Here is a 94,614-nt window from a genome sequence, read left to right as displayed (position 1 = left end):
ACCAGCGCCGATGGTACTGCTAACGCGGGAGAGTAGGCCGCCGCCAGTTTTTATTTTATTTTTAAAAGTCTCATACAGCAATGTGTGAGACTTTTTTTTGTTCTATACTTACTATACCCAAGCAGACAAAACTAACCTGACACTAACTCAGCATATGAGTAATGAGTAATGAGTAATAAGTAATAAGTAATCGGAGAACAGCTCTTAAAACAAGACTTATTACAATCAATTATTCTAAATTTTGGCTAAAGCCATTGGAATAGCTTATATAATCGGAAAGGATTATAGCCTCTATTGAATATCGCTAAGGTAGATACAACTGTTGATCTGTTATCTACACTTCAGACTAGTATTTTAGCTTTTCTTTCTCTTCTTCATTTATTATCGATATATTCTTAGTATCATTACTCCTGATAAAGAAACCTCCTTTGTCATCCTGTAAGGAGTTAAATTACATTACTGAAATTCTTCAATTAGAAAGAATAATATAAGAGAGTATGGCTATTATTACTGAGTAAGCTTTCGACCGTCTAGATCTCTACGGGATGACAAAGAGTAGGGTTTGGTTAAAAATTAATGTATCATACAAATATTCATTATTTTATTAATCATTACTTATTACTCATAGAAATTCCCTAGCCCCGATAGTAATGGTTACCCCACAGCAGGTATTGGAGTATTGAAGGGATTTAGCGTTGGAGTGTACAGGCGCGAGGAGTATGAGTGGATAGCGGGATAAAGCTCCTGAAATAAATAGATAGATGAAATTAATTTCCTTAATAAGAGACTTTTCTTCAAATAATTTCAATAAGTTTGTATCTTCCAAAAAGAATTATAATGTCAGGAAACATTCTGATTATCGATGATGAGATCAAACTCCTTAAGTTATTAGGAATGATCCTTTCCCAAGAGAATTTTAACGTAAAAGAAGCTTCTACAGCCCGTTCTGCTATGACGATGCTGGAGCAGTATGATTTTGATGTTGTATTAAGTGACGTCAGACTTCCTGATGCATTCGGGGTAGACCTTGTAAAGTCTATTAAGACGAAATATCCGCATCTGGAAATTATTCTGATGACTGCATTCGGAAATATTACTGATGCAGTGCAGGCTATGAAAAATGGGGCTTATGACTATCTGGTAAAAGGGGATGATAATGAAAAGATTATTCCTTTGGTGTATAAAGCGCTTGAAAAGGTAAAGGATAACAGAACCAGAATTGTACAGCCCACTGGTGCAATAAAGGGATTTGGGCAAATCATTGGTAATTCTCCACTAATACTGCATGCTAAGAAATTGGCTGAAAAAGTAGCATTAACGGATGCTGCAGTACTTTTAACGGGAGAAACAGGAACAGGGAAGGAGGTTTTTGCCAATGCTATTCATGAGGGTAGCGAAAGGAAGAAAAACACTTTTGTAGCAATTAACTGTTCTGCTTTTAGTAAAGAAATTCTGGAAAGTGAGCTTTTCGGTCATAAACAAGGTGCTTTTACAGGGGCAATAAAAGATAAAAAAGGATTGATTGAAGAAGCCAATGGTGGTACTTTATTTTTAGATGAGATTGGCGAAATGCCGATAGAACTTCAGGCAAAACTGCTTAGGGTTCTTGAAACCGGAGAGTTTATCAAAATGGGTGAAACCAAGGTCTCTAAATCTGATTTCAGACTGATTGCTGCTACCAATAGAAATCTTGAAGAAGAAATAAGACAGGGGAATTTCAGAGAAGATCTGTACTTCCGACTGAATGTTTTTGAAATTTCACTTCCTGCTTTAAGAGAAAGAAAAGAAGATCTGAAAATGCTGGCGAAGAATTTTGTTGATTTATTTTCGAATAAACTGCATCTTACATCTATTCAGGTTTTACCGGAGTATTATAAAATGCTTGAGAAGAATGACTGGAAAGGGAATATCAGAGAACTGAGAAATGCTGTAGAACGCAGCTTGATCCTTATGAATGATAATATTCTGGATGCAGAAAGCCTTCCTCATTATTCAGAAAAGCCTGTTAAGGAGAGTGATTCTCTAAGTATGAGATCGCTTGAAAAAATCCACATCCAAAAAGTATTGCAATACACGAAAGGAAATAAGGCAGAAGCGGCCAGACTCCTTGAAATTGGAATTGCTACGCTATATCGCAAACTCGACGAATACGGACTGAAATAAGCCGTTTATCATTTTAATAAAGAGCCTATCATTTTGATAGGCTTTTCTGTTTTTATGCAGTTTGTGACATGGAGTTAATGTATTGTATTTCAATATTTTGCATTGTTCGTTTCAGGTTTGGACTTTCTTTTGGCATATAGTCCCTGAATAAAATATTTAAAAATGACAATTTCAAGAAAAACGTTGAAAAAACGGGAGCATTCTACTTTTAGTCTGCTGATTGTATCGTACGTATTGTTTACTCTTTTAACTCTAATAATAAAGATATGATGCTGATAAGTTTAATTCTGCTCTTTGCAGTTTTGTTCTGGCTTTTATATAAATCAGTTGAATTTTTTGATAGAATATAAATTATGTGGAGTTTATTTTTCCTTTCAGTACTTGCCTTTGTGTATATCTGTTATGTTTTAATGAAACCTGAAAAATTTTAAAAGACAATGAATACAGAAATTTTAGGCATCATAGCCATGTTTGCTATCACATTAGTTATCGGAATATTTTTAGGTAAATACATTGCTAATGTTTATGGATACAAGAAAACCTTTTTAGATCCGGTTTTTGAGCCGATTGAAAAGTTTATTTATAAAATATCGGGAATTAATCCCAACCGCCAGATGAACTGGAAGCAGAATATGTATGTGATGCTGGCGATTAATCTGGTTTGGTTTATTATAGGATTTATCCTTTTACTCACTCAGGCTTGGTTACCTTTAAATCCGGATGGAAACCCGAATATGTCTCCTGATCTGGCTTTTAATACAACCATCTCATTTTTAGTGAACTGTAATTTACAGCACTACTCGGGAGAAACGGGAGTAAGTTACCTGAGTCAGCTTTATCTGATGTTTTTACAGTTTGTAACGGCTGCAACAGGAATGGCTGCTATGGCTGTTCTTTTTAAAGCTTTCAAAGAGAAAACAGCTACAGAATTGGGTAATTTCTATGACTATTTTACGAAGTCAATGATTAGAATTTTACTTCCGATCAGTGTATTAGTTGCTTTAATCCTTTCTATCAACGGAAGTCCGATGACTTTTGAAGGAAAAGATCATATTACAACCCTTGAAGGACAGAAAATAGATGTTTCCAGAGGACCAGTTGCTGCTTTTGTAGCGATTAAACACCTGGGAACCAATGGTGGTGGCTTCTTTGGAGCCAACTCAGCCCATCCGCTTGAAAATCCTAATTATATAACGAATATGACGGAGATGGTCACTCAGATGATTATCCCTTTTGCATTGGTTTTTGCGTTAGGTTTCTATTTAAAAAAGAGAAAACTTTCATGGGTAATATTTACCGTGATGACTGTTGGATTTTTAGCGCTTACCATACCCAATATTGTTAATGAAACAGGAGGAAATCCTTTGATTACAAAAATGGGTGCTGACAGCAGCCTTGGAGCGATGGAAGGAAAAGAAATCCGTTTCGGAAGCGCTGCATCAGCCTATTGGAGTATTGCCACTACGGTAATCTCTACAGGTTCTGTAAACTCAATGCACGACAGTACGATGCCTCTTTCAGGGATGAATGAACTGCTTGCAATGATGATCAACTGTTTCTATGGTGGCTGTGGAGTAGGGATTTTGAACTACTTTATTTTTATCATTCTAGCTGTGTTTATCAGCGGTCTGATGGTAGGTAGAACTCCAGAGTTTATGGGAAAAAAGATCGAAGCCAAGGAAATGAAGATCGCGATGATCGTGGCTTTATTCCACCCATTTTTAATCCTTGTGGGAACTGCTTTAACGGCTTACCTACCAGAATTTGGAGCCAAAACATTGAATAACCCCGGATTCCATGGTTTCAGTGAAATGCTGTATGAATTTACATCTTCTTCAGCCAATAACGGATCTGGATTCGAAGGACTGGGAGATAATACCCCTTGGTGGAATATTTCAACAGGAATTGTGTTGCTGCTATCAAGATTTATCCCAATCATAGGTCCGGTTGCCATTGCGGGATTACTGGCTCAGAAAAAATTCATTCCGGAAAGTTCAGGAACACTGAAGACAGATACAGCAACATTCGGTTTTATGACTCTTGCAGTTATTCTGCTTATTGCAGCATTGTCATTCTTCCCTGCACTAACTCTTGGGCCTATTGCAGAGCAGATACAGTATTTCTCTAAATAAATTGTGAACATTAAAAATTAAAATCAATAGTCAACCATTAAGGAAGCTGAATTGTTTAGGGAACTCATTTAAAACTTACCGAAACGTTCACTACATAATATTATCCAATCCTATACCCTATAATTTGGTTTCACTTGATGGTTATTATTGATTTAATGATATAAACTCTTTCAAAAAAATGAAAAATCAATCACAAACATTGTTTCAAAGAGATTTGGTAAATGAGGCGATTAAACAGTCCTTCGTGAAACTGAATCCGAAAATTATGTTTAAAAATCCAGTGATGTTCCTGGTGGAGATCGGAACAGTGGTCATGTTTATTGTAAGCATGTTCAGCTTAACTGGTGATAAAACCCAGGGAAGCTTTTCCTATAACTTTTTAGTATTTATTATTCTGTTTTTCACCGTTCTGTTTGCCAACTTTGCAGAAGCTATTGCGGAGGCAAGAGGAAAGGCGCAGGCTGATACGCTTAGAAAAACCCGTGAGGAAACTCCTGCTAAACTGGTTGTTGATAATAAACCCGGATTTCAGGTAGAAACAACCTTAAAAATGTCAGCTGAAATGAAATTAGGAGATATTTTCATGTGCGAAGCTGGAGATCAGATTCCAATGGATGGAGAGATTATTGAAGGACTTGCTACCATTGATGAATCTGCCATTACAGGAGAAAGTGCTCCGGTGATCCGTGAAGCGGGTGGAGATAAAAGTTCAGTAACAGGGGGAACTAAAGTACTTTCAGACAGAATCAAAGTAAAAGTAACTACCAAACCGGGAGAATCCTTTTTGGATAAAATGATTGCTCTTGTAGAAGGAGCATCAAGACAAAAAACACCTAACGAAATTGCATTAACCATATTATTAGCAGGGTTTACCCTTACTTTTATTATTGTAACACTAACCTTAAAGCCTTTTGCAGACTACGCGCAGACTCCAATTACTATTGCAGCATTTATCTCACTTTTCGTCTGTCTTATCCCGACAACTATTGGAGGTCTGCTTTCTGCAATCGGGATTGCCGGAATGGATAGAGCATTAAGAGCCAATGTCATCACAAAAAGTGGAAAAGCAGTAGAAACTGCAGGTGATATTGATGTTTTATTGCTTGATAAAACAGGAACCATCACTATCGGGAACCGTAAAGCAACTCAATTTCATCCTACAAACGGAATTAAACTTGAAGACTTCATCAAAGCTTCTGCATTGAGTTCAGTAGCTGATGAAACGCCGGAAGGTAAATCTATTATAGAATTGAGCCAGCTGAAATCAGAAGATCTGTTAGTTCCTAATCCAACATATATTGATTTTACTGCTGAAACCAGAACTTCAGGGATCGATTTTGAAGAGACAAGAATCCGAAAAGGAGCTTACGATACTATAAAAAAACTGACTGAAAAAGCCGGGAATCTTTTCCCACAGGAAACACAGGATGCTGTTACCAAAATTTCTGAAAACGGAGGAACTCCTTTGGTAGTATCCGTTAATGAAAAAGTATGGGGCGTTATTGAACTTCAGGATATTATTAAAACAGGTATCCAGGAACGTTTCCAGAGACTGAGAAAAATGGGTGTGAAAACCGTAATGGTAACCGGAGATAACCCTTTGACTGCAAAATTTATTGCGGAAAAAGCCGGAGTGGATGATTTTATTGCCGAAGCCAAACCGGAAGATAAAATGAATTACATCAAGAAGGAACAGCAGGAAGGAAAGCTGGTAGCGATGATGGGAGACGGAACCAATGATGCTCCGGCACTGGCTCAGGCTGATGTAGGTGTTGCGATGAACAGCGGAACTCAGGCTGCAAAAGAAGCAGGTAACATGGTTGACCTTGATAATGACCCTACCAAACTGATTGAGATTGTAGAGATCGGAAAACAGTTACTGATGACCCGTGGAACGTTGACAACCTTCAGTATTGCCAATGATGTTGCGAAGTATTTTGCCATTATTCCGGCCCTGTTTATCACCTTTATTCCATCCCTTCAGAAGTTGAATATCATGAATCTTCACAGTCCGGAAACGGCCATTTTATCAGCGGTTATTTTCAATGCGGTGATTATTCCATTCCTGATTCCATTAGCTTTAAAAGGAGTCGCTTATAAGCCAATCGGAGCCAGTGCATTATTGAGAAGAAATCTTTTGATCTATGGTTTGGGAGGGGTTATTGTTCCTTTCATCGGAATCAAAATTATTGATATAGTGATTAGTTTATTCTATTAAAATTTTAAAAATGAAAAATCATATTGTTTCAGCATTCAGATTAAGCCTTGTGATGTTAGTTGTTGTAGGAATTTATCTGATTGTTGTATACGCAGGATCAAAAGTGTTGCCTAATCAGGGAAATGCAGAGATCATTAATTATAAAGGACAAAAATTCTATGCGAATGTCGGGCAGGAGTTTAAATCTGAAAAATATTTCCATGGCCGTCCATCCACTGTAAACTACAATGCAGCAGGAAGTGGGGGAAGTAACAAAGGTCCAAGCAATGACGAATACCTGGAAACTGTACAGAAAAGAATAGATACTTTGAAACTGCAAAATCCGGAAATGGGAAATGCTAAAGTACCTGTAGAACTGGTTACAGCAAGTGGAAGCGGGTTGGATCCTGATATTTCTGAAGAAGGAGCTTTATATCAGGCCAAAAGAATTTCCAAAGCAAGAAATCTTTCTGTAGAACAGATTAATACCTTAATTAAAGATCAGACTGAGAAGCCTTTTTTAGGACTTTTAGGACCTTCAAAAATCAATGTTTTAAAGCTCAATATTGCTTTAGACCAATTAAAATAATCAAATAATCTTGAACTAACGATGTCAAGGTTTTAAACCTTGACATCGTTCAAATTAAAATAACTGTACGGCAGAATTTATAAAATATTGTTAGATACATTCAACCATTAAGAATATCGAAAGAATTAAGTATAAGCAAGAAAATCTAAAATTTCAAAATATTACCACTTATCATTCGCTTATAATCTATTTCTTCTTAATCTCTTAATTCTTTCTTAATGGTTAACTTTATCAGATGAATATACTTTCTGTCCTGTACTCAAATAATTCTAAATTAACGTGAAAAAATATACTATTATAGGAATGCTATTGGGAGTATTTTTCTCAAAAGCACAATCATCAGACTCATTAAAAACAGAACCGAAAGTAACATTTTCTGCTTATGCGGAACTCTTTTATACTTATGATTTTAATGAGCCGGGAAATCATCTCCGTCAGAACTTTTTATATTCATACAACAGACATAATGAGGTAAATCTTAATTTAGGATTAATAAAAGCTAATTATCAGAGTGAGAATATCAGAGCCAACCTTGCATTAATGGGCGGAACTTATGCACAGGACAATATGGCTGCGGAACAGGAGGCTTTACGATATATTAACGAAGCCAACGTAGGAATTAAACTATCGAAAAATAAAAACCTATGGATTGATGCTGGGATCATGCCTTCTCATATCGGTTGGGAAAATGCCATAGGAAAAGATAATATTAATCTGACCAGAAGTTTTGCTGCTGAAAATTCGCCTTATTTTGAAACCGGAGCTAAGATTTCCTATACTTCAGACAACGGAAAATGGTTTGTAAGCGGATTGGTGCTGAATGGATGGCAGCGTATTGCCAAAGTGAAAGGAAACCAAAGTATCTCTTTCGGACATCAGGTGACCTACAAACCGAATGATAAAATAACTTTGAACAGCAGCTCATTTATAGGAAATGATAAAGCTAAAGAAGAGAAAAGAATGCGTTATTTCCATGATTTGTATGGAAGTTTTCAGCTGACAGAAAAGTTTTCAGCTTTACTAGGATTTGATATCGGTGCAGAGCAGAAAACCAAAGGAAGCGAGCAGTATAATATCTGGTACAGCCCCAATATACAGGCAAAATATCAGGTAGACAGTAAATGGGCATTGGCAGGAAGATTGGAGTATTACAATGATAAAAATGGAGTGATTATCAGTACGGGAACTCCTAATGGTTTTCAAACCTTCGGATATTCACTGAACGTAGATTATGCTATATTTAAAAATGTTGTTTTCCGTACAGAAGCAAGAGGTTTTACGTCTAAGGATGCCATCTTTACGAAAAATGATGATGTAAGAAAAGGAAATTTCTTTGTTACAACAAGTTTAGCGGTGTGGTTTTAACATGTCTGGTCAAAAGTGTTTAAAATAAAACTTAAAAGAATAAAATCAATGTCATCAGCAAAAGATTTTTTAGAACTCATCCAGAAGTCCCGAAAAGGGAAGTTCAAAATTTATATAGGGATGAGTGCAGGTGTTGGAAAGACCTTCCGAATGCTGCAGGAGGCTCATTCTCTCTTACGAAATGGCATTGATGTAAAGATTGGCTATATAGAAACCCACGACCGTGAAGAAACGGTAGCTTTAGCAGACGGAATTCCGGAAATTGAAAGAAAATCAGTCTTTTATAAAGGTAAAAACCTGGAGGAAATGGACCTCCAGGCTATTATCAATGAACATCCGGAAGTAGTTCTTGTAGATGAACTGGCTCACACCAATGTGGAAGGCTCTAAAAATAAAAAAAGATGGCAGGATGTGCTGGAGATTCTGGATAACGGAATCAATGTGATCAGTGCTATGAACATTCAGCATATTGAAAGTCTTAATGAGGAAGTAAAGAAAATAACAGGAGTTGAAGTTGCAGAAAGGGTTCCAGATAAAATTTTAGCACTGGCCGATGAAGTAGTAAATATAGACCTTACAGCAGATGAGCTGCTCACCCGTTTGAAAGAAGGAAAAATTTATAAGAAAGAGAAAATTCAAACTGCCCTCAGCAATTTTTTCCAGAGCGGGCATATTCTTCAGCTTCGTGAGCTTGCTTTAAAAGAAGTGGCAACGCACGTAGAAAGGAAGGTGGAAACTGAAATTAAGACCGAAAATTTTAAACCCATCAAATTTCTGGCCTGTATAAGCAGCAATGAGAAGATTGCTAAGACTATTATTAGAAAAACAGCAAGGCTGGCAAGTTATTACAACAGTCCGTGGACGGTTCTCTATATTCAGAAACCTTCTGAAAATCCTGAAAAAATAGCATTAGACAAGCAGCGGTTTTTGATTAATAATTTTAATTTAGCACAGGAATTGGGAGCCAAAGTTGTCAGAATCAAGGAAAGCAGTGTTCAGAACGGAATTCTTGAGTATGTGATTGCTCATAACATTACCACAGTCTGTATTGGGAAGCCTCATGCAAAGCTCTGGCAGCGTCTGTTCGGTTACAGTTGGATTTATACTCTGATGAACAGACTGAATGAAAGACAGGTAGATATTATTATTTTATCTTAAAAGTAATGAAATCGCAATAATTTGGAAACACAAGCACAGATAAAGATGACGCGATTGCATATGTCTTTTAAAAAACAATAAGGATCTTCATATGAAACTTAAAACAAAACTTACCTTAGGCGTAGGCCTTTTATTTTTACTGATCGTTCTGCTTTCAGTGATAGGTTCCGTATATATCAATAAATTAAAATCTGATACAGAGAAGATTCTTACAGCCAATTACAACAGCCTTGAATTTTCTAAAAATATGCTTCTGGCACTGGATAACATTAGTACAGACAGTGTAGTGGCCATAGCCGATTTTCAGAAGAATAATAAGCTGCAGGAAAAAAACCTTACAGAATTTGGTGAAAAAGAGGCTACTCAGAATCTGAATCTGCATTTCAACAGTTATTTAAAAGAACCTACTATTAGCAAAGAGAAGTTGATCCGGGAAGATCTGGCCAGGATCATGTCTTTGAATATGAAAGGGATTGAGCGTAAAAGTGATATCGCTATTATTACAGCTGAAAATGCCACTTTTTGGATTGTCAGTCTTGGAACGGTTTGCTTTCTGATTGCTTTTATTTTATTGTTTAATCTGCCTCAAACTATTGCAGAACCTATCAATCAGCTGACGTTCAGTATCAGACAGATTGCAGACAAAAATTATAGTGAAAGGGTTCATTTTAAAGGAAGTGAAGAATTCAACAGCCTTGCAGATTCCTTTAATGTGATGGCAGAAAAGCTTCAGGAATATGAAAGCAGTAACCTTTCCAAACAGCTGATGGAGAAAAAGCGGATTGAAACTCTGGTGAATAATATGCATGATGCTGTGATTGGTTTAGATGAAAATCATTTTATCTATATGATTAATGATGAAGCTTTAAAGATTACGAATCTCCATAAAGAAGATATTATTGGAAAGACGGCTCATGAAGTAGCCATTAATAATGATCTGATGCGGGAGCTGTTGAAAAACATAGACCATCCGGTAAAAGATCCCATTAAGATTGTTAGAGACAATAAGGAAAATTATTTTGAACAGGATATTGTTCCCATTAATATTGTTAAAACAGGGGAGAAGGAGAAAAAATATATCGGGAAAGTAATTTTACTGCGAAATATTACCCCTTTCAAAGAGTTGGATTTTGCTAAAACCAATTTCATTGCAACGATTTCCCATGAGTTGAAAACTCCGATTTCTGCTATAAAAATGGGCGTACAGTTACTAGGAAATCAGAAATTCGGTGAGTTGAATGAGCAACAACAGGAACTGTTGAAGAGCATCAATGAAGATGGACAGCGTTTATTGGATATCACGGGTGAACTCCTTAATCTTTCACAAGTGGAGTCCGGAAATATCCGTCTTACCGTTGATAAATGTTCACCTAAAGAAATTGTACAGACCGCCGTGAAGAATGTTGAAAAACTGGCAGAGCAGAAGAATATCTCAATCAACACGGAATATCAGTTGGAAGATACTGATTTTGTAACCGCTGATTTTGATAAAACGGTCTGGGTAATGAATAATTTCCTGACCAATGCAGTAAAACACTCTTTTCAGGATGAAGAAATTAAAGTTCTTGTACAAAGAGTAGAAGATTTTATTCAGTTTAATATTATTGATACAGGAAGTGGCATTGATGAAAAATATCACAGACAGATCTTTGACCGCTATTTTCAGGTTCCGGGTGAACATCAGAATGGAACAGGTCTCGGACTGGCTATCTCAAAGAATTTCATTGAAAAACAGAATGGTGAAATTGGAGTAAGCAGTGCTCTGAATAATGGAAGTACATTTTATTTCAGACTTCCCATTGCTTAAAGTTTTCTATATTTGAATTATCTCAAATATAGAAACGAGAGAGCATATGAAAGAACAACATTTTTATTCCAATAAAATTAAAAGCATTATTCTGCTTGTTATTTCATCTGTTTTTACGATAGGTCTTTCCCAACTTAACTTCGGAGACGAAAATCTCTTTGTAATCGTGATGCTTTCTCTCGGGATCACTCTTTTTTCATTTGGAATACTGTATTCTATATTACTTCTGGTAAGGAGTGAACCTTTACTTACGGTAACGGATAAGCAGATTATTATTTATAATGTATTAAGAAAACCCACATTCATCCGTTTTGACGATGTAGCCTTATTTTTTATATCAGATACACGTCATTATGGAATTAAAACTTCAGAATATATTTATGTGATCATGAAGAAGCCTAAGGAAAATATGAATATTGTAGATAAGGTGGCTTTAACAGTATTTCCTCAGTTTAAAGGAGTTCGCTACAGTATTCAGACTGATATGCTGAATGTGAAGGCAAAGGTTCTACTGGAGCTTCTGAATAGTAGAATAAGACCTTATAATTTGTAGGATATCGAAAATTTTAAAAATCTTAAGATAGGCTAAATAAAATTTTATAAATTTGATTATCAATTCATTTATGATGAACACATCAGACTTAAAACTTGATTTAATCAATCGTATAGCCCAATTAAAGGAAGCCCGAATCGTTGAAGAGATTCAGAAACTTTTAGATTTTGAGCTAGATCAGAACGAATATATTCTTAATGATGCTCAAAAAGAAAGAGTAGCTGAAGCAAGAGAAGAGTATAAAAACAAAGCGTATCTTACTGAAGATAGGGCCAATCAAGATATAGAAGAATGGCTAGGCGAAAAATAATCTGGACTTTTAAAGCAAACCAGGAACGTAAGGATATTCTTGAATACTGGATTCTTAGAAATAAATCTAAAACTTTTAGCTTAAAATTGAATAAATTGATCCTGTACAACATAGGATTAGTGGCAGAACACCCTACTATTGGACGAAAAACTGACGTCCAAAATGTAAGGGTTAAAATAGTAAGAGATTATTTGATATTTTATGAATTCTCAGATTCTGAATTAATCATACTTTCTGTTTGGGATGGCAGAAGAAATGACAAGTAAATGATAGTACTTTTCTAATGATTTATACGTTATATTTGTGACCAAATTCACAAAATGAAGAAAATCATAAGTTTATTAGCCTTATTATTTTGTATAACATTAAGTATCCCCCTTTCTGCACAAACCTTTACCTTAGAGCAATTTACAGCATTCAATAAACTGGGAATGGCTGATTTCAAAAAGGAAATGAAAAACCTTAATTACAGGTTTTATGATAAAACAGAAGGATTGGGATTTGTTCTTGCTGAATATGAAGCTCCTGATTATCAATCCAAAATCGGAAAATTTGAATACAAAGATCAATCTGATGACAGGATTGAATATGAATTTAAAACTAAAAAGGAGTACGAACAGTATCTTAAAATCATAAAAGAAGCAGGATATAAAGAAACAGAGAAAGGGAAAATTATCACTAAAGAATCTTATGTTGATTATTATAAAAATAAGGAACATATCAGATTGATAACCCCTAAAGCTGGTGAAAACAATCCTTATACAATTCTTGTCTTTAAATAAACAGATTTTCAATACAGCATAAAAGGCTGCGAAATAATTCGCAGCCTTTAGTATAGAGTAGTTTGTATAAGTTTACTCTTTAATGAATTTCTGTACAGAGGTTTTATCTTTAAAGAATACCTTAATCAGATAATTTCCTTTAAGCAGATTCGAAACGTTTACAGAATTTCCTTTCACTCCCATAGAATTGATAATTCTTCCTGACAGATCATAGATTTCCACCTTACTCACTTCATCCGGAGATTGTATATGAAGAATGTCTTTCACAGGATTAGGGTAAATTACCAACTGATTATTTTTTTTGCTGGTTTCAGAGGTTGCCAGAGTAGTCCTGTCCTGAACACTCGTAGTATAGGTATTGGTAATAATCGGGTGGTTATAATCAAAATAAATTTTTGCTGTATTACTGAAACTATCACCAATATTCAAGGTGGATTTTGTCTTTATTTTGAAGGCAACATAACCATCATTATGATCATTATCAAATGGAAGCTGAATGTTTTCAAAAATAAATTCTACAATATTAGGAGATTTAATTTCTGTTATAAAATTATGGCTTCCATTGAGTGCAACTACAGAGGACAGATCAAATTTTGATGCATCAATTTCATCCTTTACTACAATATTTCTGGCATTGGCTGTTCCTTTGTTTTCAAATCTGATCAGATAATGTACATAATCTCCCACCTGAGTTTTCTCAATAGAAGTTCCTTCCAGACAGTTTTTATCGTTAGGATCAAAGGAATTAACAACAGTTTGGTTTAGACTGAAATTATTGTCAGTTGGTGTTTCATCTGTTACTCCATTAATTTGTGCTGTATAATGCAGAATATCACCATTATTCACTGCAGGAGTTTGTGTTGGAGTATTTAATTTCATGGTGACTGTCATTTCTTTTGTTTCAAATGGCAAAAGATTGGTGAAATTCCAGCTGAGTGCTCCACTTGATTGGGAATTAGGTGTTACTGTTGCATTTTGATAATTCATCAAACTATCATTAAAATTAAAAGCTATATTTCCGGATTGTGCTGCTGTTCCTTTATTTTTATAAACAATTTTATATTGAGCATCAAAACCGGGAACTGCAGACTGTATAGGAATGATCACAACTTCCAGATCATGATGTACACCATTGGCTGCGTAACAGAAGTTTTGTATTACCGGGCTTGCCTGGTTAGGAAATGTTACATTTACAGATGAAGGAGTAATTGTAAAATAAGATGGATTTTCCAAAACAGGGGTAATAGTATGAGTTCCTGCCTGTAATGGAATAGAGTAATTGCCGGAAGAATTTCCAATGCTGCTTCCGGAAATAGTTCCGTTGGTAATATTGAATTTCTGTAATGGCCTGCCTAGGTCATTTAGGTCACAACCGTTATTATTGCTGTCGTATTTTGTAGTTCCCTGAACAGTATAGAATACTCCTCCAGGAGTGAAGGAACAATAATTGTTAACCACCACATTCGTATGTCCATAGGAAAGGAGCATATTGGAAACCTGATTCACTTTATTCGTATCACAACATACATAAGCCAAATTTGGGGTCAATGATATCGGGCTTGCATAGAACTGAAGATTAGGTTTTCCATTTTTAGTATTTACGGTCGTAATAGCTTTACCTGCAACATTTAAAGAGCTTAGCTTTGTATTTTGGCTTACATCAATGCTGGTAAGAAAATCTTCTCCCATAGACATGAATACAAGATCTGTAAGAGAGGAAACATCTAAAGACGTAATTTTATTATCACTCAATGACAAACTAAATACTTCAGGTAATCCTGTAAGATTTAAAGAAGATATACCTGTGCCGGTTAAAGTTAATCCCAGTAGTTTGGCTTTATTCTGAACACTGATAGAAGTAAGTAATGGCGAATTCTGAACACGCACATATTCCAGATTAGCATTGTTCTGAATAACAAGAGTGCTTAGTAATGGGTTTTGATCGAGGGTCAGATTACTAAGCAGGGGAGCATTGGTAAGATCCAGAGATGTTAACTTTGTCCTGTTGATCGTAATATTTTCAAGTTGGTTTAATGTATTGAATGTAAGTGATGTAAGGTTAGGTTTGTCGATGTGGATTTTTTTCAGGTTGATGTTGTTGGATAAATTTAAACTTGTAAAATTCAGGTTTGTACTTTCCCCTATAAAAATATCTTCCAGCCCTGTAAGATTAGAAGTATCTACGCTGGCCAAATGTGTATTTTTCATCATGATAAGCTTTTTCAAAGAAGGATTTTGTAAAAAGCCGAGATTAGAAATAGAACCGCTGTTATTACTGAATGAGAAACTTTCAAGCTGATTACAGCCTTGTGTATTGATAGCATTCAGAGCGTTGGTGAAAAGAACTAACTCTTTTAGCTGAACCATATTACTTACATCAACGGAGTTAAGTGATGTATTTCCTGATGCATTAAGAGAAGTAAGGTTGGTAAAATTCTGTATTCCCGTAATATCATTAATGGAAGTACTGCTGAATGACAATTTTGAAATGTTTTGAGCCTCGCTTACCTGGATTTCTCCGTCATTATTAGTATCTATTGCAGTTGCTGTTCCACTGAGGTTATAAGCAACAGAATTTCCCGGAGTTGCTGAGACCAATTTTGCTTTGAATGCAGGATCGGGAAAATTAATGATCTGCGCAGTAGCAGACACTTGTGCTAGTAAGAGCACAAAAAATAAATGTTTTTCATGGTTTAGTGATGTTTGGTTAATGTAAATGTATTAATATTTTTCTTTGATTTGTTATTTTAGTTTAAAATAATTAATGTTTATTTATTTTTAATTTAATATTTTAATTAAATTATTGGTGATTGTTTTATGTGTATTAGTGGGGTCTCTGAGCTTCAATCTTGGCTTTGCTTCGGAAGACAGAATGATTATCATGCATTCATAATTGCAAAAAAAAGCTGCGAAATTGTCGCAGCTTTTTACTTTATAATTGTTTATGAACTTAATCTTTAATGAATTTTTGTACAGAAACCTTGTCTTTTAAGAACAGTTTAATCAGATAATTTCCTTTAGGCAGTTCCGAAACATTTACTGCGTTTCCTTTTACTCCCATAGAAGTAATGAGTCTGCCAGCTACATCGTAAACCTCAACTTTAGTAACTTCAATTGATGAATGCAAATACAATATATCTTTTACCGGATTAGGATAAATACTTACGGCCTTTTTATCATTTTGGACCTCCGAAGTAGCCAATATACCTTCAATAGTTGTGGTATAGGTATTAGTAACAATAGGAGCGTTATAATCAAAATAGATTTTAGCCGTATTACTGAAAGAATCTCCAGTATTCAAGGTAGATATTGTCTTTATTTTAAAAGCAACATATCCATCATTATGATCATTATCAAATGGAAGCTGAATGTTTTCAAAAATAAATTCCACAATATTCGGGGATTTAATTTCTGTTATAAAATTATGGCTTCCATTGAGTGCAACTACAGAGGACAGATCAAATTTTGATGCATCAATTTCATCCTTTACTACAATATTTCTGGCATTGGCTGTTCCTTTGTTTTCAAATCGGATTAAGTAATGAACATAATCTCCAACTTGGGTTTTTGCAATAGAAGTTCCTTCAAGACAGGTTTTATCGTTTGGATCAAAAGAATTGCCAACGGTTTGGTTTAGGGTGAAGTTGTTGTCAGTTGGTGTTTCATCTGTTGCTCCGTTGATTTGCGCTGTATAATGCAGAATATCACCACTATTGAGAGGAGGGTTCTGTGTTGGAGTGTTTAATTTTACAGTAACGGTGAGTTCTTTTGTTTCAAAAGGAAGAAGATTCGTGAAATTCCAGTTGAGCACTCCCGCAGACTGAGAGGCAGGAGCTGTTGTGGCAGTCTGGTAAGTCATTCGGTTATGATCAAAATTAAAAGCTATATTTCCGGATTGTGTTTCTGTTCCTTTGTTTTTATAAACGATTTTATATTGAGCATCAAATCCTGAAATGGCGGACTGTATAGGAATCATCACAACTTCCAGATCATTATGTGTACCATTGGGCGTTAAACAAAAGTTCTGCGTATGAGGACTTGGCTGTGTTGGAAAATTGGTAGTGAATGAAGGTGGTGTAATGTTAAAATAAGAAGGATTTTCCAATATCGGGGTGATCGTGTTAGTTCCGTATATCAGAGGGAAAGAATAAGATCCGAACGCATCTGAAATGGCCATGTTTTGCCCTAAAATATTGAATTTTTGAAAAGGTTTTATCATGTCATTAATGTCGCATCCATTTGTGTTCATGTCGTATCTTGTTTTCCCCTGAAGGGTAAAATAAGAAGAACCTCCTGGTGTGAAAGAACAATAAGAATTTACAACAGCATTGGGTTGATTATAGTATGCTAATTGCGATATTATATAGTTAGTTTCTATAGGGTCAGTACATACATATTGCAGTTGTGGTGTATTTGAAAAGCCAATGCCAAGATAATTATGCTTTCCGTTTTTAAGATTTAAAGTCTGTAAATTAAGATTATTATCAAGATCAGCAATATCCAGAATAGTCTGCTTTGATAAATCAATATTCGTTAGCGAATTATTCATTACCTGAATACCTTTTAAGCTTCTTGCCTGATCAAATGCAATATTGGTTATATGATTATTATTGGCATACAAATACCCTAAATTTTGATTATTATTAAGTGTTAATGTAGTAAGCTGATTATTGTAAATATAAAGCATTCCAATCAGAGGGCTTGAGCTAAAGTCCAGACTTGTGATTTGGTTGTCGTGAGCAAGAAACATTCCCAATCCAGTATATGGGGTTACGTCAAAAGTCTGGAAAAGATTGAAGGCTATACTTAAATAGTTTACTAAAGAAGGATTAGGAATTGAAAGACTGCTTAGTTTATTACGAAATAAGTCTAGCCTTTTCAAAGCTGTATCTCCGGCAAAATTAATACTTGTTAGAAATTGGTTTTGACTGACATTTACTTCTTCCAGCGTGGGGAGATTACTTAAATTTAAAGAAGTCATTGTTGAAGATCCCAATGATAATTTTTTAAGATTAGGAAGTCCAGAAATATTAAACCCATTAATGTTGGAAACAGAAATTTCTTGTACGGAAGTGTTCTGAATATTGATAACGTCTCCCCAGCTACCAAGTTGTGCGCTATTTAGAGCATTGCAGTTTTCAATCGTTACGTTACCTACTCCTCCGCCTGAAAAAATTAATTTTTGAAGAGTAGTATAATTACTGAAAACCAGATTAGAGGATATATCAGGATTTGTTAGTTTTAGCTCAGTTAAATTTGGAAATTCAGTAAGTACTGATAAACCTGTAATAGCATTTGAAAGACTAGATAGATTTATTTTATAAACCAGCGAAGCTTCCGATAGTTGAATCTGTCCATCATTATTTGTGTCCAGAGTAATAAAGTTTCCGTTAGCATCACTTGTTGCTCCGTAAGCAAACAATTTTGTTTTCAAATAGGGATCCACATTCAATGTCTGAGCCTGAAACAGGGCAAACAGAATCATCGAAATGATTAAATAGATTTTTTTCATGGTTTAGTTTAATTCTGAACAAATGTAACCTTTTAAAGAATTACTTTGATAATTTTTTTTAACCATATTTTTCTGTTTGATTGTAAGATGTTTACACTTGTTTTGAAAACATAAAAGCTGCGAAAATTCCGCAGCTTTTTACTTTTATTTTATAGTTGTTTGATGAACTTAATCCTTAATGAATTTCTGTACAGAAACCTTATCTTTTAAGAACAGTTTAATAAGATAATTTCCTTTAGGCAGATCCGAAACTTGTACTGTGTTTCCTTTTACACCAATAGAATTAATTACTCTTCCGGTTGTGTCATAAATTACAGCCTTATTTACTTCAATTGCTGAATGAATGTACAATATATCTTTTACGGGATTAGGGTAAATACTCATTCCATTTTTATCATTTTTGACTTCCGAAGTAGCCAGTGTACCTAAAACAGATGTTGTATAGGTATTGGTAATGATAGGAAAATTATAATCGAAGTATATTTTGGCAGTATTACTGAAAGTGTCTCCAGTACCCAAAGTAGACTTTGTCTTTATTTTAAAGGCAACATATCCATCATTATTGGCATCATCAAAAGGCAGCTGAATGTTTTCAAAGATAAATTCTACAATATTGGGATTGGTTACTCTTGTAACATAGCTGTGGCTTCCGTTTAACGCAACCAAAGAAGAAATATCAAATTTTGAAGTGTCAATTTCATCTTTTACTACAATATTTCTGGCATTGGCTGTTCCCGTATTTTCAAATCGGATCAGGTAATGAACATAGTCTCCAACTTGGGCTTTTGCAATAGAAGTTCCTTCAAGACAGGTTTTATCATTAGGGTCAAAAGAATTAACAACAGTTTGGTTTAGGCTGAAATTGTTGTCAGTTGGGGTTTCATCGTTTGCTCCGTTAATTTGTGCTGTATAATGCAGTACATCACCACCGTTTACTGGCGGAATTTGCATTGGAGTATTTAATTTTACAGTAACTGTGATTTCTTTTGTTTCAAAAGGAAGAAGATTCGTGAAATTCCAGTTCAGTGTTCCGGAAGATTGAGAGGATGGGGAAAGGGTAGCGCTCATATAATCGATAACATTCTCATTGTAATTAAATTTCAGAGTACCTGATTGTATCGTATTCCCTTTGTTTTTGTAAATGATATTATATTTTGATTCAAAGCCTGGTGAAGCGTCTGTAATTGGTACAATTACTGTTTCTAAATCATTATGAACACCATTCGGAGTTATACAGAAATTTTGAATTAATGGACTTGCCTGTTGAGGAAAAGTGGCAGTAATGCTTGAAGGGGAAATACTAAAGTACGCAGGATTTTCAAGAACCGGAGTCACTGTATGGCTGCCTGGCTGTACTGAAATAGAAAAATCTCCGGATGTATTGGCAATTGCAGTTCCTGTAACTCCATTTCCTGTTATGCTGAACTTTTGGAAAGCTTTGTTGGCATCATTGGGATCACAGCCATTATTATTGGCATCTACCTTTGTATTTCCCTGAATTTTATAAAATGTACCTCCTGGCGTAAAAGAACAGTATGAATTGATTTCTGTCTTACCACTATTGATAGAAATATTTTCAGCATCGAAATAACTAATTTCATTTTCATCACAACAAATATAAACAAGGCTTGGATTAGGAAATAAGTCAGTAAGAATAGAAGTCTGAGAGGTTCCGTTCTTTAAAGATATTTTTTTCAGTTTGTGATTATAACTACAAGCTACATCCACCAATGCTTTATTCTGGGAAAAATCAAGTTCTGTAAATAAATTTTCAATACATTGTAATGAAGTAAGATTGGTCAGCATGCTCACATCCAGACTTAGTAGATTATTAGAGCTGCACCATAACGTTTCGATATTGGTAGCTGTAGACAAATTAAGGGTAGAAAGCTTATTGGAGCTGGCATACAGAGTGATAAGTTTAGGAGCGTTATTGATGGTAAGATTAGTCAGTTGGTTATTATAACATTGGAAATACTGCAGATTATAGACATTATTTAACACTACAGAAGTAAGGTTATTATTCGAAATGTCCATAAGGCTGAGCGAAGGAAGATTACTAAGACTGAGGCTTGTGAGAAGATTGTTTTCCATTCTTACCGAAGAAAGAGCAGTGCAGCCATCAAGAGTTGCTGTCTGAAATTTATTATTGGTACATTCCAGTGTTTTAAGGCCCGTAAGGTTGCTCAGATCAAGGTGAGTCAAACCTGTGTATTTCATAGTTAAGTTCTCAAGTTTTAAGGACCCACTCAAATTGAACTGTGAGAGCGTTGGAGCATTACTTATTGAAAGTTCCTCCAAAAAAGGCATATTTCCCCCGTTAACTGATTGAAGATTGGAAAAACTTACCGATACTTTTTTAACAGCTGGAGTTCCTTGTAGATCTAAATGCTGCAACTTCGTACCCCCGGTAGTTAAATTAACTATAGAATTATTGTTAAGGGCCTGTGTTATAAGGTTATTGCCTGTGACATCAATAGATTGAAGAAGTGGACAATTAGTAACATCTATGGAACTTATGTAATTCTGAGATATGTTCAGAGAGTTAAGTACTGGAAAACTTGAATTAAAAGAAAGTAAATTATTACTCATCAGGTTTAATTCTTTCAGATTTGAAAATACTTCAAGTCCATTTAAATTAGAGATTGCAGAACTATTAATGTCCAGTTTAGAAACAGCAAGAGCTTCAGTAATCTGAATTTCACCATCATTATTGGCATCTATTTTAATACTGCTTCCGGCGGAATTAACTGCAATATTGTTGGTAGCCGTTGAAGATAAAAGTTTGTTTTTTAAATTAACATCAGGAATAGTAACAATCTGTGCCTGTACAACAGAAAGCATAGTCATGAGAAGGATTAAGTAAATTTTTTTCATGGTTTAGTTTTAGTTAGTAGTTTTTTATTCTTTTTATTGAATAGATTGTAAAAATAAACCATTAAGTGAATATCTTAATGGTTTATTTTATAATTATTTAAAAATAGTGTTATTTTTCAATCAGATCCAGAAACTGCTGTTCATCAAGAATGGTAATTGTTCCGATGTCCTGGGCTTTTTTCAGCTTACTTCCGGCTTTCTCTCCAACAACAAGGTAGTTGAGGTTTTTGGAAACTGCAGAGATATTCTTTCCACCATGCTTTTCTACCATTTCTTCAGCAGATTCTCTGGTGAAAAGTGATAGTTTTCCTGTGAAAAGGAATGTTTTTCCTTCTAAAGCATTAGATAATACTTCATTGGTGCTTTCTCCTTTTTCAAGCTGAACTCCATAAGACTTCAGACGTTCAATCATCAGTAGGTTTTCAGTGTTTTTGAAAAACTCTTCAATGCTCACCGCTATTTTAACCCCGATATCTTCTACCTGGCAAAGCTCTTCCACAGAAGCATTCTTTAATTCCTCAATTGTAGGGAAGTTTTTTACCAGTTTTTTGGCAACCGTTTCTCCTACATGCTTGATACCAATTCCGTACAATACCTTTTCAAATGGAATTTCCTTAGATTTTTCAATTCCTGTAATGATATTCTGTGCAGATTTCTCAGCCATTCTTTCCAGAGGAAGAAGCTGTTCTTTGGTTAAAGCATAGAAGTCAGCAGGATTTTCAATCAATTTTTCTCTGTAAAGCTGTTCGATGGTCTCACCACCCAGATTTTCAATATTCAATGCCTTTCTTGAGACATAGTGAATCATTCTTCCCACTACCTGCGGCGGGCAGTGAAGTTCATTAGGACAGAAGTGAATCGCTTGGTCTTCAATCTTTACCAGCTCAGTTCCACATTCCGGGCAATCCTTGATATATTCTATTTCTCTGCTTTCATCAGTTCTTTTATCTGTATTTACCCCAACAATCTTAGGAATGATTTCACCCCCTTTTTCTACATACACAAAATCATTTTCATGAAGATCAAGTTTTTTGATGATGTCTTCATTATGCAGGGAAGCTCTTTTTACAATCGTTCCGGCCAATAAAACAGGTTTTAAGTTGGCGACAGGAGTTATTGCTCCGGTTCTTCCCACTTGATAAGACACACTTTGAAGCTCAGTTTCTACCTTTTCTGCTTTAAACTTATAAGCCATTGCCCAACGCGGAGACTTAGCCGTATATCCAAGCTGTCTCTGCTGTTGTAAAGAATTAACTTTTAATACAATTCCATCAATTTCGAAAGGCAGATTGTGACGTTCCGTATCCCAAAACGTAATAAATTCCTTTACCTCATCTAATGTTTTGCAAAGTTTAGCCTGTTGAGAAGTCTTGAAGCCCCAGCCCTGTGATTTCTGAAGCAGTTCCCAATGAGTTTCCGCAGGAATTTCATCAGAAATGAACTGATATAATACAGAAGATAATCCACGTTTTCTTACCTCAGCACTGTCCTGCATTTTCAAACTTCCACTTGCCGTATTTCTAGGGTTCATGAATGGATCCAGGCCTTCCTCTTCACGAAGTTTATTGATCTTATCGAAATTCTTTCTCGTTAAATAAATCTCACCACGCATAAAGAACTGCGATGGGAAATCACCTTTTAACGTCAACGGAATATCAGAAATAGTACGCACATTCGGGGTAATTTCATCTCCTTGGAAACCATCACCACGGGTTACAGCCTGTGTAAGCTTTCCGTTTTCATAAAGAATAGAAATAGAAGCTCCGTCATACTTCAGTTCGGCTACAAATTCTACAGGTTCATCAATCGTTTTGATAATTCTTTTCTCCCAGTCTTCCAGATCATCAAAATCATAAGAATTATCAAGAGAATACATTCTGAATTTATGCTGAATAGTAGGAAATACCTTTGTGATACCACCGCCTACACGCATGGTAGGTGAGTTCTCATCATAAAACTCTGGGTGTTTGGCTTCCAGGTCCTGAAGCTCCTCTAATAACATATCAAATTCATAATCTGAAACGGTTGGAGTATCCAGAAGGTAATAGTTTTCGTTATGCTGGTGCAGCTCTTTGCGGAGCTGTTCTATTTTTTGTTGAATGTTTTCAGACATCGGGTTTATATCTTTTGAGCAAAAATAGCTAAAGTAATTCCATTTAAAAAATAAGAGAATTAAATATTACAGGAAAATTAACAATCTGTAATATGGTTCAACGGGCTGGTTCTGTAAGAAATAAAACAAGTGTTTAAAGTAATTTAACATATCGTTTCCATTTAATTAAAAAAATGTTAAAACTCCCTTAAACAGAAGGCTCTTAAAGTAAAAATACCTTTGCACATCTAATTTGAAGACATGAGAAAAGTAAAGATTGTACTGGGGTTATTGTTTTTAGGGTTTGGAACCATAGTGTATGCACAGACTACACAGGCTTCCATCGTAGGAAAGGTAACCGGGCCGGGAAGTACGGCTCAGGAAAAAGTGAAAGTAACCATCATAAATGAGTCTACAGGATTCAGAACGGAAACGGAAACGAACTCAAAAGGAGAGTATATCTTTAAAGAAATTCCTTTGGGAGGACCTTATACGGTAATTGTAAACGATGACAAAAGAGAAGGCTACAATGTAAACTTTGGAGACCAGGTAACAGTTAACATGGATCTTGGTGGAGAAAAACATATTGAAGAAGTAAAGATTACCGGAAACCTGAAAAACAAAATCGGTAACCTGGGAGCTGCTACAGCCATTTCTGCAAAGAATATCGGTATCCTTCCTGTAAACGGGCGAAACTTTACCAATCTTACGGAACTTTCACCTTTAAGCGGAAAAGGCGGAAACCTTTCCGGACAGCTGGGATCTTCTACCAACTTTACGATTGATGGAATGACAGCCAAAAACCCAACTTCTGCAGGATCAACCACCAGCCGAAGCGGTGCACCTTTCTCTATCTCAATTGAAGCCGTACGTGAATTTAAAATTACCACCAACCAATATGACGTTACGTTAGGAAGAAGTGGTGGTGGAACAGTAAGTGCCGTTACCAAATCCGGTACCAATAAATTTTCCGGAAGTGCATGGGAATATTTAAGAGCCAACTGGCTTTCCAGTCCTTATGACATTAGAGGAAATAAAAGACAGAATGACTTCTCTACTTCTCAGTTCGGTTTCTCTTTAGGTGGGCCGATTATCAAAAATAAACTTCATTTCTTTGTAGCATGGGATCACCAGCTGGATTCAAGACCTTTGATTATTGCTGATATCAGGTCCAAAGAAGATGAAAAGAGATTCAATACCACCACAGAAACGCTTAACAAGTTCTTAGATATCGCAAGATCTAAATATGGAGTTGGAAACACTCCACAGTTCGGAAGTTTTGATAAAGTGAGAAACTCTGATGCTGCATTTCTACGTTTAGACTGGCAGATCAATGAAAAGCATTTGTTGACATTAAGAAATAATTTGACTTATGATCTTAACAAAAACGGGTTAGGGGATAATACCAGTATCAATTTCTTTGAATCATATGGAAATGATAAAAACTTTGACAACAGTTTATTATTGACCTTAAGATCAAACCTGAAGTCTAATTTAACCAATGAGTTGAAAGCTCAGTATCTGTATACCTTCCAGGATAGCTACCAGAATGATGAATTGGGAAGACCTGTACCAAGAGCTATAGTTGAAGGAGTAGCATCAAGTGCCGGATCTACGAATATCCAGATCGGTGGACACCGTTTTGCTCAGGAAAGCTTCAGAAATAATGTATTCCAAATTGTAGATAACTTATACTACAATACAGATAAGGTAAAATATACTTTCGGTGCTGACTTAATGTATACCACTTCAAAATCAGTTTATGGAAGTGAGGTCAACGGAAGATTCCATTTCAAGGATGATCCGGATAAAAAGATAACCAGTCTTGAGAATTTCGATAATCTTAAACCTTACAGGTTTTACAGAGAAGTACCTTTAATGGATGATCCGTCAGTAAGATCTAATATCTGGAATATCGGTGTTTACGGACAGTTCCAGACCAAAATTGCCAAAGGATTAGATTTGATGGCTGGTCTGAGATTAGATTATGGAGGCTATCCAAAAGCAGAGCTTAACCAGAAATTACTTGATGAAATGGGAATCAGAACGGATAATAAGATCAAATCTTTTGTGATTCAGCCAAGATTCCAGTTTGAATGGAATATCAATGAAGAGAATAAAGACTTCCTGAAGTTTGGAGCAGGGATATTCTCTTCAGATATCAACAATTATATGATTATCAATAATTTGGTATTTGATGGGAAACATTTGGCTACAGTAGATGTAGATCCTGCTACTGTAGGGCTTACACCGGATTTTAACAGTTATAGAAATAATTATGGCTCAATTCCTACGCTTGCTAAAGATCAGGTTCCAACCATTAACTATACGGGGAAAGATGCTAAAATTCCAATTGTTTACAAAGCGAATATCTCGTATACCCACTTCTTTAATGACAGATTCAGAGCAGGATTGGCAGCTTATATGGCCTTAGGTAGAAATAACTACTATTACTATGACAGAAACATGGTAGCTAACCCATTCTTTACATTGGATAATGAAGGTGGAAGAGGGGTATATGTTCCTACTTCAGCAATAAACGGTGCAAAAATCGACTGGAAAGAAGGGAGAATCAACAAGAATTTCGGAAGGGTACTTGAGTTGGTGAGTGATGGTAAAGTAAATCAGTTCTCGTTTGTGGTGGATACCAGCTACCGTTATTGGAAAGATGGAGAAATCACAGCAAGTTATACCTGGTCTGATATCAAAGATAATACCTCATATAACGGAAACGTAGCCAATTCAGCAACATTGTCTACAATGGTTCAGGGAGATCCGAGAGATTTAAGAATGACTTATTCTGACAACCAGTTCCGCAATAAAGTGGTTATTTACGGTAACTCACCTACGATTGCAGGATTTACATTAGGAATCAGATATTCAGGAATTGGAGGAACACGTTTCTCTATGACAGCAGGTGGAAATATCAACGGAGATTTTGTGGACAGCAATGACCTTGCCTATATCTTCCCGAATGTTGCTCAGTCTATTATTGATGATCCAAATGTAGGACAGGCATTGAAAGATTATGTGAAGGAATACAACGGTAAGATTGCAGAGCGTAACGGTGGTAAGAACGGATTCTACGGAGTTTGGGATTTACGTATTGCTAAGAAAATAAAATTTGATAAAGTAGGAGCATTTGAACTTTCTGTAGATATTTTCAACGTAGCCAATCTGCTTAATAGAGAATGGGGCGTAAATGAATCATATGGAAATACCTCAATGTACAGAATCAAAAAATTCGATCCTGTAACCAAGCAGTTTGAATATACGAAAAATGTAAGTGGTAACGGTTTAGCACCTCTTTCAGGAAATCCATACCAGATTCAGATTGGAGCGAAGTATAGTTTTTAATCAATTGTAACAGTTAGTAACCACAAAAGACAGGCTTCTTAATTTAAGTACTCATTAAGACCTTTCTTTTGTGGTTTTATATTTCACATTAAGTCCTGTAATAATTACCTTTATCAAAAATTTCAGGACTTAGTATTAATTATCTAAATTATATTATGAAAAATTTTATCTTAGGGTTAGCAGTTTTAAGTACAGTTTTAATGAAAGCACAAACCCAGATTATTGCCCATAGAGGATACTTCCAGGCTCAGCCGCCTACTACGGAGAATTCCATTGCATCATTAGAAAATGCTCAGAAATTAAAAGTTTACGGTTCCGAATTTGACGTGAGAATGACAAAAGACGGAGTATTGGTCATTAATCACGATGAGCACCACGGTAAAATGGAAATCTCTGAAACCTCATTCAAAGAATTGGAAGCTTTGAAATTATCAAACGGAGAAAAATTTCCCACTCTAAAAGATTATTTAAAGCAAGGAAAAAAAGATACTTCTGTAAAGCTGATCGTTGAGATTAAGCCTGCTAAAACTCCTGAAATTGAAAACGAGATCACTCAGAAGACGATCAAAATGATTAAGGATATGAAACTGGAATCTCAAAGTGAATTTATTTCTTTCAGCCTGAATATCTGTAAAGAGATCAAAAAACTGGCTCCGTCATTTAAAGTTCAATACCTGAACGGAGAATTATCACCGGAACAGATCAAAAAAGAAGGGTTGGACGGGATGGATTATCATTACAGTGTTTTCCAGAAAAATCCAACCTGGATTACTGAAGCAAAAGCTTTAGGGCTTATCACTAATTCATGGACGGTAAATGACGTTGCGGTATATGATGAATTAAAAAAACAGGGAATAGGTTTTGTAACCACAAACATTCCTGAGCAGCTGAAAAATAAATAACGGTAAGCAAACAACAACCAATAATTTTCCAAAGTCTGTCCCTTAGGGGCGGGCTTTTGTTTTATAAGATTCTGAAACCGGATCAATATAATTCGTGCATTCGTGGCAAAACAATAATAAGTGTATTTTGTAAACGCAGAGAGCGCAAAGATATCTTTTTTGATTACGCTCATTTCCGTTCGCAAAGGTACTTCGTTCAGCTAAGGGTAATTACTCAATCATTGCTATGTGTAACGCCTTTGTGTTCTTAAAAATCATCCGGATCTAGCGAGCGTTGCGTTAAAAACCTAATGACTAAAAGGAGTTTCCAGTCGATTATTCTTAAACTTAGCTCAGCTAGCTTAGATCCTTTTTCTTTAGATTTTGTATTATTATCTCAGAGCAAGACAATAAAGATACACAAATAAGCAGAACCAGAAAATAGTGTTAAAAAATCTTAATTTTACAAATATCTGTTAATCAGTTATTTGTTTAATATTATTAAGAAATACTTAATATAGTATTCAATGAACATTTAATAAACGTTAAAGTATTGTTAAGATCATCCTCATAATGTCGGTTTAATTTTGCGCAAACAAAAAGGATATGCGTAAAGAGACACAAAAGTTGTTGGTTTTGTCGCTGTTAGGATTATTCAGCGCCAGTCTGACGGCTCAGCAGAAAGCTAAGAAAGACACTATTAAAGGACTTGACGAAGTAGTGGTGACTGCTTTAGGAATCAAAAGGCACGATAAGTCTTTAGGGTACTCTACCCAGACTGTTACCTCTGAAGAAATTCTGAAAACCCAGAATAATAACTGGGCACAGGCTTTAGAAGGTAAAGTGGCCGGATTAAAGATTCAGACTGCCGGAGCAGGACCTTTGGGTACAAGCCGTATTACCCTTCGTGGAGACATCTCAATGAGTATGGGGAATAACGATGCTTTGATTGTTGTGGATGGTGTTCCTTTGAGTGGAAAAAAACAGGAACCGGAACTTCAGCGTATGGAGCAGGTTCAGGAGGTGATTTACCTATTGACTATGGAGACAGCTTTAACAGCATCAACCCTGATGATATTGAATCCATCTCTATTCTGAAAGGGCCAACAGCATCCGCATTATATGGTTCAAGAGGTTCAAGAGGAGCCATTATGATTACCACCAAATCTGGAAAAAGCAGGAAAGGAAAAGTTCAGATTGCTTTTAATTCCTATTCAAGCTATGATTCTGTCCTGAAATGGCCGGATTATCAATATGAATATGGGCAGGGAACTCAGCAGAGAGATAAAAACGGGAACTATTACTATTCTTATGGAGCATCTGCTGACGGAATAAACACTGGTTCCACAAGTAGTGCTTTCGGACCGAAATTTGCCGGGCAATATTACTTCCAGTACGATCCCAATATAGAAGGACAGAGCCTGGAAAGACAGCTGTGGAGACCTTATAAAAATAATATCAAAGACTTCTGGCAGGTAGGATCCAATTATTCCAATAGCTTATCTGTAGAGCATTCCAATGAAACTACCGCTTTCAGAACATCACTTTCCTATCTGAAAAATGAATGGATGATGCCTAATACAGGCTTAGACAGATTCAATGCAGCTTTATCTTTAGATCATAAACTGAGCAGCAGGCTGAAGATAGGGACTAAGGTGAATTTTAGCCAGACCAAAAGTGATAACCTTCCTGCAACCGGTTATAACAACCAATCGATCTCTTATTTCATGATCTTTCAGAATCCCAACGTAGATCTTGCGTGGTACAGACCTATCTGGAAGAAAGGGCAGGAACAGGTAGATCAGGTTCACCCTTTCAGCTCTTATATTGACAATCCTTACCTGATTGCCTATGAAAACCTAAATGGAACCAATAAAAAGACAATTACCGGAAATATCAATATCAGTTATCAGATAGCCAAAAACTTTGACGTAGCCTATAAAACCGGTTTGGAATGGAATAATGAATTCCGTACTCAAAGAAGACCATGGAGCTCTGCCAACTACACAAAAGGATATTACAGAGAACAGTATATCCGATACATGGATTTGAATAATGATGTTTTATTCACCTATAAAAACAAATTCGGAAACTTTGGAGTAACAGCTTCAGCCGGAGGAAACATCAGATATCACGAATATACCATGAATGATTACAGAGGAAACGGGCTTAATAAAGCCGGGCTTTACCAGCTCTCCAATGCCATGCAGGTAGAATATAAATTACCCAAACCTAATGATAATCAGGTAAACAGTGTATATGCATTGGCTAACTTCAGTTATAAAGACATGATCTTCCTGGATGTAACAGCAAGAAATGACTGGAGCAGTACGCTTCCAGCCCATAACAGATCTTATTTTTATCCATCTGTATCATCATCCTTCATATTATCAGATATCTTTAAATTAAAATCAGACAATTTAAACTTCTGGAAACTGAGATTATCATGGTCTAAAGTAGGGAACGATACCTACAACTACATGCTTGATAAATATTATGAAAACAGTGGTTTTGTAGGGTCAGTAGAATCTCCGTTACTCTATCCGAATCCGAACCTAAAACCGGAAATGATTACCAATATTGAAGGGGGAATGGATTTTACCTTTTTCAAAAACAGATTGACATTCAATTTTACAGCATATCAGAACAATTCCAAAGATCAGTCGATTATTATTCCAATGCTGCTTGAAACAGGGTATAATAAGAGAATTATCAATGCAGGTGAGCTGAGAAACAGAGGAATTGAAATGACCTTAAATGCTTATCCGATCAAGAATAAAAACTTCTCATGGAGCGTGAACGCTAACTGGTCAATGAACCGAAACAAAATCCTTTCCCTTCCGGAAGAGTATAACGGAAAACCTTATACAATGGGAAGTGTAGGTGGCGTAGTATTTTATAATGCTGTAGTGGGAGGTTCTCTTGGAGATATGTATGGTGCAGGATTGCTGTATTCTCCGGATGGACAAGTGATTTATGATGCGAAGGACGGCTTAACAGCGAAGCCAACAGAAGTGAATAAAATTGGAAATGCTTATCCAAAATGGAGAGCAGGTCTTCAGAATGAATTCAGATATAAAAATATTACAGTGAGTTTCTCATTCGACGGTCAGTACAAAGGAATTGCTTACTCTCACTCCCATCACAAAATGTCTGAACAGGGTAAACTTACACATACTCTTGCGGGAAGAGAAAACCCCGGAGGTTTAATCGTTGGTCAGGGAGTCGTTCAGAATCCGGATGGAACCTTTTCTCCCAATACAAAAGGAATTCCGGTGTCTACCTATTATGGAGATTACTATAGAAGAGCAAACGTGGAGACCAACTCATTTGATACTTCGTTCCTGAAACTGAGAGATGCCAGAATCTCTTATTCATTCCCGAAATCAATTGTAGAGCCTTTAAAACTTACAGATATTACCCTTGCAGTATTTGGAAGAAACCTTTGGATGTGGACTAAATTCCCATTGTTTGATCCGGAAGCAGCTACATTGGATGATTCTACCATTACGCCAGGTGTTGAGATGGGACAGCTACCTCAGGCAAGAACAATAGGATTCCAGTTAAACGTTAAATTTTAAAATCAGAAAAAATGAAAAAGCTAATCTATATATCTTCATTCCTGGCTCTTATGAGCAGCACTGTTTCATGTGACAGAAGTCTTGATGAGATCAATAAAGATACGAGTAGAATTAATGTACCTGTTGCCAGTGCCCTGCTGGTTCCTATTCAGTACAATATGTCTGTGGTAGGGTATAACAGAGCTAACGATTTTAACTTTGATCTTATGCAGGTTTCCCTGGATTTTCCAAACGAAGGAAATTCATTGAGCCGTTACTACATAACAGAAAAAACAGGAAACGGGTTCTGGGATAACTCTTACCGATGGCTAAAGCAGGTAGATGACCTTAAAAAAGCAGCATTTTCTGAAGGAGATAAAAACTATCAGGCTATTGCAATGGTCCTGAATGCCTGGATCTACTCCAATCTTACCGATACCTATGGAGATGTACCATTTTCTGAAGCTTCACAACTGGACGACAAGATCATGTATCCGAAATTTGACAGACAAAAAGATATCTATATCAAATTATTGGATGATTTAAAAACAGCAAACTCCCTTTTTGTGAACACGAAGGCACTTACAGGGGGAGATTTATTCTTTAAAGCCGATTCAGATGCTGCCAACGGAATTCTAGGCTGGAAGAAATTCTGTAATTCTCTTTCCCTGAGATTACTGACAAGAATTCTGAATAAAGATGGAGAAGTGAATGTTAAAACAAGAATTCAGGAGATTATGAATAACCCTACAGTATATCCTGTTTTTCAAAATAACGCAGATGGCGTAAAAGTAGATATAACAGGAATTTTTCCATTGATGCCGCCTATTGCAAGACCTCAGGATTTTACAACAGGTAGAGCCGCTTCAGAATTTTTTGTAGAAACATTAAAAGCGAATAATGACCCTCGTATGGCTATGTTTTTCTCTCAGGCAAAAGACATCAAAACAAATGCTAATCTTGGATATATAGGAGCACCATCAGGATATAAATTTGGAACCGTATTCAATTACCAGCCATCCAACCTTAATCAGAATCTGGCAAAAGCCCCTTTGAAGCTATTGGTGTATCCATACGCAGAACTTCAGTTTACTTTGGCAGAGCTAGCGTTCAAAGGAGTTATTCAAGGAAGTGCAAAAACCTATTATGAAAATGGAGTAAAATCTGCCATTGAACAATGGGGAGCTGTGGTTCCGGCTAACTATTTTGATAATCCGGCAGTAGCATTCGGAACCGGAGATATGAAGAAAATTATGCTTCAGAAGTATATAGCATTATTTTTTGTAGATCAGCAGCAATGGTTTGAAAAAAGAAGAACAGGTTTCCCGGAACTTCCTAATAATGGTGGGCTTCTGAATGATGGGAAGCTTCCTCAGCGATTAATGTATCCAACCAATACAAGAGTAATGAATAAAGAAAACTATGAGGCAGCAGTTCAGCAGATGGGTGGAGATGATATCAATGTAAAAGTGTGGTGGAGTAAATAAGTATAATCAAGAAAAAATTATAAAATGAATATCAATATAAAACTTTTAATGCCATGTATGCTGGTTTCAGCAATGGCTTTTTCCCAGTCTTCTGCTTCAGGATATGTATACGAAGACAGCAACAGAAACCAAAAGAAAGAAAACCGCGAAAAAGGAATTGAAGGAGTTGCAGTATCCAATGGAGTTCAGGTGGTATTAACAGATAAAAACGGACGTTACAGCCTGCCGGTTCAGGAAGATCAGACTATTTTTGTCATTAAACCATCAGGATATCAAACTGCTGTAAACAGTAATAACCTGCCACAGTTTTACTATCACCATAAACCAAAAGGTTCTCCGGCAGATTTTAAATATAAAGGAGTAGCCCCAACAGGGGAGCTTCCCAAAGAATTGAACTTCCCGCTTTATCAGCAGAATGAAAACAAAAACTTTGATATTCTTGTTTTCGGAGATCCGCAACCTTATACAGAAAAAGAACTGGATTATTTTAAAAGAGGAATCGTAAATGAAGTGAGAAATACCAAGAAAAATGCAGTATTGGGAATTAGTTTGGGAGATTTGGTTGGAGATAATCTGAGTTTGCAGAAACCTTATGCTGACGTAATGAAAGAAGTAGGATTACCTTGGTATAATGTAATGGGGAATCATGACATGAACTACGATGCTAAAGACGATAAACTTTCAGATGAAACCTTTGAATCCAATTTCGGCCCTGCCAATTACTCATTCAACTACGGAAATGTACACTTCATTATTCTGGATGATATTCTTTATCCCGATCCAAGAGATGGAAAAGGCTATTGGGGCGGATTTCGTGAAGATCAGCTTCAGTTTATTGAAAACGATCTGAAATTGGTTGATAAAAATAAACTGATTGTAGTGTCTTTCCATATTCCTCTAGAGCATAACAATGAAGACAGTTTCAGAAATGCAGACCGTCAGAAATTGTTCGATTTCCTGAACCCTTTCCAGAATGTATTGCTTTTATCGGCACATACCCATATTCAACAGCAGATTTTCTATGGTAAAAAAGCAGGTTGGAATGGGATTAAAGAACTGCACGAATACAATGTAGGAACCACTTGTGGAGACTGGTATTCCGGAACCGCTGACGAAGCAGGACTTCCTACTTCAACTATGAGAGACGGAACAGCAAAAGGGTATTCTTTCATCAGCTTTACTGATAATCAATACAAAGTAAAATACAAAACAGCCGGAAAACCGGAAGATTATCAGATCAAACTATATGTTCCAAAAGTAATTCCGTTCCCCTCAAAAACTTCTGCAAAAGTCTTGGCTAACTTCTTTATGGGAAGCAAAAAAGATAAAGTAGAGTACAGAATAGACAATGGGAAATGGGAAGAAATGGAATATGATGAAACCATAGATCCAAACTTTGCTCTTTCCGTTTTCAAATGGGATACTACAGAGAAAATTTTGCAGGGAAGAAGGCCTTCCAACCCTGAAATGTCAAAACATATCTGGGAAGCAGATTTCCCTAAAAAATTAACCTTAGGAAAACATAAAGTTGAGGTTAGAGCTGTAGACATGTATGGAAATCAGTTCTCTGCTTCAGAAGAATTTGAAGTCCAGAATGCTATCCAGATTCCTTAAGCTTTTCATTTTTCACTATACTTTTTTTAGATTGATAAACCGGTTCATCCCGAACCGGTTTTATTTTTTGCTGAGGTTGAAAATAATGAATTACAAAAGTCACAAAAGATTATTTTTAATGTTTTAGAATATGTAAAAATTGCATAAAAGTCCATATAAATGGGATTTTACGATATTCATAAAGCCTAAGTGCTCTTTTCACCAGTCTGCATAAAAACTTATATTTTAACTAAAGTGTTTAAACTTTTGTGCCTTTTGTGGTTTAATGAAAACCATTAAAAAACTATTAAATATCCCTTCTTTCCTTCCCATAAAAATGTTCTTTCGTAACTTTGTCCTACGAAAAGAATTACACTATGAATATAAACGGAAAAAATGCCATTGTAACAGGTGGTGGAAGAGGACTGGGGAAAGCTGTAGCTTTAGCTTTAGCCAATGAAGGCGTAAACGTTGCCATTACAGGAAGAAACGAAGAAAATCTTAAAAATACAGTTGAAGAAATCCAGAAACTAGGAGTAAAATCAGCATATGCGATATTCTCTATTGATGATGAAGCAGCTGTAAAATCAGGAATTGAAACTTTAGCTGAACAATTAGGCGGAGTAGATATTTTGGTGAACAATGCAGGAATCGGAGACTTCGGAACCATTGAAGATATGCCGTCTGAAACTTGGGAGCAGGTAATCAAAACCAATTTATTTGGAGTGTACTATGCAGCTAAAGCTGTTCACCCATTTATGAAAGCTAAAGGAGAAGGAGATATTGTAAACGTTGCTTCTACCGCAGGATTAAAAGGAGGTCCAAATATGTCAGCATATGCTGCTTCAAAAGCTGCTGTAGTTTCTCTATCTCAGTCGATGATGGCAGAATGGAGAAAACAGAACATCCGTGTGATTACTTTAACACCAAGTACCATTGCTTCTGATATGAGCATCCAGGGCGGACTTACAGACGGAAATCCTGACAAAGTATTACAACCTGAAGACTTCGCAGAATGGGTAAGAGATATCCTGAAAATGAACAGAAGAGCGTTAATCGCTAATGGTTCTATTTTCTCTACGAATCCATAAGAGGATTTAGAATTCAAGGTTTAAAGTTTAAGGTTTGAGGTTGTCATAAAACAGCTATTTCAATTTTAAATTATAGGTAAAAAACAATATAAGCGGGCTTTGGCTCGCTTTGTTTATAATATTCCCATCCCAACGGCTTTAACCAAAGTCTAAAAAAATCTGCGTCATCAGCTCAATCTGCGAGAGATATAAAATTCAATAGAAATAAGCATTATTCATTCAACAAAACATAAAATCCACCCGCTTTATCCAAAACTTACCCATTCCATTTTTTTAACCGTAATAACATTAGTATTTTTGCAGCAAATTATTCACATGCAAAATTATTTAGAATTCAATTTCAAGATTTCTCCATTGCAACCTTGGAACGAGATATTAATGGCAGAGCTTATCGAAATAGGTTTTGACAGCTTTACAGAAGAAATTCACGGAATTTTAGGATATATCCAGACCGATTTATTTAACGAGGATCAGCTTAAAGCCCTTCCGATCTTTGTGAACGAAAATGTAAAAATCGAGTATTCCTTTGAAGAAATGCCGAACATCAACTGGAATGAAGAGTGGGAGAAGAACTTTTCACCAATCAATATTGATGATAAAGTATTAATCAGAGCAGAATTCCATGATTCTGTACCGGGAATGCATGAAATTATCATTCAGCCTAAAATGTCATTCGGAACAGGGCATCACCCTACAACTCACCTGATGATTCAGCAGATGATGGATATTGATTTCAATGGAAAGAAAGTGTTGGATATGGGATGCGGAACCTCTGTATTGGCAATCTATGCAAAACAGCAGGGAGCTGGAGATACAAAAGCGATTGATATTGATGAATGGTCTGTAGAGAATTCAAAAGAAAATGCAGTAAGAAACAATGTTGAATTAGACATTGAGCAGGGAACAGCAGAAAACTTAGGAAACGAAAATTTTGACATCATTTTAGCCAATATCAACAGAAACATCCTGATCTCTGATATTCCAACGTATGTATCTGTATTGAATGAAGGTGGAAAACTATTACTTTCAGGACTTTGCTTTTTCGATGTGGATGATATCCTGGAAGTATGTAAAGAAAGCGGTCTTACTCTGAAAAAACAATTACAGAGAGAAGAATGGGTAAGCTTACTGCTTGAAAAATAAAAAAACGAAATAACAAATATGAAAACTTTATGGACTGCTTTATTTTTACTGACGCTGCAACTTCTTACAGCGCAGGAGAATGAAGTGTATGCAGACGGTGTTTTTAATTTTACTGAAAACAAGAATCAGAAGATCTTTACAGATTGGACAAGAGTTAGAAAAGAACCAGGTGTTAATGCTCAGATTCTGGATTCACTGCAGAGCAATCAACAGATTACGATCCTTAAAAAAGAAGAGACCATACCGGTTTTACAGTTGGGAGAAAGAAAAGCCAACTGGTATAAAATTTCTTATCAGAAAGGAGAGATAATGACTGAAGGCTACATTTGGGGTGGAAATCTTAGTGTAGGTTACCGTAATAAAAACGGATATGATTTCCTTTTCGGGCTTTCAAAAACAGTAGATAGAAAAAATAAATCCCTGAATGAGATCGAAAAACAGAATATTGCCGGAATAAAAGTAATGGAAGGCAATACCCTGATTGAAGAAATCTACTTTGATACCGGAAGAGGAGAAGAGTTGAGTACAGCATCCTTTAATATTGAAAGCAGCCATAAACTTCAGGATGTAGAATTTACCTTAAAGGCAATGGTATCCGGAGAAGCGTGTGGGATTGCAGCATATGACCAGTACATTCTTTATAAAGATAAGAAACTCATTGCCCTTCCACAGCTGATGAATGTAGGTGATGCCGGAGCTTACTATCACAGTGAAGAATATGTCTTTCCCAATGATAAAGGAGGTATTCCTAACACTTTTATCCTGAAAGTAGAAGACATGGAAACTGACGATAAGGACCGTGAGACCAAAAAACGATCTTCCAAAACTTATCTTTGGAACGGAAGTTCTTATAAGCTTAAATAAATATTTTGTTTAAAATAAATAAAACCGTTGTCATTGCACAACGGTTTTTTGTTCAGAGTAGCTCTTTCCCAATTAAAAAAAATCAAATACATTTAACAATAGAAAAATCTGAACAATGAATTTACTGGATGATGTACTTCCGATTCTTTTCTCTGTAATTGTAGGCGGTATTATCGGAATCGAAAGAGAATATCAATTGAAATCGGCAGGACTTCGTACGATGATACTGGTGACATTGGGATCCTGTATTTTTACTATGCTTTCCATGAACCTTGGAGAATCGGGTAGTCCGGATCGTATTGCTGCTAATATTATCACGGGAATAGGTTTTGTGGGAGCTGGGGTAATCTTTAAGGAAGACAACAGGGTTTCGGGCCTTACAACAGCTGTTACCATATGGATTTGCGCTGCTTTGGGAATGACAATAGGAGCAGGGTATTATCAGGAAGCCACAATCGGTTCTATCGTTGTATTTTTATTGTTGATTATGTTCAAATATATTCAGGATGTTATTGACAGGATTAGTACCAGATATATTTATCAGATCACTCTTCCTTATGAGGATGGAGTTGTAGAGAAATATGAAAATATTTTTAAGGAAAACGGCTTAAAATCGATTCGGGGAAAACAGATGAGAAATGGAGATAAGTATACAGCGATCTGGCGGGTGCAGGGAGCTTCAAAGAACCATAATATTTGTACTAAAATTTTATTGAATGATCCAACGATAGATGAATTCAAGTTTTAAGAATAAAAGAACCCTTATATATCAGTGTAAGGGTTTTGTTTTGATTTAGATTAGTGAAAAACAAAAATAGGACTGGAACATCCAGCCCTACCCAAACATGATTAAGTGTATAGTTTAGCCATAAATGGCTACAAGGAATAAGTTGCACAAAAAGATTTTTATTGATGCTTAATCAATGTTTCCTTAAATAATAATTAAAACTAACTTTTATAACGGCTTCCCGGTAAAAGCTTCTCCTGTAAAAATACCGCGAATTGCAGTTCATCTATAGAAAAGTTAAGCTGATTCAGCAAAATAGACAGATGAAACGGAATTTTCATCCTGTCAAGCGTATCTGCTGTTCAATAATTTAAAAAATAACCCTTGCAGTTTTTACTGCAAGGGTGTATACTTTCTTTGTATATATTTACAGATACACTTTTTAAGGATTAGCTTTTACAGCATTATACATCATTGAATCTTTCTTCTGATGCGTGTAATCATATTTGTATTGATAGAATGAAGCTTCCCAGTCCCCATAGCCAACGTTAGGAATGATAATGAATTTTTCCCAAACTCATTTGCTGAGTTTTTCACCGCTGCAGAGCGTTCTGTTTCTGATTTTTTATCAAACAGATTAGAGAAATCTGCAAGATTATCACCCAAAAGCAAAACGATATTATAATTTTTAGCAATATCCAGACGCCTGTTTTCCTTACTGCTTTCTTTAGATCGAAGAATAAGGTTGGAATCATTCTGAAGAGGAAAATTGTATTTTTTTAGGTTTTTCAAAGTTCCTGCACGTTCCTGCTCCACACGGTTGGTAACGTAGAATACCTGTACACCTTTACTGGCAGCATACTGATAAAACTCCTGAGAACCGGTAAGAGGTGTTGCCATACCTTTAGCTGTCCATTCTTCCCATGTCTTTTGATCATAATCTTTTCCCATTTTTGAACGTTCAACTGCGTAATAGGAATTATCTAAAAAGGTTTCATCAATATCTGAAACAATAGCTAGAGGTTTATCAGCTTTTAAAGCTAAAGCTTCATCCAGACGAAGTTTCGCAATATTGTAAGCCTGCAGGCAAAGCGCTTCATATTCAGCCGATCTTTGTTGGTAAAATGCAGCATATATTTTGCCGTCACGTCCAAGATTCTGATAAGGTGTATCCTGAATAGAGTTTTTTGTAACCGGAGCTGCTGTTTTGCATGACAAAGTCAAAGCAAAGGTACAGCTTGCGATAATGAACTTGAAATTTTTCATTGAATTAAAATAGAGAAAACAAAATTATAACAATTTGATTGGTATGACAACTATTTCTCATGTTAGCTTTTTTGAAGGTATAATAATGATTAGATTTGGATATTGGATTTACCTATGATCCATTGATGGCTAAGAAGAAAATAAAAGAACAGAAAAATTGCGAAATGACTGATGTATTTGAAAATTATCTATCCTCAACCGGAGGGTTCTCAGCAGAAGAAATTCACTTTTCTGCACAGTTTTTTAAGCCTATCCATCTAAAAAAAGGTGATTTTTTTATTCAAGAAGATGAGCTCTGCCGCTATGTTGGATTTATCGCAAGCGGGGCTGTAAAAGCATACGCTATTGATAATGAAGGAAAAGAAAATATAACTTGCTTTAAGTTTGAAAATGAATTTGCCACTTCGTTTCCGGAGTTTGTGAGGCAGGAAAAATCCAGAAGAAGCATCAGGGCTATAGAAGATAGCGTAATTTATAGGATAAACTTCCAGGATTATCAGCATCTGCTTAATCAGGTGAGTGTCTGGAACGAAGTCATAAAATTGGTGATGGAAAAAGAGTATAGCCAAAAAGAAGGCTATCTCCTGAATTACAATAATAAATCGACTGTAGATAAATACCATTATGTTCTGTCTAATGAACCAATGCTTGTCCAACGTGTCACAACTCAGGATCTGGCAGCGTATCTTGGGATTACTCAGCGATCATTAACACGGGCGAAAGGGCAGATACATAAACCTAACGTATTATAGGACAAATGTCCTCATACAGAACTGATCGGGGAGTTAGATTTGCACAAAAAAATATGCTACGTCAAATTGCTCCTGAAGTGTTTCAGATTTCACTCATGCCAAGAAACAGTATCAATTGCTATATAATTGAAGGTGTATTGGTAGACTCCGGAATAAGGAGTTCGTATACCACTATAAAGAAGGTTCTCCAGAAAATCCCTGTTTATCAGCATGTACTAACTCACGCGCATGCAGACCATCAAGGTTGTAGTGATCAGATATGTGAAGAATTCAATATTCCTTTACTCTGTCATCCCAACGAAGTTTTTAGGACCGAAACGGGTATGGTAACCCACGACTATCCAACCCCGGAACATTGGGTAGCAATACTTCAGCAAAAGTACTGGGCAGGTCAGGGGCATAGAGTTGACAGAACAATTGTTGAGAATGATATGATTGGAAACTTTAAGGTAATAGAGACTCCCGGACATTCAGGTGGCCATATTTCTTTATTCCGTGAGAGGGATGGTGTCCTGATTATCGGAGATGTGGCAACAAATATGAACCTACTCACAACAGCTACCGGGCTGCGACTTCCACCAAACATATTCACTTCAGATCAACAGCGCAATATCAAATCACTTCAGAAGTTAGCAGTACTGAACCCTTCTATTATCTGCTTCGGCCACGGTCCGGTTATGCAAAATACAGATCGTAAATTTGAGCAATTTGTGGCGAAATGCAGTGAGGCTGGTTAAAAATCGATTTTGCTTTAATTATGATTTATACAACAAAAAACCTCACCATAAAAATGATGAGGTTTCAGTGAGCGCGAAAGGATTCGAACCTTTGCCGTCCCGATTTGCAATCGGGATGCTCTATCTATATATTTTCGCAGGAAGTATAGTACAACAAAAACCTCACCATAAAAATGATGAGGTTTCAGTGAGCGCGAAAGGATTCGAACTTTTGCCGTTCCGATTTGCAATCGGGATGCTCTATCTATAAATTTTCGCAGGAAGTATAATACAACAAAAAAACCTCATCAAAAAACTGATGAGGTTTCAGTGAGCGCGAAAGGATTCGAACCTTTGCCATCCCGATTTGCAATCGGGATGCTCTATCTGTATATTTTTACCATTAAGTATAATACAACAAAAAAACCTCATCAAAAAACTGATGAGGTTTCAGTGAGCGCGAAAGGATTCGAACCTTTGACCGTCTGCTTAGAAGGCAGATGCTCTATCCAGCTGAGCTACGCACCCATTATGTAATTTTGAGAAAATTACCAAAACTGTCGGGGCGGCAGGATTCGAACCTGCGACCTCCTGGTCCCAAACCAGGCGCGATGACCGGACTACGCTACGCCCCGAGATGTCATCCTTAATGAATTTTACTTCATCATTTTAATTTAAAAACCAAAAGCTTTAAAAATTAAAATAAATAGACCTAGGTACTATTTGTTGTGAGCGCGAAAGGATTCGAACCTTTGACCGTCTGCTTAGAAGGCAGATGCTCTATCCAGCTGAGCTACGCACCCATTATGTAATTTTAAGAAATTACCAAAACTGTCGGGGCGGCAGGATTCGAACCTGCGACCTCCTGGTCCCAAACCAGGCGCGATGACCGGACTACGCTACGCCCCGATTAAAGGTCATCATTAACGAATTTTACTTCGTTTTTGCGGTTGCAAAGGTACAATACTTTTTGAAATAAAAAAATAAATTTCAGGATAATTTTTAATTAAATTTCAGTAAAACTTTTTTGTTAACTTTACTTGATTAATAACCATGGATTTAGGCTTTAGGAGAAATTTTAAGTTTTTTTACAGTTTTATAGCTTGGTGATAAATTTTGCTTTTCTAGATTTAAAAAAATAAAAAATATGAAGCCTCAGGATTTTTATAAAATATACCTTCCTGCTTTAGAAAAAGCATTTCAAAATGATGAGGTAAATGATGGGTTTTATGTGAAAGGACCGGAAGAATATATTGATTCAATATTCTTAGATGAGGTTACCCAGTATTTAGAAGAAAACGAAGATGCATTTTTAGAAAAAGTGGCTTATTATTTTGATGCTAAATCACATTATTTTCCATCCATTAATGAAATTGATATAGATGTTTATAAAAAAGAGTTGAGAGATGAGATATTAAGAATAAAGATGAATTTGTCTTATATTTAGATTTTCTTACTGCCTGGTCCCTTTGTTGTTCAAAATTTCCCGACTTTAAGCAATTATCAGTTAAAATTAATTTCCTTCCTTCGGATTCCTTTTTTCATTTCCTTTAATCCCTATATTTGCCACATGAAACGATTAATGTTGATGAGCTTGCTTTTCCCTGCAATTTTATTCTCACAAACGAGCGGAAAAGTAATCAAAGTATCGGATGGAGATACTATCACTGTACTTTTAAAAGGTAACACACAAAAGAAACTCAGATTAGCAGAAGTAGATTGTCCGGAAAGTGGGCAGGCTTTTGGGAAAAATGCAAAACAGTTCACCTCTGCACAGGTATTTGGAAAAACGGTTAAGTTCAAAGAGAGCAGTACGGACCGTTACGGACGTTCCATTGCCAAAATATATTATGATAATGATAAATACCTTTCCAAAGAGGTTATCAAAGCCGGAATGGGGTGGTGGTATTTTTCTTATTCCAAAGATGATTCTTTAGGAAAACTGCAGGAAAAAGCCCAACAGAATAAGATTGGTCTTTGGCAGGATGTTCATGCTGTTGCTCCTTGGGACTACAGAAAGATGAAACGGGAACAGTCAAAAAATAAGAAGAACCAGGCATCTGCAATTCAAGTGAAAACAAAAAAAGATATTTAAAAATAATAAAGAACCTTAGGATGATTTCTAAGGTTTTTTTATTCATAAAATAGCCGGAGCAAAACAAGAATTGTAATTTATTATATTTGTGATACAGATACTTATAAAAAATTCTTTAAAGAGTAGTTCTGTGTAAATAAAAAAAACTTAACCATGAGGCGGACTTTTATTTTCATAATACTGTTTTCTCTGTTTGGACAATATCTATTGGGGCAAAAGAGTACGGTTTCCGTAGATAGTATTTCAATGTTTTATAACGAGTTTAAAATTGAAGCTAAAAAGAAGATTGATCTTTGGAATAAAGATCTCTATGGGCCTATCCTTTTAATTGACTCAAAGACAAAAGCAGTTTTTGCAAATGAGCCGGATGAAAGTGGAATTTTAAAAGCAGATGGAAATATTTATACAGGTGTTTTACCTGATAAAATTAATATTGCCAATACCGCTATAAACTGGAACGGAAAAAGATGGGCGATGATGATGCTTCCGCTCCCTAAAAATAAATATGACAGAATAGGCTTGCTGGCTCATGAGTCTTTTCACCGCATACAACCTTCATTAGGCTTTGAATTAAATAACATTGAAAACAACCATCTGGATCAGAAAGAGGGGAGAGTTTATCTTCGTTTGGAACTTGAAGCTTTAAAAAGAGCTTTAACGGCGGTTTCAGAAAAAGAATTGAAGAAACATCTTACCAATGCACTTGCTTTTAGGAAATACAGACATAATCTTTACAATGGTTCTGATGTAAGTGAAAATTTCTTGGAGCTCAATGAAGGAATAGCAGAATTTACAGGAGTCATCGTGAGTGGTAGAAGTAAAGAACAGACAATATCATCTTTAAGCAATGGAATTGATGGGTTTATAGATAATCCTACATTTGTTCGTTCATTTGCTTACCACACTGTCCCTGTGTACGGATATCTGCTGTATAAAAAAGATAAAAGCTGGAATAAGAAAATTACAGGAAAAACAAATCTTACCAATTATTTTATCAAAGCGTTCAATATTGAAATTGCTAATGATTTTAAAGATGCTGTAGAGAAATTAGTAAATGATTATAATGGCTCAGTAATAATTGAGGAAGAAACAAAAAGAGAAGAAAGGATAAAAAATCTTATCGCTGAATATAAGTCCAAATTTATTGATCAGCCTCATTTTGAAATAAAATTTGAAAAGATGAATGTCTCTTTTGATCCAAGAAATATAATTCCAATTGAAGATAAAGGAACGGTTTATCCTAACATCAGAGTTACAGATAAATGGGGGATTTTAACCGTAGAAAAGGGCGCGTTAATGAGTCCAAACTGGGATAAGATTTCAATATCTAATCCCGTTAGTATAGATGGTGAAAAAATAGAAGGAGACGGTTGGATTCTTGAACTGACTGATGGATATGGAATAAAGAAAAACGAAACGAACGGAATTTATGTGTTGATTAAAAAGTAGCGAGACATCATAGATAATAAATAGAATATAATAACAAAGCAGTATTATAGATAAAAGCCTTACCGTTCAAATGATAAGGCTTTTGTTGTTTATAAATATTGAGATTTATATTTTACAAGTCATTTGGATTTGGGAAAGGACCGCATAAACATAGTCCGTTAGCATCACAACCTCCCTGTTCAAAACCTTGTTCTTTGCATATTTCTCTGCAAAGTCGTGGAAGGCATTGGTTGGGTATGATTCCTCCTAAAATAGTTTTTAATTCATCTCTCTTTAGGGTACTGTGTTGTTTTTTGAATGTTTTCATGGTAATTGTTTTTTTTTATTAGTCGCTCAAATATAGAAAATATTTTGTCCTTTAAGTGTGATTTTTTTATTCAATGTAAATTAAGATTGGGAAATTTAGAAAGTAAAGACTATTATGAGGTTTGGAACAGAGCTTTTATGAGAATGAAATAGATTATGTGCTTAGAAGGCAGATGTACTCTTTTTAAATTAATATGATATATAAAACAAAAAACCTCACCATAAAAATGATGAGGTTTTTGTGAGCGCGAAAGGATTCGAACCTTTGACCGTCCCGATTATAAATCGGGATGCTCTATCTGGTTGATATTGCCAATAAGTTTTTGAATACTGGATTTGCTTTTCCAGCTCTTTATTTCACGTTCTCTTTTATAAGCTTCGGGTTTTGAATCGAAACATTCAGAATAGATAATAATCCAATCTTTAGCTTTTGCTGTAAACCCTTTGTGATTTGAAAGGTGCTTTCTTAATCTTTCCTGTAGGCTCTCACAGGAATGTCCGATATAATATTTGTTAAGAGACTCAGAGTAGAGAATATAGACGTGATACATGGAACTAATATAAAGCAAAAAACCTCATCATAAAAAATGATGAGGTTTTTGTGAGCGCGAAAGGATTCGAACCTTTGACCGTCCCGATTATAAATCGGGATGCTCTATCTGGTTGATATTGCCAATGAGTTTTTGAATACTGGATTTGCTTTTCCAGCTCTTTATTTCACGTTCTCTTTTATAAGCTTCGGATTTTAAATCGAAACATTCAGAATAGATAATAATCCAATCTTTAGCTTTTGCTGTAAACCCTTTGTGGTTTGAAAGGTGCTTTTTTAATCTTTCCTGTAGGCTCTCACAGGAATGTCCGATATAATATTTGTTAAGAGACCCAGAGTAGAGAATATAGACGTAACACATGGAACTAATATAAAACAAAAAACCTCACCATAAAAATGATGAGGTTTTTGTGAGCGCGAAAGGATTCGAACCTTTGACCGTCTGCTTAGAAGGCAGATGCTCTATCCAGCTGAGCTACGCACCCTTAGAAGTTGATTCTCGCTTAGTAATAAGCGCATTAAAAAAGTCGGGGCGGCAGGATTCGAACCTGCGACCTCCTGGTCCCAAACCAGGCGCGATGACCGGACTACGCTACGCCCCGAATATATAAGAGAGCGGAGGGTAAGGGATTCGAACCCTTGCGACACTTTCGCGTCGACAGTTTAGCAAACTGCTCCGTTAACCACTCCGGCAACCCTCCTTTTTTGTTTATTTTTTAATGATCGTTGTTCCGTTATTGCGAGTGCAAATATAGAACAGATTTCTTTATTTACCAAATAAAATTCAAGAAATTTTTGTGTATTTTTGAGGTAATAATTTGATAAAAAACCAAACTGATGCGTAAAACATTATATATCATCGGATTAAGCACTTTAGTTTTTTCATGTACTTCTCAAAAAAATGTGAAAAAAAATACGTACCAACCGAAAACCCCCGTGGCACAGCCGAAACAAGTAGTAAAGACTCAAACTCCGGATGCTCCAAAACCAAAAGTAATAAGTGATCATGGAGTAGACTTTTTTACTACTAATATAGCAGACCCAACAAAAAATGATAATACGGCAAGTTATGGTTCTATTGTATCTGCAAAACCAGCAGGATATAAAGTAGTAAAAACGTACTTCCCAGCTATGGCGCAGAATTTCAGACAACGTTATCTGATCATGCATTATACAGTGCTTCCTGATGATAAGTCTATTACTGTTCTTACCCAGCCTGGTGTAAGTGCTCATTATCTGGTAAATAATACTGGAGATAATGAAATCTATCAGTTGGTGGATGAAAATAAGAGAGCATATCATGCTGGGGTAAGTTCATGGAGAGCAGATAAGAATCTTAACGATACCTCTATAGGAATTGAAATTGTAAACCCAGGTTTTACAACTGATGCTGCAGGCAAAAGAGTATTTGTCCCTTTCAGTGATGCTCAGATAAGAAAAGTGGCAGCGTTGGCAAAAGATATTGTTACAAGATATCAGATTCCGGCAACCAATGTTATTGGTCATGCAGATATTGCCCCTACAAGAAAACAGGATCCGGGGCCAATGTTCCCATGGAAAAAACTGTATGATGAATACCAGATAGGAATGTGGTATGATGAGGCAACAAAACAAAACTATTTTGATCTTGCCCAAACTGAACTTCCTGCGAAATATAGTGATACAGTCTTTATTTTCTCTATTCAGACTGCATTGCAGAAATTTGGTTACGGAATAGAGCTTAGCGGAAAATGGGACGATGCTACTAAGAAAACAATTGAAGCATTTCAGTATCATTTCCGTCCAGAAAATTACGACGGAATTATGGATGCAGAATCATGGGCGATATTACAAGCTTTGAATGTGAAATATTCAGTAAAATAATTCTCAAATTAAAACGCATCGGATCGATGCGTTTTTGCTATCTTTAAACCATCAAAAACAGTAAAATATCTGTAATGGAAAATTTCAGAAAAGAAAGTGATCTATTAGGCGAACTGAACGTGCCTTTAGACGCTTATTATGGAGTGCAGACGCAAAGAGCAATCAACAACTTCAAAATCTCAGGGCAGCTTTTGTCTTCATATCCGGATTTTATCAAAGGACTGGCTTTCGTAAAAAAAGCTGCGGCAAAAACCAATTATGAATTAGGACTTCTTGATGAAAGCTTATATTTCAAAATAGCAGAAGCGTGTGATGAGATTGTAGCTGGGAAATATCATGAGCAGTTTCCTGTAGATATGATTCAGGGAGGAGCAGGAACTTCAATCAATATGAATGCGAATGAAGTGATTGCGAATGTAGTCTTGGAGAAATTAGGAAAAAATAAAGGAGAATACGAATTCTGTTCACCTAACGACCATATCAATCTTTCACAATCAACCAACGATGCTTATCCTACAGCTATCAAAATGGGGCTGTTACAGATGAATATCGGATTGGTAGAAAGACTGGAAAAAATCATAGCAGCTTTCCGTGCCAAAGGACAGGAGTTTCATGATGTTATCAAAATGGGACGTACTCAGCTTCAGGATGCTGTTCCAATGACATTAGGCCAGGAATTTGAAGCATACGCTGCTACATTAGAAGAAGATATCTCTAAGCTGAACAATAATGCAAGCCTTTTTGTAGAAGTAAATATGGGAGCAACAGCCATCGGAACAGGATTAAATGCTCCGGTTGGATATGCAACCCTTTGTGCTAAAAATTTAGCTCAGATTACAGGATTCCCGATTGTTTCAGCACCAGATTTGGTAGAAGCTACACCGGATACAGGATCTTATGTGATCTATTCTTCAGCTACAAAGCGTCTTGCTGTAAAACTATCGAAAATCTGTAACGATTTAAGATTACTTTCATCAGGGCCAAGAGCTGGACTTTTTGAAATCAATCTTCCGCCAATGCAGCCGGGATCATCCATTATGCCGGGTAAAGTAAATCCTGTTATTCCGGAAGTGGTAAACCAGGTTTGTTTTAAAGTATTTGGAAACGACTTAACGGTAACCTTTGCAGCAGAAGCAGGACAGTTACAGCTTAACGTAATGGAGCCGGTACTTTCTCATGCAATCATGGAAAATATTAATTTCCTTTGTAATGCATTAGATACGCTTCGTGATAAATGTGTAGTAGGAATTACTGCCAACAAAGAAGTTTGTCTGAATATGGTAAAACACAGCATCGGAATTGTAACGGCACTGAACCCTTATATCGGCTACAAACAATCTACACAGATTGCAAAAGAAGCTCTGGAAACAGGGAAAAGTGTTTACAACCTTGTTTTAGAAAAAGGAATTCTTTCCCAGGAAAAATTGGATGAAATCCTTGATCCGAAAAACATGTTGAAACCACACAATAAATAAAATAAAACAATAAGTGATAAATGGTGTTTTTCATCATTTATCACTTATCATTACATCATTTATAAAATACTCCGTGAGGTTTTTAATTATTATTCCTGCCCACAACGAAGAGCAGAACCTCTCTTTCACTCTGGATTCTCTACAGCAACAAAGTAGTAAGGATTTTAAAGTCGTAGTCGTTAATGACGGCTCTACAGACAGTACCCCTGAAGTTATCAGGAAATACACAGAGGCCGATTCCCGTTTTAAAACCATTAATCTTCAGAAATCAGAACATCAACCTGGTTCAAAAGTTGTTCATGCCTTTAAAAATGGCTTACAGACACAATCTGTAGACGAATTTGATATCATTTGTAAATTTGATGCCGATATTATTCTTCCTGAAAACTATTTGAAAACTGTAGAAGAAGCTTTTATCAATTATCCTGAATATGGATTGGTAGGTGGTTTACTGTATATTGAAAAAGAAGGGAGCTGGGTATATGAAGGTAATTCCAATAAACATCATGTAAGAGGACCTATGAAGGCCTATCGGAAAGAATGTTTTGTTCAGATGGGAGGGCTAAGAGAAACATTAGGATGGGACAACATAGATTCTATTTTATTGGAGCATTTGGGCTGGAAAGAAGTGGTCTTACCGGAACTTCATGTAAAGCTTATTAAAGTAAAAGGAGCTGATTATACCATAAGGCCGGCAGATTACTACGGACGTTATTTCTATTTTTTAGGATTAAACAGGTTTCTGGCTTATATTGCAGCATCAAAGGAAGCTATGAAAAGCAAATCACCATCATTTTTCTTTGATATTGTTAAGTCTTTTGAAGATTGCAAATCCAAAAAATTGGAACTTAAAATTACAAAAGAAGAGCAAAAAGCGGTCAATGACCAACGTTGGAAGATGTTGAAGAAAAAATGGCTGAAAATAGGATGATGTAAACCTAAATGAACATCAATAGGAACGGGCTTTAGCCCGTTTAACAAAAAGATAAAATTTCCATTGGCTTTAGCCAAAACCTAAAAAATAATCTCAATCAGTCAGTGAAAAAAATAGCTTACATAGAAATAGATACCCACGCAGAAATAGCACAGGCTTTCATGAATATCATGGAAGGATCCCAACATTTCAATGTAGATTATTATTTTTCCAAAAAAATAAAAGATCAGATCCGTGAAACGGGGTCAGATATCTTTTTGTCTGACAGTTCTATGATTTTAGATCAGCTGAAAACTAGAGAATACGATTTGGTGATTATTGGAACTGTTCATCGTTATTTCAATACATTTTTGGCAATAACAAAGAAATATAACACCACGGTCATTGCTCATAATCTGAATTTTACCAAAGCCTCAAAATTTGATTTAATAAAAAGCGTGTTCAAAGGTGATGTTATTTACAGACTGAAGTTATGGTGGAAAGAAGGATTGTTGTACGCTGGAGAGGTGTATCAAAAATCTAGATTTCTGGTAGTGCTGGATGAAGCATTGGTTTCCGGAAGATATCAGTTTCTGTCTCTTTTTTATACTAAAAGTTTTACTCAATCTGAGAATGAAAGTCTTATGGTTACTATTCCTGGTGGTGTTTCGCAGAAGAGGAGAGATTATAATCACATCTTTACAACCATTCAGAAGACCAAGACAGATCGGAAATGTGAATTTATTTTCCTTGGAAAAGCAAAGGATAAAGAATTGAAGCAGCTTGAACAATTGTCTTCAAACTTACCGGAGAATATTTCTGTAACCTATTTTTCAAATAGGGTTTCTGCGGAAGCCTTTGAAGTATGGATGCAGAAAGCCGATGTACTTTGGTGTCCTATCCAACAGGAAACAGAATTTTTCAGCATAAAGGAAACGTATGGGAAAACCAAGATGACAGGAAATCTGGGAGATTCCATTACCTATGGAAAACCGGCTGTTTTTCCAAAGAGTTACCCTTCAACACTGAATTTCATTTTACCTGAGAAAGAAAATATCTTTGAACAGCTGAATGAACTTACTGATGCCTATTTCGACTTTCAAAAAAGCTATAGCAGGGCAGAAGTTCAAAAAAGATTAGAACAGTTATTAAACAGCCTTATTACAGGGTGAAAACTAGTGCTGTTTTTCTTCCAAGTCTTATTTAAATTTAAAAATACTCTTAATAAATTTCGCATTCAGATAATCTTCTATCGGGAAAATCTTTGTAAAATAGTTTCCGATATAGATTAATGCTAATACTACAGCAGGTTTGTAGATCAGATTGATGAAGTTGCTGTCAAAATTAGGTAAAACAATGGCTACTGTAATTGCTAAAGTGCAGATGATTGAAATGAAGATCATCTCAATGGTTAGTGGTGAAACTTTAAACATAATATAGTTAAACAAGATTTTAACAACATTATAGATCGTAAGGGAAATTGCTGTAGATAAAGCAATTCCAATAAGTTTCAGGTCAGTATTCTTGATGAAATAAAAATTCAGTCCAATCGTCAATCCTGCTAATAAAAGCATTACCAGAATATTGAATCTGTAATATTTTGAAAGAGAGATGATGTTTCCATTAAATCCTGTGGCAAGGTCAATTAAAACTGCTGAACCCCAGATCCATACAACCGGTTCATATTCTCTGAGCATTACTCCGTTTTTAGGCATAAACTGAGTCAGATAAGGAAATCCGACCATGATGCAGGAAAACAATACTGCTCCCAGGAAATATAAAGTTAATGAAGTCTTTTTATGAAACTTGTCCAGTCCTTCCATATCACCGTCAGCAAGATGTTTACTGATGATAGGTGCTGAAATATTGAATAATCCTAATTGTGGAATAGAAATCAGTGAAATAAGAGCATACAGTACAGAATAAATACCGTTTTCTTCCATTCCCATAAATTCTCCAATCATAAAACTGTTGATCGCCAAATAATTTCCAAACGTTCCCAGAAAACCGAAGAAACTGTAGTTTAAAAATTCCTTCCAGAAATTATCTTTCTTAAAATAATCTGTACTGATGTCAAAATGAATTTTCTCAAGCTTATTAGTGTAGTAAATGTACCCGAAAAGCATCAGTGCAAATACTCCGAAGAAGAATGCCAGTGCTATATTCTGAGACATTGAAAAATAAAAGAACAGGCAGAATGCTCCTAAATTGGCTATTTTGGGAAATAGATTATCAAAAATGTTAGAAACAACAATTCTTTTATAGTTAGAGGTGTATTTATTAAAAATAGCACAAAGAGATAAGACTAATATAAGAGGTAAAATAATTCCTTTGATTTTCCAGGCTTCCGAACGGATGAACTTAGGGTAAAAGTGAGGAAGGACAAAAAATATGACGGAAAATATGAGAAAGTTAATCAAAACAGTAACCAGTGATAGTGACAGCATGTTCTGATTTTTACCCTCTTTCTGTAAAGAATGAAAAAACTTTACGTTAGCATAGGAAATTCCAAAAACAACAAAAGGGACAAGCATTTCTGCAGTCTGCATACTGTAGCGGAGTTTTCCATAAAATTCAAAGTCATTTGGAAAAATGAATATTGCAGAAACTGTGCCCAGCAAAAAACCAATATAACCGATAATGGAATATTTGAAGCCTTGTCTCGCTACTACACTCATAAAGTTGTTTTAAGGGTTTTTAGGTATAAAAATAATATTGTTGATGTACTGAGTTTTATTTTTTTCGTCGTTTGTATTTTGTAAAAGAATGTCTTCTGTAAGAGTCTCCAGAGTAAAACTGTTCCTGTTCAGATATTTTACTTCATATCCCCAACTCTGTACTTCAGATATCTCATTCCATATGGGTGTTTGGTGGTGCCTTTGTTCCATCTCAACCATTAAGGTAGGCATAAACTGTCTGATGGTTTCTTTAGCTCCCGAAAGAGTCTTTATTTCATTGCCTTCAACGTCTATTTTAATAAAATCCAGTCTGTTGAAGTGTTCCAGAGCAGCCCATTCGTCCAGTTTAATAACCTTTACTTTCTCAGTATAGCTTTTCTCTTCGCCTTTTTCTTTGTAAGCAGTGTTTAAGGTTCCACGGGAAGCGATGGTTTTTCCGTTGATAATGGGAACTTTGAATTCCGCAATTGTATTTTCGTCAGAAAGAGCCAAAGGAAGTACCCTCATATGTGGGAACAGTCTTTTAAGTCTGGTATAAAGCTTTTTGTTTGGCTCAAAAGCATAGATATGTTCATGATCCAGCTTGTTTTCCAGTTGATAAAGGAAAGTTCCAACATTAGCACCAATGTCCAGTATTACAGCATTTTTTGGAAGGTATTCTTTGATCCATACCAGTTCCGGTTCTACATTGCGTTCCGAAAAATTATCTTTATTAAGATTATTTAAGGTTTTAAAATATCTTTTCTTATAAAAATCCGGACTTATATATTGTAGTTTTTCTGCAATTTTTTGGTATAAAGACATCCTTAGCTTTTTGACGAACAGCAAAGATACGTAAAAATGTAAAACTTATCTTAAAAAATGTTAAATATAATAATCTGATTCTCAGCTGAAAGACTTTGTGGTCTGTTTTGTAAGCGTTTAATTTCTAATGAATTTGAAATTTGTCACAGAAACGTCTTACAGTATGGATTGTTGTAAAGATTATAGGGGTTTTCACTGCTTTCAAATTTTATTAATATTGGAAAAATAATAAACAGAAAGTCTTTTTAAAGAGATAGATCGTGATAACCCTGTTCAGTAATAGAATAGGGATGTTTTACTTCGGATAGCTTGTATTATTAGATAAATGTACTGAAGGATCAGTTAAATGGTGTATTTAGAAAATCATTAAACGGTTTCATCAGTTTAAAGATCTTACTCATATTTTTCACTGCATTTTTATCCAGAACCTCTTCGTCTTTCAAATGATAAAGAACTATGAAGTTTTTAAGCTTTAAATATTCAGCCATAGGATCTTCCTTATCGAATCCCTGAGGAACTTTTTTCAGCTTATCATCCTGATCCAGTTCAGGGAAATGTTTTTTGAATTCTTTATGGTTTAGAATTTTAAGAAAATCATCAGCATATAGAGAAACTTCCTTTCGGACTTCTTTTAAAACGGAAGATTCAGGCATATAAATTCCACCAGCCAGAAAAGATTTGCCGGGCTCCATATGAAGATAATAGCCACCTTTCTGGTTTCCTTTTCCCATTCCAAGAGAGGCTCCGAAATTAGTTTTGTAGGGTGATTTATCCTTTGAAAATCGGGTATCACGGTAAATCCTGAATAATGCTTTTTTACTGTCAATTTTAGCAAGCTCTTCATCAAAATCTGACATTTCTCGGATAAGATCATCTAAAAATTCAATAACATTACTCTGAGATTCTGTATACAGGCTTTTATTTTCATTGAACCATTCACGGTTATTGTTGGTGGATAATTCTTTTAAAAATGCAAACGTTTTTGGTTGTATTGTATTCATTTTGTGATATTGATTGGTTAATGGTTGTAAAGAAAGATGTTGTGAAATGTATTTTAGACGAAGTTAAAAAATAAAGTTGCGTTTACCAAAAATTAAAATAGGGTTCACGCAGTTGGGAGTTATGTTTTTTAGCTTTGGGATACCAAATTATTATAACTTAATATACCATGAAAAATCTAAAAAAAATTTCAAGACCAGATTTGAAAAAATTACAGGGTGGAGCTGCAGCTTCATACAGTTGCGGATCTTACTGCAGTAAAGTAGATGAGCAATGTGGGAATTATCTTTATGAATGCTATTGCCAGGCACTTAATGGTGATCCTACATTTTTAAGATGTGTACCTAACCATTAATTGTTGGAAAAAACAATACAGGGCTGTCTCCAAAAAAGAGGCAGCTTTTATTTTGAAATATAGGAAGGGTAATTGTTGAAAAAAAGGATATTGAAAAACAATAATGGTAAAGTTAAATTTTTTAAATAAATTCCTTCTGTACAGTAAAATGATAATAGCTTTCTTGAAAATTCATAAATAATGGATAAAAAATTAATCCAATTTAATAAAAAAAAATAATGTTTAGAAATTCTTCAATTTGAAGCATGTTTTTTAGATTTAATTTTCAAAAAATCAAAAAAATATTACAAGATTCTGAATTTAAGTTTGCATATTTAAAACTTTGTTCAAAAACAAGTCAAATATTTGTTGTATCTTTGCAAAAATTTTAAAATAGTTAATGAATTTATTTACGGAAACCAGTTTAAGTCCTGATATTCTTAAGGCAATTGGCGAACTGGGCTACGAAAGCCCAACAGAAATCCAAAAACAGACTATCCCTTTTATTCTTTCAGATATTCGCGACTTGATCGCACTTGCGCAGACAGGGACAGGCAAAACAGCAGCGTTTTCGCTTCCGATTTTGGATATGATTGACGATACGAGTCGCAAAATCCAATTATTGGTGCTTTGTCCGACACGGGAATTATGTCTTCAGATTTCTAAAGACATAAAGAATTACTCTAAATACATGAACATCAAAACTACTGCGGTTTATGGTGGAAGTAGTATTGTAGAGCAAATGAGATCTTTAAAAGAGAAACCACAGATTATTGTGGGAACTCCAGGTAGGGTTATTGACCTTATCAACAGAAAAGCATTAGATTTTTCTGCAATTCATTGGTTAGTATTAGATGAAGCTGATGAAATGCTTTCAATGGGATTCAAAGACGAATTGGAAACCATTCTAAGCGAAACTCCGGAAACAAAACAGACTTTCTTATTCTCGGCTACGATGAATAAAGAGGTGGAAAGAATTTCCAAAAACTATCTTACAAAGCCACACCGTATTTCAGTAGGTTCTATCAACGAAGTGAAGAAGAACATTACGCACGAATATTATGTGGTAGGATACCGTCAGAAAAAAGAAGCATTAAAAAGATTAATTGATGCAAACCCTAATCAGTATTCCATCATCTTCTGTAGAACAAGAATGGAAACTCAGGAAGTTGCAGATTTCTTAATGCAGAACGGTTATGCAGCTGATGCCCTTCACGGAGACCTTTCTCAGGCGCAGAGAGATACGGTAATGAAGAAATTCAGATTGAAAAACATCGATATCCTTGTAGCAACAGACGTTGCAGCAAGAGGATTAGATGTGAACTCTCTGACTCACGTTATCCACTTCTCTTTACCTGATGATCCTGAAGTATTCGTTCACAGAAGTGGAAGAACAGGTAGAGCTGGTAAAGACGGTATTTCTATGGCTTTAATTAAGCCTGAAGAAAGCAGAAAGTTGAAACAGATCAAATCTGCTACTAAAATTGAGATTCACGAAAGATTTATCCCTACAGGAGATCAGATTATCAAAGCTCAGGTTGGAGGTGTTTTCGAAAAACTATTCACAGAGCACGAAGATCTTTTTGAATTTGATGACAGCTTAATCCCGGATCTAAGCAACTTCACAAAAGAAGAACTTGTACACCAGTTGTTACAGTTCCAATTGAAGGATCTTGCTTTATATTACAAAGACAAACATGATCTTGTTGAGCAGAAATTAAGCAGCAGAGATGATGATTACTCAAGAAGAGATCGTGGACGTGATAGAGACAGAGATAGAGGTCGCGACAGAGATAGAGACAGAGGAGAGCGTAGAGACAGAGACCGTGGTGGAAAACCAAGAAGAAAAGATGAAAACATGGTTAGATTCTTCTTCAACCTTGGTAAAAAAGACCACTTGAAGAAACTTGATGTTTTAGATATTATCAACAAAGCTACTGCTGGTGGAAAAACCAAGAAAAGAGCTGAAATTGGAGATATCGAGATCCTTGAGAAATTCTCTTTCTTTGAAGTTGAAAAATCATTCAAAGACAATGTTTTAAGTAACATTCAGTCTATGAAATTTAAAGGAAAAGATATGAGAGCTGAAGTAGCTAACTAATCTCTTTTTATACCATACAAAACCGGCAATAATGTCGGTTTTTTTATTTGGTAATCAGTGGATAAGCGAATGTTAACAAAACTTAATGTTATATAGTTTCATGGGCGATCCTTTTTTAAGAAATTTGCACACGAATTATAAATACTAAAAAATGGGAATTGGTAATATTTTCCACGCTTTTCAACCAAAAGATAAAATCTTCTTTGTACTTTTTGAAAAGGTAACTGAAAACCTAGTTGCAATGTCTGAAGAATTCAACCACGGAATCAAAGATTTTGATCTTAACGACGATTCAATGTTGAAAAAAATGAGTGATTTCGAACATAAAAATGACGAGCTTACTCACGAAATCTTCGTAGAACTGGGAAAAAACTTCATTACTCCTTTTGACCGTGAAGATATTCACACATTGGCAACAGGATTAGATGATATCGCAGATTATATCTATGCTTCTACAAAATATATTTTCTTATATAAATCTCCTGAGATGAAAGCTTATTCAGATTTCTCTCTATTGATTCACAAAGCATGTCTTGAAATCCAGAATGCAATGAAAAATCTTAAAGGGTTTAAGAACATGGAGCAGGTGAAAGAAGCTTGTATTAAAGTAAACTCTATTGAGAACATTGCAGATGACCTGCTTTCTAACTCAATGGTAGATTTATTCGAAACTAATGATGCCATCAACATTATTAAAGTTTCATCGGTATTGAACTATCTTGAAATCGTAACGGATAAAGCAGAAGATGTTGCCAATACAATTGAGAACATCATGATTAAATACGCCTAAAAGATAACAATACATAGCAAAAAATGGAATTTCCGATTTTACTTGTAGTTATTATTGCGTTGGCGTTAATCTTTGATTATATCAATGGTTTCCATGATGCAGCCAACTCGATTGCAACTATCGTATCTACAAAAGTTTTAACTCCATTCCAGGCTGTACTTTGGGCAGCTCTTTGGAACTTCGCAGCTTTCTTTATTGCTGCTTACATTATTGGAGAATTCAAAATTGGTAATACAATTGCCAAAACAGTTAACGAGAATTTTATCACGCTTGAAGTTATATTTTCCGGTTTGGTGGCAGCCATTGCCTGGAACCTATTAACATGGTGGTTTGGAATTCCTTCCTCATCATCACACACCCTGATTGGTGGATTCCTGGGAGCAGCTTTAATGCATGCTTTTATGATGGATTATCATGATGTGGCAGCAGCACAACCGGGACTTGGATTCTGGGATACAGCTAAGGAAGCGATGAGCCAGGTTACTCACCAGAGTGTTGTAAAGTTTGATAAAGTAATTCCTATTTTCCTGTTCATTTTCATGGCGCCGATCATAGGGATGATTATCTCGATCATTATTACATTAATTATTGTTCACCTTTATAAAAAATCGAACCCGCACAAAGCAGATCAGTCTTTCAAAAGACTTCAGTTGGCTTCTTCAGCTTTATTCAGCTTAGGTCACGGTTTGAATGATGCTCAGAAGGTAATGGGGATCATTGGAGCAGCTGTAATTTACTATCACGTAAATATGCTTCAGGATGTACAGTATCTGAATGTTCCTTCTGCAGAACGTTTTGATTACTTTGCACAGCACTATATCTGGGTTCCTTTAGTATCCTTTATTGCCATTGCATTAGGAACAATGAGCGGTGGTTGGAAGATCATCAAAACAATGGGAACAAAGATCACTAAAGTAACTTCATTAGAAGGAGTAAGTGCAGAAACTGCAGGAGCAATTACTTTATTTATCACAGATCACTTCGGTATTCCTGTATCTACAACACACACCATTACAGGTTCTATCATCGGGGTAGGATTAACGAAAAGAATTTCAGCGGTAAGATGGGGTATTACAGTAAGCTTACTTTGGGCTTGGGTATTAACCATTCCAATCTCAGCATTAGTAGCTGGTATCACTTATCTTATTGTAACTTTCCTTTCCTAAGAGAAAAATCACAATTATCATATAAACTTTGTCCAAAAGGGCAAAGTTTTTTGTTTTTTTAAGTTGGTTTAAAAGAAATTTTGGTCCTTGACCTCAATTAGATTAAATTATGAAAATATTTATTTTTTTAAGCTTGTTGATGTTGGTATCTGCATGTGGGGAACCAGATTGCAATAATGTGAAACAGGCATACTATCCTGATGAATATAATTTGATTGTGGGAGAATCAAGTATAGATAACACATGGATCAAAATTACAGGTTATGATCCCATAACAAATGAAAAGTCAAAAATTATGGTTCATAATAATTGGCTTTTTGATTATAACGAAGTTGAAACGGGAGATACAATAATGAAAAGAGAGGGAAGATTGGAACTTGCTATTCATAAAAAAGATACTATTATCAGGTATGATTGGTATTGTGGAGGAAAGCCTTATAAGTAAATTAAATATTTACCTAACTGGTATTATCAGATTAAATAAAAGAAATTACTTCAGTTGAGTATGATACTTTCTTTTATGGCAGAAAACTTTGTCCATTGTACAAAGTTTTTTGTTTTATAAAGCCCTGAAAAATCGTATTTTTGTTCAAATTATAAGATTTTATGGAATTTTTAGACAGATACCAGCAGATTGTTGGGGACGCCATCAATAAGTACACTTTTAAAGATAAACCTACGGAGCTGTATGAGCCGATGAACTATATTATTTCCCATGGTGGAAAACGTCTTCGTCCCATTATGGTGCTGATGGCTTGTGATCTGTTTGGTGGAGACCTGAAGCAGGCAATAAAACCAGCTTTGGCGATCGAGTTTTTCCATAACTTCACCCTGATCCACGATGATATTATGGATGAGGCGCCTTTAAGAAGAAATAAACCTACAATCCACACTTTACACGGGATCAATGTAGGGATTCTTTCAGGAGACGGATTAATGCTTAAAGCTTATAAATTCTTTGAAGATCTTGAACCTGAAATTTTCAAGGCTTGTATCAGAATCTTTACCCATACAGGACTTCTTTTATGTGAAGGGCAGCAGTATGATATTAATTTCGAAACTCAGGAAAATGTAACTTTTGATGATTACATCAGAATGATTACCTATAAAACCGGAGTATTGAGTGCTTCTTCTTTTGAAATCGGAGCCTTGATTGCAAGAGCTGACTTTAAAGATGCAAAAGCAATTTTCAACTTCGGAAAACACATCGGAATTGCCTTCCAGATTATGGATGATTATCTTGATGTATTCGGAGATCAGGCTCAGTTTGGTAAAAAACACGCAGGAGATATCTATGAGAACAAGAAAACAGTGCTTTATCTATTAGCAAGAGAACATGCTACAGAAGAAGAAAGAAAAGAACTGGATTACTGGTATTCTAAAAAAACAGACAATATCGATAAAATCTATGGGGTTGAAAAGATATTCAGAAGAACGAAAGTAGATGAGAAAGCCCTTCGTCTGATTGAAAAACACAACGAAATCGGTCAGAGCTATCTTCAGAAAATTGACATTCCTGAGGAGAAGAAAAAGCCATTCATTGAGCTTGCTAATTATTTATTGAGAAGAGAAAGCTAAATAAGATTGCAGATGATAGGGAGTAGGTAGCAGAATTGCCTGCTACCCATTGTCTGTCACCTAAAATCTATACAATGAAGTTCAGAACAGAAGTTGATATTCCGAAATCAGAGAAAAAAATAGAAATTGAAGATAGAATATTCTCAATTGGTTCCTGTTTTGCCTCTGAAATGACCGAATTGCTGAAAGATGGGCAACTTCAAACCCTCAATAATCCTTTTGGGACAATTTTTAATCCCTTTTCTATCAATAATGCGGTAAAAAGACTTCATGATTCGGAATTTTATATTGAAGATGAACTTATTACGTATAATGAAGAATATATCTCATTAGACCATCACACCAGCTTTGATACAAGGTATATTCATCAGACACTGGATAAGATCAATGGTAAGATAGAAGCTGGAAATGCCTTTCTTCAGGAAGCTGACTGGATTATTATTACTTACGGATCTTCTTTCATTTATGAGTTTCTTCCAAAGCAAAAATTGGTAACCAACTGTCACAAGATTCCACAAAAATTCTTTGAAAAGAGGCTGCTGTCCCATCAGGAACTTACAGGCTCCATTTACAATACCATTCTGGAATTTAAAGATATCTGTAAAGAAGGAGTCCAGATTTTATTTTCTGTTTCTCCGGTAAGGCATACCAAAGATGGAATGGTGGAGAACCAGTTGAGCAAATCCAAATTAATCACAGCCATTCATGAGTCTATTTCTCTGTTTGAAGACTGTCATTATCTGCCGGTTTACGAGATTTTAATGGATGATTTGAGGGATTATCGTTTCTATAAGGAAGATATGATTCATCCAAGTACTCAGGCTGTTAATTATATTTTTGATAAGTTTGGAGACTCTTATTTTTCAGATGAAACCAAAGAATTTATCAAAGAAAACTTTAAGATTATGAGAGCGTTGGAGCATAGAACCAATGATGTAAAAGATCCTAAGTTTATAGAATTCAGAGAAAAACTGGATCAGAGAATAGAAAACCAGAGGAAAAAAGTAAAACATACCATATTCAGATGATTGATTTCACAAAGATTGACTATCTGAAGCATGGAAATGAAAGACAGAGAAGAGCTTATGAACTTCTTACAAAACACCGTATTTTTGAAAAACTCAGATATTATTCACCAATCTTAGCAGGAACTATTCCTATTGAAATTGATATAGAAGGAAGTGATCTGGATCTTATTTTTGAGGTAGATTTAAGGTTTGAAGAGGATTTTTTGGATGATTTAATGTTGAGTAAGTTTATCCCATACGATGTAGGAGTGGAATATCCCATTGTAAACGGAGAAAAATGTATTACATTAAATTTTGTACTGGAAGATTTTCCCATTGAAATTTTCGGACAGAATAAGCCTACAACTCAACAGAACGCTTATCTTCATATGATAGCTGAATATAAAATATTACAGGCAAAAGGAGAAGAATTTAAACAGAAAATAATAGAACTTAAAAAACAGGGAATTAAAACAGAACCGGCTTTCGGAATGCTGCTGGGGCTTGAAAATCCTTATGAAGAGCTATTAAAATTGTAAATAAAATGATTGATACACATACCCATTTATACGCAGAAGAGTTTGATGAAGACAGAAAAGAAGCTATTCAGAGAGCTTTAAATAAAGGAATTACAGAATTTTATCTTCCTGCTATTGACTCAGAATCCCATGAGAAAATGTTGCAACTGGAAACAGAATATCCGGGACAAATTTTTTCAATGATGGGGCTTCATCCTTGCTATGTAAAGCCAGAATCCTGGGAAAAAGAGCTGGAAATTGTTAAAAACTATCTGGATCAAAGACATTTTCCTGCGATAGGAGAGATCGGAATAGATCTGTATTGGGATAAAACAACGTTGGATATCCAGATAAAAGCTTTTGAACAGCAGATTGACTGGGCTATAGAAAAAGACCTTCCGATTGTAATCCATACCAGAGAAAGCTTTGAAGAAACATTTGAAGTCCTGGAAAGAAAAAAACATCCGAAATTAAGAGGAATTTTCCACTGCTTTTCTGGAAATCTGGAACAGGCGCATCATGCAATTGATCTGAATTTTATTTTAGGGATTGGTGGAGTAGTGACCTTCAAAAACGGTAAAATAGACCAGTTCTTGGGTGAAATTCCTTTAGATAAAATTGTGTTGGAAACAGATTCACCTTATCTGGCTCCGGTTCCTCACAGAGGAAAAAGAAATGAGAGTTCATATCTTGATCTTGTAGCCGGAAAACTTGTTGATATTTATGGTAAAGATTTCTCTGAAATAGATAGAATTACTACGGAGAATGCAAGGAAGATGTTTGTCAATAATTGAAAATATTTTATAAAATAAGAATCCCTCTCAAAAATGAGAGGGATTTTTTTATTTCTTTCTGGTGAAATTCTTATTCTTAGGTTTTTTAAATCCAGTAGAAGGAGTTTCGGAAGGGTTTGGCTTCTTTTTATTTCTATTATTAGGTCTGGAATTATTATTAGGTTTTTTAGATCTTTCAGCACCTGCCGGAACCGGTTTATTGTTAGAATCCCTTTTCTGTACTACAAGATCATCTGTATGGAACGGATGATTTTTGATAACAGGAATCTTTTTTCCGATCAGTTTTTCTGTGCTTCTCAGGTTAAGAAGATCCAATCCGTCAACAAAAGAAATAGAAGTTCCTTCTGCTCCGGCTCTACCTGTTCTTCCAATTCTGTGTACATATGTTTCAGAAACATCAGATAATTCAAAATTGATAACAAATTTCAGTTCATCAATATCAATTCCTCTTGCTGCAATGTCTGTTGCTACAAGAACTCTTGTTTTTCCTGATTTGAAGTTATTAAGGGCATTCTGTCTTGCATTTTGAGATTTGTTCCCGTGGATCGCTTCTGCAGAGATATTGTCTTTCTGAAGCTTTCTTGCAATTTTATCGGCACCATGTTTTGTTCTGGAAAATACCAATACAGAATCTGCAATATCGTTTTGCAGGATATGAGAAAGAAGGTTCAGTTTGTTCTCTTTTTCTACAAAGTAAACAGATTGCTGAATAGTGTCTGCAGTAGAAGATACAGGGGTAACTTCTACCTTTACAGGGTTATTCAGAATAGAATTAGCTAATTTCTGAATCTCTCCCGGCATAGTTGCAGAGAAGAATAGAGTCTGTCTTCTTTGTGGTAAAAGTTTGATGATTCTTTTTACATCATGTACAAATCCCATATCAAGCATTCTATCTGCTTCATCAAGAACGAATATTTCAAGATTTTTTAAGCTGATAATACCTTGAGCAATAAAGTCAAGAAGTCTTCCCGGTGTAGCCACCAAAATATCCACTCCTTTTTTTAGAGCAGCTTCCTGGTTTCCCTGTTTAACTCCACCGAAAATAACAAGTTCCTTTAGGGGAAGATATTTACCGTATGCATGAATATTTTCCTCAATCTGAATTGCCAATTCTCGGGTAGGCGTAAGGATTAAGGCTTTAATATTTTTGTTTGGTATTTTATTTTTAGATAGATTCTGTAAAATTGGAATAGCAAATGCTGCTGTTTTCCCTGTTCCGGTTTGTGCACAGCCTAAAAAGTCCCTGCCTTGTAAAATTTCAGGAATAGATCTTTCCTGAATGGGTGTTGGAGTTGTATATCCTTGTTCCTGGATTGCCTTAGCAATAGGTTCTATTAAGTTTAAGTCTGTAAAATTCAAATGAATTATTTTAAAATTTAAATAAAAATTCCCTCTGTCTGAAAGAATTACATCCTGCAAAGGTAGGTTAAAATTTTAAGAAATTGATTTTAAGCTTCAATAACCTAATTTAAGTACTGGTTGGGTTTATTCGCAGCCAAAAAATAAAGAGAAACAAAACAGTTTCTCTTTATTTATATTTTAAAAAATCAAATTCTCAAATCTGAGACTATCCGTGTAACTGTTTCCAGATAGCATCCTTCAGTTCTACAAGACCTTCTCCGGTAACTCCTGAAAAGAATAAAGGCTGTTTATTCTCTGGGAATTCAGCGGAAATTTCCTTTTTCAGCTCATCATCCAAAAGATCGGATTTTGAAACGGAAATAATGAAATCTTTATCTAAAAGTTCAGGATTGTATTCCTTTAATTCATTTTCCAGAATTTTAAACTCTTGGAAGTGATCCTCAGCATCTGCTGGAATTAAAAATAACAGGATAGAGTTTCTTTCAATATGTCTCAGGAATCTGTGTCCTAATCCTTTTCCTTCCGCTGCTCCTTCAATGATTCCTGGGATATCAGCCATTACAAACGATTTGTAATTTCTGTAATCCACGATACCAAGGTTAGGAGTCAGAGTGGTAAAGGCATAATTGGCAATTTTAGGTTTTGCCGCAGATACAGATGCCAGAAGTGTAGATTTTCCGGCATTCGGAAATCCAACCAATCCTACATCGGCTAAAATTTTAAGCTCGAAGACGATATAGCCTTCCTGACCGTCCATTCCTGGTTGAGCATATCTTGGAGTCTGATTGGTAGAAGATTTGAAGAATTCGTTTCCTCTTCCTCCTTTTCCTCCTTCCATCAAAATGATTTCTTGTTTGTCTTCAAGAATCTCACCGATAATTTCTCCTTCTTCATTTTTAGCGATAGTTCCAATAGGAACATCAATATAAATATCAGAACCGTCAGCGCCGGTAAGCTGGTTTTTTGCTCCGTTTTCACCACGCTCTGCTTTTATGTGGCGGGTGTATCGAAGCGGAAGTAAAGTCCATTCCTGAGCATTTCCTCTCATGATAACGTGGCCACCACGACCTCCGTCACCACCATCGGGACCTCCTTTAGGAATATACTTTTCACGGCGAAGGTGGGCAGAACCAGCACCTCCGTGTCCGCTTTTACAATGGATCTTTACGTAATCTACAAAGTTAGACATATAGTATTTGTTACGAGTTGCGAGCTACGGGACGAAAATACGAATCCCGTATCCCGAATCTCGATTATTTAATTTTCTCTACTTCAGCAAAAAGTTTCTCGGAAATTTCGTTAATTTCTCCTACACCGTTTACTTCAACATATTTACCCTGTTGCTTGTAAAGTTCGGCTACTTCAGCTGTTTTAGTATAATATTCTTTAATTCTGTTTTCGATGATCTCTACATTGCTGTCGTCTGATCTACCGCTGGTTTCTCCTCTTTTCAGAAGTCTTTCCACCAAAATTTTATCCTCTACGATTAATGAAAGACAGATGTCTATCTCATCATTAAGCTCTTCTTTAACGATTTTTTCCAATGCTTCTGTCTGAGCAGTAGTTCTTGGATATCCATCAAAGATAAAACCATTAGTATCGGTAGGTTTTCTGATCTCGTCAATCAGCATATCTGTTGTTACCTGATCCGGAACCAATTCTCCCTTATCGATGTAAGACTTAGCCAGTTTTCCAAGTTCAGTGTCATTTTTCATGTTGTATCTGAAAAGATCACCTGTTGAAACCTGCTTTAGATTGAATTTCTCGATTAGATTCTGAGCTTGTGTTCCTTTTCCACTTCCTGGAGGGCCGAACAGAACGATGTTTATCATAATGTTGTTTCGCTTCCGGCAATTAGCAACTGCTTTTTTGCTTTTAGCTTTATTTAGTTAATATTTTACTTTATTTCGATTGAATATTTAAAGCTAAAAGCCAGTAGCTGATAGCTATAGGCATTTTAATGATTAATTTGTCCGTCTTCTAATTGATATAAATTAGGTAGGTTTCTTCCCAATTCATCGTAATCCAATCCGTAACCTAGAACAAATTTATTTGGAATTTCTTTTCCAATATAATCCAGTTTGAAATCCTTCTTGTAAATCTCAGGCTTCAGTAAGAAACTTGCCAGTTTTACAGATTTAGGACGCTGTGTTTCCTGGAAGTATTTGAAAAGACTTTCAACGGTATTTCCTGTATCAACAATATCTTCTACAAGAATAATGTGACGGTCTTTTACATCTTTTGTAAGTTCCATTTTTTGGTAAACAATCCCTGTAGATTCAGTTCCCACATAAGAACTCATTTGAAGAAAAGCGATTTCGCATTCCCCAGGATAATATTTTAAAAGATCTGAGAAGAACATGATTACCCCATTCAAAACACCAATGAAAACAGGAACTTCGTCTTTGTAATCTTCATAAATTCTTAATGCTGTCTCTTTTACAATTTCCTGAATTTCGGCATCCTTTAAATAAGGAACGAAAGTTTTGTCGTGAACTTTAATACTTTCCATAAAAAATTTTAGTAGTTGGCAAAGTTACGGATTTTTGATTTTTCATTAAAATCTTTTTGTGTTTAATCGTGGATTTATACTATATTTGTTCCTTCAAAACCCATAAATACAGACATGTAGGATATAATTTCTTTCAGATTCAATGAAGCGGTAGCCAATGAGTTGCCGGTGTTTAACCTTTATTAAGAAAGAAATCATGATTTTACTACAAAATATATCCTTTGGGTTTCCGGGAGGAAATCTCCTTTTTAATCATATCAATTTAACAATACCATCTTCTTCCAAATCAGCTTTGGTAGGAAGCAACGGCATGGGAAAATCTACCCTGCTGAAGATCATAGCGAATGAAATACAGCCACTGGAAGGAACTGTAAACATGCAGGGTGAAATTTTCTATGTTCCCCAAATGTTCGGAAATTTTAATCATTTAACTATAGCAGAATGCTTGAATATAGACCAAAAGCTTTTAGCCCTCGAAAAAATTACCAGTGGGGAAGTAGATGAGCACTATTTTGAAATTCTGAATGACGACTGGGATGTTGAGGAACGTTGTCAGTATGCATTACAATATTGGAATCTTCAGGATTTTGACCTAAATCAGAAGTTGGAAGGTTTAAGTGGCGGTCAAAAAACGAAAGTTTTCCTGGCGGGAATTCAAATTAATCAACCCGATATAATTATTTTGGATGAACCTACTAACCATCTGGACCTGGAAGGAAGAAAACTATTGTATGACCTTATTGAAAAAATTAATGCTACCATTGTTATTGTAAGCCATGACCGGATGTTACTGAATCTTGTAGATACGATTTTTGAGCTAAGCAATCAGGGAATTGCCACTTATGGTGGAAATTATGACTTCTATACTGAACAGAAAGAAGTAGAAGACGAAGCATTACAAAATGATATTCATGCTAAAGAACGAGCTTTAAAAAAAGCGAAAGAGAAAGAACGCGAAACCATAGAACGAAAACAGAAACTTGACGCCAGAGGAAAGCAGAAACAGGAAAAATCCGGGGTTGCCAGAATTATGATGAATACCCTTCGGAATAATGCTGAAAAAAATACCTCGAAGCTGAAAAGTGTACATGCCGAAAAAATCAGTGGCATTTCAGGGGATTTAAGAGATTTACGATCTTCTGTCAGGAATTCAGATCAGATGAAAGTGAATTTCAATGATTCCGGATTACATTCAGGGAAGATTTTAATGACAGCAGAGGATATTAACTTTAGCTACGGAGAAAAAAAGCTTTGGAAAGATAATTTCGATCTTGAAATAAGAAGTGGAGAGAGAATTTCCATTAAAGGAGACAATGGTTCAGGAAAAACAACCCTTATCAAGCTTTTGTTGGGAAGTATACAACCATCTGTTGGAAATATTAACCCTACTGAATTCAACAGCATTTACATAGACCAGGAATATTCATTAATTGATAATGAACTGACTCTTTATGATTTTGTACAAATATTCAATGATAGTGCTTTACAGGAATCGGAAGTGAAGACACTGCTGTCACGGTTTTTATTCAGCAAGGATACATGGGACAAAAAATGTGGAGTTTTAAGTGGCGGGGAGCGTTTGAGGCTGCTTCTGTGTGGACTTTCCGTTAGTAATAAAGCTCCGGATATGATCATCCTTGATGAGCCCACCAATAATCTGGATTTACAGAATGTGGAAATTCTTACCAATTCTATTAAAGATTATAAAGGAACATTGTTGGTGATCTCACATGATGCAGTTTTTCTTGAAGAGATTGGAATTGATAAGGAAGTAGTGCTGGAATAATTTGTTTCTCGCAGATCACACAGATTTCGCAGATGTTTATGGATAAATTTTATCTGCTGGATCTATAGAATCTGCGAAAGATGATATTGGGTTTATATTTGGAAATTCAATAGGAGTGGGCTTTAGCTCGCTTTACAATAAAAGATTTAAAAATCAATGGGCTTTAGCCCAAATCTAAAAAACAAAATCCTGAAAATAGCTTTCAGGATTTTTGATATCTATCAATTCAAAAAATTATTTCTTAGTTTTCTTAATGGCATCCAGATAAATTTTCTTAATGCTGTTCTTTTCCTCTTTCTCACTGATATTTTCTAGTGCCGGGAGTAGTGTGGCATTGTGTGCAGTTTTCAGTTTCAGAATTTCTCCCAGAGCAAATGCTGCACTCCAGCGGACAACAGTTCCTTCGTGTTCAGTGTTGGTCATTAGGTTGGTGATGGCCAGCTCCAGATTCTCAGGAAATAATTGTGCAGTATTACCAATCACTTTGGCACTTTCCCATTTTATTCTGGGAGCTTTTTCGGTAAGGGTATTGCTAACGAATGTGAACACAGTTTCATCTGCCAGATTAGGATTTTGCTTAGTAGCATACTCCATAGCCTCTATGCAGGTTCCTTTTATTGGGTCTTTTGCTTTTTCTGCAAAGGCGATCAGTTCATCTGTGGGTAGAGAAGTATCAAGGATCCATTTGCTGATGATCTCTGTTTTTTCCTTTGCTTTAGTGGATTTGTCTTTAAAAAGCTCTTCTATGGTCATGGTGTTTGATTTTAATTTTTCCAGCGTTCTAATTTAGGGATTCCTTTTGAAAATAAACCGGCCAGAAAACCGGGAAATCCCATATCTTTCATTTTGTTTTTTACAAATTCCTGCATTTCCATTGCTGTAATATCAGATTGTTTAAACTGTCCTTTTTCATAACAGAAATCACAATACTTTGTACTGATTGAACCATCAGCATTGGTTCCACCACCATTAGGAGATTTTTTCAGAGGCATTCCGCAGCTCTGGCAATTTTTGTATACTTTATCCATGTTGTATTATATTTTGGACAAAGGTAAATGGGGCCACTGTCAACCTTATGTCAGTCTGTTTTTTTATTTAAAAGTCAGGAAGAAGGAAGCTGGGAGAGGGGAGTTATGGTTGTCGGGAAGGGTTTTTGCAGTTTATTTATTAATTTTTAAGGATAGAAAAATAAAAATAGTAATTGGAATGCTCATTAGAAGCAGGTTGTCTAAGAGAAACTTCCAGCATCTCTCTTCCAGCTTCCAACCCTCTACGTCAATGAATTAATATATTCCTCAAGCGTAAAATGTACTTCTTTTTTGAATGGTAGCCCTGTATTCTTCAACTCCTGAATTTGTAAAACCTTAAAATCTCGGTATTCATTTCTTTTCCAGCACCAGGCGATCAGATGCCATTGGTTGGTGTAAAAACTCATTCCAATAGGTTCAATTTCTCTTTCACTGGCTTCACTGGAGTTATTGAGATAGCTTATTTTTAAAGTCTGTTTATCAACAATGGCATTCTGGATGATGGTAAGATAATCTTTACTATGATCGGTTTCAGGAGAAATATAGATACCAATCTTTTTCTGTAACAGATCTGCTTTTTCTTTTTCGGAATATCTCAGAACCGATTTTATTTTGTCTATCGCATTAGAAACATTCTTTTGTGCAGTCTTATCCGTATAACGCTCTGAAAGCTTAGCGATCATGATAAGAGCATTAGCCTCATCAGAGGTCAGAAGAACTGGAGGAAGAAAAAATCCCTGCAAAACTGTATATCCTTTCTGAGGTTCGTAATCAATAGGAACTCCAATTTCACCTAGTGCCTTAATATCTCTGTAAACCGTTCTGATACTGATCTCATATTTATCAGCAATATAATCAGCCGTTACAAACTTTTTGGATTGTAAGGTGGTAAGCACGGAAATCAGTCGGTCAATTCTGTTCATTATTATTTTAAAACATGAGTTCCAAAAATATAAAATTATTAGAAATGTCATTGCAAGCGAAGCAATCTTAACAAATCCCAATCGATGTATCGATCGGGATTTGTCATTCTGAATGAAGCAACGCGTAATGAAGAATCTCAACATAGAAACAGATCATACAGAAGAAAAAATAATCCATAAACATCTGCGAAATCTGTGTAATCTGCGAGAATATCATCAACATTAAGAATAATAAAATAGAAACTTATTGATTCATCCTGTTTCTTTCCTCATCATTCCCAAAATTTCTATCCTTAGATTTCAGATCATTATTTCCAAATCTATAATTTAATGAAATTCTGAAACCTCTTGTGAAGTTATTATTTCTGAAATTAGTTTCAATACCATTAGACTGATAAGAGATTAAAGGTCTCTGGCTGTTCAGAAGGTCAGTTCCGGTAAGTGATATCGAAAACTTTTTGTCCAGACACAGGACTTTTACAGTAATATCCAGAATATTCATTGTAGAAATATGGAATATCTGATATCTGCCGGGAAGCTGTAAACCATAGTTAACACTTAGAGAAACCGTTTTTTTCTTATTAAGCGTAAAATCATTATTGCTGTACAGATAAGCATTGTACCCATCAATAGAGGCGGTGTAAGGAACTTTGGATTTTACATTCTGATAGTTAATATTAAACCCTGAAAAACTATTCCACCATTTTACAGCACTGAAATTATAGGAGGTTGAAAAGCCAATCTGATAAGTGTCTGCATAATTGACAGGAGTATTTCTGGTAACATTGGTTTCCGGATTTAATATAGATAATGCCTGTCCGAAATCTGAAACTTTGGAATAGTATAATGAAGAAGTCCATTTTTGCCCTTTGATATAAGAAAACTCGAGATTGTCAATGATAGAAGGCTTTAGGTAAGGGTTTCCTTCAGAATAGTAAAGCGGACTTGTTCTCACCACAAACGGATTCAGGTAATCAAAATCCGGACGTCTGATTCTTCTGTTATAATTCAATGAAAAAGAATGATTGGTATTCATGGTATAGGTAAGGTAAGCTGTTGGGAACAGTTTGATATAATCATTCTTATCAGTCTGATTGCGGTTTTCAGAAAATCCAATGGTTTGAGTAGCTTCAGCGCGTAATCCAAGTTTAGCTTCCCATTGACTGCTGAATTTTCTGCTCAATGAAAAATATAAAGCCTCATTATATTCCTTATAAATGAAAGTATTGGACTGATCTGTATCAAGTATAGCGCTTCCTGTTTCTTTATTGTGAGCTAAAAAATTATTATCCGTACGGGTAAAAGAAAAACGACCTCCAAAATTAAGATCTGCCCAGGAAAGTTTGGTTTCAAGATCTGCCTTTCCTGAATAATTTCGGATTTTGTTTACATTGGAATTCAATGCTGAAAAATAAGTACCTGGAAGCATTTGCATTTGAGTATTAAGCTCACTGCCGTAGAAATCTCTGGTATCATCCCTTTTATATTCAAAGAAATCCAAATCTGTGGTCAGTACAGTTTTTGTACTGTCTGTTTTTATGGTATTGAACCAGTTTAAACTGTTGATATTAGGTTTGTTGGAAGATTCAGTTTCAGAAGAAATGAAAGACTCGGGTTGAGAAGTTTGATAATTTATTCTGGAGGTAAGCGGTGAACCTGAAACATTTTCTTTGCTGAAACTTCCCAAATATTTTACTCCGGTTATCCATTGATCCGTGATTTTATAATCAGCTCCAAAGCTGATTCCCAGATTTTTATTTTTACTGGTACTCAGGTTGTCCATAGACCATAATTCATTTTGATAGTAAGTATTGGATTGAGAGTTTGAGCGAGATTTTTGTTGCTCCACATACACGGAAGACTGTAGAGAAAGTTTTCCATGATTATAATTAAACATTCCCTGAACACTGTTTCCTGCATAGAATCTTTGGGTATAATTGGTACCAACACTGGCATTCCATGAATTGTTTTTAGCGGTTTTAAGTTTAATATTAATAATTCCGTTATTTCCTTCTGCTTCATATTTTGCAGGAGGAGAAGTGATCACCTCAATGCTTTTAATATTATCTGAAGGAATGGTTTTCAGAAAAGCAGCCACTTCACTTGCCGGAATCTTTTGAAGACGGTCATCAATCATAATCAATACTTCACCTTTTCCAACAATAGAAATTGCTTCATTTTGAACTCTTACCATAGGAGCAGATTTTAAGGCATCCAAAGCATTCCCACCCGTTGAAGCAGTTGAATTTTCAACATTATAAATCAGACGGTCAACTTTTCTTTCAATGATTTTTTTCTGTTTTTTGATCACAACGGTTTCTAAAGAAGTTTCATTGGTGGTTTCTTTTTCCTGAGCATTAATTGTATTTAGGACTAAAAGAAGCAGAGCCGGAAGAAGTAAAGTTTTCATAGTATTTGTCTTTATTTTTCAGCAAAACTGCAGCTTTGGACCACCGGAAACCAATTTTATCGACGTTCCCTGGATTTTTGTCGACAAACCCGTTATGGAGCTTTTCTATAAAAACCTATTTTTACAAAAAATAATAACCGATATGGGAAAACTATATCTGAATAAAAAGACAGAAGCTGGCCTACACATCTTATTTTGGCTGTTGACGCTATACTTTATGCTGGTAGGCAAGCCGCTCTCTTTCGAGATGCCGGAGCTGGACCTGTTTTTTAAAACCTATGCTATAGTCTTTGTACTGACCTTCTACTTTAATTATATGATAGTAATGCCGAGGATTTTCAAAGACTTTGAATGGATAAAACTATTGGCCGGAATTATCATTACTTATCTGTTCTTTACATTAACTCGTTTTGTTATTGAACAGGTTTTAACAGACTGGTGGCTGGGGCAGGTAAATTATACAAATCCGGTGTTGGGAAGCTATCTTATGGATAATCTTGCCTATAGCAGTAAACCCATTATTTTCAGCTCTTTTTTGTGGTTAATTGTCCATGTGATTAGACTACTGGAATATAATAAGGTAATTCTGGAAGAACAGAAAAATACAGAGATCAAGTTTCTTAAGGCACAGATCAATCCGCATTTTATTTTCAATACCCTGAACAATATCTATTCAATGGTTCATTTTCAATCTCCGGAATCCCTTTCTGCTATTGAAAAATTAAGTAATATTATGCGTTTTACCACTTATGAGGCCCAAAAAGAACATATCGCTCTATCTGAAGAACTGGATTATATAAAGGCTTATATAGAATTAGAAGAATTAAGACATTATGAAAATAATATTGTAAAATGGCAGTCCGGAATTAAAGATGAAAAACAAAGAATAGCACCCTATATTCTGTCGCCATTAATAGAAAATGCTTTGAAACATGGAGCTTATTCAGAAAAAGATCCCATTGAAATCAATATAAATTCCGATGATAAAAGCTTGAATTTTGAAGTCATTAATTCTATAGGAAATAAAAAAACAGATAAACTGGGCGGTATTGGCCTTGATAATCTTAAAAACAGGTTAGATATGTTGTATCACGGCAAATATAAACTGGAAACCATCCGCCTTGACAATAAATTTAAAGCATTCATACAAATTCAACTTTTATGAAACAGAAGATCAATTGTATTATCCTTGATGACGAACCCTTTGCAGTAAGACTTTTAAACGATTATGCCTTAAAAACTGATCTGTTGAATATTATCTATGCGGGAAGTGATGTGTATGAAGTGATGAAATTACTGGGCTCAGAAAATGTAGATCTTATTTTCATTGATATTCAGATGCCGGAACTTACAGGAATTGAAATGATGAAAATGTTCAATAAGAATCATAATTTCATTGTCACCACAGCCTATGCTGAATATGCCTTGGAAGCTTTCGATTTTCATGTGGTGGATTTTTTATTGAAACCCATTACCTTTAATCGCTTTTATCAGGCGGTGCAAAAATTTATACAGTGGCAGCAGGCTTTCATTCCCGAACCACAGTTAGATCATCTTTTTGTAAGATCAGACAGAAAATATTACAAAATAGCCTTTGATGAGATTATTTATATTGAAGGATTAAAAGACTATATCAGAATTCACACCATCAATGATAAAGTAATGGTGCTGGAAAATATGAAAGATATTTTAGAAAAGCTCCCGGAAAACAGATTTATGCGCATTCATCGGTCTTATATTATTGCAACCAATAAAATCAAAGTCATTGAAGGAAACAGAATCCAAATGAGAAACATGGATTTCGTCACCGTAGGAGAAACCTACCGGAAACCTTTCTCAGAATGGATTGAAAGTAGTGGTAGGTAAGAAGGTTTAATACTTGTTCACTACTTTGGTCAATAGGTTGTATTTCTTAATCGACCTAGGAATTAGGAGCGTTAAGAAAATTTCAATATAATCCGTTAAAAAATTCCCACTGTCTGAGCATGGCTGGCCCATTGAATCGAAGCTGTATCAGGTGATCCATGCGAGTTTGGGAATTTTAGGAGTATATTTAAATTTTTAGCGGATAATTCCAGTCTTGAACTTTTGTATACTTTTGTTTGACTACGTCGAATCTTCTATTTCAAGACAAAAGTATAACAAGAAAAAATCCTTAAGAACCTATTTACAATGTCTTAAAATCCAATCATAAATCTCACTAAGAACCTGTTCTCTTATCTCCTCATTTAAAATCTCATGGCGCATCTCCGGATAAATTTTTGTTTCCACATCCTGAAATCCATCACTTTTTAAATTATTGACGGTAAGTGTAACTCCTTTACCAAAATCACCAATCGGATCATTCTGTCCGCTTACAAATAGAAAAGGGAATGATGGTGAAATAGAAGCTGCCCAATTCCTTGAAGTTGTTCTTTTATAAACCGTAAACAGGGTGTAAAAAGCATTATGAGTAAAAGGAATTCCACACAAGTCATCCTGTTCAAAAGCTCTTCTATTCCTAGGATTAATGCTGAGCCAGCTTGTATCTCCAAAATCTTTATCACTTTTAAATTTCTTATTGTTAACCTTAGTAAAAACAGAATTTAAAAAAGTACGATGATGAGGTGCCATCCTATTAGCTAATGATAAATATGCTCTTAATACATCAATTCCCGGCAAAGGACCGCCAGTTCCGGTAATAATAGCTCCAGTAAATTTTTCACTAACTTTCTGAAGAAGACAACGGGTAATAAATGAACCCATCGAATGTCCCAGAATAAAATGGGGAACATCGGAGTATCGCTCTGCAAGATGATCTGCCATCATTTCTGCATCAGCAATCAGTCTTTCATCAGGCTTATCTAGTTGAAAGAACCCAATCTCACTTTTATCTTTTACAGATTTTCCATGACCCAAATGGTCATAGGTTATAACAGCAATGCTATGATTGGCAAAATACTCTGCTATTTCTGTATATCTTCCGCTGTGTTCCTGCATGCCGTGAACGATGAGGAGGGTGGCTTTTGCGGTTTCTGGAGTAAATAGATTGTAGAAGATTTGCGACTCTTTGTTTATTTTCGAAGATAGATATGCTGAGGTTCGGAATGAAGGCATAAGGATGTTATTTTATCTTAATTTCTGGGATTTTATAGTTTCCTACAGTTTCAATTAATTGAGAAGAATTAGTTTTCAGATTTTTGAAAAATTGATCCATATTTTCTTGATATCCTCTTTGACTTATTGCAAAAAGTAAAAGCCCTTTATTTGCATCTTTGGTAATGAGTTTGTAACGGTATACATTTCTTTCCGCAATTAAGACCTCTTTTCCATCTTTCGAATTCTCACTAATCAAGAAGTCCAATATGTATTCTCCATCCTTTTCAAGAATTTGGTAATTGACAATTGGATTGATTTTTTTCATTTCATCAAGTTCAGCTATTTTACGATCAATAACTTCCTTAAGGTTGAAATCTCCTTTCACAAAATCAATCAAGACCATACTGTTGTACTTGTTGATATTTTCTTTAGGTTCTATATACTCTTGTTTGAAGTACATATCATTTGGATGTGAGCTCCAGGCTAAATGATAAACCTTTTGTCCTAAACTGATAGGACCGGGTATTCCTAAATATTCTTCCACTTTATTTTGTGCTTTTAAAGAAAATATAGGAACGATCAAAAGTAAGAATAAGGTTCTAAATTTCATACAGGTAAACTTTTGTATAGTAAATATAAATCATTTAGAATAAACATAAGAATGAAACTATTACTTATATCAGGTAGTGCTGTCGTAATCATTAAATATTAATACTTATGTAAGACTTTCAACTCCATGATTTTCACCCAATCCAAAAATAAGTTCCCCTATAATTTGGCTGTCATTTTTTTTAAAAGTAATTTTGCACGAATCTTAAAACAAAAGTAAAATATGTCAACTTATGTAGTTGTAGGTCTTCAGTATGGAGATGAAGGTAAAGGTAAAATCACGGATGTTTTATCTGCAAAATCAGACTATGTAGTGCGTTTCCAAGGAGGAGACAACGCTGGTCACACAGTTTATGTTGGTGAAGAAAAATTCGTTCTGCACCTTCTTCCTTCAGGAGTTCTTCAATGCAAAGGGAAATGTATCATTGCGAACGGAGTAGTGGTAAACCCTAAGTCTTTTATTAGAGAAGTTGGTCAGATCGAGAGCAAAAACTTGAGAACAGACCACATTTTTATCAGCAGAAGAGCGCATGTGATCATGCCTTACCACATCCTTTTGGATACTTACCGTGAAGAGGAACACGGAGGAACTCAGATCGGAACAACCAAAAAAGGAATCGGACCTTGTTATGAAGATAAAATCGCAAGAGTTGGAATCAGAATGGTTGACCTATTAAACCCTGAGATTTTAAGAGATAAAATTGAGAAAAACTTAAAAGTTAAAAACTCTCTCTTTGAAAAATATTACGGAAAACCAGCGTTGGACGTTGAAGAAATCTATAACGAGTATTTAGAGATCGGAAAACAGCTTCAGGACAGAATCGTTGATACTGAATTAGAGCTAAACGAAGCCATCAGAGACGGTAAAAACGTTTTATTTGAAGGAGCACAGGCATTAATGCTTGATATCGACTTTGGTACTTATCCATATGTAACTTCATCTTCTCCATCTACAGGAGGTGTTTGTTCAGGAGCAGGAGTTCCGCCAACATCACTTCAAAACCTTATTGGTGTAGCAAAAGCATACTGTACAAGAGTAGGTAACGGGCCTTTCCCATCTGAATTAGACAACGAACTTGGTGAGAAAATCAGACAGATCGGTGGTGAATTCGGAGCGACTACAGGAAGACCAAGAAGAACAGGTTGGTTAGACCTTGTTTCTTTAAAGCATGCTTGTATGATTAACGGAATCAATAACCTTGTCATTACTAAACTAGACGTTCTTACAGGAATTGAAAACCTTAAAATCGTTACTCACTATAAAACTGAAGATGGAAAAATCATCGATTACTTTACTTCGTCTACAGAGAAATTATACAACTATGAGCCAATCTACCAGGATTTACCAGGTTGGGAGGAAGATATCACAAAAGCTAGAAGCTATGATGAACTTCCGGATAATGCTCAGAAATACATCGAGTTTATCGAGAAATACTTAGGAATCAACGTATACTTAGTTTCTGTAGGTCCTGAAAGAAGTCAGAACATCATCAGAAAAGAATTATTCTAATATTCTTAGACTATATAATTAAAAGAGAGACTATCATTCGATGGTCTCTTTTTTTGTTTGATATCCCTGTCAAGGTTTTAAACCTTGACAGGGATTTATTGAAAACTCTTATATTTAAATCTTATATATAATCAAATGGAAAACAATAAGGTGCCTCAATCTGCCATGACGAATATTGTAATTAGTTTATACTTTACTGTTGCATATGCTGTTTTAATAGGTGTTTATTTAGGGTTTCCAATAAATCTTCACAGTAATTTTCTCCTGATGTTATTTATAGGTTGTAGCTTGTTATTTAGTGTTGCAGCTATATACTTTGCGGCCAAAAGTTTTAAAAAAACAAAGATCAGTTCGGTTATTCTTATCGTAGTCAATGCATTGGGATTATTAATACCCTTAATTATGCTGCTGATGATTTTTATGTAATTCAATACTTCTATGGATTTTGGGTGTATATTTTTACGATTTGAAATGTTAAATTTTAAACATTTTCATAAAATTTTATAATATTATGTTGTTTTGGTAAAATTCTGGCAAATCTTTTGATATTGAAACATTGCTTATCGATAAGAACTAATAAAACTAATAATCACATTTTTTAACAGTTTAAATAGTAATAGTGATGAAACACCAGAATCAAAACCAGGAATTTCGTTTCAACGAAGTTCTTTTTGAGCACCGCAATAAAGAATACGGTGCCTATGTATTAAGAAACGAATCAGATAGAATACTAACCAAAGCACTTTTTATAGGAGCAAGCTTAATGGCTGCCGTATCCATTACACCATTTGTGATATCAGCTTTTAAAAGCCCGGATGTAGCACCGCCACCTTATGTACTTCCTCCTCCAATTCAAATTCAGGATGTTGATACTCCAAAAGATCCACCTGCACAAATTGTAAAGCCAGCTACTCAGGCTCCTGCTGTAAAAACTTATGATGACAGGCTGCCAGAGCCTAAAGGATTTGTGACCAATGAAAAAGAAGTAGTAGATAAAATAAATGCAGTAGCAAGTACACAAACATCTGAGGGGAAAGAAACAGAAGGAACTACTTATATTCCTATTGTCCCTCGTGTTATCGGAGGTGAAGGAGTGCCTTCTGTAAAACCTGAGCCTGTGGTTGAAAAAACAGATCCTAAAAAGATTGAAACAGAACTAAGTGTAGAAGCCAATTTTAAAGGCGGAATAGATTCTTTCAGAAATAAAGTAATGAACAACTTCGACGGTTCAGGAGTTGAATCAGAAGATATCGTAAAAACTACGGTTACATTCATTGTAGAAATGGATGGAACAATTTCAGGGGTAAAAGCTAACGGAACCAATGCCGATTTTAACAATGAGGCAATCAGAACAGTGAAGGCAATTTCAAACAAAGGAACCTGGATTCCTGCCAAAAACAAAAAAGGTGAATTTGTGAGAAGTTACTTCAAGTTTCCAATCTCCATGAAGTTTGATAATTAATATCAAAAATCAATTTTTAATAGTTATCCACAAAGAATTTTTTTTGTGGATAATTTTTTTTATCGTTAAATTGCTTATTAACAATATTTTAACTCAATTTTGATTTTCCCCATCTATCGGGAGCAAAGAAAAAAGTGTATTTTTGAAACTTAAAGTTCTAATAATGGCAAAAATCATAGGTATTGCTAATCAAAAAGGTGGAGTAGGAAAAACTACTACAGCCGTAAATTTAGCAGCAGCATTAGGAGTATTGGAAAAGAAAATATTGATTATTGACGCTGACCCTCAGGCAAATGCTACATCTGGTTTGGGAGTAGAAGATGTTCAGTATTCCACCTATAATCTACTGGAGCATAGTGCAGATACAAGAGCATGTATCAAAAGAACGGCAACGCCGAATCTGGATATTATTCCATCACATATTGACCTGGTAGCAGCAGAGATCGAATTGGTAGACAAAGAAGATCGTGAATATATGCTGAAGAAAGCTCTGGCTAGTGTTAGAGATGATTATGACTATATCATTATCGACTGTGCGCCGAGTTTAGGTCTGATTACAGTGAATGCTCTTACAGCAGCTGATTCTGTGATTATCCCGATCCAGTGCGAGTACTTTGCATTAGAAGGACTTGGAAAACTTTTGAACACAGTTAAAAATGTTCAGAAAATCCACAACAAAGATCTTGGAATAGAAGGTCTTCTTCTTACTATGTACGACAGTAGATTAAGATTGTCTAATCAGGTAGTGGAAGAAGTAAATCTTCACTTCCCGGAAATGGTTTTTGAAACCATTATCAGCAGAAACGTAAGATTGAGCGAAGCACCAAGCTTCGGAGAAAGTATCCTGAACTATGATGCAGAAAGTAAAGGAGCAGTTCAATACATTCAGTTAGCAGAAGAAGTTCTCTTAAAGAACGAAAACTTAGTAAAGAATTAAATTAATAATAAATGGCCACGGAGTGAATGCTAGGCATCACTTAACAAACATCATTTATCAATTATATCTATGAAGGACAAAAAAAGAGCTATGGGACGCGGCTTGGGCGCCATTTTAAGTGCAGAATCCAAAGCATCTGTAAATTCCGCTACTGATGAGGGAGCAGATAAGTTTGTGGGGAATATTGTAGAAGTTGCGCTTGAAGATATATATCCCAATCCAACGCAGCCGAGAACTTATTTTGATGAAAAAGCATTAGAAGAATTAGCGCAGTCTATTAAAAACTTAGGGATCATTCAGCCGATTACCCTAAGAAAAGACGGTGAAAAATTCGAGATCATATCCGGGGAAAGACGTTACAGAGCAAGTAAAATTGCTGGATTAACAACTGTTCCGGCTTATATTCGTTTGGTAAATGACCAGGAGCTTCTTGAAATGGCTCTTGTAGAAAATATCCAGAGAGAAGATCTTGATGCCATCGAAATTGCCCTTACTTATCACAGGCTTTTGGAAGAAATTGGTCTTACTCAGGAAAACCTTAGCCAGAGAATAGGGAAGGATAGAAGTACCATTACCAATTCAATCAGGTTGTTAAGATTGAATCCGGATATTCAGAATGCGATTAGAAGCGGTGAAATTTCTGCAGGACATGGTAGAGCGATCATCAGTCTTGAAAGTGAAGAAGATCAACAGGTTTTATTTGGTCTTATCATTAAAGAAAAATTGAATGTACGCCAGGCTGAACAAGCTGCGGCTGCATTGAAAAATCCAAAATCTCCGGCTGCTAAAAAAGCAAATGCCGAGCTGTCCAATAACTATAAAAGAGCCCAGAAAACGATTGCTGACATCCTGGATGTAAAAGTTGAAATCAAGGCTTCTGGAAATGGTAAAAAAGGTAAAATTGTTCTGGACTTCAAAAACGAAGAAGAGCTGGAATATATTTTATCCCATATTAAATAAATGAAGAAAATATTTTTCACATTTTTCTTGTGTATCGCTGCATGCGTTTATTCACAAGTTGCACCTATTGATACTGTTCGGGTACAGACACCGCCGAAAGAGGAATTACGTTTGATAAAACCATCCAAAACGGAAGCTAAGATTATTGAAGATCTTGAAAAAGCCAATGGCCCCACAAAAGTTACCATAAAACTGAACCCAACCAGAGCAGGGTTGTATTCTGCTGTTTTACCAGGTTTAGGACAGTTTTACAATAAAAAATACTGGAAAATTCCAATTGTTTGGGGAGCTGTAGGAGCAGGAGTAGGTATTGCGGTATGGAACGATAATCAATATAAAAAATACCGCGAATATTATATTGCTAAGCTAAACGGTACTCCCAATGAATTTGTGGATGCCCGTCCCTGGTTAGACAAAAAAGCACTAGGAAATGCGCAGGACAGAGCAAAAAGGCAGAGAGATTATGCAATTGCCATTACCGGACTGATCTATATATTAAATATCGTAGATGCCGTGGTGGATGCACATCTTTATGAAAGCCGTCATGACCCTGATTTGACATTTAAGCCATCTTTGATCCAGGATCAGTATGGATTTGATACACCAAAAACAGGATTTGCTTTAAGTTATAGATTTTAATACACAATACACATAAAGCCGAAAGGTGGTGTAACAATAAATATAAAATAAGATTACATGAAAATAGCATTAGTTGGTTACGGTAAAATGGGTAAGATCATTGATGAGATCGCACAGAAAAGAGGTCACGAAGTTGTTGCCCGCCTGAAGGAAACCCCAACTGCTGAAAATCTTAATAATCCGGATGTTGTTATTGAATTTTCCCTGCCGGAAGTTGCTTATGACAATATCAAAGCTTGCCTGGAAAATAAAATCCCCGTAATCTGCGGAACAACAGGATGGCTGGAGAAAAGAGCTGAAATAGAAAAGTTAGCTGTAGACAATGATACAGCATTTTTATATGGTTCAAACTTTAGTTTAGGGGTTAATTTATTCTTTGCCCTGAACGAAAAATTGGCTGATCTGATGAAGAATGTTGATGAATATTCTTGCCAGCTGGAAGAAATTCACCATATCCATAAAAAGGATGCCCCAAGCGGAACTGCCATCTCTATTGCAGAAGGAATCATCAATAACAACCCGAAATTTGATGCTTGGAAACTGGAAGAAACAGAAGGTAAGCAACTGGGAATTTTCGCAGTTCGTGAAGATGAAGTTCCGGGAACTCATAGCGTTTTCTACAGAAGTGAAGTGGATGAAATTGAGATCAAGCATACTGCATATAACAGAAATGGCTTTGCATTAGGAGCAGTAGTAGCTGCCGAATGGATCAAAGATAAAAAAGGAAACTTCGGAATGAAGGACGTTTTAGGGCTTTAATTGTAACAAATTCTGTAAATTGCAGACCAATATGAAAATGATGAATAGTGAATTGTCAATAGCGGAAAAGCTGTTATCATTTATTACTCATCATTTGTCATTTATATCATAAGAACAGGCACAAAAAAATTATGAATTATTTTTTAACGTATACAGTGTACGTCCTCATTTTATCAGTATTAATGGGGATTTCAACATGGAAATTGTTTAAGAAAATGGGGTATAGCCCTTTACTGGCATTTATTCCTTTCTATAACTATTTCATTATCCTGAAAGAAACAAAACATCCGAAATGGTGGGCAATCCTTTCCTATCTTCCAATTGTAGGGCCAATCATGATGTCTGTTTTCCATCTTTATTTAGTGAAGAAATTCGGTAAAACACTTTTCAAGGATCAAATCCTTACAGTGATTCTTCCGTTTATCTATATGGCAACCATCAATTATTCCAAAGATGTAGAGCTGGAAGATGAAAATGCAAATGAGCTGTTTCTTACTGATGAAGAAAAAGAAGCCAAAAAGAAAGATACATTTTTGGGATCTATTACTTTCGCAGTAGTATTTGCAACCATTATTCACGTTTTTGTAACTCAGCCGTTTGGGATTCCTACCGGATCAATGGAGAGAACCTTGTTAGTAGGAGATTTCCTTTTCGTGAACAAATGGAGCTATGGATACAGACTTCCAATGCGTCCTTTGGCAATACCTTTCCTTCAGGGAACCATCATGGATACCGGTGAGAAAGGAAATCCTAAAGATGACCCTAAATCTTATGTAGATGGAATAAAACTGCCTTACACAAGACTTCTACAGTTCAATAAACCACAGAAAAATGATGTAGTTGTTTTCAACTATCCTCAGGATTCAGTTCATACTGCAATCGATAGAAAAGATCCATACGTAAAAAGATGTGTGGCTGCAGCAGGTGATACTTTTGAAATGAGAATGGGAAGACTTTTTGTAAACGGAAAACCGGAAACAGTTTTAGGAGATCAGGAAGTACAGCATTCATATGTAGTAACTACTTCAAGTCAACTTGATATTCCAGGTCTATATAAAATTTATGGTTTCTTACCTGTAAAAGAAGAACAGGAAGGTAATGGTTTTACATATACTTTTCAGGGGCTGACAGATAAACTGGCTAAAGAAATTAAAGCTTTACCGAATGTGCTTAACATGCAGGAAAGTATCTTGCCAAAAGGTATGGCTGCAGTTCAATATAAGATAAATGCTGATAGAACAGCATTTACTAAGAGCATTGACACAACACAGTCTATATTCCCTGTTAATAAACCTTGGAACCCGGATTGGTATGGCCCGGTGAGAATTCCTAAAAAAGGAGATGTGGTAGCTATCAATAACGAAACCCTTCCAATGTTCCAGTGGATTATTTCAGAATATGAGCATAACAGCTTAGAAAAGAAAAACGGAAAAATCTTTATCAACGGAAAAGAAGCAAATCAATACACCATCCAACAGGATTACTATATGATGGTAGGGGATAACAGAGATGCTTCATTAGATGCAAGATTCTTTGGTTTCGTTCCGGAAGAAAATATTGTTGGGAAGCCAATGTTTACATGGATGAGCCTTCAGGGAGCTTTTGCAGATAGTAGTTCCAGTTATCAGGCCCCATTCAAAATTCGTTTTGATAGAATGTTTAAAGCAACAAACACGGGAGAAGCCAATAAAACTTCATACTGGTGGATTGCAGCTATGATTTTAATATTATTCTTTGGATGGGAATATTTCGTGAAATTATTCAGAAAGAATAAGACTGAAGAATAATGTTTAAAAACAAAATATTTAATAGAGTCCTTTTAACAGGTAGCTTTATTGTAACTCTTTTTATTATTGCAAAACTCTCAGGGGTTTTGCAATGTGCTTTTGTACCATCGGCAGGGAATGAACCCACCATTAAAAAGAGATCATTTGTTTTTATGAGTAATGTTCTTCCTTATGAAAAATTTAAGATGATTGCTTATCATCAAAAAAATCCTGCTTATCCAGGTGGAGTATATGTACAGAGATTGGTAGGAGTAGGGAAAGATAAGGTTTTAATTAAGAATGGAGACTTATACGTTAATGGTATTTTGATTGATCAATTTAATGTTAACCATTCTTATAAGATTGATAGAGAATATGTCAATGATCTTATTTTTAAGGGTGCTGAAGTAGACGATATTATTCAGATGGACAATGATTATTTCATTACCCAATTAAATAAGAAAGAATTAAACAATAATTTTTTTATGAAAGGTTTATAAATCCTAATACAGATCAGGATATACATAAAGCTTATCATAAAGACTGGAATGCGGACAATTTCGGCCCGATAACTGTTCCTGAAGGAAAATTATTTTTTCTTGGGGATAACCGTAATGCAAGCTTAGATTCAAGGTATCTTGGTTTTGTTAATGAAAATGAAATTGTAGCAAGGGTATTTTATCCTAGAAATTAGAATATATTATTATGCAAAATATTTTATTACCGGTATTTTATATGCCACCGGTTTCATGGTTTTCAGTGTTTTTAGATGCTGAAAATGAAGTAGTATTGGAACAGTTTGAAAACTTTCCAAAGCAGACCTATAGAAACAGAGCTAATATCTATGGGGCTAACGGGAAACTATCTTTGATTATTCCTATCAATCATAATGGGAAAAGAGAATTTAAAGATATCGAGATTTCTTACAGGGAAGATTGGAGAACCCTTCATTGGAAATCAATTCAGACAGCCTATCAGAGTTCGCCTTACTTTGAATATTATGAAGATAAATTCAGAAAGATTTTTGACATGAAAGAAAAATTTCTTTTGGATTTTAACCTTAAAGGGTTGGAAATCATCCAACAGATATTGAAAACAGAAAAGGCACACTCTTTGAATGAAGAATATATCAAAAACCCAGAAGGAATCAGTTTCAGAGAAAAATTCTCAGCAAAACATCCTTCAGAATTTGAAATGGAAAGTTATTATCAGACATTCTCAGACAAATTAGGATTTTTAGAAGACTTATCGGTTCTGGATCTTATCTGTAATAAAGGCCCGGAATCGCTTGTTTACATAAAGAATATAAAACATTAATATAGGTTCGTCACTATCAATATAAATTGTAAAACAGTTGGCGGTTGCCTATGACTTTAAAAACAAATATCAGTATATGAAAAAGGTATTATTAGCAGCAGTTTTTTTAACAGGTTTTGGATTTTCCTTTGCACAGGAATCAAAAACTAAAAGTGTTGACCCCAATGAAGATAAAAATCTTATGATGTGGTATCACAAAGATTTTGCCACTTCAAAGGTATATGGTGTTAATACAGAGAATGCATATAAATATCTGGAATCAAAAGGATTAAAGCCTAAGGCTGTAGTCGTTGGAGTATTGGATAGTGGCGTACAGGTAGATCACCCGGGATTGGTGAAAAACATGTGGAGTAATCCTAATGAAATACCGGGAAATGGTAAAGATGATGATGGAAACGGATATATTGATGATATTCACGGTTGGAACTTCATAGGTGGAAAAAACGGTGATATTGATATCGATAATATGGAAGTAACAAGAGTTGTTGTTAAATATAAACCTCTTTTTGAAGGCGATGATTCCACAAAGAACAAAGCCAATCAGGCTAAAATGCCGGAAGACTTTGCCATGTATATGAAAGCTAAAGAACTTTTCACAAAGAAAAGTATTGAAGCTCAGCAAAACTTCAGAACATATTCTATGATCAATGAGCTGATTCCTAATATGGTAAAACTGTTAGGAGGAAAACCTGTTACAGCTGAAAATATTGCAGCCATTCAGAAGCCTGCAGATCAAAAGGATGCTGTTGCTCTGGAAATTTTAGGGCAGGTTTCTCAAAGTCCTGACTTTAAAGGGAAATCCTCAGCAGAATTTGAAGAAAGGATGAAAAAAGATATGAAAGAAGCAATTGATCATTTTGCTCCTGCTGCAAAACAATACGATCTTTCATATGATCCGAGAAAAGAAATTGTAGGAGATAACTACGATGATTATTCCGAAAAAAACTATGGTAACAATCACTACGAAGGACCTGATGCTGAACACGGAACTCACGTTGCCGGAATTATTGCAGGACTTTCTCAAGGAAAAGAAATTCAGCATGGTATTGCCTCAAGAGTCGCTAAAATTATGACGGTAAGAGCAGTACCTAATGGAGATGAGAGAGATAAAGATGTTGCCAATGCGATCAGATATGCGGTAGATAATGGGGCTAAAATTCTTAATATGAGTTTCGGTAAACCAGTTTCTCCAGGCAAAAATGTAGTTTGGGATGCTTTCAAATATGCTGAAGATAAAGGAGTGCTTTTAGTAAAAGCAGCAGGTAACGAAAATGAAGACGTAGCAGAACATTTAGCATATCCTACTAACTATAAAAATGTTAACGATGACAAACCATTTGTTAATAACGTGATTGTAGTAGGAGCAAGCACTAATGATAACAATGCCCTTAGAGCAAGTTTCTCTAACTTCAATAAGAAAATGGTGGATGTTTTTGCTCCCGGAGAAAGAATCTACTCTACAGTTAAAGGAAGCAAATATGAATATTTAGACGGAACATCCATGGCCTCTCCTGTAGTTGCTGGAGCAGCTGCTGTTTTGTTGGCCTATATGCCGAACCTTAAACCAGTCCAGATTATTGAGTCATTGAAAAAATCAAGTAACCTGAGCACTGCTAATGGTTTTTCTGATTTCTCTGCTGCAGGTGGAGTTATAGACGTTAAAAAAGCTGCTGAATATGCTTATAATAACTTTTATGGAGGAAGTAAAACCTCTGGAGTAAAACCTGTTGTTAAAAAAGCAGCTAAAGCAGTTAAAAAATAATGATTCATAAATGATGAGTATCTCTGTTATATTAATAAAAAACTTCGAGATATAAAGGGTAAACCCTGATAAGGAGACATTTTTATGATCTTCAGAAAAACAGATAAAATATTCATTTTTAAATATCTAATAAAAAAGTCCGAAATTTTTCGGATTTTTTTATTTTTTAATTTCAATTTTGGCACGGTTTTTTGTAACTTTATTGTAACAAAATAATAAACAACAAAATGAAAAAGTTACTACTTGCAGGGATGTTAGGAACATCACTTTTTGCAGTGTCTTGTTCCTCTGTGAATAACGCAGCTACATCTCAGAATCAGAGAGCAGATTTTCTTAAATTAAAAGGAGATTGGCAGATTGTGAGCATAGACTACGATAAAGGGTATAAAATTAAGCCTTTTGACGAAGGGGCAGATGCGCAGTGTTTCGTTGGAAGCCACTGGAGATTAATTCCTAATAACTGGACTGGTGCTTACACTCTGAATGGAGGAGGAAGCTGCCCGGCAATTACACAGCCTATCAAGTTTGAAATCAAGAATGGTGATACATTTATGTTTAAAAAAGTTCTTGCAGGTACAAAAGCAAAACAGAATGTAGCAGGTTATACTTTGTCAGTAATCAACCAAAGTACAGATCAGTTTTCTCTTCAGCAAGACGTTCCGTTTGAAGGAGGAAGTGTAAAAGTAGTTTACAACTTCGAAAGAACCGGAATGAAATAATTTAAATAACATAAAAGATTAAAAAAATGAAATTTACTAAAACATACGTAGGAGCTCTTTTCTTGTCATCAGCATTATTATTGACAAGTTGTGAAGCAGTTCAGAATTCAAATCACCAACAAAGAGGTACAGCTGTAGGAGCAGCTTCAGGAGCTGTATTAGGAGGTATCCTTGGAAACAATGTAGGAAAAGGAGGAAACGGTGCTATTGGTGCTGTATTAGGAGGTATTATCGGTGGTGTTGCAGGTAACGTTATCGGTAACAAAATGGATAAGCAGGCAAGAGATATTAAAGAAACTTTACCAGGAGCTCAGGTAGAAAGAGTAGGAGATGGTATTAAAGTTACGATGAACGAAAGTATCGTAAACTTTGCATTCGACTCTTCAAACCTTACTTCTGTTGCACAAAATAACTTAGATAAATTAGCTAAAGTATTAGTTGATAATCCAGATACTAATATCAATATCTATGGTCACACAGACAGCGTAGGTAAAGATGCATACAACATGGCGCTTTCTCAGAGAAGAGCTGATGCTGTAAAAGCTTATTTAGTAGGAAAAGGATTGGCAGGAAGCAGAATGTTCACTAAAGGTGAAGGTAAAAATATGCCGGTTGCAAGCAACGATACAGACGAAGGAAGAGCTAAAAACAGAAGAGTTGAATTCGCTATTACTGCAAATGAGAAAATGATTAACGATGCCAAGCAAGGACAGTAATTAATTTAACATATAAATATTTTCGTAAAAGACCGCCCCGGCGGTTTTTTTTGTATTTTTATGCCTGTCAATTTTGAATTTATTATTTTTGTAATTGAAATAACATAAATGAAAAAATATTTAAAACTGCTCCGTGTGGAGCAATGGGTGAAAAACCTTTTTGTATTTGTCCCTCTGTTCTTTTCCGGTAATATTACCAACCTTGATTTACTTACCAAAAGTATCTTTGCTTTTATCATCTTTTCATTTGCAGCAAGTGTAGTTTATATTCTGAATGATTATAACGATATTGAGGCAGACAGAAAGCATCCTGAAAAAAGAAGGCGTCCGCTGGCAAGTGGTGCAATTTCAAAATCTACGGCAATAGGAATTCTTATCGGGCTTTTAATTGCAGATTTTGCTTTCGTTGGCTTTGCCCAGTTGTATTTTCATCAGCCGTTATGGAAGTTTGGAGCTATTATCGCTTTTTATGTACTGATGAATCTGGCTTATACATTCAGATTGAAGCATGTTCCAATCATTGATATCTTTATCATTGCCATAGGATTTGTACTTCGTGTTTTGGCAGGAGGTTACATTACAGGTATCAGCATTTCCCAATGGGCAATCTTACTTACTTTTGTTCTGGCATTGGTATTGGCCATAGGAAAGAGAAGAGGGGAGCTTATCAATGCTCAGGTTTCGGGAAAAACAAGAAAAGCTTTAGATGGTTATAATGTACAGTTTGCAGATATTGCACTGTCTATTTCCATTACTCTGGCCATTGTCTGCTATCTGATGTTTACCCTTTCACCTGAAGTTCAGGCAAGATTCCACCAAAGAGTTTTTTACACCGTTGTTTTTGTAGTATTTGCTCTTTTAAGATATTTGCAGCAGACACTGGTGTACAACAGAACAGAATCTCCCACAAAAATTGTGTACAGAGACCGTTATATACAGGTTACTTTATTACTTTGGGTGGCCACATTTTTAATTCAAATTTACTTTAAGAAATGAAGCCGAATTTCACACAGAAAGTTACAAACTGGGGAAATTTCCCGGTAGTGGAAAAAGAAATGAGATCTGAAGACAGCTTCAAAAACATAAAAGAATTCGTACTCAATCACAATGAAGTTATTGCAAGAGGAAACGGAAGATGTTATGGAGATGCTTCGTTGGGAGAAAGTATATTTTCCACTAAAAAATTAAATAAATTTATCAGCTTTGACCGTCTGAACGGAATCATAGAATGTGAATCCGGGGTATTACTTTCGGATGTTCTTGAAATATCTGTTCCACAGGGATACTTCCTTTACGTAACTCCGGGAACAAAATTTGTTTCTGTTGGAGGAGCTATTGCTTCCGATGTACACGGAAAAAATCACCATGCAGAAGGTTGCTTTTCAGAATATGTGATTGAGTTTAAGCTGATGGTTGAGAGTGGGGAAATTATTACCTGTTCAAGAGAAGAAAATTCAGAGAAATTCTGGGCTACTATTGGTGGAATGGGATTGACTGGAATTATTCTGACCGCAAAATTTAAGCTTAAAAATATAGAATCTGCTTATATCCGTCAGGAAAGCATTAAAGCAGACAACCTTGATGAGATCTTTAAGCTGTTTGATGAAAGCGAAAGCTGGACCTATACAGTAGCCTGGATTGATTGTCTTCAGAAAGGAAAAAATATCGGAAGAAGTATTCTGATGAGAGGAGAACATGCTTTTCAACATGAATTGCCTCAGAATATGGCAAAAACTCCTTTAAGATTAAAGAAAAAACTGCAGCCTACTGTTCCTTTTTACTTTCCTGGATTTGTACTGAATGCCCTTACGGTAAAGATTTTCAATTGGCTGTATTATAAAAAACAATCCAAAAAAGAAGTGAAGAACTTTATTGATTATGAAACATTTTTCTATCCGTTAGATGCCATTAATGAATGGAATAAAATCTATGGGAAATCCGGTTTTATACAATATCAGATGGTGATTCCGAAAGAGGCCGGAAAAGAAGGAATGAAAAGAATCCTTGAAACAATTGCCAACAGCGGAAACGGGTCATTCTTAGCCGTGTTGAAACTTTTTGGGAAGAATAACCCGGAGGCCTATAACTCTTTTCCTGTAGAAGGGTATACACTAGCGTTGGATTTTAAAGTCAATTCAAAATTGAAAAAGCTGGTAGAACAGTTAGACAGCATTGTTCAGGAGTTTGGTGGAAGAATTTATCTTACCAAAGACAGCATGAGCAGATCCTCATTAACCAATTACCTGAAAAATATTCGTAGTCCTAAATTTGTGTCTTTACAGCACAAAAGAATTTTAAATAATAACAACTCATAATGATAGTTCTGGGAAGTACATCTGAAGTGGCACAGGCTTTTGTGGAAAAAGCACTTCAGGAAGGAGAAAAGTTTGAAAAAATCTATCTTTTTACCTCAAATAAAGAAACTACAGAAAGGTTTGCAAGACATATTGATGTGAAATTTCTGCAGCAGTCCGAAGTGATAGAACTGGACCTGATGAAAGAAATTGATTACAACAAATTTGATTATATCAATTCAAATGTATTATTTTGTGCCGTAGGATATTTAGGTGAAGGAACAGAAGAAGGGCTGTACGATAATAAGAATACAGAGCGTATTATTAATATCAATTACTCCAAACTGGTTCCGGTAATGAACTATTTTGCCCATAAATTTGAAAGCAGAAGGTCCGGAACGATCATCGGACTTTCATCAGTGGCAGGAGATAGGGGAAGACAGAGTAATTTTATTTATGGAAGTGCAAAAGCCGCTTTTACAGCATATCTGAGTGGACTCCGAAACTACCTTTTCAGTAAAAAAGTACATGTACTGACGGTAAAACCTGGGTTTATGGCGACTAAAATGACAGAAGGCCTGCCTTTAAACCCTAAATTGACAGCAACTCCCAAGCAGGCAGCAGCTTGTATTTATAAGGCGTTCAAAAAACAAAAGAATGTGGCTTATGTTTTGCCAATTTGGAGTATTATTATGATGATTATCAGGAATATTCCTGAGTTTATATTTAAAAAGTTAAAGCTTTAAAAAATGAAAAAGTTGTATTGTTTTGATTTTGACGGAACCCTGACGTATAAAGATACCATGTTTATGTATCTTAAATTCTACGATTCTACAAAATATAGAATACAATTTTTAAGACATGTGCCGCTTTTCATCCTGCTGAAGCTTAAGCTGGCAGAAACAGAAAAGGTGAAGAAAAGCTTTATCGGATCTATTCTAAAAGGACAGACTCAGGAAAAAATAGAATTGAAATCCAAACAGTTCTTTGAATTACATTATCCTAAAATTGTAAGGGAAAATGCGCTGGATTTTATTCAAAATATCGATAGGAATAATACACAGAGTTTATTGGTAACTGCTTCATTGGATATATGGGTGAAACCTTTTGCCGAGGTATTGAAAATGCAGCTTGTTTCTACGCGGGCAGAGTTCAAGAATGGTGTTTTCACAGGAAACTTTATCGGAAAAAATTGCAACGGAAAAGAAAAACTGGTTAGAATAAAGGAAGAAATCAACGATTCCAGGTATGATAAAATTATTGCATTTGGTGATACTTCCGGAGATAAGCCAATGTTGAAATGGGCAAATGAGGGACATTACCAATTTTTTCACTAATTTTGGGTGATAAAAGTGTAAAAAATGAAAAGTCTGTTAATTGCATTTACAGCCGTCCTGATGAGCTGTGCAACTACAACAACATCTCAACAAAAATTGTCTGATATGCAGCAGAAAGCAGAACTTCTTGTAACCAACTCTCAGGGAGGTGCAGAGCAGCCAGGTTTCAGAATCATTAAAGATGAAAAAGAATACCTTGCTTTAGGAAAAGTTGGTTTTCAACTTGTAGAAGAGGGAAAAGATGCTGCTTCCAATTATCCGAAATTTCCAAAAGACAAGAAGGTTGTTGTATACAATCTGGGAAGCTTCAGATCAGGTAGTCATACAATCAATGAGATTAAAGGGGTATCTGTAAAGAATAATGTCCTGTATGTAGAAGTTCCGGCTGGAGAACCTTCCGGTGGAATGGAAATTCAGGTGATCTCCAATCCTTGGTTTGTTTTTGCTGTTCCTGCCAATTACCAGTTTACTTCCGTAGAATTAAAATATTCAAAATAATAATGGATAAAATATATTTAGATAATGCCGCAACCACTCCGCTTGCAGAAGAAGTTATAGATGCAATGGTTGGTACGATGAAGATGAACTTCGGAAACCCGTCTTCAACTCATAGCTTTGGACAGGAAGCCAAAATCCTTATTGAAAATGTAAGAAGACAGGTTGCAGACTATCTTCATGTAACTCCTGCTGAGATCATTTTCACCTCTTGTGGAACAGAATCCAATAATATGATCATCAAATCCTCGGTAGAACACCTTGGAGTAGAAAGAATCATCAGCTCACCTTTAGAACATAAATGTGTTTCTGAAAGTATTCTGGATATGAAAGCGAGAAAAGGAGTAGAAGTAAATTATATCCGTCCTAACGAAAAAGGAGATATTGACCTTAATAAATTAGAAGAATTATTAAAGGCTTCAGATAAGAAAACTCTGGTAAGCTTAATGCATGCCAACAATGAAATCGGGAATCTGATGGATCTTAAAAAAGTAGCATTACTTTGTAAGGAGCATAACGCTCTTTTCCATTCAGATACTGTACAGACTATGGCTCACATGAACCTTGATTTCTCAGATATTCCTGTAGATTTCGCTTCATGCAGTGCCCATAAATTTCACGGGCCAAAAGGTTCAGGTTTTGCGTACATCAGAAAATCAACAGGTCTAAAAGGAATTATTACCGGCGGACCTCAGGAAAGAAGTTTGAGAGCCGGAACTGAGAATGTTTGTGGTATCGTAGGACTTGGAAAGGCATTAGAAATTTCTCTGGATCATATGAGTGAATATACTCAGCATATGCAGGAAATTAAAGATTATGCTATCGAAAGATTATCTGCTGAAATAGAAGGGATAAAATTCAACGGAAGAAGTGCCGAGAAGGAAAACAGTCTTTATACTGTTTTAAGTGCATTATTACCTTATAAAAACCCATTAATCGGTTTGCAGTTGGATATGAAAGGTATTGCTATTTCCCAGGGAAGTGCATGTTCATCCGGAGCATCTAAGCCATCTATGGTGATGATGATGGTTCTTTCTGAAGATGAAATGGATCACTGTACGCCGTTACGTATCTCTTTCAGCCACTTAACTACAAAAGCTGATATAGACGCATTGGTGGATGCCTTAAAAGAGATTTCAAAAGACTATACTATAGAAAAAACTAATGTTGAGCATAGATAGTCTTATGATGTAAAAATCGTAATTTTGAACACTCAATAGAATTGAAACAGGAAAATAATATTAATTAAAATAAAAGAAACAAAAATGGCTTTAGAAATTACAGACAGCTCATTCCAGGATACGGTTTTAAAATCAGACAAACCAGTTTTAGTTGACTTCTGGGCAGTATGGTGTGGACCTTGCAGAACGCTAGGACCAATCATCGAAGAAGTAGCATCAGATTTTGAAGGAAAAGCAGTAGTAGGCAAAGTGGATGTAGACAACAACCAGGAAATTTCAATGCAGTATGGTATTAGAAATATCCCTACAGTTCTTATTTTTAAGAACGGAGAAGTAGTAGATAAATTAGTAGGTGTAGCTCCAAAAGAGGTAATCGCTGAAAAATTAAGCGCTCACTTATAAAAAAATAAATTTGATAATGAATGCCTTCCGCGATTGGGAGGCATTTTTTTGAAAATAATTTGCAGGTAATAAAAAAAGGTGTAATTTTGCAACCACGAAAAAGAAACGACGTTCTTTCAAACAAAAACATGATCCGGTAGTTCAGCTGGTTAGAATGCCGCCCTGTCACGGCGGAGGTCGCGGGTTCGAGTCCCGTCCGGATCGCAAAAGTTTTTCAATTACTTTTAAAAAAGATTGATCCGGTAGTTCAGCTGGT

General features: G+C 35.6%; 81 protein-coding genes, 9 tRNA genes and 1 pseudogene. 63 read left to right on the top strand and 28 right to left on the bottom strand.

Features of this window, described 5'->3' with window-relative positions:
- Positions 1–837: 837 nt before the first annotated feature.
- The 11 genes from BOQ64_RS22570 to BOQ64_RS22515 all read left to right on the top strand — a co-directional run bounded on the left by BOQ64_RS22570 (position 838) and on the right by BOQ64_RS22515 (position 13,056).
- Positions 838–2,163: a sigma-54-dependent transcriptional regulator gene (locus BOQ64_RS22570; protein WP_129059417.1), complete on the top strand. Its 1,326-nt coding sequence runs from the start codon at positions 838–840 to the stop codon at positions 2,161–2,163.
- A 437-nt stretch (positions 2,164–2,600) separates the two neighbouring features.
- Positions 2,601–4,295, top strand: a complete 1,695-nt coding sequence (kdpA, locus tag BOQ64_RS22560; protein WP_129059416.1) for a potassium-transporting ATPase subunit KdpA — start codon at positions 2,601–2,603, stop codon at positions 4,293–4,295.
- A gap of 178 nt (positions 4,296–4,473) precedes the next feature.
- Entirely contained in the window at positions 4,474–6,513 is a 2,040-nt protein-coding gene (gene kdpB, locus BOQ64_RS22555; protein ID WP_129059415.1) for a potassium-transporting ATPase subunit KdpB, read from the top strand.
- A 10-nt stretch (positions 6,514–6,523) separates the two neighbouring features.
- Positions 6,524–7,081, top strand: coding sequence for a K(+)-transporting ATPase subunit C (gene kdpC, locus BOQ64_RS22550; protein ID WP_129059414.1), 558 nt, complete (start codon positions 6,524–6,526; stop codon positions 7,079–7,081).
- A gap of 303 nt (positions 7,082–7,384) precedes the next feature.
- Entirely contained in the window at positions 7,385–8,446 is a 1,062-nt protein-coding gene (locus tag BOQ64_RS22545) for a porin (RefSeq protein ID WP_129059420.1), read from the top strand.
- 48 nt (positions 8,447–8,494) lie between these two features.
- On the top strand, positions 8,495–9,604 hold the full coding sequence (locus BOQ64_RS22540; RefSeq protein ID WP_129059413.1) for a sensor protein KdpD: 1,110 nt from the start codon (positions 8,495–8,497) through the stop codon (positions 9,602–9,604).
- Positions 9,605–9,695: 91 nt separating this feature from the next.
- The gene (locus tag BOQ64_RS22535) at positions 9,696–11,411 is read left to right on the top strand and encodes an ATP-binding protein (protein ID WP_129059412.1); all 1,716 of its coding nucleotides are present in this window, start codon (positions 9,696–9,698) and stop codon (positions 11,409–11,411) included.
- 46 nt (positions 11,412–11,457) lie between these two features.
- Positions 11,458–11,964 carry an STM3941 family protein gene (locus BOQ64_RS22530; RefSeq protein WP_129059411.1) on the top strand — a complete coding sequence of 169 codons (507 nt, stop codon included), beginning with the start codon at positions 11,458–11,460 and terminating at the stop codon, positions 11,962–11,964.
- A 73-nt stretch (positions 11,965–12,037) separates the two neighbouring features.
- Positions 12,038–12,274, top strand: a complete 237-nt coding sequence (locus BOQ64_RS22525) for a hypothetical protein (protein WP_129059410.1) — start codon at positions 12,038–12,040, stop codon at positions 12,272–12,274.
- On the top strand, positions 12,256–12,540 hold the full coding sequence (locus tag BOQ64_RS22520) for a type II toxin-antitoxin system RelE/ParE family toxin (protein ID WP_129059409.1): 285 nt from the start codon (positions 12,256–12,258) through the stop codon (positions 12,538–12,540). Before BOQ64_RS22525 ends, BOQ64_RS22520 begins: the two co-directional genes overlap by 19 nt.
- Positions 12,541–12,594: 54 nt before the next feature.
- On the top strand, positions 12,595–13,056 hold the full coding sequence (locus BOQ64_RS22515) for a hypothetical protein (protein WP_129059408.1): 462 nt from the start codon (positions 12,595–12,597) through the stop codon (positions 13,054–13,056).
- Between the two features lie 72 nt (positions 13,057–13,128).
- On the opposite strand, the gene BOQ64_RS22510 is transcribed toward BOQ64_RS22515, so the two are convergent.
- From BOQ64_RS22510 to ligA, 4 genes are all read right to left on the bottom strand, one after another.
- On the bottom strand, positions 13,129–15,726 hold the full coding sequence (locus BOQ64_RS22510) for a T9SS type A sorting domain-containing protein (RefSeq protein WP_129059869.1): 2,598 nt from the start codon (positions 15,724–15,726) through the stop codon (positions 13,129–13,131).
- A gap of 280 nt (positions 15,727–16,006) precedes the next feature.
- On the bottom strand, positions 16,007–18,568 hold the full coding sequence (locus tag BOQ64_RS22505; protein WP_129059406.1) for a T9SS type A sorting domain-containing protein: 2,562 nt from the start codon (positions 18,566–18,568) through the stop codon (positions 16,007–16,009).
- A 168-nt stretch (positions 18,569–18,736) separates the two neighbouring features.
- A complete protein-coding gene (locus BOQ64_RS22500; protein ID WP_129059405.1) occupies positions 18,737–21,445 on the bottom strand; it encodes a T9SS type A sorting domain-containing protein in 2,709 nt (902 codons plus the stop codon).
- A 109-nt stretch (positions 21,446–21,554) separates the two neighbouring features.
- Positions 21,555–23,558, bottom strand: a complete 2,004-nt coding sequence (gene ligA, locus BOQ64_RS22495; RefSeq protein ID WP_129059404.1) for an NAD-dependent DNA ligase LigA — start codon at positions 23,556–23,558, stop codon at positions 21,555–21,557.
- Positions 23,559–23,798: 240 nt separating this feature from the next.
- Between ligA and BOQ64_RS22490 the strand changes: the two genes are divergently transcribed.
- The 10 genes from BOQ64_RS22490 (at position 23,799) to BOQ64_RS22450 (ending at position 38,261) form a co-directional block, all read left to right on the top strand.
- On the top strand, positions 23,799–26,894 hold the full coding sequence (locus BOQ64_RS22490) for a TonB-dependent receptor (RefSeq protein WP_129059403.1): 3,096 nt from the start codon (positions 23,799–23,801) through the stop codon (positions 26,892–26,894).
- Positions 26,895–27,049: 155 nt separating this feature from the next.
- Entirely contained in the window at positions 27,050–27,796 is a 747-nt protein-coding gene (locus BOQ64_RS22485) for a glycerophosphodiester phosphodiesterase family protein (RefSeq protein ID WP_129059402.1), read from the top strand.
- Between the two features lie 585 nt (positions 27,797–28,381).
- Entirely contained in the window at positions 28,382–28,873 is a 492-nt protein-coding gene (locus tag BOQ64_RS24640; RefSeq protein WP_262708790.1) for a TonB-dependent receptor plug domain-containing protein, read from the top strand.
- The gene (locus BOQ64_RS22480; protein ID WP_317127622.1) at positions 28,810–31,356 is read left to right on the top strand and encodes a SusC/RagA family TonB-linked outer membrane protein; all 2,547 of its coding nucleotides are present in this window, start codon (positions 28,810–28,812) and stop codon (positions 31,354–31,356) included. Before BOQ64_RS24640 ends, BOQ64_RS22480 begins: the two co-directional genes overlap by 64 nt.
- Before the next feature lie 11 nt (positions 31,357–31,367).
- Entirely contained in the window at positions 31,368–32,822 is a 1,455-nt protein-coding gene (locus BOQ64_RS22475; protein WP_129059401.1) for a SusD/RagB family nutrient-binding outer membrane lipoprotein, read from the top strand.
- A gap of 48 nt (positions 32,823–32,870) precedes the next feature.
- The gene (locus BOQ64_RS22470; protein ID WP_129059419.1) at positions 32,871–34,436 is read left to right on the top strand and encodes a calcineurin-like phosphoesterase C-terminal domain-containing protein; all 1,566 of its coding nucleotides are present in this window, start codon (positions 32,871–32,873) and stop codon (positions 34,434–34,436) included.
- A gap of 356 nt (positions 34,437–34,792) precedes the next feature.
- On the top strand, positions 34,793–35,506 hold the full coding sequence (locus BOQ64_RS22465; protein ID WP_129059400.1) for a 3-ketoacyl-ACP reductase: 714 nt from the start codon (positions 34,793–34,795) through the stop codon (positions 35,504–35,506).
- 315 nt (positions 35,507–35,821) lie between these two features.
- Entirely contained in the window at positions 35,822–36,649 is an 828-nt protein-coding gene (gene prmA, locus BOQ64_RS22460; protein ID WP_129059399.1) for a 50S ribosomal protein L11 methyltransferase, read from the top strand.
- A gap of 18 nt (positions 36,650–36,667) precedes the next feature.
- Positions 36,668–37,513, top strand: a complete 846-nt coding sequence (locus tag BOQ64_RS22455) for an SH3 domain-containing protein (RefSeq protein WP_129059398.1) — start codon at positions 36,668–36,670, stop codon at positions 37,511–37,513.
- Between the two features lie 115 nt (positions 37,514–37,628).
- Complete coding sequence (locus BOQ64_RS22450; protein WP_129059397.1) at positions 37,629–38,261, top strand: MgtC/SapB family protein; 633 nt, start codon at positions 37,629–37,631, stop codon at positions 38,259–38,261.
- Positions 38,262–38,682: 421 nt separating this feature from the next.
- Here the strand turns inward: BOQ64_RS22450 and BOQ64_RS22445 are convergent.
- Positions 38,683–39,506 (bottom strand): annotated as a pseudogene (locus BOQ64_RS22445) (5'-nucleotidase, lipoprotein e(P4) family).
- A gap of 95 nt (positions 39,507–39,601) precedes the next feature.
- Between BOQ64_RS22445 and BOQ64_RS22440 the strand changes: the two are divergent.
- Entirely contained in the window at positions 39,602–40,258 is a 657-nt protein-coding gene (locus tag BOQ64_RS22440; protein WP_228448527.1) for a Crp/Fnr family transcriptional regulator, read from the top strand.
- A gap of 53 nt (positions 40,259–40,311) precedes the next feature.
- The gene (locus tag BOQ64_RS22435) at positions 40,312–40,995 is read left to right on the top strand and encodes an MBL fold metallo-hydrolase (protein WP_129059396.1); all 684 of its coding nucleotides are present in this window, start codon (positions 40,312–40,314) and stop codon (positions 40,993–40,995) included.
- Between the two features lie 310 nt (positions 40,996–41,305).
- Here the strand turns inward: BOQ64_RS22435 and BOQ64_RS23300 are convergent.
- The 5 genes from BOQ64_RS23300 to BOQ64_RS22415 form a co-directional block, all read right to left on the bottom strand.
- Positions 41,306–41,404, bottom strand: a tRNA-Ser gene (locus tag BOQ64_RS23300).
- Between the two features lie 24 nt (positions 41,405–41,428).
- Positions 41,429–41,502, bottom strand: a tRNA-Arg gene (locus BOQ64_RS22430).
- Between the two features lie 32 nt (positions 41,503–41,534).
- Positions 41,535–41,609, bottom strand: a tRNA-Pro gene (locus tag BOQ64_RS22425).
- A 94-nt stretch (positions 41,610–41,703) separates the two neighbouring features.
- Positions 41,704–41,777: transfer RNA gene (locus tag BOQ64_RS22420), tRNA-Arg, on the bottom strand.
- 31 nt (positions 41,778–41,808) lie between these two features.
- Positions 41,809–41,883, bottom strand: a tRNA-Pro gene (locus BOQ64_RS22415).
- Positions 41,884–42,121: 238 nt separating this feature from the next.
- Here BOQ64_RS22415 and BOQ64_RS22410 point away from each other — a divergent pair.
- The 3 genes from BOQ64_RS22410 to BOQ64_RS22400 all read left to right on the top strand — a co-directional run bounded on the left by BOQ64_RS22410 (position 42,122) and on the right by BOQ64_RS22400 (position 44,518).
- Positions 42,122–42,421 (top strand): hypothetical protein, encoded by a 300-nt coding sequence (locus BOQ64_RS22410; protein ID WP_129059394.1) that lies wholly within the window; start codon positions 42,122–42,124, stop codon positions 42,419–42,421.
- Between the two features lie 123 nt (positions 42,422–42,544).
- A complete protein-coding gene (locus BOQ64_RS22405; RefSeq protein WP_129059393.1) occupies positions 42,545–43,069 on the top strand; it encodes a thermonuclease family protein in 525 nt (174 codons plus the stop codon).
- 153 nt (positions 43,070–43,222) lie between these two features.
- On the top strand, positions 43,223–44,518 hold the full coding sequence (locus BOQ64_RS22400; protein ID WP_129059392.1) for a hypothetical protein: 1,296 nt from the start codon (positions 43,223–43,225) through the stop codon (positions 44,516–44,518).
- A 584-nt stretch (positions 44,519–45,102) separates the two neighbouring features.
- Here BOQ64_RS22400 and BOQ64_RS22390 read toward each other — a convergent pair.
- The 5 genes from BOQ64_RS22390 to BOQ64_RS22370 form a co-directional block, all read right to left on the bottom strand.
- A complete protein-coding gene (locus tag BOQ64_RS22390) occupies positions 45,103–45,375 on the bottom strand; it encodes a GIY-YIG nuclease family protein (protein WP_129059390.1) in 273 nt (90 codons plus the stop codon).
- An 87-nt stretch (positions 45,376–45,462) separates the two neighbouring features.
- The gene (locus tag BOQ64_RS22385) at positions 45,463–45,735 is read right to left on the bottom strand and encodes a GIY-YIG nuclease family protein (protein WP_129059389.1); all 273 of its coding nucleotides are present in this window, start codon (positions 45,733–45,735) and stop codon (positions 45,463–45,465) included.
- Between the two features lie 50 nt (positions 45,736–45,785).
- Positions 45,786–45,859, bottom strand: a tRNA-Arg gene (locus BOQ64_RS22380).
- A gap of 42 nt (positions 45,860–45,901) precedes the next feature.
- Positions 45,902–45,976, bottom strand: a tRNA-Pro gene (locus BOQ64_RS22375).
- Between the two features lie 14 nt (positions 45,977–45,990).
- Positions 45,991–46,075, bottom strand: a tRNA-Ser gene (locus BOQ64_RS22370).
- Positions 46,076–46,211: 136 nt separating this feature from the next.
- On the opposite strand from BOQ64_RS22370, the gene BOQ64_RS22365 reads away from it, so the two are divergent.
- The 4 genes from BOQ64_RS22365 (at position 46,212) to BOQ64_RS22350 (ending at position 50,797) form a co-directional block, all read left to right on the top strand.
- Positions 46,212–47,237, top strand: a complete 1,026-nt coding sequence (locus tag BOQ64_RS22365) for an N-acetylmuramoyl-L-alanine amidase (protein ID WP_129059388.1) — start codon at positions 46,212–46,214, stop codon at positions 47,235–47,237.
- A 74-nt stretch (positions 47,238–47,311) separates the two neighbouring features.
- Positions 47,312–48,712 (top strand): aspartate ammonia-lyase, encoded by a 1,401-nt coding sequence (gene aspA / locus BOQ64_RS22360; RefSeq protein ID WP_129059387.1) that lies wholly within the window; start codon positions 47,312–47,314, stop codon positions 48,710–48,712.
- A 73-nt stretch (positions 48,713–48,785) separates the two neighbouring features.
- The gene (locus BOQ64_RS22355) at positions 48,786–49,643 is read left to right on the top strand and encodes a glycosyltransferase (RefSeq protein ID WP_129059386.1); all 858 of its coding nucleotides are present in this window, start codon (positions 48,786–48,788) and stop codon (positions 49,641–49,643) included.
- A gap of 107 nt (positions 49,644–49,750) precedes the next feature.
- Positions 49,751–50,797 carry a hypothetical protein gene (locus tag BOQ64_RS22350; protein WP_129059385.1) on the top strand — a complete coding sequence of 349 codons (1,047 nt, stop codon included), beginning with the start codon at positions 49,751–49,753 and terminating at the stop codon, positions 50,795–50,797.
- 27 nt (positions 50,798–50,824) lie between these two features.
- Here BOQ64_RS22350 and BOQ64_RS22345 read toward each other — a convergent pair whose 3' ends face one another.
- The 3 genes from BOQ64_RS22345 to BOQ64_RS22335 all read right to left on the bottom strand — a co-directional run bounded on the left by BOQ64_RS22345 (position 50,825) and on the right by BOQ64_RS22335 (position 54,108).
- Positions 50,825–52,303 (bottom strand): lipopolysaccharide biosynthesis protein, encoded by a 1,479-nt coding sequence (locus tag BOQ64_RS22345; protein WP_129059384.1) that lies wholly within the window; start codon positions 52,301–52,303, stop codon positions 50,825–50,827.
- A 9-nt stretch (positions 52,304–52,312) separates the two neighbouring features.
- Positions 52,313–53,107, bottom strand: coding sequence for an FkbM family methyltransferase (locus tag BOQ64_RS22340; protein WP_129059867.1), 795 nt, complete (start codon positions 53,105–53,107; stop codon positions 52,313–52,315).
- A 338-nt stretch (positions 53,108–53,445) separates the two neighbouring features.
- On the bottom strand, positions 53,446–54,108 hold the full coding sequence (locus BOQ64_RS22335) for a DUF2461 domain-containing protein (protein WP_129059383.1): 663 nt from the start codon (positions 54,106–54,108) through the stop codon (positions 53,446–53,448).
- Positions 54,109–54,275: 167 nt separating this feature from the next.
- On the opposite strand from BOQ64_RS22335, the gene BOQ64_RS22330 reads away from it, so the two are divergent.
- From BOQ64_RS22330 to BOQ64_RS22290, 9 genes are all read left to right on the top strand, one after another.
- Positions 54,276–54,461, top strand: coding sequence for a bacteriocin-like protein (locus BOQ64_RS22330; protein WP_129059382.1), 186 nt, complete (start codon positions 54,276–54,278; stop codon positions 54,459–54,461).
- 379 nt (positions 54,462–54,840) lie between these two features.
- Positions 54,841–56,541 carry a DEAD/DEAH box helicase gene (locus tag BOQ64_RS22325; protein WP_129059381.1) on the top strand — a complete coding sequence of 567 codons (1,701 nt, stop codon included), beginning with the start codon at positions 54,841–54,843 and terminating at the stop codon, positions 56,539–56,541.
- A 151-nt stretch (positions 56,542–56,692) separates the two neighbouring features.
- Positions 56,693–57,331, top strand: coding sequence for a DUF47 domain-containing protein (locus BOQ64_RS22320; protein ID WP_129059380.1), 639 nt, complete (start codon positions 56,693–56,695; stop codon positions 57,329–57,331).
- 23 nt (positions 57,332–57,354) lie between these two features.
- Positions 57,355–58,497: an inorganic phosphate transporter gene (locus BOQ64_RS22315; protein WP_129059379.1), complete on the top strand. Its 1,143-nt coding sequence runs from the start codon at positions 57,355–57,357 to the stop codon at positions 58,495–58,497.
- A gap of 109 nt (positions 58,498–58,606) precedes the next feature.
- Positions 58,607–58,942, top strand: a complete 336-nt coding sequence (locus BOQ64_RS22310) for a hypothetical protein (RefSeq protein ID WP_129059378.1) — start codon at positions 58,607–58,609, stop codon at positions 58,940–58,942.
- A gap of 161 nt (positions 58,943–59,103) precedes the next feature.
- Complete coding sequence (locus tag BOQ64_RS22305; RefSeq protein ID WP_066698708.1) at positions 59,104–60,075, top strand: polyprenyl synthetase family protein; 972 nt, start codon at positions 59,104–59,106, stop codon at positions 60,073–60,075.
- 74 nt (positions 60,076–60,149) lie between these two features.
- Complete coding sequence (locus BOQ64_RS22300) at positions 60,150–61,103, top strand: GSCFA domain-containing protein (RefSeq protein ID WP_129059377.1); 954 nt, start codon at positions 60,150–60,152, stop codon at positions 61,101–61,103.
- Positions 61,100–61,621, top strand: coding sequence for a DUF4269 domain-containing protein (locus tag BOQ64_RS22295; RefSeq protein WP_129059376.1), 522 nt, complete (start codon positions 61,100–61,102; stop codon positions 61,619–61,621). The genes BOQ64_RS22300 and BOQ64_RS22295 overlap by 4 nt, the downstream gene beginning before the upstream one ends.
- A 5-nt stretch (positions 61,622–61,626) precedes the next feature.
- A complete protein-coding gene (locus BOQ64_RS22290) occupies positions 61,627–62,394 on the top strand; it encodes a TatD family hydrolase (protein ID WP_129059375.1) in 768 nt (255 codons plus the stop codon).
- Positions 62,395–62,442: 48 nt separating this feature from the next.
- Here BOQ64_RS22290 and BOQ64_RS22285 read toward each other — a convergent pair whose 3' ends face one another.
- The 4 genes from BOQ64_RS22285 to BOQ64_RS22270 form a co-directional block, all read right to left on the bottom strand.
- Positions 62,443–63,753, bottom strand: a complete 1,311-nt coding sequence (locus BOQ64_RS22285) for a DEAD/DEAH box helicase (RefSeq protein ID WP_129059374.1) — start codon at positions 63,751–63,753, stop codon at positions 62,443–62,445.
- Between the two features lie 208 nt (positions 63,754–63,961).
- The gene (gene obgE, locus BOQ64_RS22280) at positions 63,962–64,945 is read right to left on the bottom strand and encodes a GTPase ObgE (protein WP_129059373.1); all 984 of its coding nucleotides are present in this window, start codon (positions 64,943–64,945) and stop codon (positions 63,962–63,964) included.
- A gap of 64 nt (positions 64,946–65,009) precedes the next feature.
- Positions 65,010–65,588: an adenylate kinase gene (locus tag BOQ64_RS22275; protein ID WP_065393543.1), complete on the bottom strand. Its 579-nt coding sequence runs from the start codon at positions 65,586–65,588 to the stop codon at positions 65,010–65,012.
- Positions 65,589–65,713: 125 nt separating this feature from the next.
- Positions 65,714–66,268, bottom strand: coding sequence for a phosphoribosyltransferase (locus tag BOQ64_RS22270; protein WP_045494079.1), 555 nt, complete (start codon positions 66,266–66,268; stop codon positions 65,714–65,716).
- A 196-nt stretch (positions 66,269–66,464) separates the two neighbouring features.
- On the opposite strand from BOQ64_RS22270, the gene BOQ64_RS22265 reads away from it, so the two are divergent.
- On the top strand, positions 66,465–68,054 hold the full coding sequence (locus BOQ64_RS22265; protein WP_129059372.1) for an ABC-F family ATP-binding cassette domain-containing protein: 1,590 nt from the start codon (positions 66,465–66,467) through the stop codon (positions 68,052–68,054).
- A gap of 234 nt (positions 68,055–68,288) precedes the next feature.
- On the opposite strand, the gene BOQ64_RS22260 is transcribed toward BOQ64_RS22265, so the two are convergent.
- The 4 genes from BOQ64_RS22260 to BOQ64_RS22245 form a co-directional block, all read right to left on the bottom strand.
- Complete coding sequence (locus BOQ64_RS22260) at positions 68,289–68,807, bottom strand: HEAT repeat domain-containing protein (RefSeq protein ID WP_129059371.1); 519 nt, start codon at positions 68,805–68,807, stop codon at positions 68,289–68,291.
- 11 nt (positions 68,808–68,818) lie between these two features.
- A complete protein-coding gene (locus tag BOQ64_RS22255; RefSeq protein ID WP_129059370.1) occupies positions 68,819–69,082 on the bottom strand; it encodes a zinc ribbon domain-containing protein in 264 nt (87 codons plus the stop codon).
- Positions 69,083–69,324: 242 nt separating this feature from the next.
- Complete coding sequence (locus BOQ64_RS22250; RefSeq protein WP_228448526.1) at positions 69,325–70,005, bottom strand: helix-turn-helix transcriptional regulator; 681 nt, start codon at positions 70,003–70,005, stop codon at positions 69,325–69,327.
- Between the two features lie 244 nt (positions 70,006–70,249).
- The gene (locus BOQ64_RS22245; protein WP_129059369.1) at positions 70,250–72,415 is read right to left on the bottom strand and encodes an outer membrane beta-barrel family protein; all 2,166 of its coding nucleotides are present in this window, start codon (positions 72,413–72,415) and stop codon (positions 70,250–70,252) included.
- Positions 72,416–72,557: 142 nt separating this feature from the next.
- On the opposite strand from BOQ64_RS22245, the gene BOQ64_RS22240 reads away from it, so the two are divergent.
- Together BOQ64_RS22240 and BOQ64_RS22235 are read left to right on the top strand one after the other, a co-directional pair.
- Positions 72,558–73,580 (top strand): sensor histidine kinase, encoded by a 1,023-nt coding sequence (locus BOQ64_RS22240; protein ID WP_129059368.1) that lies wholly within the window; start codon positions 72,558–72,560, stop codon positions 73,578–73,580.
- Entirely contained in the window at positions 73,577–74,281 is a 705-nt protein-coding gene (locus tag BOQ64_RS22235) for a LytR/AlgR family response regulator transcription factor (RefSeq protein ID WP_129059367.1), read from the top strand. The genes BOQ64_RS22240 and BOQ64_RS22235 overlap by 4 nt, the downstream gene beginning before the upstream one ends.
- A 297-nt stretch (positions 74,282–74,578) precedes the next feature.
- Here the strand turns inward: BOQ64_RS22235 and BOQ64_RS22230 are convergent, their stop codons facing one another.
- On the bottom strand, positions 74,579–75,511 hold the full coding sequence (locus BOQ64_RS22230; RefSeq protein WP_129059366.1) for an alpha/beta fold hydrolase: 933 nt from the start codon (positions 75,509–75,511) through the stop codon (positions 74,579–74,581).
- Between the two features lie 7 nt (positions 75,512–75,518).
- Positions 75,519–76,103, bottom strand: a complete 585-nt coding sequence (locus BOQ64_RS22225; RefSeq protein ID WP_129059365.1) for a hypothetical protein — start codon at positions 76,101–76,103, stop codon at positions 75,519–75,521.
- A gap of 222 nt (positions 76,104–76,325) precedes the next feature.
- Between BOQ64_RS22225 and BOQ64_RS22220 the strand changes: the two genes are divergently transcribed.
- From BOQ64_RS22220 to BOQ64_RS22120, 21 genes are all read left to right on the top strand, one after another.
- Positions 76,326–77,612 carry an adenylosuccinate synthase gene (locus BOQ64_RS22220; RefSeq protein ID WP_123908657.1) on the top strand — a complete coding sequence of 429 codons (1,287 nt, stop codon included), beginning with the start codon at positions 76,326–76,328 and terminating at the stop codon, positions 77,610–77,612.
- A gap of 622 nt (positions 77,613–78,234) precedes the next feature.
- Positions 78,235–79,074, top strand: coding sequence for an energy transducer TonB (locus BOQ64_RS22215; protein ID WP_129059364.1), 840 nt, complete (start codon positions 78,235–78,237; stop codon positions 79,072–79,074).
- Between the two features lie 163 nt (positions 79,075–79,237).
- The gene (locus BOQ64_RS22210) at positions 79,238–80,011 is read left to right on the top strand and encodes a ParA family protein (protein ID WP_045494103.1); all 774 of its coding nucleotides are present in this window, start codon (positions 79,238–79,240) and stop codon (positions 80,009–80,011) included.
- 69 nt (positions 80,012–80,080) lie between these two features.
- Entirely contained in the window at positions 80,081–80,971 is an 891-nt protein-coding gene (locus tag BOQ64_RS22205) for a ParB/RepB/Spo0J family partition protein (protein ID WP_129059363.1), read from the top strand.
- On the top strand, positions 80,972–81,610 hold the full coding sequence (locus BOQ64_RS22200) for a DUF5683 domain-containing protein (protein ID WP_129059362.1): 639 nt from the start codon (positions 80,972–80,974) through the stop codon (positions 81,608–81,610).
- 57 nt (positions 81,611–81,667) lie between these two features.
- Positions 81,668–82,369, top strand: coding sequence for a 4-hydroxy-tetrahydrodipicolinate reductase (gene dapB, locus BOQ64_RS22195; protein ID WP_129059361.1), 702 nt, complete (start codon positions 81,668–81,670; stop codon positions 82,367–82,369).
- A gap of 131 nt (positions 82,370–82,500) precedes the next feature.
- Positions 82,501–84,156 carry a signal peptidase I gene (lepB, locus tag BOQ64_RS22190; RefSeq protein ID WP_129059360.1) on the top strand — a complete coding sequence of 552 codons (1,656 nt, stop codon included), beginning with the start codon at positions 82,501–82,503 and terminating at the stop codon, positions 84,154–84,156.
- Entirely contained in the window at positions 84,156–84,635 is a 480-nt protein-coding gene (locus BOQ64_RS22185) for a S26 family signal peptidase (protein ID WP_129059865.1), read from the top strand. The genes lepB (BOQ64_RS22190) and BOQ64_RS22185 overlap by 1 nt, the downstream gene beginning before the upstream one ends.
- The gene (lepB, locus tag BOQ64_RS24990) at positions 84,632–84,829 is read left to right on the top strand and encodes a signal peptidase I (RefSeq protein WP_129059871.1); all 198 of its coding nucleotides are present in this window, start codon (positions 84,632–84,634) and stop codon (positions 84,827–84,829) included. The genes BOQ64_RS22185 and lepB (BOQ64_RS24990) overlap by 4 nt, the downstream gene beginning before the upstream one ends.
- 11 nt (positions 84,830–84,840) lie before the next feature.
- A complete protein-coding gene (locus tag BOQ64_RS22175) occupies positions 84,841–85,452 on the top strand; it encodes a WbqC family protein (RefSeq protein WP_129059358.1) in 612 nt (203 codons plus the stop codon).
- Positions 85,453–85,528: 76 nt separating this feature from the next.
- Complete coding sequence (locus tag BOQ64_RS22170) at positions 85,529–87,214, top strand: S8 family serine peptidase (RefSeq protein ID WP_129059357.1); 1,686 nt, start codon at positions 85,529–85,531, stop codon at positions 87,212–87,214.
- A 227-nt stretch (positions 87,215–87,441) separates the two neighbouring features.
- Positions 87,442–87,933 (top strand): lipocalin family protein, encoded by a 492-nt coding sequence (locus BOQ64_RS22165; protein WP_045494128.1) that lies wholly within the window; start codon positions 87,442–87,444, stop codon positions 87,931–87,933.
- A 26-nt stretch (positions 87,934–87,959) separates the two neighbouring features.
- Positions 87,960–88,649, top strand: coding sequence for an OmpA family protein (locus BOQ64_RS22160; protein ID WP_129059356.1), 690 nt, complete (start codon positions 87,960–87,962; stop codon positions 88,647–88,649).
- Positions 88,650–88,757: 108 nt separating this feature from the next.
- Positions 88,758–89,645: a decaprenyl-phosphate phosphoribosyltransferase gene (locus tag BOQ64_RS22155; RefSeq protein WP_129059355.1), complete on the top strand. Its 888-nt coding sequence runs from the start codon at positions 88,758–88,760 to the stop codon at positions 89,643–89,645.
- The gene (locus tag BOQ64_RS22150; RefSeq protein WP_129059863.1) at positions 89,642–90,964 is read left to right on the top strand and encodes an FAD-dependent oxidoreductase; all 1,323 of its coding nucleotides are present in this window, start codon (positions 89,642–89,644) and stop codon (positions 90,962–90,964) included. The genes BOQ64_RS22155 and BOQ64_RS22150 overlap by 4 nt, the downstream gene beginning before the upstream one ends.
- Complete coding sequence (locus tag BOQ64_RS22145; RefSeq protein WP_065393563.1) at positions 90,964–91,689, top strand: SDR family NAD(P)-dependent oxidoreductase; 726 nt, start codon at positions 90,964–90,966, stop codon at positions 91,687–91,689. Before BOQ64_RS22150 ends, BOQ64_RS22145 begins: the two co-directional genes overlap by 1 nt.
- A gap of 3 nt (positions 91,690–91,692) precedes the next feature.
- Positions 91,693–92,280, top strand: a complete 588-nt coding sequence (locus BOQ64_RS22140) for an HAD family hydrolase (RefSeq protein WP_129059354.1) — start codon at positions 91,693–91,695, stop codon at positions 92,278–92,280.
- Between the two features lie 24 nt (positions 92,281–92,304).
- Positions 92,305–92,778 carry a hypothetical protein gene (locus BOQ64_RS22135; protein ID WP_129059353.1) on the top strand — a complete coding sequence of 158 codons (474 nt, stop codon included), beginning with the start codon at positions 92,305–92,307 and terminating at the stop codon, positions 92,776–92,778.
- A gap of 2 nt (positions 92,779–92,780) precedes the next feature.
- Positions 92,781–93,956, top strand: a complete 1,176-nt coding sequence (locus BOQ64_RS22130) for a cysteine desulfurase family protein (protein ID WP_129059352.1) — start codon at positions 92,781–92,783, stop codon at positions 93,954–93,956.
- Between the two features lie 84 nt (positions 93,957–94,040).
- Positions 94,041–94,358: a thioredoxin gene (gene trxA, locus BOQ64_RS22125; protein ID WP_027374941.1), complete on the top strand. Its 318-nt coding sequence runs from the start codon at positions 94,041–94,043 to the stop codon at positions 94,356–94,358.
- Positions 94,359–94,488: 130 nt separating this feature from the next.
- Positions 94,489–94,562, top strand: a tRNA-Asp gene (locus BOQ64_RS22120).
- Positions 94,563–94,614 lie beyond the last annotated feature (52 nt).

Origin of the sequence: Chryseobacterium sp. CH25 (genome assembly GCF_004119455.1) — a bacterium.
In the GTDB taxonomy this organism is placed as follows: Bacteria; Bacteroidota; Bacteroidia; order Flavobacteriales; family Weeksellaceae; genus Chryseobacterium.
This window is presented reverse-complemented; position numbering and strand designations above follow the sequence as displayed.

Bases quoted from the DNA above. Each gene is read 5' to 3' on its own strand.
- BOQ64_RS22570 (WP_129059417.1), top strand. From the start codon at position 838: ATGTCAGGAAACATTCTGATTATCGATGATGAGATCAAACTCCTTAAG.
- kdpA (WP_129059416.1), top strand. From the start codon at position 2,601: ATGAATACAGAAATTTTAGGCATCATAGCCATGTTTGCTATCACATTA.
- kdpB (WP_129059415.1), top strand. From the start codon at position 4,474: ATGAAAAATCAATCACAAACATTGTTTCAAAGAGATTTGGTAAATGAG.
- kdpC (WP_129059414.1), top strand. From the start codon at position 6,524: ATGAAAAATCATATTGTTTCAGCATTCAGATTAAGCCTTGTGATGTTA.
- BOQ64_RS22545 (WP_129059420.1), top strand. From the start codon at position 7,385: ATGCTATTGGGAGTATTTTTCTCAAAAGCACAATCATCAGACTCATTA.
- BOQ64_RS22540 (WP_129059413.1), top strand. From the start codon at position 8,495: ATGTCATCAGCAAAAGATTTTTTAGAACTCATCCAGAAGTCCCGAAAA.
- BOQ64_RS22535 (WP_129059412.1), top strand. From the start codon at position 9,696: ATGAAACTTAAAACAAAACTTACCTTAGGCGTAGGCCTTTTATTTTTA.
- BOQ64_RS22530 (WP_129059411.1), top strand. From the start codon at position 11,458: ATGAAAGAACAACATTTTTATTCCAATAAAATTAAAAGCATTATTCTG.
- BOQ64_RS22525 (WP_129059410.1), top strand. From the start codon at position 12,038: ATGAACACATCAGACTTAAAACTTGATTTAATCAATCGTATAGCCCAA.
- BOQ64_RS22520 (WP_129059409.1), top strand. From the start codon at position 12,256: ATGGCTAGGCGAAAAATAATCTGGACTTTTAAAGCAAACCAGGAACGT.
- BOQ64_RS22515 (WP_129059408.1), top strand. From the start codon at position 12,595: ATGAAGAAAATCATAAGTTTATTAGCCTTATTATTTTGTATAACATTA.
- BOQ64_RS22505 (WP_129059406.1), bottom strand. From the start codon at position 18,568: ATGAAAAAAATCTATTTAATCATTTCGATGATTCTGTTTGCCCTGTTT.
- BOQ64_RS22500 (WP_129059405.1), bottom strand. From the start codon at position 21,445: ATGAAAAAAATTTACTTAATCCTTCTCATGACTATGCTTTCTGTTGTA.
- ligA (WP_129059404.1), bottom strand. From the start codon at position 23,558: ATGTCTGAAAACATTCAACAAAAAATAGAACAGCTCCGCAAAGAGCTG.
- BOQ64_RS22490 (WP_129059403.1), top strand. From the start codon at position 23,799: ATGAGAAAAGTAAAGATTGTACTGGGGTTATTGTTTTTAGGGTTTGGA.
- BOQ64_RS22485 (WP_129059402.1), top strand. From the start codon at position 27,050: ATGAAAAATTTTATCTTAGGGTTAGCAGTTTTAAGTACAGTTTTAATG.
- BOQ64_RS24640 (WP_262708790.1), top strand. From the start codon at position 28,382: ATGCGTAAAGAGACACAAAAGTTGTTGGTTTTGTCGCTGTTAGGATTA.
- BOQ64_RS22475 (WP_129059401.1), top strand. From the start codon at position 31,368: ATGAAAAAGCTAATCTATATATCTTCATTCCTGGCTCTTATGAGCAGC.
- BOQ64_RS22470 (WP_129059419.1), top strand. From the start codon at position 32,871: ATGCCATGTATGCTGGTTTCAGCAATGGCTTTTTCCCAGTCTTCTGCT.
- BOQ64_RS22465 (WP_129059400.1), top strand. From the start codon at position 34,793: ATGAATATAAACGGAAAAAATGCCATTGTAACAGGTGGTGGAAGAGGA.
- prmA (WP_129059399.1), top strand. From the start codon at position 35,822: ATGCAAAATTATTTAGAATTCAATTTCAAGATTTCTCCATTGCAACCT.
- BOQ64_RS22455 (WP_129059398.1), top strand. From the start codon at position 36,668: ATGAAAACTTTATGGACTGCTTTATTTTTACTGACGCTGCAACTTCTT.
- BOQ64_RS22450 (WP_129059397.1), top strand. From the start codon at position 37,629: ATGAATTTACTGGATGATGTACTTCCGATTCTTTTCTCTGTAATTGTA.
- BOQ64_RS22435 (WP_129059396.1), top strand. From the start codon at position 40,312: ATGCTACGTCAAATTGCTCCTGAAGTGTTTCAGATTTCACTCATGCCA.
- BOQ64_RS22410 (WP_129059394.1), top strand. From the start codon at position 42,122: ATGAAGCCTCAGGATTTTTATAAAATATACCTTCCTGCTTTAGAAAAA.
- BOQ64_RS22405 (WP_129059393.1), top strand. From the start codon at position 42,545: ATGAAACGATTAATGTTGATGAGCTTGCTTTTCCCTGCAATTTTATTC.
- BOQ64_RS22400 (WP_129059392.1), top strand. From the start codon at position 43,223: ATGAGGCGGACTTTTATTTTCATAATACTGTTTTCTCTGTTTGGACAA.
- BOQ64_RS22390 (WP_129059390.1), bottom strand. From the start codon at position 45,375: ATGTATCACGTCTATATTCTCTACTCTGAGTCTCTTAACAAATATTAT.
- BOQ64_RS22385 (WP_129059389.1), bottom strand. From the start codon at position 45,735: ATGTGTTACGTCTATATTCTCTACTCTGGGTCTCTTAACAAATATTAT.
- BOQ64_RS22365 (WP_129059388.1), top strand. From the start codon at position 46,212: ATGCGTAAAACATTATATATCATCGGATTAAGCACTTTAGTTTTTTCA.
- aspA (WP_129059387.1), top strand. From the start codon at position 47,312: ATGGAAAATTTCAGAAAAGAAAGTGATCTATTAGGCGAACTGAACGTG.
- BOQ64_RS22345 (WP_129059384.1), bottom strand. From the start codon at position 52,303: ATGAGTGTAGTAGCGAGACAAGGCTTCAAATATTCCATTATCGGTTAT.
- BOQ64_RS22340 (WP_129059867.1), bottom strand. From the start codon at position 53,107: ATGTCTTTATACCAAAAAATTGCAGAAAAACTACAATATATAAGTCCG.
- BOQ64_RS22335 (WP_129059383.1), bottom strand. From the start codon at position 54,108: ATGAATACAATACAACCAAAAACGTTTGCATTTTTAAAAGAATTATCC.
- BOQ64_RS22330 (WP_129059382.1), top strand. From the start codon at position 54,276: ATGAAAAATCTAAAAAAAATTTCAAGACCAGATTTGAAAAAATTACAG.
- BOQ64_RS22325 (WP_129059381.1), top strand. From the start codon at position 54,841: ATGAATTTATTTACGGAAACCAGTTTAAGTCCTGATATTCTTAAGGCA.
- BOQ64_RS22320 (WP_129059380.1), top strand. From the start codon at position 56,693: ATGGGAATTGGTAATATTTTCCACGCTTTTCAACCAAAAGATAAAATC.
- BOQ64_RS22315 (WP_129059379.1), top strand. From the start codon at position 57,355: ATGGAATTTCCGATTTTACTTGTAGTTATTATTGCGTTGGCGTTAATC.
- BOQ64_RS22310 (WP_129059378.1), top strand. From the start codon at position 58,607: ATGAAAATATTTATTTTTTTAAGCTTGTTGATGTTGGTATCTGCATGT.
- BOQ64_RS22305 (WP_066698708.1), top strand. From the start codon at position 59,104: ATGGAATTTTTAGACAGATACCAGCAGATTGTTGGGGACGCCATCAAT.
- BOQ64_RS22300 (WP_129059377.1), top strand. From the start codon at position 60,150: ATGAAGTTCAGAACAGAAGTTGATATTCCGAAATCAGAGAAAAAAATA.
- BOQ64_RS22295 (WP_129059376.1), top strand. From the start codon at position 61,100: ATGATTGATTTCACAAAGATTGACTATCTGAAGCATGGAAATGAAAGA.
- BOQ64_RS22290 (WP_129059375.1), top strand. From the start codon at position 61,627: ATGATTGATACACATACCCATTTATACGCAGAAGAGTTTGATGAAGAC.
- obgE (WP_129059373.1), bottom strand. From the start codon at position 64,945: ATGTCTAACTTTGTAGATTACGTAAAGATCCATTGTAAAAGCGGACAC.
- BOQ64_RS22275 (WP_065393543.1), bottom strand. From the start codon at position 65,588: ATGATAAACATCGTTCTGTTCGGCCCTCCAGGAAGTGGAAAAGGAACA.
- BOQ64_RS22270 (WP_045494079.1), bottom strand. From the start codon at position 66,268: ATGGAAAGTATTAAAGTTCACGACAAAACTTTCGTTCCTTATTTAAAG.
- BOQ64_RS22265 (WP_129059372.1), top strand. From the start codon at position 66,465: ATGATTTTACTACAAAATATATCCTTTGGGTTTCCGGGAGGAAATCTC.
- BOQ64_RS22260 (WP_129059371.1), bottom strand. From the start codon at position 68,807: ATGACCATAGAAGAGCTTTTTAAAGACAAATCCACTAAAGCAAAGGAA.
- BOQ64_RS22255 (WP_129059370.1), bottom strand. From the start codon at position 69,082: ATGGATAAAGTATACAAAAATTGCCAGAGCTGCGGAATGCCTCTGAAA.
- BOQ64_RS22250 (WP_228448526.1), bottom strand. From the start codon at position 70,005: ATGAACAGAATTGACCGACTGATTTCCGTGCTTACCACCTTACAATCC.
- BOQ64_RS22245 (WP_129059369.1), bottom strand. From the start codon at position 72,415: ATGAAAACTTTACTTCTTCCGGCTCTGCTTCTTTTAGTCCTAAATACA.
- BOQ64_RS22240 (WP_129059368.1), top strand. From the start codon at position 72,558: ATGGGAAAACTATATCTGAATAAAAAGACAGAAGCTGGCCTACACATC.
- BOQ64_RS22235 (WP_129059367.1), top strand. From the start codon at position 73,577: ATGAAACAGAAGATCAATTGTATTATCCTTGATGACGAACCCTTTGCA.
- BOQ64_RS22230 (WP_129059366.1), bottom strand. From the start codon at position 75,511: ATGCCTTCATTCCGAACCTCAGCATATCTATCTTCGAAAATAAACAAA.
- BOQ64_RS22225 (WP_129059365.1), bottom strand. From the start codon at position 76,103: ATGAAATTTAGAACCTTATTCTTACTTTTGATCGTTCCTATATTTTCT.
- BOQ64_RS22220 (WP_123908657.1), top strand. From the start codon at position 76,326: ATGTCAACTTATGTAGTTGTAGGTCTTCAGTATGGAGATGAAGGTAAA.
- BOQ64_RS22215 (WP_129059364.1), top strand. From the start codon at position 78,235: ATGAAACACCAGAATCAAAACCAGGAATTTCGTTTCAACGAAGTTCTT.
- BOQ64_RS22210 (WP_045494103.1), top strand. From the start codon at position 79,238: ATGGCAAAAATCATAGGTATTGCTAATCAAAAAGGTGGAGTAGGAAAA.
- BOQ64_RS22205 (WP_129059363.1), top strand. From the start codon at position 80,081: ATGAAGGACAAAAAAAGAGCTATGGGACGCGGCTTGGGCGCCATTTTA.
- BOQ64_RS22200 (WP_129059362.1), top strand. From the start codon at position 80,972: ATGAAGAAAATATTTTTCACATTTTTCTTGTGTATCGCTGCATGCGTT.
- dapB (WP_129059361.1), top strand. From the start codon at position 81,668: ATGAAAATAGCATTAGTTGGTTACGGTAAAATGGGTAAGATCATTGAT.
- lepB (WP_129059360.1), top strand. From the start codon at position 82,501: ATGAATTATTTTTTAACGTATACAGTGTACGTCCTCATTTTATCAGTA.
- BOQ64_RS22185 (WP_129059865.1), top strand. From the start codon at position 84,156: ATGTTTAAAAACAAAATATTTAATAGAGTCCTTTTAACAGGTAGCTTT.
- BOQ64_RS22175 (WP_129059358.1), top strand. From the start codon at position 84,841: ATGCAAAATATTTTATTACCGGTATTTTATATGCCACCGGTTTCATGG.
- BOQ64_RS22170 (WP_129059357.1), top strand. From the start codon at position 85,529: ATGAAAAAGGTATTATTAGCAGCAGTTTTTTTAACAGGTTTTGGATTT.
- BOQ64_RS22165 (WP_045494128.1), top strand. From the start codon at position 87,442: ATGAAAAAGTTACTACTTGCAGGGATGTTAGGAACATCACTTTTTGCA.
- BOQ64_RS22160 (WP_129059356.1), top strand. From the start codon at position 87,960: ATGAAATTTACTAAAACATACGTAGGAGCTCTTTTCTTGTCATCAGCA.
- BOQ64_RS22155 (WP_129059355.1), top strand. From the start codon at position 88,758: ATGAAAAAATATTTAAAACTGCTCCGTGTGGAGCAATGGGTGAAAAAC.
- BOQ64_RS22150 (WP_129059863.1), top strand. From the start codon at position 89,642: ATGAAGCCGAATTTCACACAGAAAGTTACAAACTGGGGAAATTTCCCG.
- BOQ64_RS22145 (WP_065393563.1), top strand. From the start codon at position 90,964: ATGATAGTTCTGGGAAGTACATCTGAAGTGGCACAGGCTTTTGTGGAA.
- BOQ64_RS22140 (WP_129059354.1), top strand. From the start codon at position 91,693: ATGAAAAAGTTGTATTGTTTTGATTTTGACGGAACCCTGACGTATAAA.
- BOQ64_RS22135 (WP_129059353.1), top strand. From the start codon at position 92,305: ATGAAAAGTCTGTTAATTGCATTTACAGCCGTCCTGATGAGCTGTGCA.
- BOQ64_RS22130 (WP_129059352.1), top strand. From the start codon at position 92,781: ATGGATAAAATATATTTAGATAATGCCGCAACCACTCCGCTTGCAGAA.
- trxA (WP_027374941.1), top strand. From the start codon at position 94,041: ATGGCTTTAGAAATTACAGACAGCTCATTCCAGGATACGGTTTTAAAA.